The 103,148-nt window shown below is 65.9% G+C and carries 105 protein-coding genes and 1 tRNA gene; 44 read left to right on the plus strand and 62 right to left on the minus strand.

Annotated elements, in window-relative coordinates:
* Positions 1-647: 647 nt before the first annotated feature.
* The 6 genes from RBH22_RS15430 to RBH22_RS15455 form a co-directional block, all read right to left on the minus strand.
* Positions 648-1,523 (minus strand): hypothetical protein, encoded by an 876-nt coding sequence (locus RBH22_RS15430; RefSeq protein ID WP_306678117.1) that lies wholly within the window; start codon positions 1,521-1,523, stop codon positions 648-650.
* Between the two features lie 6 nt (positions 1,524-1,529).
* On the minus strand, positions 1,530-1,673 hold the full coding sequence (locus tag RBH22_RS15435; protein WP_306678118.1) for a hypothetical protein: 144 nt from the start codon (positions 1,671-1,673) through the stop codon (positions 1,530-1,532).
* A 296-nt stretch (positions 1,674-1,969) separates the two neighbouring features.
* Positions 1,970-2,578, minus strand: a complete 609-nt coding sequence (locus RBH22_RS15440; RefSeq protein ID WP_306678119.1) for a uracil-DNA glycosylase family protein — start codon at positions 2,576-2,578, stop codon at positions 1,970-1,972.
* 6 nt (positions 2,579-2,584) lie between these two features.
* Positions 2,585-3,451, minus strand: a complete 867-nt coding sequence (locus RBH22_RS15445) for a ribose-phosphate diphosphokinase (protein WP_256546010.1) — start codon at positions 3,449-3,451, stop codon at positions 2,585-2,587.
* Positions 3,452-3,545: 94 nt separating this feature from the next.
* A complete protein-coding gene (locus RBH22_RS15450; RefSeq protein ID WP_306678120.1) occupies positions 3,546-4,415 on the minus strand; it encodes a hypothetical protein in 870 nt (289 codons plus the stop codon).
* A 55-nt stretch (positions 4,416-4,470) separates the two neighbouring features.
* Positions 4,471-4,788 carry a hypothetical protein gene (locus RBH22_RS15455; protein WP_256546662.1) on the minus strand — a complete coding sequence of 106 codons (318 nt, stop codon included), beginning with the start codon at positions 4,786-4,788 and terminating at the stop codon, positions 4,471-4,473.
* 365 nt (positions 4,789-5,153) lie between these two features.
* On the opposite strand from RBH22_RS15455, the gene RBH22_RS15460 reads away from it, so the two are divergent.
* The 3 genes from RBH22_RS15460 to RBH22_RS15470 all read left to right on the plus strand — a co-directional run bounded on the left by RBH22_RS15460 (position 5,154) and on the right by RBH22_RS15470 (position 8,847).
* Positions 5,154-6,275, plus strand: a complete 1,122-nt coding sequence (locus RBH22_RS15460) for a tRNA (guanine(26)-N(2))-dimethyltransferase (protein WP_306678121.1) — start codon at positions 5,154-5,156, stop codon at positions 6,273-6,275.
* A gap of 117 nt (positions 6,276-6,392) precedes the next feature.
* Positions 6,393-7,772 carry a YihY/virulence factor BrkB family protein gene (locus tag RBH22_RS15465; protein ID WP_306678122.1) on the plus strand — a complete coding sequence of 460 codons (1,380 nt, stop codon included), beginning with the start codon at positions 6,393-6,395 and terminating at the stop codon, positions 7,770-7,772.
* 178 nt (positions 7,773-7,950) lie between these two features.
* The gene (locus RBH22_RS15470) at positions 7,951-8,847 is read left to right on the plus strand and encodes a phosphatase PAP2 family protein (protein WP_306678123.1); all 897 of its coding nucleotides are present in this window, start codon (positions 7,951-7,953) and stop codon (positions 8,845-8,847) included.
* A 118-nt stretch (positions 8,848-8,965) separates the two neighbouring features.
* On the opposite strand, the gene glnA is transcribed toward RBH22_RS15470, so the two are convergent.
* Positions 8,966-10,342 carry a type I glutamate--ammonia ligase gene (glnA, locus tag RBH22_RS15475; RefSeq protein ID WP_121568614.1) on the minus strand — a complete coding sequence of 459 codons (1,377 nt, stop codon included), beginning with the start codon at positions 10,340-10,342 and terminating at the stop codon, positions 8,966-8,968.
* Positions 10,343-10,468: 126 nt separating this feature from the next.
* Between glnA and lrp the strand changes: the two genes are divergently transcribed.
* Positions 10,469-10,927: an HTH-type transcriptional regulator Lrp gene (gene lrp / locus RBH22_RS15480; RefSeq protein WP_256288698.1), complete on the plus strand. Its 459-nt coding sequence runs from the start codon at positions 10,469-10,471 to the stop codon at positions 10,925-10,927.
* An 80-nt stretch (positions 10,928-11,007) separates the two neighbouring features.
* Here lrp and RBH22_RS15485 read toward each other — a convergent pair whose 3' ends face one another.
* From RBH22_RS15485 to RBH22_RS15510, 6 genes are all read right to left on the minus strand, one after another.
* Positions 11,008-11,922, minus strand: a complete 915-nt coding sequence (locus tag RBH22_RS15485) for a DUF6293 family protein (protein WP_256288699.1) — start codon at positions 11,920-11,922, stop codon at positions 11,008-11,010.
* Positions 11,923-11,959: 37 nt separating this feature from the next.
* Positions 11,960-12,361, minus strand: coding sequence for a hypothetical protein (locus RBH22_RS15490; protein ID WP_306678124.1), 402 nt, complete (start codon positions 12,359-12,361; stop codon positions 11,960-11,962).
* A gap of 81 nt (positions 12,362-12,442) precedes the next feature.
* A complete protein-coding gene (locus RBH22_RS15495) occupies positions 12,443-13,051 on the minus strand; it encodes a cysteine hydrolase family protein (RefSeq protein ID WP_306678125.1) in 609 nt (202 codons plus the stop codon).
* 9 nt (positions 13,052-13,060) lie between these two features.
* On the minus strand, positions 13,061-13,873 hold the full coding sequence (locus tag RBH22_RS15500; protein ID WP_306678126.1) for a YqcI/YcgG family protein: 813 nt from the start codon (positions 13,871-13,873) through the stop codon (positions 13,061-13,063).
* Positions 13,874-13,963: 90 nt separating this feature from the next.
* Positions 13,964-15,466, minus strand: a complete 1,503-nt coding sequence (locus RBH22_RS15505; protein ID WP_306678127.1) for a sodium:solute symporter family protein — start codon at positions 15,464-15,466, stop codon at positions 13,964-13,966.
* Positions 15,459-15,692: a DUF3311 domain-containing protein gene (locus tag RBH22_RS15510; protein ID WP_121568607.1), complete on the minus strand. Its 234-nt coding sequence runs from the start codon at positions 15,690-15,692 to the stop codon at positions 15,459-15,461. Before RBH22_RS15510 ends, RBH22_RS15505 begins: the two co-directional genes overlap by 8 nt.
* A 361-nt stretch (positions 15,693-16,053) precedes the next feature.
* Here RBH22_RS15510 and dnaG point away from each other — a divergent pair, with 361 nt between their 5' ends.
* Complete coding sequence (gene dnaG / locus RBH22_RS15515) at positions 16,054-17,679, plus strand: DNA primase DnaG (protein WP_306678128.1); 1,626 nt, start codon at positions 16,054-16,056, stop codon at positions 17,677-17,679.
* A gap of 31 nt (positions 17,680-17,710) precedes the next feature.
* Here dnaG and RBH22_RS15520 read toward each other — a convergent pair whose 3' ends face one another.
* From RBH22_RS15520 to RBH22_RS15530, 3 genes are all read right to left on the minus strand, one after another.
* Entirely contained in the window at positions 17,711-18,157 is a 447-nt protein-coding gene (locus RBH22_RS15520) for an N-acetyltransferase (protein ID WP_306678129.1), read from the minus strand.
* 3 nt (positions 18,158-18,160) lie between these two features.
* On the minus strand, positions 18,161-19,417 hold the full coding sequence (locus RBH22_RS15525; protein ID WP_256288904.1) for a DUF92 domain-containing protein: 1,257 nt from the start codon (positions 19,415-19,417) through the stop codon (positions 18,161-18,163).
* 139 nt (positions 19,418-19,556) lie between these two features.
* On the minus strand, positions 19,557-20,300 hold the full coding sequence (locus tag RBH22_RS15530; RefSeq protein ID WP_256288706.1) for an NAD(P)-binding protein: 744 nt from the start codon (positions 20,298-20,300) through the stop codon (positions 19,557-19,559).
* A gap of 208 nt (positions 20,301-20,508) precedes the next feature.
* Here RBH22_RS15530 and RBH22_RS15535 point away from each other — a divergent pair, with 208 nt between their 5' ends.
* Positions 20,509-21,117, plus strand: a complete 609-nt coding sequence (locus tag RBH22_RS15535; protein ID WP_256288708.1) for an undecaprenyl diphosphate synthase family protein — start codon at positions 20,509-20,511, stop codon at positions 21,115-21,117.
* Between the two features lie 41 nt (positions 21,118-21,158).
* On the opposite strand, the gene uppS is transcribed toward RBH22_RS15535, so the two are convergent.
* On the minus strand, positions 21,159-22,100 hold the full coding sequence (uppS, locus tag RBH22_RS15540) for a polyprenyl diphosphate synthase (protein WP_306678130.1): 942 nt from the start codon (positions 22,098-22,100) through the stop codon (positions 21,159-21,161).
* A gap of 151 nt (positions 22,101-22,251) precedes the next feature.
* Here uppS and serS point away from each other — a divergent pair, with 151 nt between their 5' ends.
* The 3 genes from serS to RBH22_RS15555 all read left to right on the plus strand — a co-directional run bounded on the left by serS (position 22,252) and on the right by RBH22_RS15555 (position 24,846).
* Positions 22,252-23,634, plus strand: a complete 1,383-nt coding sequence (serS, locus tag RBH22_RS15545) for a serine--tRNA ligase (RefSeq protein WP_256288710.1) — start codon at positions 22,252-22,254, stop codon at positions 23,632-23,634.
* Between the two features lie 224 nt (positions 23,635-23,858).
* On the plus strand, positions 23,859-24,158 hold the full coding sequence (locus RBH22_RS15550) for a HalOD1 output domain-containing protein (RefSeq protein WP_306678131.1): 300 nt from the start codon (positions 23,859-23,861) through the stop codon (positions 24,156-24,158).
* A 187-nt stretch (positions 24,159-24,345) separates the two neighbouring features.
* Complete coding sequence (locus RBH22_RS15555; RefSeq protein WP_256288905.1) at positions 24,346-24,846, plus strand: DUF367 family protein; 501 nt, start codon at positions 24,346-24,348, stop codon at positions 24,844-24,846.
* Positions 24,847-24,869: 23 nt separating this feature from the next.
* On the opposite strand, the gene RBH22_RS15560 is transcribed toward RBH22_RS15555, so the two are convergent.
* The gene (locus RBH22_RS15560) at positions 24,870-25,232 is read right to left on the minus strand and encodes a DUF5518 domain-containing protein (RefSeq protein WP_256545995.1); all 363 of its coding nucleotides are present in this window, start codon (positions 25,230-25,232) and stop codon (positions 24,870-24,872) included.
* Between the two features lie 146 nt (positions 25,233-25,378).
* On the opposite strand from RBH22_RS15560, the gene RBH22_RS15565 reads away from it, so the two are divergent.
* Together RBH22_RS15565 and RBH22_RS15570 are read left to right on the plus strand one after the other, a co-directional pair.
* Positions 25,379-26,353, plus strand: a complete 975-nt coding sequence (locus RBH22_RS15565) for an NOG1 family protein (RefSeq protein WP_121568598.1) — start codon at positions 25,379-25,381, stop codon at positions 26,351-26,353.
* Positions 26,354-26,403: 50 nt separating this feature from the next.
* Positions 26,404-27,663, plus strand: coding sequence for a DUF4010 domain-containing protein (locus RBH22_RS15570; protein ID WP_306678132.1), 1,260 nt, complete (start codon positions 26,404-26,406; stop codon positions 27,661-27,663).
* 12 nt (positions 27,664-27,675) lie between these two features.
* Here the strand turns inward: RBH22_RS15570 and RBH22_RS15575 are convergent, their stop codons facing one another.
* Positions 27,676-28,443 carry an SIMPL domain-containing protein gene (locus tag RBH22_RS15575; protein ID WP_306678133.1) on the minus strand — a complete coding sequence of 256 codons (768 nt, stop codon included), beginning with the start codon at positions 28,441-28,443 and terminating at the stop codon, positions 27,676-27,678.
* A gap of 121 nt (positions 28,444-28,564) precedes the next feature.
* Positions 28,565-29,884 (minus strand): TIGR00341 family protein, encoded by a 1,320-nt coding sequence (locus RBH22_RS15580; protein WP_306678134.1) that lies wholly within the window; start codon positions 29,882-29,884, stop codon positions 28,565-28,567.
* 291 nt (positions 29,885-30,175) lie between these two features.
* Here RBH22_RS15580 and RBH22_RS15585 point away from each other — a divergent pair, with 291 nt between their 5' ends.
* The 3 genes from RBH22_RS15585 (at position 30,176) to RBH22_RS15595 (ending at position 33,338) form a co-directional block, all read left to right on the plus strand.
* Complete coding sequence (locus RBH22_RS15585; RefSeq protein WP_256288716.1) at positions 30,176-30,880, plus strand: rhomboid family intramembrane serine protease; 705 nt, start codon at positions 30,176-30,178, stop codon at positions 30,878-30,880.
* A gap of 40 nt (positions 30,881-30,920) precedes the next feature.
* Positions 30,921-32,987, plus strand: a complete 2,067-nt coding sequence (locus RBH22_RS15590; protein ID WP_306678135.1) for an ATP-binding protein — start codon at positions 30,921-30,923, stop codon at positions 32,985-32,987.
* 114 nt (positions 32,988-33,101) lie between these two features.
* The gene (locus RBH22_RS15595; protein ID WP_121568593.1) at positions 33,102-33,338 is read left to right on the plus strand and encodes a hypothetical protein; all 237 of its coding nucleotides are present in this window, start codon (positions 33,102-33,104) and stop codon (positions 33,336-33,338) included.
* 27 nt (positions 33,339-33,365) lie between these two features.
* On the opposite strand, the gene RBH22_RS15600 is transcribed toward RBH22_RS15595, so the two are convergent.
* The gene (locus tag RBH22_RS15600) at positions 33,366-34,703 is read right to left on the minus strand and encodes a ribonuclease R family protein (protein ID WP_306678136.1); all 1,338 of its coding nucleotides are present in this window, start codon (positions 34,701-34,703) and stop codon (positions 33,366-33,368) included.
* A gap of 161 nt (positions 34,704-34,864) precedes the next feature.
* On the opposite strand from RBH22_RS15600, the gene RBH22_RS15605 reads away from it, so the two are divergent.
* The 4 genes from RBH22_RS15605 to RBH22_RS15620 all read left to right on the plus strand — a co-directional run bounded on the left by RBH22_RS15605 (position 34,865) and on the right by RBH22_RS15620 (position 40,044).
* Entirely contained in the window at positions 34,865-35,575 is a 711-nt protein-coding gene (locus RBH22_RS15605) for an AzlC family ABC transporter permease (protein WP_306678177.1), read from the plus strand.
* Complete coding sequence (locus tag RBH22_RS15610) at positions 35,575-35,910, plus strand: AzlD domain-containing protein (RefSeq protein ID WP_256288719.1); 336 nt, start codon at positions 35,575-35,577, stop codon at positions 35,908-35,910. The genes RBH22_RS15605 and RBH22_RS15610 overlap by 1 nt, the downstream gene beginning before the upstream one ends.
* Before the next feature lie 153 nt (positions 35,911-36,063).
* Positions 36,064-38,046, plus strand: a complete 1,983-nt coding sequence (locus RBH22_RS15615; protein ID WP_306678137.1) for a long-chain fatty acid--CoA ligase — start codon at positions 36,064-36,066, stop codon at positions 38,044-38,046.
* 129 nt (positions 38,047-38,175) lie between these two features.
* Positions 38,176-40,044, plus strand: a complete 1,869-nt coding sequence (locus tag RBH22_RS15620) for a cation:proton antiporter (RefSeq protein WP_306678138.1) — start codon at positions 38,176-38,178, stop codon at positions 40,042-40,044.
* A gap of 73 nt (positions 40,045-40,117) precedes the next feature.
* Here the strand turns inward: RBH22_RS15620 and RBH22_RS15625 are convergent, their stop codons facing one another.
* The gene (locus RBH22_RS15625) at positions 40,118-41,251 is read right to left on the minus strand and encodes a thiolase family protein (RefSeq protein ID WP_306678139.1); all 1,134 of its coding nucleotides are present in this window, start codon (positions 41,249-41,251) and stop codon (positions 40,118-40,120) included.
* A 202-nt stretch (positions 41,252-41,453) separates the two neighbouring features.
* Here RBH22_RS15625 and RBH22_RS15630 point away from each other — a divergent pair, with 202 nt between their 5' ends.
* Complete coding sequence (locus RBH22_RS15630) at positions 41,454-42,827, plus strand: ATP-binding protein (RefSeq protein WP_256288724.1); 1,374 nt, start codon at positions 41,454-41,456, stop codon at positions 42,825-42,827.
* Between the two features lie 31 nt (positions 42,828-42,858).
* Here the strand turns inward: RBH22_RS15630 and RBH22_RS15635 are convergent, their stop codons facing one another.
* Positions 42,859-44,112, minus strand: coding sequence for a PQQ-binding-like beta-propeller repeat protein (locus tag RBH22_RS15635; protein WP_306678140.1), 1,254 nt, complete (start codon positions 44,110-44,112; stop codon positions 42,859-42,861).
* 101 nt (positions 44,113-44,213) lie between these two features.
* Between RBH22_RS15635 and RBH22_RS15640 the strand changes: the two genes are divergently transcribed.
* Positions 44,214-45,038, plus strand: coding sequence for an MBL fold metallo-hydrolase (locus tag RBH22_RS15640; RefSeq protein WP_306678141.1), 825 nt, complete (start codon positions 44,214-44,216; stop codon positions 45,036-45,038).
* A gap of 49 nt (positions 45,039-45,087) precedes the next feature.
* On the opposite strand, the gene RBH22_RS15645 is transcribed toward RBH22_RS15640, so the two are convergent.
* The 6 genes from RBH22_RS15645 to RBH22_RS15670 all read right to left on the minus strand — a co-directional run bounded on the left by RBH22_RS15645 (position 45,088) and on the right by RBH22_RS15670 (position 50,091).
* Entirely contained in the window at positions 45,088-45,612 is a 525-nt protein-coding gene (locus RBH22_RS15645) for a DoxX family protein (protein ID WP_306678142.1), read from the minus strand.
* A gap of 98 nt (positions 45,613-45,710) precedes the next feature.
* Positions 45,711-46,691 (minus strand): DUF5787 family protein, encoded by a 981-nt coding sequence (locus RBH22_RS15650; protein WP_306678143.1) that lies wholly within the window; start codon positions 46,689-46,691, stop codon positions 45,711-45,713.
* A 179-nt stretch (positions 46,692-46,870) separates the two neighbouring features.
* On the minus strand, positions 46,871-47,203 hold the full coding sequence (locus RBH22_RS15655; protein WP_121568581.1) for a NifU family protein: 333 nt from the start codon (positions 47,201-47,203) through the stop codon (positions 46,871-46,873).
* 121 nt (positions 47,204-47,324) lie between these two features.
* Positions 47,325-48,293, minus strand: coding sequence for an ROK family protein (locus RBH22_RS15660; RefSeq protein WP_306678144.1), 969 nt, complete (start codon positions 48,291-48,293; stop codon positions 47,325-47,327).
* Between the two features lie 121 nt (positions 48,294-48,414).
* Positions 48,415-48,795 carry a DUF5611 family protein gene (locus tag RBH22_RS15665; protein ID WP_121568579.1) on the minus strand — a complete coding sequence of 127 codons (381 nt, stop codon included), beginning with the start codon at positions 48,793-48,795 and terminating at the stop codon, positions 48,415-48,417.
* A gap of 69 nt (positions 48,796-48,864) precedes the next feature.
* Positions 48,865-50,091 carry a hypothetical protein gene (locus RBH22_RS15670; RefSeq protein WP_256545980.1) on the minus strand — a complete coding sequence of 409 codons (1,227 nt, stop codon included), beginning with the start codon at positions 50,089-50,091 and terminating at the stop codon, positions 48,865-48,867.
* A gap of 147 nt (positions 50,092-50,238) precedes the next feature.
* Here RBH22_RS15670 and RBH22_RS15675 point away from each other — a divergent pair, with 147 nt between their 5' ends.
* A complete protein-coding gene (locus RBH22_RS15675) occupies positions 50,239-50,541 on the plus strand; it encodes a DUF6432 family protein (RefSeq protein WP_256288731.1) in 303 nt (100 codons plus the stop codon).
* Positions 50,542-50,623: 82 nt separating this feature from the next.
* On the plus strand, positions 50,624-51,748 hold the full coding sequence (locus RBH22_RS15680) for an aminomethyltransferase family protein (protein ID WP_306678145.1): 1,125 nt from the start codon (positions 50,624-50,626) through the stop codon (positions 51,746-51,748).
* 18 nt (positions 51,749-51,766) lie between these two features.
* On the opposite strand, the gene RBH22_RS15685 is transcribed toward RBH22_RS15680, so the two are convergent.
* The 5 genes from RBH22_RS15685 to RBH22_RS15705 all read right to left on the minus strand — a co-directional run bounded on the left by RBH22_RS15685 (position 51,767) and on the right by RBH22_RS15705 (position 58,462).
* Positions 51,767-52,849: a geranylgeranyl reductase family protein gene (locus tag RBH22_RS15685; protein ID WP_256545978.1), complete on the minus strand. Its 1,083-nt coding sequence runs from the start codon at positions 52,847-52,849 to the stop codon at positions 51,767-51,769.
* A 93-nt stretch (positions 52,850-52,942) separates the two neighbouring features.
* Positions 52,943-54,007 carry a hypothetical protein gene (locus tag RBH22_RS15690; RefSeq protein ID WP_306678146.1) on the minus strand — a complete coding sequence of 355 codons (1,065 nt, stop codon included), beginning with the start codon at positions 54,005-54,007 and terminating at the stop codon, positions 52,943-52,945.
* A gap of 165 nt (positions 54,008-54,172) precedes the next feature.
* Positions 54,173-57,121 (minus strand): excinuclease ABC subunit UvrA, encoded by a 2,949-nt coding sequence (gene uvrA, locus RBH22_RS15695; protein WP_306678147.1) that lies wholly within the window; start codon positions 57,119-57,121, stop codon positions 54,173-54,175.
* 263 nt (positions 57,122-57,384) lie between these two features.
* On the minus strand, positions 57,385-57,738 hold the full coding sequence (gene sepF, locus RBH22_RS15700) for a cell division protein SepF (RefSeq protein ID WP_121568572.1): 354 nt from the start codon (positions 57,736-57,738) through the stop codon (positions 57,385-57,387).
* A 244-nt stretch (positions 57,739-57,982) separates the two neighbouring features.
* Positions 57,983-58,462 carry an RNA-binding protein gene (locus tag RBH22_RS15705; protein WP_256288736.1) on the minus strand — a complete coding sequence of 160 codons (480 nt, stop codon included), beginning with the start codon at positions 58,460-58,462 and terminating at the stop codon, positions 57,983-57,985.
* A gap of 177 nt (positions 58,463-58,639) precedes the next feature.
* On the opposite strand from RBH22_RS15705, the gene RBH22_RS15710 reads away from it, so the two are divergent.
* Complete coding sequence (locus tag RBH22_RS15710; RefSeq protein ID WP_256545974.1) at positions 58,640-58,984, plus strand: hypothetical protein; 345 nt, start codon at positions 58,640-58,642, stop codon at positions 58,982-58,984.
* Between the two features lie 91 nt (positions 58,985-59,075).
* Here RBH22_RS15710 and RBH22_RS15715 read toward each other — a convergent pair whose 3' ends face one another.
* The 4 genes from RBH22_RS15715 to RBH22_RS15730 form a co-directional block, all read right to left on the minus strand.
* Positions 59,076-59,468: a hypothetical protein gene (locus RBH22_RS15715; protein WP_256545973.1), complete on the minus strand. Its 393-nt coding sequence runs from the start codon at positions 59,466-59,468 to the stop codon at positions 59,076-59,078.
* Position 59,469: 1 nt separating this feature from the next.
* A complete protein-coding gene (locus RBH22_RS15720; RefSeq protein WP_256545972.1) occupies positions 59,470-59,739 on the minus strand; it encodes a hypothetical protein in 270 nt (89 codons plus the stop codon).
* The gene (locus RBH22_RS15725) at positions 59,736-60,029 is read right to left on the minus strand and encodes a ubiquitin-like small modifier protein 1 (protein WP_306678148.1); all 294 of its coding nucleotides are present in this window, start codon (positions 60,027-60,029) and stop codon (positions 59,736-59,738) included. The genes RBH22_RS15720 and RBH22_RS15725 overlap by 4 nt, the downstream gene beginning before the upstream one ends.
* 88 nt (positions 60,030-60,117) lie before the next feature.
* Positions 60,118-60,528, minus strand: coding sequence for a hypothetical protein (locus RBH22_RS15730; protein WP_306678149.1), 411 nt, complete (start codon positions 60,526-60,528; stop codon positions 60,118-60,120).
* A 174-nt stretch (positions 60,529-60,702) separates the two neighbouring features.
* Here RBH22_RS15730 and RBH22_RS15735 point away from each other — a divergent pair, with 174 nt between their 5' ends.
* Positions 60,703-60,966: a hypothetical protein gene (locus RBH22_RS15735; RefSeq protein WP_306678150.1), complete on the plus strand. Its 264-nt coding sequence runs from the start codon at positions 60,703-60,705 to the stop codon at positions 60,964-60,966.
* Between the two features lie 43 nt (positions 60,967-61,009).
* Here RBH22_RS15735 and RBH22_RS15740 read toward each other — a convergent pair whose 3' ends face one another.
* The 4 genes from RBH22_RS15740 to arcS all read right to left on the minus strand — a co-directional run bounded on the left by RBH22_RS15740 (position 61,010) and on the right by arcS (position 64,273).
* Positions 61,010-61,354, minus strand: a complete 345-nt coding sequence (locus tag RBH22_RS15740) for an ArsR family transcriptional regulator (protein WP_306678179.1) — start codon at positions 61,352-61,354, stop codon at positions 61,010-61,012.
* Between the two features lie 192 nt (positions 61,355-61,546).
* Positions 61,547-61,885 (minus strand): ArsR family transcriptional regulator, encoded by a 339-nt coding sequence (locus tag RBH22_RS15745; protein WP_306678151.1) that lies wholly within the window; start codon positions 61,883-61,885, stop codon positions 61,547-61,549.
* Positions 61,886-61,995: 110 nt separating this feature from the next.
* Positions 61,996-62,262 carry a hypothetical protein gene (locus tag RBH22_RS15750; protein WP_306678152.1) on the minus strand — a complete coding sequence of 89 codons (267 nt, stop codon included), beginning with the start codon at positions 62,260-62,262 and terminating at the stop codon, positions 61,996-61,998.
* Between the two features lie 196 nt (positions 62,263-62,458).
* Positions 62,459-64,273 (minus strand): archaeosine synthase subunit alpha, encoded by a 1,815-nt coding sequence (gene arcS / locus RBH22_RS15755; protein WP_306678153.1) that lies wholly within the window; start codon positions 64,271-64,273, stop codon positions 62,459-62,461.
* A 125-nt stretch (positions 64,274-64,398) separates the two neighbouring features.
* Here arcS and RBH22_RS15760 point away from each other — a divergent pair, with 125 nt between their 5' ends.
* Positions 64,399-64,995, plus strand: coding sequence for a pyridoxamine 5'-phosphate oxidase family protein (locus tag RBH22_RS15760; protein ID WP_306678154.1), 597 nt, complete (start codon positions 64,399-64,401; stop codon positions 64,993-64,995).
* Between the two features lie 24 nt (positions 64,996-65,019).
* Here the strand turns inward: RBH22_RS15760 and tgtA are convergent, their stop codons facing one another.
* Positions 65,020-66,510 (minus strand): tRNA guanosine(15) transglycosylase TgtA, encoded by a 1,491-nt coding sequence (gene tgtA, locus RBH22_RS15765; protein ID WP_306678155.1) that lies wholly within the window; start codon positions 66,508-66,510, stop codon positions 65,020-65,022.
* Between the two features lie 228 nt (positions 66,511-66,738).
* Between tgtA and RBH22_RS15770 the strand changes: the two genes are divergently transcribed.
* Positions 66,739-67,536: a M48 family metalloprotease gene (locus RBH22_RS15770; RefSeq protein ID WP_256546658.1), complete on the plus strand. Its 798-nt coding sequence runs from the start codon at positions 66,739-66,741 to the stop codon at positions 67,534-67,536.
* The gene (locus tag RBH22_RS15775) at positions 67,536-67,814 is read left to right on the plus strand and encodes a hypothetical protein (RefSeq protein ID WP_256545963.1); all 279 of its coding nucleotides are present in this window, start codon (positions 67,536-67,538) and stop codon (positions 67,812-67,814) included. The genes RBH22_RS15770 and RBH22_RS15775 overlap by 1 nt, the downstream gene beginning before the upstream one ends.
* 24 nt (positions 67,815-67,838) lie before the next feature.
* Here RBH22_RS15775 and RBH22_RS15780 read toward each other — a convergent pair whose 3' ends face one another.
* From RBH22_RS15780 to RBH22_RS15795, 4 genes are all read right to left on the minus strand, one after another.
* Positions 67,839-68,663, minus strand: a complete 825-nt coding sequence (locus RBH22_RS15780; RefSeq protein WP_256545962.1) for a type II CAAX endopeptidase family protein — start codon at positions 68,661-68,663, stop codon at positions 67,839-67,841.
* A gap of 89 nt (positions 68,664-68,752) precedes the next feature.
* Positions 68,753-69,343 (minus strand): NUDIX hydrolase, encoded by a 591-nt coding sequence (locus tag RBH22_RS15785; RefSeq protein ID WP_256545961.1) that lies wholly within the window; start codon positions 69,341-69,343, stop codon positions 68,753-68,755.
* 74 nt (positions 69,344-69,417) lie between these two features.
* Entirely contained in the window at positions 69,418-70,713 is a 1,296-nt protein-coding gene (locus RBH22_RS15790; protein WP_306678156.1) for an arylsulfotransferase family protein, read from the minus strand.
* Between the two features lie 83 nt (positions 70,714-70,796).
* Positions 70,797-71,192 (minus strand): VOC family protein, encoded by a 396-nt coding sequence (locus tag RBH22_RS15795; protein WP_256545959.1) that lies wholly within the window; start codon positions 71,190-71,192, stop codon positions 70,797-70,799.
* Positions 71,193-71,329: 137 nt separating this feature from the next.
* Between RBH22_RS15795 and RBH22_RS15800 the strand changes: the two genes are divergently transcribed.
* The 3 genes from RBH22_RS15800 to RBH22_RS15810 all read left to right on the plus strand — a co-directional run bounded on the left by RBH22_RS15800 (position 71,330) and on the right by RBH22_RS15810 (position 73,770).
* Positions 71,330-72,472, plus strand: a complete 1,143-nt coding sequence (locus RBH22_RS15800) for a metal-dependent hydrolase (RefSeq protein WP_306678157.1) — start codon at positions 71,330-71,332, stop codon at positions 72,470-72,472.
* Positions 72,473-72,767: 295 nt separating this feature from the next.
* Entirely contained in the window at positions 72,768-73,109 is a 342-nt protein-coding gene (locus RBH22_RS15805) for a hypothetical protein (protein ID WP_256545957.1), read from the plus strand.
* Between the two features lie 154 nt (positions 73,110-73,263).
* Complete coding sequence (locus tag RBH22_RS15810) at positions 73,264-73,770, plus strand: phosphate-starvation-inducible PsiE family protein (RefSeq protein WP_256545956.1); 507 nt, start codon at positions 73,264-73,266, stop codon at positions 73,768-73,770.
* 42 nt (positions 73,771-73,812) lie between these two features.
* On the opposite strand, the gene RBH22_RS15815 is transcribed toward RBH22_RS15810, so the two are convergent.
* The 9 genes from RBH22_RS15815 to RBH22_RS15855 all read right to left on the minus strand — a co-directional run bounded on the left by RBH22_RS15815 (position 73,813) and on the right by RBH22_RS15855 (position 80,211).
* Positions 73,813-74,520, minus strand: a complete 708-nt coding sequence (locus RBH22_RS15815) for a DICT sensory domain-containing protein (RefSeq protein WP_306678158.1) — start codon at positions 74,518-74,520, stop codon at positions 73,813-73,815.
* A gap of 2 nt (positions 74,521-74,522) precedes the next feature.
* Positions 74,523-74,915: an ArsR family transcriptional regulator gene (locus RBH22_RS15820; protein ID WP_306678159.1), complete on the minus strand. Its 393-nt coding sequence runs from the start codon at positions 74,913-74,915 to the stop codon at positions 74,523-74,525.
* A 135-nt stretch (positions 74,916-75,050) separates the two neighbouring features.
* Positions 75,051-75,123: transfer RNA gene (locus RBH22_RS15825), tRNA-Pro, on the minus strand.
* An 89-nt stretch (positions 75,124-75,212) separates the two neighbouring features.
* Positions 75,213-75,617 carry a CHY zinc finger protein gene (locus tag RBH22_RS15830; protein WP_306678160.1) on the minus strand — a complete coding sequence of 135 codons (405 nt, stop codon included), beginning with the start codon at positions 75,615-75,617 and terminating at the stop codon, positions 75,213-75,215.
* Between the two features lie 31 nt (positions 75,618-75,648).
* Positions 75,649-76,245 (minus strand): tRNA (pseudouridine(54)-N(1))-methyltransferase TrmY, encoded by a 597-nt coding sequence (gene trmY / locus RBH22_RS15835; protein WP_306678161.1) that lies wholly within the window; start codon positions 76,243-76,245, stop codon positions 75,649-75,651.
* Positions 76,246-76,310: 65 nt separating this feature from the next.
* Positions 76,311-77,303 (minus strand): GldG family protein, encoded by a 993-nt coding sequence (locus tag RBH22_RS15840; RefSeq protein WP_256288758.1) that lies wholly within the window; start codon positions 77,301-77,303, stop codon positions 76,311-76,313.
* The gene (locus RBH22_RS15845; RefSeq protein WP_256545950.1) at positions 77,290-78,195 is read right to left on the minus strand and encodes a S49 family peptidase; all 906 of its coding nucleotides are present in this window, start codon (positions 78,193-78,195) and stop codon (positions 77,290-77,292) included. Before RBH22_RS15845 ends, RBH22_RS15840 begins: the two co-directional genes overlap by 14 nt.
* Before the next feature lie 298 nt (positions 78,196-78,493).
* Positions 78,494-79,261 carry an ABC transporter permease gene (locus RBH22_RS15850; protein ID WP_121568545.1) on the minus strand — a complete coding sequence of 256 codons (768 nt, stop codon included), beginning with the start codon at positions 79,259-79,261 and terminating at the stop codon, positions 78,494-78,496.
* A complete protein-coding gene (locus tag RBH22_RS15855) occupies positions 79,258-80,211 on the minus strand; it encodes an ABC transporter ATP-binding protein (protein WP_256288761.1) in 954 nt (317 codons plus the stop codon). The genes RBH22_RS15850 and RBH22_RS15855 overlap by 4 nt, the downstream gene beginning before the upstream one ends.
* 113 nt (positions 80,212-80,324) lie before the next feature.
* On the opposite strand from RBH22_RS15855, the gene RBH22_RS15860 reads away from it, so the two are divergent.
* From RBH22_RS15860 to rnhB, 3 genes are all read left to right on the plus strand, one after another.
* On the plus strand, positions 80,325-80,876 hold the full coding sequence (locus RBH22_RS15860; protein WP_256545948.1) for a DUF4112 domain-containing protein: 552 nt from the start codon (positions 80,325-80,327) through the stop codon (positions 80,874-80,876).
* Between the two features lie 108 nt (positions 80,877-80,984).
* Positions 80,985-82,349, plus strand: coding sequence for a tRNA pseudouridine(54/55) synthase Pus10 (locus tag RBH22_RS15865; RefSeq protein ID WP_306678162.1), 1,365 nt, complete (start codon positions 80,985-80,987; stop codon positions 82,347-82,349).
* A 3-nt stretch (positions 82,350-82,352) separates the two neighbouring features.
* Positions 82,353-83,051 (plus strand): ribonuclease HII, encoded by a 699-nt coding sequence (gene rnhB, locus RBH22_RS15870; RefSeq protein WP_306678163.1) that lies wholly within the window; start codon positions 82,353-82,355, stop codon positions 83,049-83,051.
* Positions 83,052-83,078: 27 nt separating this feature from the next.
* On the opposite strand, the gene RBH22_RS15875 is transcribed toward rnhB, so the two are convergent.
* From RBH22_RS15875 to RBH22_RS15895, 5 genes are all read right to left on the minus strand, one after another.
* Positions 83,079-83,315 (minus strand): hypothetical protein, encoded by a 237-nt coding sequence (locus RBH22_RS15875; protein ID WP_306678164.1) that lies wholly within the window; start codon positions 83,313-83,315, stop codon positions 83,079-83,081.
* 249 nt (positions 83,316-83,564) lie between these two features.
* Positions 83,565-85,175 (minus strand): preprotein translocase subunit SecD, encoded by a 1,611-nt coding sequence (locus RBH22_RS15880; RefSeq protein WP_306678165.1) that lies wholly within the window; start codon positions 85,173-85,175, stop codon positions 83,565-83,567.
* Positions 85,175-86,056: a protein translocase subunit SecF gene (gene secF / locus RBH22_RS15885; RefSeq protein WP_306678166.1), complete on the minus strand. Its 882-nt coding sequence runs from the start codon at positions 86,054-86,056 to the stop codon at positions 85,175-85,177. Before secF ends, RBH22_RS15880 begins: the two co-directional genes overlap by 1 nt.
* An 85-nt stretch (positions 86,057-86,141) precedes the next feature.
* Positions 86,142-86,636, minus strand: coding sequence for a DUF5812 family protein (locus RBH22_RS15890; protein ID WP_256288767.1), 495 nt, complete (start codon positions 86,634-86,636; stop codon positions 86,142-86,144).
* A 38-nt stretch (positions 86,637-86,674) separates the two neighbouring features.
* Complete coding sequence (locus RBH22_RS15895; RefSeq protein WP_306678167.1) at positions 86,675-87,208, minus strand: hypothetical protein; 534 nt, start codon at positions 87,206-87,208, stop codon at positions 86,675-86,677.
* A 128-nt stretch (positions 87,209-87,336) separates the two neighbouring features.
* Between RBH22_RS15895 and RBH22_RS15900 the strand changes: the two genes are divergently transcribed.
* The 10 genes from RBH22_RS15900 to RBH22_RS15945 all read left to right on the plus strand — a co-directional run bounded on the left by RBH22_RS15900 (position 87,337) and on the right by RBH22_RS15945 (position 99,605).
* Positions 87,337-88,629, plus strand: coding sequence for a glucose-6-phosphate isomerase (locus tag RBH22_RS15900; RefSeq protein ID WP_306678168.1), 1,293 nt, complete (start codon positions 87,337-87,339; stop codon positions 88,627-88,629).
* 450 nt (positions 88,630-89,079) lie between these two features.
* Positions 89,080-89,307, plus strand: a complete 228-nt coding sequence (locus RBH22_RS15905; RefSeq protein ID WP_121568534.1) for a DNA-directed RNA polymerase subunit H — start codon at positions 89,080-89,082, stop codon at positions 89,305-89,307.
* On the plus strand, positions 89,304-90,872 hold the full coding sequence (locus RBH22_RS15910; RefSeq protein WP_121568533.1) for a DNA-directed RNA polymerase subunit B'': 1,569 nt from the start codon (positions 89,304-89,306) through the stop codon (positions 90,870-90,872). Before RBH22_RS15905 ends, RBH22_RS15910 begins: the two co-directional genes overlap by 4 nt.
* Before the next feature lie 4 nt (positions 90,873-90,876).
* Entirely contained in the window at positions 90,877-92,706 is a 1,830-nt protein-coding gene (gene rpoB / locus RBH22_RS15915; RefSeq protein WP_121568532.1) for a DNA-directed RNA polymerase subunit B, read from the plus strand.
* A 12-nt stretch (positions 92,707-92,718) separates the two neighbouring features.
* Positions 92,719-95,646, plus strand: a complete 2,928-nt coding sequence (locus tag RBH22_RS15920) for a DNA-directed RNA polymerase subunit A' (protein ID WP_256546657.1) — start codon at positions 92,719-92,721, stop codon at positions 95,644-95,646.
* Positions 95,639-96,874 carry a DNA-directed RNA polymerase subunit A'' gene (gene rpoA2 / locus RBH22_RS15925; protein ID WP_121568530.1) on the plus strand — a complete coding sequence of 412 codons (1,236 nt, stop codon included), beginning with the start codon at positions 95,639-95,641 and terminating at the stop codon, positions 96,872-96,874. Before RBH22_RS15920 ends, rpoA2 begins: the two co-directional genes overlap by 8 nt.
* 5 nt (positions 96,875-96,879) lie before the next feature.
* Positions 96,880-97,302 carry a NusA-like transcription termination signal-binding factor gene (locus RBH22_RS15930; RefSeq protein ID WP_256288771.1) on the plus strand — a complete coding sequence of 141 codons (423 nt, stop codon included), beginning with the start codon at positions 96,880-96,882 and terminating at the stop codon, positions 97,300-97,302.
* Between the two features lie 168 nt (positions 97,303-97,470).
* Positions 97,471-98,334 carry a mechanosensitive ion channel domain-containing protein gene (locus tag RBH22_RS15935; RefSeq protein WP_306678182.1) on the plus strand — a complete coding sequence of 288 codons (864 nt, stop codon included), beginning with the start codon at positions 97,471-97,473 and terminating at the stop codon, positions 98,332-98,334.
* Between the two features lie 226 nt (positions 98,335-98,560).
* Entirely contained in the window at positions 98,561-98,989 is a 429-nt protein-coding gene (locus RBH22_RS15940) for a 30S ribosomal protein S12 (protein WP_089768796.1), read from the plus strand.
* A 1-nt stretch (position 98,990) separates the two neighbouring features.
* Positions 98,991-99,605, plus strand: a complete 615-nt coding sequence (locus tag RBH22_RS15945; protein ID WP_256288772.1) for a 30S ribosomal protein S7 — start codon at positions 98,991-98,993, stop codon at positions 99,603-99,605.
* Between the two features lie 93 nt (positions 99,606-99,698).
* On the opposite strand, the gene RBH22_RS15950 is transcribed toward RBH22_RS15945, so the two are convergent.
* Complete coding sequence (locus tag RBH22_RS15950; RefSeq protein ID WP_256545941.1) at positions 99,699-100,472, minus strand: DUF5781 family protein; 774 nt, start codon at positions 100,470-100,472, stop codon at positions 99,699-99,701.
* Positions 100,473-100,802: 330 nt separating this feature from the next.
* Here RBH22_RS15950 and RBH22_RS15955 point away from each other — a divergent pair, with 330 nt between their 5' ends.
* Positions 100,803-102,992 (plus strand): elongation factor EF-2, encoded by a 2,190-nt coding sequence (locus RBH22_RS15955; RefSeq protein ID WP_121568526.1) that lies wholly within the window; start codon positions 100,803-100,805, stop codon positions 102,990-102,992.
* The last annotated feature ends 156 nt before the right edge of the window (positions 102,993-103,148 follow it).

Genomic DNA, 103,148 nt, shown 5'->3' on the forward strand with positions numbered 1-103,148 from the left:
GAATACGACATCCAGTCTCTCAGGTGGCCATTCTGTCACAATCGTGCCGATAATAATAATTAACGTTGCATATAGAACTGCGAGATTGGTTCCGCTATCTGCGTCCATATGTCGAACAAATCAAGCATCTATACGTAATTAAATTGTTGAGAGGAATCCCTACGATTCGATGATGAGGTTGTAAAGGGCGGCCTCGATCAACTCCCCATCGTTTAGATCATTCTCTGCTTGATAGTCTTCAACGACTGAGATGATATCCCCATCCGAACAAGTCCATCTCATCGTTTTATAGTCCGTATAAGGCGATTTCGAAGTGTTTCGTGTCATAATTTTAAATTCCTTTGTCTAATTTTGTAGTAAATTCTTCCTCGTAAGCGCATTCGACACAGTATGTCAAAACTTTGAAAAGAAGTCTGGCAGATCCATATCGTTCAATCCGAATGTCGGTATCTAGGCCCGATGCCCCACACTTGATGCATTTGCTGGGAGTGTCAATCATTGGAGAGTCCAATTCCCATTCGGTTTGTACTCATCAACATTCTCACAGTTGTCACAGTAGACCATAAGAGAAGGCTTAAACTCGCTAGCACCCACGAAGGCCATTTGCCATTCCCCGTGGGTGTTTTCCGAGTCGCAATTCTGGCATTTCATCGGTCGAACACCGACATATCATCAACTTCACCGATCATTACCTCCCCGTCTTGCGATTCGATTCTTACCCCATCGTAGTCTTCAGAGAGAATTTGTAGCTCTTCTTTGACTTCGGGATTTGAAGTCGTGACTTGTCGTGTCCCATCTTCAAATTCGGCGAGATGGGTGTCTTCGACCCCTCTGGGGTTCTGCTCTTCTCTTACGACAGAGGGAGTCTCTTGGGCTAGCTCTTCGTATTCTTCGCTCAGATCCTCCCAAACCTCACTATGCCGGGAATCCCCACTGCGAGCATATCGCTCAAAGGCTTCGCTAGCTGCCTCAGCCATTTCAGACGTGTCAACGTCCTTCCCCTCAAGTCGATCACGGGGGTCGGGACCACTAGATCCGTCCTCAAGGGCTTTGTCGGCCTTCTGTTCAAGATATTCAGCTAATGCAGTTGAGGCATTCCCCTTGCCTTTGCGCTCTCTAGCGCCTTTTCTGAGCGTATCTAGCTCCTGTTCGAGTCCCCTCTCTCCTAATTTGGCTTCGTGTCTTTGTCGCATTTCGTCCTTCATTTCATCCCACGAATCGAAATCCTCAGACTTTAGCTCAGAATTATCAGTTTCCTGAGAAGTAGAGGAAGAATTGGATTCAATGTCGTCTGCTAGCTCCTCGAAAACAGGGGAGTTATTTCGTTGGGCGTGATCCCTGAAAGCCTCTGCTGCTACCTCTTGTTTACTTTTTCCGGAGGATAGCTCTTCGGCTTCTTTTTCTTCTTCCTCCTCTACAGGCCCAACGAGCCAATAGCCAGACTTATTCTTGTATTCTGATAACTCTTCGTCAGTAACGTACTCAGTTTTTCCCGATTGATGTAAAAAAGCGTATTTCGTCATAGTGTATCACTCTCTATTTGATAAAAATCCGTAGTTGTGTAGTAGTTCGTTCAAAAGTTCGTCATAGCTAGAAGAATCCCGAAGATCCTTCTCAACCGCGAGCTTCTTCCGTGTTTTGCGTTCCAAAGGAATTGTGGTTCTTTCCTTCATATACTTAATAATTAGAACCAAAAGCTTAAATATCTTATGATTTTTCATACTTTTCTTGGACAAATGTTTCAATACACTCCGAATCAATTTAGAATCATTCAATCTTCACACAATGTAGATTCTGAGGCCTTTGATCCGATAGGATGGATACCATTCATCTACAGAGAAAACTCAATGAGTGGACTATGTGCTAATCTGAGGCAACTCAAATCGATGTGGGGAGCGAGAGGGAGGAAGGGACTAGATCTAGTCTTAACCAACACTGAGCAGTGGGAGTGAGAGATGTTGGTTAAGCTCTAAGGATGTATGTAACTTAGCCAATTATTTTGGTACGACGGATGGAGAATCGGGAGCAACGTCGCGTTCACCCGCTCCAGTTCGGTGGGCTCCAGCACCCGATTGACAAAGCCGTCCAGTTCCCGCCCGTCGAGTGCGAGCGCGCTCGCAGTGGCGTGTTTGCCCGTCGCGACGATTACGGCGGGATCGACGGTGTCGATCTCCGTCCAGAGGTGGTCGCGGCAGTTTGCGCGCTCGTCCGGCGTCGGTTCCCGGTTCGATCCCGCGCCATCGCAGGGGAAGCACTTCACGGCGTTCGTGACGTAGGCGTCGGGATGACCGGCGTCGGCGAGCAGTTTCCGAACGCGACGCCCCGAATGCCGCGTCGTGTACGCTCGCCCCGTCCAGTTGCCGCCGCGCCACGTCTCCGCGTCTGGTTCGCCCGCGCCGGGGGCTTCGCCGACGACCAGTACTGCTGCGTCGCGGTCGCCGGTGCCCCACGAGATTCGGTCGCGACACGCGACGAGCGCGGGACAGCGCGAACAGTCGGCTTCCAGCACGTGCCGGTCGTCGGGGTAGTACTGGTCGGCGTCGGCCGTTCCGCTGGGCGAAGGCTCCGGGTCGGTCATCCGGCGTTACGCGGCTTCGACGGCGTCGACGGCGGCGGCGACGAGCGGCGCGACCGAGACGACGCTCACGTCGCGCTCGATGGTGTCGGTACCGATCACGCGCTCGATGCCGGCGCGTTCGAGTTTCGTCCGGGCGTTCTGTGCGAGTAGCGGATGGACGCACGCCGCGAAGACGCGGGCTGCCCCGTCGTCGTCCAGATGCGACACGGCTTCGCTCATCGTCGTCCCGGTCGCGACGATGTCGTCGACGATGACGACGTCCCGGCCCTCCGTGTCGGCATCGCTCGGCGCGATTTCGACCTCTGTCCCGGAGTGGCGCGTCTTCTCGAAGTAGTCGGTTTCGCCGCTCCCGTAGGCTTCACACGCCGCTTCGGCGAGTTCGGTTGCACCGGCGTCCGGCGACAGAAAGAGCGGGTCGGTCAGGTCCTCTGGAAGCGGCGCGGCGAGTCGGCCGGCGGCGTCACAGATCGTCACGTGTGCGTCGAAAAAGTCGGAGATCGACTCCTCGTGAGGGTTCACGAGCACCACGCGATCCGCGCCGGTCGAGACGGCGCGAGCCATCGCGCGTGCGGAGACGGGTTCGCCCGCCTCGAAGGCGCGGTCCTGTCGCGCGTAGCCCATATACGGGATCACGGTGACGACCTCGGACGCACCGGCCTCGCGAACGGCGTCCTGTAACTGCAGCAGTTCGACCCACGCGTCGTTCGAGTCCGTCGTCGCGACCACGACCGCGCGCTCGGCGTCGAACTCGGGGACGGCGGCGAGCGTCTCGCCGTCCGGGAAGCGATTGTACTCTACGGCCGCCAGCGGTTCACCCAGTTCCGCCGCGAGCGCGGCCGCGAGCGCCTGTGAGGATGCGCCGGGTACGATCATACTGGTGTTCTCACGATCCGCGCTAAAACCCCTTTCCGTCTTCGCGCCGCGTGCGAGTGGGGCGCACTGCTCTGCGAACAGCCGCGATGGTCCGTCAGACCGCGGCCGCTGCGACGTCTCTCACCCCGAGTCCGCGGTGCCGCCACTCGTCGCCTTCCAGCCGCACGGCGAGCGTCCCGTCTGCCGTGACCGCGTACGAGGACTCCGCGCCGTGGGTCACGGCCACGACGTCGCTGTCGATCGGCAGGGCTTCTTCGTGCCAGGCCTCCTCGTGGGTGTCGGCATCGGGGTCCCGCGCGTACAACGTCCCCTCGCTCACGGCGTGCGCTCGGGGGCCGACGGCGTCGACGGCGTCGACCGGGTCGGAAAGCACGTCCATCCAGCCGTTCCCGAGTTTGAACAGTCCGGAGCCGGTCGCCACGAGCGGTTCGGCGTCGACGTCGCGGGCGTCGTTGAGGCCGGCGTGCGTCGCGCCCGAGTCGTCGACGCGATAGACGCCGTCGGCGGCGGCGACGAGGCCGCCGTCGATCGCGCGCACCGCGCCCGCGGATCCGACTTCCGTCCAGGTCGCGTCCGCGTCGCTGGCGGCGTCATCCGGGGCCGCACACCGACCGATCCGTCCCTCCTCGTCGCCAGCGAGAAGCGCGCCCGCGTCGAATCCGACAGCGGTCGCGGGTCCGAAGCCGGTCGCGGCGAAATCGAGCGCGTCGGACGGGCCGGCGGTGGAGGCCGCGTCGCCGTCCGCTGCGCTCCGATCAGCCACCAGGACGTCCTCGTCGGTCGCGACCGCGACGAGCGGGCCCGCCGTCGCGACATCGCGGGCGTGGCACCGCTCTGCGACGCCGAACTCCCCGATCAGGTCGTCGGAGACGGAGACGGCGACGACGCCGAGCCCCGTCGCGAGATAGACCGTCTCGGTCCCGGAGTTGTCGGTGTACACTCGCTTCTCGTCGATCGTTGGCATACCCGAAATTCGCCGAGACGTGGTAAAAACGGTGCGGAGCGCGTCTCGACGGGGTCTATATGAACTCCCGAACCTCGGAGTACCACATCTCGTGGTAGTCGACTTCGCCGATGCGTTCGGCGATGGCGACCGCGAGCACGTGCCAGCAGCGCTCGTGGGGGTCCTCGGGATCGAGGTTGTACGCGCTGTCCTTACAGGTGCACCCGCCGTCCTCGACGACGTACTCGTCTTCGTGGCCGACGACGACGGTGAAGTCGCGGTAGCGCTTGATGCGACCCTCCGAGACGGCTTCGATGGCGCGCGCGCCGCGGCCGTCGTGGAGTTTGACCAGCGTGTCGACCGCGTTCGGCGTGAGTTCGCCCGCCTCCGCCAGTTCGCGCCGCCAGGCGGTTTCGGCGTCGCTGTCCGTCTCGGTCGGCACGGCGTAGCCGTCGTGGACGTTCTCACCAGGGTCGGCGTTCTCACCAGGGTCGGTGGTGGAGGCGCTGTCGGTGTCGCCGGTGGCGTCGCCCGCTGTGTCGCTGCCCGCGTCGCTGGCGACCACGTCGAACCCGTCGGTGTCGTCCGTCGACCCGCGCTCGTCGGTCGGGCCGCCGTCGCCGTCACTCACGCCCGTCGCTTGCTCGGGGGCGGACAAAACGCCACCGGTGCCCACTTCGGCCGTCGGCCGCTTCTCCCGAGAGGTTCTCCGGACCGTGCATCGCATCGCTTTTCGCCGCGGGGCGTCCGAACCGAGGTATGGACGTTCGTGAGGGCGATGTCGAGCTTTCGGTCCCCGACGCCCGCGACGGCGCGTCGGAGGGTGCGGGCGACGGCGTGTTCTACAACCCGACGCAGGAACTCAACCGCGACGTGACGGTGGCGACGCTGCGGGCGTACCGCGAGCGCGAACCGCGCCTCACCTCGTATCTCGACGCGATGGCGGCCAGCGGAATCCGGGGCGTCCGCGCCGCCGCCGAGGGTCTCGACGTCACGTGCGTCGACGTCGACGCCGACGCGGTCGAACTCGCACGCGAGAACCTCGCGCGCAACGACCTCGACGGCGACGTGGTCGAACGCGACGTCAATGCGCTCCTCCACGAATCCGTGTTCGACGTCGTCGATCTCGATCCGTTCGGCACGCCGATCCCCTTCGTCGACGCCGCGTTCGCGAACACGCGCAACCTGATCTGCGTCACCGCCACGGACACCGCGCCGCTGTGCGGCGCCCACCAGCGCTCTGGCATCCGCAAGTACGCGACGCTCCCGCAGAACACCGACTACCACCCCGAGATGGGGCTTCGCGTCCTCCTCTCGGCGCTCGTCCGCACCGCCGCGCGGTACGACAAGGCCGCGGTGCCGATCCTCTCGCACGTCACGCGCCACTACGCCCGAGTGTACCTCGAACTCGACGCCCGCGCCACGCAGGCCGACGCACTCATCGACCAACTGGGCTACGTCCACCACTGCGAGGACTGCCTCCACCGAACTCACGAGTTCGGCCTGATCGCGCACCCGCCCGAGACCTGTGCCGCCTGCGGTGGCGACCGCCTGCTCACCGCCGGGCCGCTCTACCTCGGGCCGATCTGCGAACCCGACTTCGTCCGTGCGGTCCGCGAGCACGTGACCGAGGAGATGGGCGAGGCGGCGCGCGCTCGGCGGATGTTAGACACCGTCGCGGGTGAACTCGACACGCCTACGCACTACGACCAGCACCGCCTCTGCAAGCAGTGGAGCCGCTCTGCACCGGCGATGGACGACTTCCTCGCGGACCTCCGGAACGCCGGATTCGAGGCGACGCCAGCCCACTACTCGGGCACGTCGTTCAAGACCGATGCGACGGTCGAAGAGATTCGCGACGCGACGGTCGACGCCGAGTAGTCGCCGCTCGAACGCATCGCTCGGGACGCTCCGGTCCGCACACCGGGCTCGATGACCTCCGCGACGCACGCCGATCTACCACCTACACTCTTGTGTCAGTCCGGCGAACAGACTCCTGTGAGCGTTCGGACTCGTGACCCACTCGTCGCAACGCGTGCGATCGTCGATACCGTCCGCGAGCGGGAGGTAACGTTCCTCGCAGCGAGTATCTCCTATTACGTTCTCGTTTCGCTCGTCCCGCTTCTCACGCTCGCTGTCGTCCTCGCGACCGTCATCGGCGGGGCGGAACTCGCAGACCAGATCCGGACGATCGCCCAGCAGTATCTGCTCCCGTCGGGGGCCGACCTCGTGGAGAACGCGCTCGCAGACCGTACCGGACAGGGCACCCTCTCGATCGTGAGTCTCCTCGTCACGGTCTGGGGCGCGCTGAAACTGTTCCGCGGCATCGACGTCGCGTTCTCTCGGGTCTACGGCTACCCGACCAGTTCGATGGTCGACCAGATTCGCGATGGCCTCTTGACCCTCCTCTCGCTCGGCGGGGCGACCATCGGCGTCGCCGTCGCTGCGACCGTCATCGCCATCGTCGACGTGCCGTTCGTCGGGTTCGTGAGCCCGCTCGTCCTCCTGGCGTTTCTCGTCGTGGCGTTCGTCCCGCTGTACGCGCTCATCCCCGACGTCCCGATCACGCTCCGACAGGCACTCCCGGGAGCGCTGTTCGCAGGCGTCGGCTGGGCTATTCTCGGCGTCGTCTTCGGCTTTTACGCGCAACTGTCAAGCGGGGTCGCGGGCGCGCTCGGAGCGGTGTTGTTACTCGTCACTTGGTTTTACTTCTCGGGCATTCTCGTGCTCACCGGCGCGGTGGTCAACGCCGTCCTCGCAGGGGAGGTCGACGCCGCAGACCGAGAGACTGCGGAGTCGGACGGCGACGCCGACGAGCGAGACCGGCAGGTACAACACCCGCGGGGCCGACGTGACGAGCGGACGATGAGTGCGGACGACGCGACGACACCCGACGACGCCGCCGCGGAGGATGCGACGACGCCCGAGGAGGACGTGGAGGGCGCCGCGAGCGCCGGCAGCGGACCACGTGGGGGCGACGACACCGACGTCGAACCCCGCGGCGCGCCCGACATCGAGGACCTCGATCGCCGCATCGAGGAACTGCGCGCCGACCTCGACACGTTCGAGGAGGACGTCCAGTCGCGCACGGTCGAGCGCCCCGACGTCGAATCCGAGATGCGCCGCTACGTTCGCGGGCGACTCCGCCGGGGGAAAGCCCGCGGCTGGGGGCCGTATCTCGTCTTGCTGTACGGGACGGCGGCGACGATCGGTGCGTTCTATCTGCTCGACGACGACCTGCTCGCGGTGGTCGCGATGCTCGTCATCTACCTCTCGACGCTGGGACTCTACGCCCTCTTCGTGATCTTCGGCGTCGGACTGAACGCGCTCGGCGTGCCCGGGCGGCTCGTCGACTGGGTTCGCGATCGGCGCTCCTGAACGGGCCAGTCCGCGATATCCCGCGACGTGCGCCGTCCGCGCTCACTTCACACTCGCCACGTTCGATCCCGCCGCGTTCGATCGCTGCGTCCCGCTTTTCTGCCCTGCTGTTCCCTCGAAAGCGGTGACAGCGACGAATCCGACGATATTTGTCGTTCGCGCAGTGAGAGACGCACCGATGACCCCGACCACGACGCCGCTCGCCACGCGCGGTATCGGCGAAGCCGCGTTCGCCGAGTCGCTCCCGGACGCCATCGTCGCGGTGTTCTGGGCGCTCACGCACCTCGGAAATCCCTATCTCCTGCTCGCGTGCGTCGCCCTCGCGTACCTCCTCGGCGACCGCGTCGGCATCCCGCGCCGCGGGGCCGCGTTCGCTCTCGCGCTTGGCCTCTGTGCGATCGGTCTCACGATCGGACTGAAACACTTCTTCGGCCTCCCGCGCCCGCCGATCTCGTATCGCGACGGACTCGGCTTTCCCAGCGGGCACGCGCTCGGCTCGACGATGTTCTGGGGCGGCGTCGCCGTGCTCGCGACGTGGGGGCGCTGGCGACAGCGACTCACCGTCGCGGGGGTCGTCGTCGGCGCCGTCGCCCTCTCGCGCGTGCTGATCGGCGTCCACTACCTCGCGGACGTCGTCGCCGGCGTCGCCATCGGGGTAGCGTTCCTCGCAGCGGCCTTTGCGCTCGGACCCGGATTCTCGCCGAAGTCACCGAGCGGTGCGCTCGCGACGCCCGAACACCGCCACGTCACCGCGCTGTTCGTCCTCGCGGTCGCACTCGGACTCGCGGGGCTCCTCGTCGCTCCCGGGGAGAGTGAACTGTTCTTGGGCATCGGCACGGCCGCTGGCGGGGTACTGGCGTGGCAGCGCTTCGGCCGCCGCGCGGCCGCGGTGACTGTCGAACTGTCGACCCGGACGTTCGCCCTCGGCGGCGGCGGACTCCTCGTCGCGCTCGGGGTGATGAGCGGCACCGCGAAACTGATCGAGAACGGCCCGCTCATCGCCGTCGCCGGGGCGGTCGGCGCCGTCGGACTGCTCGCGCTGCCGCTCGTCGTCGACGCTCGCGACGTGGCTTGAGTCGACATTCGGCCACGAACGGCGCCCGCTCCGCTACGGCGTCGGAGAACGGCAGACGAAAGAACCGAAGAAGGCAAGAACGAAAACGGAAGAACCCGCAGTCAGGCGTCGGCGTCGCTCAGTACTTTTCGAGGTAGCGGTCGAGTTCCCACTGGGAGACGTCGATGCGGAACTCGTCGTACTCCTGGGTCTTCGCCTCGATGAACTTCTCGGAGACGTGCTCGCCGAGGGCCTCCTTGATGACCTCGTCGTCTTCGAATTCGGCGACGGCCTGACCGAGGTTCGCCGGCAGCGTGTCGATACCGTACTCCTCGCGCTTGGCCTCGTCGAACTCGTAGATGTTCTCCCGGACCGGGTCGGGGGCTTCCAGGCCCTTCTCGATGCCTTCGAGACCGGCGTGGATGATCGCCGCGAAGGCGAGGTAGGGGTTACACGACGGGTCGGGTGAACGCAGTTCGATGCGCGAGGCCGCCGGTACGCGTGCGGCCGGCTTGCGGATGAGCGCCGAGCGGTTGCGGTCGGACCACGCGACGTACACCGGCGCTTCGTAGCCGGGGACGAGGCGCTTGTAGCTGTTCACCGTCGGGTCGGCGACGGCCGTGATCGCCGGGGCGTGTTCGAGGACGCCGGCGAGGAAGGCGTGGGCGGTCTCCGAGAGGTTGAACTCGTCGTCGTCGTCGTGGAAGGCGTTGTTGCCGTCCTCGTCGAACAGCGAGACGTGGGTGTGCATCCCCGAGCCGTTGATCTTCGGGATCGGCTTGGGCATGAACGTCGCGTGGAGGTCGTGCTGGGCCGCGATGGCGCGGACGACCGTCCGGAACGTTCCGACGTTGTCGGCGGTGGTGAGGGCGTCGTCGTACTCGAAGTTGATCTCGTGTTGGCCCTCGGCGACCTCGTGGTGACTGGCTTCGATCTCGAAGCCCATCTGTTCGAGGCCGTAGATGATGTCGCGGCGGACGTCGGAGGCGAGGTCCTTCGGCGCGAGGTCGAAGTAGCCGCCGGCGTCGTTGGTCTTCGTCGTCGCGCGGCCTTCTTCGTCTTCCTCGAAGAGGAAGAACTCCGGCTCGGGGGCGACGTTGACGGTGTAGCCCATCTCCTCGGCGCGTTCGAGCGTGCGCTTCAGGACGCTCCGCGGGTCGCCCTCGAAGGGCTCGCCCGTCGTGGTATTGATGACGTCACAGATGAGACGCGCCGAGCGGCCGTCGCGCCACGGGAGGATCGCGAACGTCTCGGGGTCGGGTTTGAGCCGCATGTCGGACTCCTGAATGCGGACGAATCCCTCGATGCTCGACCCGTCGAAGTAGATCCCGTCGGTGAAGGCCTTCTCGGCCTGCGTCGCGGGTACGGCGACGTTCTTTACGGTGCCGAGGATGTCGGTGAACTGCAGGCGGAGGAAGTCGACGTCTTTCTCCTCGATCTCGTCGATGACGTGCTGTGCTTCGGCGGAGAGGCCACCGTCTGCGACGGCGGCACCGGATTCATTTTGGTCCGTCATGTCCTGGACAATCGAATCCGAACACTCCCAGTATAAAGACGTTATCGCTTAGTGCAAATGCCCGCAGTCGCTATCCTAATTGGATATTCGTAAAATTCTAATGTACCCAGACGCATCGTGAGTGTAATGACGTACGAAAACCTGGATGCAAAACTGATCAACGCATTACTTGGCGACGGACGCGCGAGTCTTCGGAGCCTCGCCGAGGAACTCGACGTCTCGGTCACGACAGTGTCGAACCACCTCCGCGACCTCGAAGATCAGGGCGTGATCGAGGGCTACACCCCCCGTGTCAACTACGACGCACTCGGCTACGACGTCACGGCGATCATCCAACTGAAGGTCGAAGGGAGCGCGCTCCCCGAGATCACGGATCGACTCCGCGGCCACAAACAGATGACCACCGTCTACGAGGTGACGGGCGATTACGACGTCATCGCGGTCGGCAAATTCGAGGACACAGACGGGATGAACGCACAGATCAAAGAACTCCTCACCGACGCGGACATCCGCGAGTCGAACACGAGCGTCGTCCTCAACGCCGTCGTCGAAAACGAGCAGTTCGACCTCGACGTCGACGAGTAATCTCGGATTCCGGAGTCGCGACGATCGGACGTTCAGCTGGTCGATCCTGTTCCGCTTGCCCTCCCCTCTGAGGGCGGCGGTCAGTCGTCCGCAAGTACGTCGTCTTCGGCGTGAGCGCGCACCCAGAGTTGCCCGATGCGCGAGAGCCGCGTCCGGTAGGACTTCCCGTGTTCTTCCTGTTCGATGTAGCCCTTCCCGCCCGGCCCCAGCCGGTCGACGTTGTAGATGACTTTCGAGCGGAAGGAGTCGGTGTACTCCTCGTTCATATCGCGCGCCAGCGTCTCTGCGAGTTCCGACACGGAGTCGAACTCGCCGTACTCGCCGAGTTCGAAGAGAATGACCTCCTCGAACGGTTTGACGTTCCGGAACGAGGCGACCGGGAGTTCGACGATGTGGCTGTCGCCGATGCGCTTCGCGCCGATGGTCGTCCCGCGCTCGTCGAACTCGTCGAGGAGGTCGGTCGCCGACTCGTAGCGCTCGCGGACCCGGTCGTCGTCGACGTCGACTCCTGCGAGGACCTCACCCAACAGGTCTTTCGCGGCGCGGACCTCCTCGGCCAGTTCGGTTTCGAGGTACTTCTCCGGGGCCGTGTAGTAGGTGTGAATCCGCTCGCGGTCCTCTTGGCGCTCGACCATAATCGAGTGGGCGGCGGTGGCGAACGCGAACGAGACGGGGCGGGGCATCGCCGAGACGTTCACCCACACCTCCGAGTCGTCGGCGGCGTCGAGTTCGGCGTTGATGAGATCGTAGGCCTGCTCGAACGCGGCGTCGTAGTCGTAGACGTCGGCGACGACGACGCGCTCCGTATCGGCGCCCAGGAGGTTCTGGAAGTCCTTCTCTAACTTCCCCGAGAGGTTCCGAGAGTACTCGACGTTCGACTCGCTGCCGACTGCGCCCTCGAGAAGAATCACCCGGTCGACGTCCTGCTGGTCCCGGATGAGCGGGGCGATCAGCCGGTCGTAGTCGAAGCCGACCGGCACGATGTGGGTCTGCATACGCCGTCGTAGGAGCGACCGGATCTTAAACCGACCGTCACCTGTTCGGGTCGCAGTCGAGACGTTCGACCCCGTGAACGTAGCTGAGCCCGACGGACGCCAGGGCGAGCGTCCCGACGCCGTCGCCGACCGAGATCGAGCCGAAGACGACGCCGACCTGCGGGCCCGAGACTCCGAGCAGACCGGGGAGCGCCACTGCGAGCGCGCCGATGGCGAGCGCGAGATCGCCGCCCCCGGCGAAGACGTACCAGGGGACCGACCACGACCCGATCCGGACCCGCTCGCGACGCCCCGCGACGACGAACGCGACGCCGGCACAGGCGGTGCAGGCGACGAAGACGCCCATCGGCACGTCGATAGCTGGGCCGCCGACGACGAGCACACCGCCGACGACGAGGACCAACCCGGTGCCGAGGAGGGTCAACAGGGCGCGGGGCATACGTAGCCCATCTCACGCGGCACAAAAATGCGTATCGGCGGTAGAGAGGCTTTAATAACCCGTTACTGCCGTAATGCGTGACTACCGGCGTGTGCGTCTCACGGCCGCGAGCACGTCGTCGGTGCTCGCCACGTCGGCGAACTCACGGTACAGATGCGTCAGCGCCGTGCGGTGGACCTCCGCGGCCGCGTAGTGCGTCCCGTCGGGTGCCTCGCGCTCGAACGTCGCCGTCGCGTCCGAGACGACGATGGGGTCGAACCCGAGGTTCTCGGCCAGCCGCGTCGTCGTCGAGACGCAGTGGTCGGTCGTGAGCCCGACGACGACGACCGTCTCACAGCCGCGTTCGCGGAGCCACTCCTCCAGGTCGGTCCCGACGAACGCGGCGTTCACGCGCTTTGTCATCACGGTTTCACCGCTCTCGGGCGCGGTTTCGGGCTTCCACGCGAAGCCAGGAGCGTCGCCGCGAAGTGGCGATTCGGACTCCGTGGAGTCGTGCCGGACGTGGACCACTGGCAGGTCCGCGGCGCGCCAGGCGTCGAGAAGCGTCGCAGCGTTCGCCTCGGCGTCGGGGTTGTTGCGGTCGCCCCACACCGGGTCGTCGAAGCCGGTCTGGAGGTCGACGAGGAGCAGTGCAGGCCGGTCACCGAGCGCGAGCGCGTCGGCAGTCTCCACTGGTGTGTCGGTCGTCATCGACGGATTTCAGTCGTCCGCCGGTGTCGGCCGCGACCGGGGATCGGCGGCCTTCGGGTGTTCGCGCGTCACTTCGATCGGGCACTCGTCGGGCGACTGCTCGGGATCCTCCCGGAACAGATACTGGGTCCACTCGCGGTCGCCCTCGACGCCCCAGTCGCCGAGGTCCGCGTGGGGGCAGACGCCGTCGTACTCCTCCAGGCGACCCTGGATCTGCTCGCGAGCGCGCTGGCCCGCCTCGGTGTCGTGCGTGATCCCCTCGAAGAGCGTCCGCGGCTGGAAGGTGATCTCCAGTCCGATCGGGCAGTACCGGCTCTTGCGGTCGTCGTAGAAGGGGGCACGACAGGTCGGGAACATCGGCTCGCCGCCGAAGGAGAACTCCCAGCGGGGGTCGTCGGGGTCAGTCGGAATGTCCTCGGGCCACGGTTCCGGATCGTGGACGTGGAGGAACTGGAGGAGATGCCACAGCGTCTCGTGGTAGTCCGCTTCGGTGAACTCCCGCTCGGGTGGTTTGAAGAACGTCACGAACGACGCCTGTCCCGGCGCGTCGCGATAGGTGTCGAGGTATTCGAGCAGGGTATCTCGGAACGACAAGAGCGCGTCGGGATCAGTCATCGACGGGACCGCAGTGTAGAGCGGTTCGCCGTCGCGCACTGACTGCGCGCCGAAGTGACACGGGAACGACGTCCCGTTCCGCTCGCCGAGGAGTGCCTCGGTGAACGTCTCGAAGTGGCGCCGAACCCACTCGGGGGTGTCCCCGGATTCGACGCGGGCCGCCAGCGTCTCTTGATCCATCAGCGACTGGATGCCCGGCTCGTTCATACTTCAGACTTGGATCGATCGACCAAGAGCGCTTCGCTCCGCGTCAGTTCCCGAGAACGGGCCGACACAGCGTGACGCTGTCCGATTGCGTCAGTCCGCGCGCGAGCCCACAGTGAACGTGTCGGCGCGCTCGTCGGCGTCGGCGGTCGTCAGGAGCGACCCGCCGACGGTGAGGACGAGCGAGAGAGCCATCCCGTAGAGCGCGAAGTCCCAGGTGAAGTACGTCGCGCCGAAGAGCGTCACGCCGCCGAGCGTGATCGACGGGATGAACACGTGCGCGACGTAGTAGAGTTGGGACCCGGCGATCCCGGCGAGCATCCCCTGTCGCGTCGTCTTCGGCCAGTAGAGCGCGACCATCACCGGCAGCGCGAGTTGTGCGAAGCCGCCGAAAGCAGTGTCGCCGACGGTGATGAGCGTCCCGGGGCGGAACAGGCTGACGACGAACGTCCCGATCGCGAAGGCGGCGACGCCGAGGCGGGCGACCCACGCCTCGCGCTCTTCGCTCGCGTCCGGATTCACGAACGGGCGGTAGAGATCGCGCGTGAGGTACGACGATCCCGAGAGCAGCATCGAGTCCGAGGAGGACATCATCGCCGCCATCGCGCCGGCGACGACGAGCGCCGCGAACCACCCGGGCGTGTACGCGTTCAACAACACCGGAACGACGTTCGAACCCTCCGGTACCGACACGCCGAGGCCCGCCGCCCAAGTCCCGAGCAGGAACGCCGGCACGAACAGCAGCACGACGAGGATCGGCCACAGCGCGAACGAGCGCTTCAGGACGCGGGCGTCCTTTGCGACGAAGAAGCGCTGGTTGATCTGCGGGAACATCGTCACGCCGAACGCGATAGTCACGGCGGTCGAGATCATCCACTGCGGCGAGTAGAGGCCGCCGCCGAGCGCGAGGAACTCGGGCTTCGTGTCCGCTAGCGACGACGAGACAGTGCCGAGCCCGCCCGCGTTCGTGAGCACCCAGACGACGGCGATCCAGACGACGGAGAGCATAAACAGCCCCTGGATCGTGTCGGTCCACGCGACGCCGCGGAGTCCGGCGAGGACGACGTAGACGATCATAAACAGGGTGATGAGCGCCGCGCCGACCCAGTAGGGGATCGCACCGTTCGTGAGGCCGACGATCGCCTCGCCCGCGCCCATCTGCTGGAGCATCACGTAGGGAAACAGCCAGAACAGCGAGACGCCGGCGACGAGCGCGCGGAGACGCGTCGATCCGAACCGGTCACCGAGCATCTCGCCGAGCGTGACGTACCCCTGGACCTTCCCGATCAGCCACTGTCGGTAGCCGATCACGTACCACAGGATCGCGAACAGGATGCCGTCCATCAGCCCCATCACGAGGATCCACTCGGGGCCCGCCCCGTACGCGAGGTTCGGGCCGCCGAAGAAGGTGAACGCCGACAGCAGCGTCGCGAACGTCGTAAACAGGAGGACGACCGTTCCGATCGAACGGCTCGCGAGGTAGTAGTCCTCGGCGTCACGACCGGTCAGTCGGTACGCGAAGACGCCGACCGCGAGCGCGACGAGGAGGTACGCGCCGACGACACCGAGTTGGACGAGCAGTTCCGACTCAGCCATCGAAACCCACCTCCTCGGGATCGACGTTCATCCCGCGGTCCCACGCACCGCGCGCGAAGAGCGCGAATGCGAGCGACGCCAGTCCCATCCAACCGACGTGCCACCAGAGCCACACCGGCAGTCCGAGCCACGTGCTCGCGTCCCGCCAGAGGAACCACGGGATTGCGAACGTAACGAGGACTGCGAAGACCCCAATCCACAGGTAATCTGTCTTCTGTTGCGTCATCGAATCTCACTCATCACTCAGTATATGTAAATATTGCTCTCCCAGATTCGATCTGGACTTGTGAAGAACTTTTTTCTTCGTTGTCGGGGGACGGTGGATTTCTAACGCCAAGGACGCTCTCTCTCGCTCCACTGTCACTCGATAGCCGGTGCTCGCGGCCGAGAGAGAGGAGCCTACCGATCAAAAAGAGACGCTACGGCCGTCGAAACGGTTCTTCCGGACTCCTGTGAAAGGACAGAAAGGCGGCGTTATTCTCGGGTACGATAGATATTTGCCGAGAGCAGCCCATATATAAGCACGTCATCGGGTTTCCCATGACACGCACATCACCATCACCCCTCCATACCGGGGGAATCCACCAATGGAAGACACGGAAAAATATCTCATCCACGCAGCGATCACCGCAGACGGCGTCGTGGAGCGCTCCGACGTCGTCGGGGCCATCTTCGGGCAGACCGAAGGGCTCCTCGGCGACGACTTGGACCTCCGCGACCTCCAGCAGTCGTCGAAAGTCGGCCGCATCGACGTCGAAATCGACTCGCAGAACGGTCAGTCGTTCGGGACCGTCACCATCGCGAGCAGCCTCGATCGGGTCAAGACGGCCATCCTCGCCGCCTCCCTCGAAACGATCACTCGCGTCGGTCCCTGCCGGGCCACCGTCGAGGTAACCGACATCGAAGACGTCCGGGAAGCAAAGCGCCGAGAAGTCGTCGAGCGCGCGAAGGAACTCCTCTCGGAGTCGTTCGACGAGAGCGTGATGTCCTCGACGGAGATCCTCGACGAGGTCAAAGAGAGCGTCCGAATCGAAGACATCAGCGAGTACGAGGGCCTTCCCGCCGGTCCGCACGTCGCCGACTCGGACGCCGTCATCGTCGTCGAGGGGCGCGCAGACGTGCTCACACTTCTCGGATACGGCATCAAGAACGCCATCGCAGTCGAGGGCACAAACGTCCCGGACGCCGTCGCCGACCTCACTAACCGGCGGAACACCACCGCCTTCTTCGACGGCGACCGCGGCGGGAAACTCATCCTCCGCGAACTCGCGCAGGTGGGCAACGTCGACCACGTCGCGTTCGCGCCCGAGGGCCGCTCCGTCGAGGATCTCAAGCGCCGCGAGGTGTTCGCGGCTCTCCGCGATAAGACCCCGATCGAATCCGTCGAACTAGAGGAGACATTCGAGTCGACGACTTCCGACGAAGCCGAGGCCGAGGCGAGCGTGGGCGGTGAGCGAACGGACCCTCGCGAGGGGTCGCCGACGACTGAGTCGGTGACCCCCGGCCCGGGAGCCCTGGACGCGGTGTCCGAGACGAAATACGACACCGCCGAAAGCTCGGGGGCCGACGTCGATCTATCCGACGCCTCGGCCGGTGACGTCGTCGCCGACGGAACCGCAGCTGACGGCGCGTCGCTCGAAAACGACCGCCCGAGACGGTGTACGCCGAGCGGTCCGATCGGTGAGCCGACAGCGTCCTCGACGAGCGATTCCGTCGCGGACGAGACCGCCGAAGGGGTCGGGACTGCCGAAACGACCGAGACTGCCGAAACGACCGAGACTGCTGACGCAGTGGCCGAGGAAGCCGAAGACATCGACGCGGAGCCGGACGCCGAGACGGAGACCGAACCGGACGCCGAGGCTGCTGACGCAACCGCCGAAGAAGCCGACGACGAGCCCGCTCGTCCCCAGTCGCTCAAAGATCACGTCCGCGAGGTCATCGACGCCCAGAGCGGCACGATCCGACTCCTCGACGACGACCTCGTCACTGTGGCCGAGCAACCGGTCGACGACGCGTTCGACGTCATCGCCGACGCCGACCCCGCACCGTACGCGGCGGTCGTCGACGGGGAGTTCACGCAGCGCCTCCTCGACGTGGCGGCCCAGCGCGGCGTCGATCACGCCGTGGCCGCCTCGACCGGCGAGTTCGTCAAGAAACCGGTCGGCGTGCGACTGCTGACGGCCGATCAGCTGGCCAACTCGGTCAGGAGCTGAACGGTCACGAGTTCACCGAACGCAGGCGAGGTCACGGCTCGGCACCGTCGCGACCGACGTCGTAGGCGTAGACGACGGCGTCGGTCGCTTCACCGTTTTCTGCCCCGTAGAACTCCGGTCGGTGCTCGATCTCTCGAAAGCCGAGCGATTCGTACAGCGACCGCGCCGGATCGTTGTCGGCGGCGACGACGAGGGTCACTCGCGTGCCCGGTGCCGAGCGCCCGATCGCCGCTTCGAGCAGTGCCCGCGCGTGTCCCTCGCGTCGATGCTCGGGATGGACGACCAGTTCCGCGATGTGGGCGTCCTCTCCGTCGATGACGAGCAGGTAGCCGACGGGCCGGTCGTCGCTCTCGTCGACGGCGACGAGACACGTCCCGACGGCGGCGAACGAGGCGAGCAGTTCGGGTGCGGGCGCGTCGAGATACGACTGAAGCGTCGCGAGCGCCTGCGCGTCAGAGGGGCGCGCGGGACGGATCACGGCTCAGAACAGGACGAACGCGGCGAGGGTGCTGACGACCGCGCCGACGAGCGTCGCGACGAAGTTGACCGCCTCGTTGCCGAACTGCGGCCCTTCGACGGTCGCTCCCAGGACGCTGTCGGCGGTCATCCCGAGGAAGCCGCCGACCGTGACGACGGCGGCGCCAAGCAGCGTCACCTCCGGGAGGAGCGCGAGCGCGACGCCGCCGACGATGCCCGCGCCGAGGAGTCCGAACACCTCGCCCTGCCAGGTCACGCCGCCGTCGGTTCCCGGGGAGACGGGTTCGAGCGTCGTGATGAGCCGCGGGTCGTCGTAGAGGCCGCCGATCTCCGAGGAGAGCGTGTCGCTCAGTGCGGCCGCCATCGACCCGGCGAAGGCGAACTGAAAGAGCGTTCCGTCCACCGGCAGCGAGTGGCTGGCGGCGAAGCCGATCACGCAGACGAGCGCGACCGTGGCGTTTCCGAGGACGTTGCCGGTGCCGCGCGCGCCTTCGTTCTCCTCGGCGACGCCGCGGCGCTTCTTCTCCTCGTATTTAAATTTCGTCGAGAGCGCGCCGATGCCGAAGAAACTGATGAGCACGGCGAACCAGCCGAGGCCGCCGAAGACGATGACGAGGAGACCCAGCAGGACGCCCGAGAGCATTCCGGCGACCGAGGCGGCCCCGAGCGCGTAAGAGGCGTACCCGAGGAGGATCGTGACGCCGAGTGCGGCCGCCACGTCCACCGTCCCGACCGAGACCGCGAGCGCGTCGAACAGCCACAGCAGCAGGCCCGTCGAGAGCATCACCAGCGGATCGTCGCGCTCGAAGAGCATCTCACGGAAGAGCGCGGCGACCAGCGATCCGGCGACGGCGAGGAAGGCGAACCGCGGGGCGACGATCGGCGCGGCCGTCAGCGAGGCGACCGCGGCCTGTCCGGCGACGCCGGCGACGCTTCCACCGATCACGAACCCGGCAGCTCCGAGGAACGGCTCGTCGGAGGTTTCGGCGACGAGTCGCTTGCCGAGGTTTCCGTACGCGAGGACTAACACGGCGGCGACGAACAGCGGGACCGGGAGTCCGATTTCGGTCGCGAGAATTGCGAGTCCGGCGGCCGCCAGCGCGAAGCCGGCGAGCCCGTTCAGCCGCCCCTCCCGTCTGTCGCTGGGGCGGGCGAACAACTCGAACAGCGGGCCGTCCGTGATCACGAACGCCGCAAAGAGCGCGACGGCGGCGAACGGGACGAACGCCGCCCGGCCGAGCACCGGCGCGGCAACCGCCATCGTCCCCACCAGGGCGAACCCGCTCGCCCGCCGGAGCGTCGATTGCACACCCCCGGATACCCCCGACGCGCACTTAACCCTCCCGACATCGGGTGTGGTACTGCGTCGACGTCGCGGTCGTAACCCCGGCTTGAACCCGTTAGAGCGTCGTCGTCACCTGTTCGGCGCTCGCGATCTCCGGGATGATCACCTCGTCGGCTCCGGCGCGGCGCGCGAGCGGTTCGTACATCTCGTCGCCGACCCGAACGACCAGTCGCACGGTCGGCGCGATCTGGCTCGCGGCCATCGCGATCTGGATGTTCGCGTTCGAGTCGTCGATCGCGCCGACGACGGTCGAGGCCTGCTTGACGCCGGCATCAGTCAGGGTCTCCTCACGCCGCGCGTCGCCCTGGATCGCGAGGATCTCGTCGTCGAGCGCGCGCTGGAACGGGGCGTTCTCCTGCTCGATCACGACGACGTCCGTTTCGGCGTCCTGCATCGATTGAGCGACCGTCTTCCCGAACGTGCCGTATCCGCAAATGATGATGTGCCCGTGCAACTCGTCGACCGTCCGTTCGATTTGCATCTCTTTCAGCTCCGTCTGAATCTGTCCGCCGAACGCGGCCGAGAAGACCGTCTCGCCGATCCACAATCCGGCGACGACGAGTCCCGACAGCACGACGACCGCATATCCTTTCACCAGCGTCTCCGGCCCCTCGTGCGCCTGAAAGTGGAGTTCGATGCTCGTCGGGTCCAGCAACCAAAAGAGCGCGTCGACGATGCCGATGCCGCCGAGCGAACTGAACCCGGCGACGCCGACCGCGACGACGCCTCCAAAAGCCGCTACCGGACGCAGCAGATACCGCAACAGCGGTCGCTGCAGCACCTCCCCGAGTGGGTTCATCGGGCGTGGATCCCCCGAACTGCTATTCGCGTAAATTCAGATTGATTCACTATCGTTCGCATTCCTATTTGCTTCCGCGATTTATCCGCAAATCACCGTGCATACTTAAACATAATAGGGCTTACTCAAACATCATTAATTGCTATACTTCAATCCGCGTTGCGGGCGAACCCGGAGGCATATATCGCTCCGGGGCGCACGCTCTCGCGTGGGACTGTACGATCGCTATCTCGCCCTCCGCCACCGACTCCACGACGCCGACCCGCCCGCACACGTCGCCGTCGTGATCACCGAGCGCGACCTCTTAGAGCAAGGCGCCTACGAGACGCTCTCGGAGTTTCTCGGGTGGGCCTTCGAGTACGGCGCCGAGCGCGTCACGATTTCGGTGAGCGTCCTCGACGAGGCCGTCGTGCCGACGCTGGAACGCGAACTGCGGACCGTCGACGGCCCCCGCCCGGTCGCCGTCCGCGGGCCGGGCGACACCGAACGCGCCGACGCACCGATCCGGATCAACATCGGCCTGGGAGGAAAGCGCGAGTTCGCCGCCGCCGTGCAGGGCATCGCCGAATCGGTCGACTCGGGCGACCTCGATCCCGAGTCGGTCGACGCCGAACAGATCGAGGACCGACTCGTCTTCGACGACGAACCCGACCTCCTCATCAAGACCGGCGCCGAGCGGCTCTCGGACTTTCTCATCTGGCAGTCCGTCTACTCGGAACTGTACTTCACCGACGTGAACTGGCGTGATTTCCGCCGCCGGGACTACCTCAGGGCCGTCCTCGACTACCAGAATCGGCAGCGACGGTTCGGTCGCTGACTGCGCGCCGGCCGACCGCTGATCGTGCGTCGATTCGGCCGTCAATCGGCGCGCTCGACCGGCTCGGACCCACGCTGGCGCTCCAGTTCGGCAGACACCACGCGCGCGCCTGCGGAGGGGAGTTGGCCTCGGAGCCGCGTGGCGACGGCCTTCGCGTCGGCGAGTTCGGTCTCGGTGACAGCGCGGAGGAGCGCGACCGCGCGTTCCGTTCGCGACTGCCGCCAGGACTGCTCGCGCGACTCGTACGTGCGGAGGCCGCGCAGGAAGTCGACCTTCGAGAACTCCGGCCAGTAGGGCGCACAGAAGTAGACGGCGGCTTCGTTGCCGTTGGCGTGCCACGGCAGGAAGTTCGAGGTCCGCTCGTCGCCGCCGGTCCGGATGATCAGGTCGACGTCCCGCGTGGTGTGCTTCGCGAGCCGCCGCTCGACGGCGTCGACGTCGACGTCCTCGGGGTCGAGGTCGCCGGCGGCGACCTCGTGGGCGACCTCTCTGGCCGCGCCGAGCAGTTCCGAGCGGCCGCCGTACGCGAGCGCGATGTTGAGTCGAAGCTGGTCGTAGTCGGCCGTTCGCGACTCTGCGTAGTCGACGGCGTCGCGGACGCGCTCGGGGAGTTCGTCGACGTCGCCGATCGCGCCGATCCGAACGCCGTTCTCGTGGACGCGGTCGGAGTCGGCGAACTCGTGGAGTTTCGACTCCAGCAGATCGAAGAGCGGCTCCAACTCCCCGTCGGGGCGCTCGAAGTTCTCCGTCGAGAAGGCGTACAGCGTCAGCTCCTCGATTCCGAGGTCGTCGCACCACTCCAGGACGCGCTCGGTGGTCTTCGCCCCCTCGCGGTGCCCGTCGGGAGCGTCGTCGCCGCGTTCGCGGGCGTACCGGCGGTTGCCGTCCTGGATGATCGCGACGTGAGTCGGCGCGACGTCGAGCTGTCGCCGGAGCATTCGCTCGTACGCGTCGGTGAACCGTCGACGGAGCCAATTCGACATATCTGGGTTCACTCCGCCCTCGGGTATGTGTCTTTTCGTTGTCCACCCCCGATAGCGTCCCGTTCAGCCGGCAGATTCACAGGCCGACCTCCCGACCGACGCCGCTCGCGGATGCGACACGGTTTTGCCGGGTCCCGAAGAAGCGACTGGTATGATCGGGAGACAGTTCCTCCGCGAGAACCCCGAGGCGGTTCGCGCGGCTCTGGAACAGAAGGGCGTCGAGGACGTCGATCTCGACTCCGTCCTCGCAATCGACGAGGAGTGGCGGGAGCTCAAACAGCGCGGCGACGACCTGCGACACGAACGCAACCAGATCTCCTCGAAGATCGGCGATCTGAAGGCCGAAGGCAACGAGGAGGAGGCCCAGGAAGCCATCGAGCGCTCCCAGGAGCTGAAAGCGGAACTCGAAGAGATCGAGGAACGCGCCGACGAACTCGAAGCCGAACTCGAAGCGGCGCTCCTAGAGATCCCGCAGATCCCCGACGACGACGTCCCGATCGGCGACGACGAGTCCGAGAACGTCGAACGCCGTCGCGAAGGCTTCGACGACTTGCGGAGCCTCCCCGAGGAGGTCGTCCCTCACTACGACCTCGGCGAGGAACTGGAGATCCTCGACTTCCAGCGCGGCGCGAAAGTGACTGGTGGCGGCTTCTACTTCACGAAGGGCGACGGCGCGCGACTCGAACACGCCCTGGTCCAGTTTATGCTCGACGTCCACCGCGAGCAGGGCTACACCGACGTCTTCCCGCCGATCCCGGTCAACTCCCGGTCGATGATCGGCACCGGCCAGTTCCCGAAGTTCACCGAGGACGCCTACCGCATCGGCGGGGCGAACGAGGACCCGTGGGACGACGACGACCTCTGGCTCTGCCCGACCGCGGAGGTCCCGGTGACGAATATGTACCGCGACGAGATCCTCCTCGACGACGATCTCCCGCTGAAAGTGCAGGCGTACACGCCGAACTTCCGGCGCGAGGCGGGCGAACACGGCACCGAAACCCGCGGTATCGTTCGCGTCCACCAGTTCAACAAGGTGGAGATGGTGAACTTCGTCCGACCCGACGAGAGCGAGGAGCGCTTCGAGGGCCTCGTCGACGAGGCCGAGGAGGTCCTCCGCCGACTCGAACTCCCGTACCGCATCCTGGAGATGTGTACGGGCGACCTCGGCTTCACTCAGCGGAAGAAGTACGACCTCGAAGTGTGGGCACCCGGCGACGATATGGAAGACGGCCCCGCAGAGGGCGGCCGCTGGCTCGAAGTCTCCTCGGTCTCGAACTTCGGCGCGTTCCAGGCGCGCCGGGCCGGCCTGCGCTACCGTCCCGAACGCCACGAATCGGCCGACTACCTCCACACGCTGAACGGTTCGGGGCTCGCAATCCCCCGCGTGATGGTCGCCATCCTCGAATACTATCAGAACGACGACGGCACCGTGACCGTCCCCGAGCCGCTCCGTCCGTATATGGGCGGTACTGAGGTTATCGAGGGTCACGAACCGGTCGGCGAGTCGGCCGTCGGCGCTGGCAAGCGCGAGTGACCGGCCATCTGCGACCGAACTATAGTAGCGTTTGCAAGTCTTCACGCACTGAATCGCACGCAGTCGTGCGATTGGCTGTGTAATCCGTTGCAAACGCTACTATAGCCTCGATTGCCCGTTCTTGGCATCATAACGTCTCGTTAACGTCGACACCCGGCTGAACTGGGCTAAATCCGGACGCACCGTCGCGCCGTTTCTTGGGATCGACAGCGGTAGTCCCTGCTATGACCGATCGATCCGGACACAGACGGGGCGCGACCGACTGGGAGTTGATCGCCCGTCACGACTTCGGGGGCACGCAGGAACTCGATGCGACGATTGTCGGCGCGCTCGGTGAGGACGGCTGCTGGGACGGAGCGCCGCTCTACACCGCCGCCGACACCGAACGCGCCGAGCAGTTCCTCGCGTCCGTCGACGGCGACGACGCGCGCGTCGTCTTCACTGTCGCGGACCACACCGTCCGCGTGTCGGCAGACGGCACCGTCGAGGTGCAGGCGACAGACGGTGGACCACGAGAGGCCTGATACTGTCGGACAGCAGTTCGTGAATCATTTTGGCACCCACGGGGTGCCGAAAATTTTCACATAGTTCTGCCCGACAGTATGACCCCCGCGACGTCGCGGCCGTGACGAACGCCTTTTCTCCGCTGCGCTCGTCGGATCGGACGTGACTGTCGACGCTGCGGACGCTGCACCGGACGACGCTGCCGAGGTGCTTCACGTGCGCTACGAGGGCGACGACGACCCCGACAAGTGCACGGCCCGAAAGCTCGCGCGCTTCGATCTCGTGGAACTCCACCGCTCCGACCGAGCGACGCCGTACGGCGTCGTCTTGAACCCCCACGCCGAGCGTGCGCTCTCGCCTGCAGACGCCGACGCGGGCCCGCTCGTCGCGCTCGACTGCTCGTGGGAATCTGCGGGGGAGGCCCGCTTCTCACTCCCCGGCGAACACCGCGCGCTCCCGTACCTCGTGGCCGCGAACCCGGTCAACTTCGGGCGGCCGATGCAACTGACGACCGTCGAGGCGCTCGCCGCCGGACTCGTGATCTTCGGCCGCCGCGAGCGAGCCGAGCAGTTGCTCTCGAAGTTCACGTGGGGCCACACCTTCCTGGAGCTGAACGAGGAACCGCTCCGGCGGTACGCCGACTGCGAGGACTCCTCGGAGGTCGTCGCCGTCCAGCAGGAGTACCTCGACCGGGGCGAAGGCGAGTAGATCGGGAGTCAGAGATCGTCTAACTACCCGCTGATCAGGCCACCGATCGCCCCGCCGATCGCGCTGTCGATGGCGAACAACACCGTGAGGACGACCCCGACGATGAAGACGCCCGCACCGCCGAGGAATCCGCCCAGCGGACCGCCGGCGAGGCCGAGCAGGCCGCCGATCGTCGCGGCGAGCACAGAGAGCACGATGCCGGAGATCGAGCCAGCGATTAGCCCGTTCCACGCGCCGTTCCCGACGCCGCCAGCCAGATAGCCCGCGACGAACCCGCCGATGAGGCCCGCACCGACCTGGCCGACGAACGGAAGCGAGAGGCCGACCGCGCCGACGACGAGCATCACGAGGAAGCCGATGCCGACGGCACGCCAGTCTGTGTTCATACTCGTGTCCACGCTTCCGAGCGGCAAAACGTCGGCGGGTGTCCGACGGATCGCTCTCAGGGCCGCGTTTCCGACAACGTCGCCGCACGGCCTGTGACAGGGTCGAACGGACGCGCTTTTACGGTTCGGCCGAGTACGGACCGCATATGATTTTCGAGTCCCTTCCGACGACGCCCCGGTCGGAGGAACTTCTCGACAAGGCGTTCTCGCGGGCGGCCCGCGCGGGGCGCGCGAAGTCCGGTCTCGAGGCCCAGCAGTCGATGCTGCAGACGGCCTCGTCGATCCTCTCGGACAACCTCGAGAACGTCGTCACGCAGTGGCCCGACTTCGGCACGGTCGATCCCTTCTACTACGAACTCGCGGACGCGATCGTCGATGTCGACGAACTCCGTCAGAGCCTCTCGGAGGTGACGTGGGCGAGTCGGCAGATCGCCGAACTCCGCCGCGAGTACCAGCCGAAGCTCCGCAAGACCGATCCCGAGACGGCACGCAAACACCGCAAACAGGCGTTCGCGCGGATGGCGGACGTCGTCGAGGAAGTCGCAGACGACCTCGAACGGATCGGTGAGGCCCGCGACGCGCTGAAGACGCTCCCCGACATCCGACCGGACGAACCGGCGATCGTCGTCGCCGGCTATCCCAACGTCGGCAAATCGTCGTTCGTCAACGGCGTCACCCGCGCGAAGAACGAGATCGCCCGCTATCCGTTCACGACCAAAGGCGTCCACGTCGGACACTTCGAGCGCGATCGGGTCCGCTATCAGATCATCGATACGCCGGGCCTGCTCGATAGACCCGAAGACGAGCGCAACGACATCGAGCGGCAGGCCGTGAGCGCGATCGAGCACCTCGCGGACGCGGTCGTTTTCGTCCTCGACGCCAGCGGGGCGTGCGGCTACCCGCTGGACGCGCAGTTGGAACTCCGCGACGCTGTCGCCGAGCGGTTCCGCGAACGCGACGTCCCCGTCCTCACTGTCAACAACAAGTGTGACCGCTCGCGGGACGTCGAGGCGGACCTCCAGATGAGCGTCGAAACCGGCGAAGGAGTCGACGAGGTGCTCGACGCGGCGGTCGAGGCGGTCGGTTGGGAGCCCGACATCCCGCCGTCGCGACAGGAGTAGTCCCGAATTACTTTCCTCACTGGGACTGACAGGTCGAGTACGTGTGACTGATGTTTGATCCGCTTACTGCTCCCTTTGTCGACGTCCTCTGGCGTCTCCTGGTCGCGCTCGGTCTCGGCGCACTCGTCGGCCTCGAACGCGAACAGAGTGAATCCGGCGGCAAGTTCGCGGGGAGTCGAACGTTCCCGTTGTTTGCACTCTATGGGGCGCTCGTCTTCACTTTCTTCCGCAGCACCTTCTCGGTCGCACTCGGTCTCCTCATCGTCCCGCTCACCGTCGCATACGGCGCGAAGGTCTGGTACGAGGGAGACATCGGGCTGACAACCCTCGTTGCGGCGTTGCTCACGACGCTTCTAGGCGCGATGACGATGCACTCCGATCGCGGTGCGACGCTCGCGGTCGTCGTTGGCGGGGTCGTTACGATCCTCCTCTCGGTGAAAGAGCCAATCCACACGTTCGCCGACCAGATCGAGGAACACGAACGGCGAGCGTCAGCGAAGTTCATCCTCGTCGCGTTAGTCGTTCTCCCGGCGCTCCCCGACCGATCGATGGACGTACTCTACGGCCTCAATCCGCGGTTCGTCTGGCTGATGGTCGTCTTCGTCAGCGGCCTCGGGTTCGCCGCGTACCTGCTCGGTCGCTTCTTGGGGCCGGAGCGTGGCATCGCACTCACCGGCGTCATCGGCGGATTCGTCTCCTCGACGGCGACGACGGTCTCGATGGCGGGCAAGACGGCCGAAAACGAGACGCTGTACCGCATCTGTGGCTTTGCGGTCGTCACCGCGTCGGTCGTGATGTTCCCCCGCGCTCTCGTCGAGGTGTCCGTCGTCAACCCCCAATTGCTCCCGAGCGTCGCGCTACCCCTGGGAGTGATGACGGCCGTCGGGGCCGTCTCGGCAGCGTTCCTCTACTGGTGGACGGCCACCACCGAGACCGTCGAGGTCGACGAACTCAAGAATCCGTTTCGACTGCAACCGGCGCTCGTTTTCGGCGCCGTCTTCGCGATCGTGCTTCTCGTTTCTGAGTCCGCCAACGAGTGGCTGGGCGCGTCCGGCGTGTACGCGACGGCGTTTTTCTCCGGGCTCGCCGACGTCGACGCAATGACGATCACCCTGAGCCGACTCGCTGCCAAAGGCACCGTCTCGACCGAGGTCGCGACGACGGGGATCGTCATTGCGGCGATCGCCAACACGTTCGTCAAGGCGGTGCTCGCGCTGTTTCTCGGCACGTACCGATTGGGACGACTCGTCGCGGTCGTTCTCGGTGTCGTCGTTCTCAGCGGCGTGGCGGTTCTCTTTCTGATCGTCTGACCTCGGCGTGACTTACGCGGCGGTGTACGTCACGTCGACTCGCGCCGTGACAGTGACCGAGCCGGCGTCGAACTGTGTCGGCGCGCCACCTGCGTCGGCCGCGGTCTCACGGACTGCGTAGACGGGGCCGTAGTCACCGCCGGTCGACGCGGACTGGACGCCCGTCACGGTGAGATTGGCTGCGGCGGCAATCGCGTCGGCGTCGGTCCGAGCGGCGTTCATCGCCCGTTCGAGTGCCCGCTCGCGGAGCTCGGCGCGTGTCTCCGCACTGAGCGTGAACTGCACGCCGTAGACCTCGCTGGCGCCGTTTCCGATGGCGGTATCGACGACAGTCCCGGCGGCGTCGGGTGTCGTTTCGATCCGGTACGCGTGGATAGCCTCGTAGCCGGCGACGTCGCGCTCACCGGTCTTGCGGTCGACGTCCGCGTAGTAGGGCTGGAGTCGGTAGGACGCGGTCGTCACCGACTCGTCGTCGACCCCGGCGTCACGGAGCGCGTCGCGCATCCGCGTCGCGTTCTCGGCGACTGCGCTACGGGCCGCCTCGGCCGTGTCGGCGCGAGCGGTGACCGCGACTGTCACCACTGCTCGATCGGCGTCTGCCGACACCTCGCCGGTGCCGGTCGTCGAGATCGTTCGTGTCACGTCTCCGGCCGCTGTGCCGTCGGCTGCGCCTCCGGTCGGTGCCGCGTCGGTCGTCGTGGACTGGAGCGGTCCGCTACACCCGGCGAGGAGGACGAGCGCTGCAACGAGGACTGCTGTGAACCCGATTCGACGGTTCATACACGTCCGTTCGTTCGCTCGGCTATTGAACGCGCGCTTGGCGCAAGCAACTCTTTGAGCCTTTGACGCTGAATTTGGCGCATCTTACTCCGGTGACATCCGGGTTCCGTGACGGAATTGGCTACGCCGTCGAGCGGTCGACGCCGACGTAGCGGATCTCGACGCGGATCTCCTCGTGGCCGAACGGTCCGATCGGATCCGGGGCGAGCGCCGAAACGCGGTCGCGTATTGCCGTGGCGACCGGCGGCGGCGACGACGACGGTGGGTGGCCGACGGTCACGACGATCGTCTGCGGCGTCTGGAGCGGAAAGCCCTCGTAGGTCACTTCGAGATCTAACAGCATCGCTTCCGGCGGCAGTTCGGCTTCGATCGCCGCTGTCGCGTCTTTCTCGAAGTCGTTCGTCCGATAGGAGCTGTAAGTGAACGCGCCGAGCATCCCTGTGAGAAGTAGGAGGGCTATCGCCAGCACCGCGATCCGCTGTATCGTCGTCGAGCGAGCCTCCTCCTCGCGGAACCAGAGCTTCGGGCGGTAGCCCAACCGCCAGAGCACGACGAGCGCGACGAGGTTGATCGCGAGGATGTTCACGAGCACGAGCACCGCAGACCCGACGACTGACTGCGGCTCGCCCCACGCGATGCCGATGCCGACGACCGCGGTCGGTGGGACGAGGGCGGCGGCGATCATCACACCGACGAGCGCCGAGGAGACGCCCGAGGCGAGCGAGACCGCACCCGCAGTGCCCGCACCGAGCGCGATCACGAGTGAGAGGACGTCGGGCGCGAGACGCTCTCTGACCTCACCGATCGCGAACACCTCCGCGGCCGTGAGCGGCACCACGTTCGTCACCCGCAACAACACGGCGAAGAGCGCCGCGGCGGCGATCGCGAGGCCGCCGCCGAGTGCCTGGAGCTTGACGCCGCGGATCGCGAGGTCGCGGTCGTCGACGACGGTGCCGACGCTCGCGGCCATCGCTGGGCCGATCAGCGGCGCGATGACCATCGAGCCGACGACGACGGCGGGCGAGTCGAGGAGCAAGCCAGCTGTCGCGACGACGGCGCTGACGGCGGTCATCAGCACGTACGGTCGGACCGTAGGCGCCATCTCGTCCGCTCGCGCGACGAGTTCCTCGCGGGCGATCCGGTCGCCGTTGCCGTTCTCTTCTTCTTCTGCCTCGTAGCGTTCTTCGAGCGCCTCGAACCGATCGGACACGACGGTCTCAGCCTGGATGACGACAGTGTAGGCGTCCCGCTCGATACCGACGCCCCGCAGTTGGTCCAACACTGGTTCGACGGCCGCCGTCGGGAGCGGGAACGTGACGACGGCGGTGTAATCGCGGCCGCTGGTCTCGTCGGAAACGGCGTAATCGACGTCCTCCTCGTCGAGAACGTCGAGTACGGCCTCTCGCTTCCCGGTCGGGACCATCACCTGGACGAGTCGCACGTCCGAGCCTCACGCTGGGACGACAAGAATCCGACGGGTCGACTGGTGAGTGCAGACGACCGTACACTGGGGCGAACAGCCGACACGCCGGTCCTCGACCGGATTCGGTGGGGGTAGGTTGCGCTACCGCCGGCCGACCGCTCCCGCGCCGGTGTGCCGGACGACCGCGACTCGGCGCGGGGCGAACACTACGTCACGGCGTGGCTGGCCGTGCCCTCGTATAAAAACCCACGCGAGCAGCCTGAGCGCTCGCCCAAGCACTCATAGCGGTTCGGGTTCGACGTACAGACGATGCGGCGCGTCTCGGTGACGAATCTGCTCACCCCCTTCGCCAACGGGGTGCGGCCGGTCCTCGCCCAACACCGTTCGCTGTCCGCTCCGATCACGGACTTCCTCACGGTGGCGGTGTGCGCAGTCTATGCGCTCCAGGCCTTCCAGACCGTCCTGTGGGACGCGCCGTCGGTGTTCGTCACCACAAACTACGTGTACCTCCGCGCGCCGTGGCTCGCCTGGCCGCTGTCGCCGTTACTCCACGGTGGATTGGCCCACGTCGTCCCCAACGTCCTCACGCTGTTCGTGTTCGGGCGGATCGCGGAGGCACACCTCTCGAAGATCCGATTCGCCGCGATGGCGATTCTGGCGGCGGCTGGCTCGATTGCGGCGCTGGCCGGCTGGGGAATCGCTTTCGGATCGGACCCGAACGTAGCCGTCTACGGTATCAGCGGCGTCGTCTTCGCTGCCGCCGGGTTCGCCCTAGTGCACGTGCCGCAGCACGGGCGGGTGACCGACCTCGAACTCCTGGCGCTTTTGTTCGGCGTCTGTGCCGCCGGACTCGTCGGCATCGAGGTTTTCACAGCCGTACTCCTCCGATCTCCTGCGAGCATCAACGTCGGCCACGCAGCAGGCCTCCTCGTTGGCCTCGGGACGGCCGGCGTCACCCGGGGTTGTGGAGACGCCCGCCAGCGCCCTTCGTCCGCCGAAACCCGTCAGCGGTGAATCAGTACATTCAATTCTCCGGATCCAATGCTGGGAGGTAGTGAAGATCAAGCGTGCGTTCTTGCTCTCGATACTGATCGTCGCGATCATCCTCTCGGGAGCCGTCTTTGTCGGGTTTCAGCAGTACAAAGACACCCTGTACGCGCACGAGGAGATGGAGGTCCAGCGGTCGGCCGAACACGTCAGCTCGGAGCTCCAAAAGCAGTTCACGGCGCTGGAGCGAACTGTCTCTGTCGCGGCCGCGAATTCGGCTATCGGAGACCACGGGAGCACCGCACAACAGCAGGCCTTAGCGAGGTTCGTGAATCGGTCGGGCTTCTCGGGCGCGTCAGTCATCGCAGCCAACGGGACGATGACGAACATCGTCTCCGACGTCTCTCCGGAGACGCGTCGGGAACTCGTCGGATCGGAGTTCGGCGACCGCGAGTACTTCCAGCGCGCGATGAACGGAACGACGTACGTCAGCGACCCAGTCGAAGCCGAATCCGGCAACCACATCATCACGGTCAGTGCGCCGATCTACCGTGACGGCCGCGTCGTCGGCACGCTGAACGCCGTGTTTCACCTCTCGGAAGACGAGTTCTTCTCCCGGTTCGCGTCGACGCTCGACGGCGAGGAGTGCTTGCGGCTCTACTCGCGGGACGGGACGCGAATCTTTGCCAGCGGCTCGCCGACGAGCACTGACTTCGTTCACAACGTAACCGTCTCGGAGACGGGTTGGACGGTCAGCGTGCGCGAGGACCGCTCGGAAGTGGAATCGACGATCCAGATGGTGACGTTCGTGCAGATCGGGTCGCTCCTGGCGGTTCTCAGCATCCTCTTCGGGTTCGGGTGGTGGATCTACCGGCAGAGTATCCAGCAACTCACGCGCCTGCTGGGCGGCTTTCAGGCCCTCGAAGACGAGCAGTACGGCACCACGGTCGACCTCGACGACACCGACGAGTGGCAGCACGTCGAGCACGGATTCAACCAACTCAGCAACGCGCTCGCCCAGTCGCGCGCCGAGCGGCGGGAGCGCGAGCGCGAACTCAGACGCGAACGCGACCGTTTCGAGGCGCTGTTCGAAGGCGTCCCGGAGCCGATCGTCACCGTCGAGCTCACCGACGGCGGGGCGGTGCTCTGCGACGTCAACGAGGCGTTCGAGACGACGTTCGGCTACGACGCCGAGGCGGCGATCGGCAAAGACATCAACGACCTCATCGTCCCACCCCATCAGGAGGCCGCAACGGAGGCCGAACTGCTCGACGAGAAGGCAGCCGACGGCCAGCGCTTGACGCGCGAAGTGCGGCGTAGGGCCCGCGACGGCGTCCGGGACTTTCTCTTCCGGTCGGCTCCGATCGAACACGACGGCGACGTCACGCACCAGTTCGGCGTGTACATCGACATCACCGACCGCAACGAGTACGAACAGCGCCTGCGCGAGCAACGCGACAACCTCGACACCCTGAATCAGGTGGTCCGCCACGACATCCGAAACGACCTCCAGTTGGTGACCGCCTACGCGGACTTGCTCTTGGAACTCCGCGAAGCGGAACTCGACGACGCGGAGACGAACGAAGAGCGCGAGTACATCCAGAAGATCCGCGAAAGTTCCGCCCACGCGGTCGAACTCACCCAGACCGCGCGGGATATGGCAGAGGTGATGCTCACAGACGAGAGCGAGCGTCGGCCGGTGAGCCTCCGCGCCGCACTCGAAAGCGAACTCAGCAATCTCACATCCGAGACCGACGCCGTCGTCGCCACTCAGGGGCCGATTCCGGAGGAGAAAGTGCTGGCAAATGGCATTCTCGGCTCGGTTTTCAGGAACCTCCTGACGAACGCCGTTCAGCACAACGACAAGGAGGTGCCCGAGGTGACCGTCTCGGCGACCGTCGACGACGACGCCGAGGTGGTGCAGGTCCGCGTCGCGGACAACGGGCGGGGCGTGCCCGAATCCCAGAAGGAAGCCATCTTCGGCAAGGGCGAGAAAGGCCTCGAGAGCAGCGGTACGGGCCTCGGTCTGTATCTCGTCCAGACGCTGGTCGACACCTACGGCGGCGATGTCTGGGTCGAAGACAACGACCCGGAGGGTGCGGTCTTCGTCGTCGAACTGCCGATCGCCGAGTAACGAGGTCGGTCTCGAAGCCGTCTCACCACGGGTCGCCCGCGTCGCGGAGTTTTTTGCCTCCTGGCCCCGCCGCGAGGAGTAGAATTATGAAGGATCACCTCGTTCGTGGGGACGATGGAGGACAGCGAGTACGACGACCTCACTTCGTCGCTGACGCCGCACGAGTCGGCGGGCGGGGTGACGACGTATCGGAACACTGTGAGTATCGCCTGTCCCGCGTGCGGTGACCCGTTCGACGATCTGGTCATCTGCGAGGACGAGTACAACAGCCTCGAACTCAGTATGCTGCTCGATCTCTGCGTAACGACACACGAGGACGAGGTACTTCTCTTTACGCACAAAAAGCAGTAAGCGGCCCGGCCGCGCGGTCGGAGACGCTTACTCGTCCCGCAGATCGATCCGCTCGGGCGGAAGCCCTTCTTCGTTGACCACGTTCCCGTCGTCGTCGACAGTGACCACGCCGCGGTTGTTGACGGCGTGTGGGTCCAGATGCACCTCTTCGAGGAACTGTTTGTAGAGCCGTTCGGCCGTCTCGCCGTCCTTCTGGCGTTCGGACGCGCGGTCGCACAGTTCGACTAAGTCCTCGGGGACGTCGTTCTCGTGGACGATCCAGTGGTTGATGAGGTCCGACAGTCGCCGGATGGGCGAGGTGAAGTGCCCGTAGATGTCGAAGTTGAGCGCGTAGTGACCGCCGAAGGGATCGTTCATATACTTCGCGCGCGGCATCACCTTCAGCACCGCCCGCTGGATCTTGTTGAGCGCTCGCGAATCGGAGTTCTCTAAGGCGTCGTTGACGGCTTTTCGGGGGTCGTCCCAGGAGGCACCGGAGATGTTCACGCCGTCGAGTTCGGTGATCTCGCGGAGCGCCTCGTCCCACTGATCCGGGGTCGGCTGGGGGTGGACGCGGTACATCGCCTCGACGCCGCGGTTCCACATCAGTTCGTGCGTGACGGCCTTGTTGGCCTTCAGCATACACTCCTCGATGATCGTGTGGGCGCGGTCGCGGCTCGGGTTCAAGACGAGCGAGCCGTCCTCCTTTCGCTGTTCGTGGAGCTGATCGGCGAGTTCGTAGACGAGCGCGTTCTCCTCGTGGAGCGGCGCCTCGGGGTCGTCGAGGCGGTTCTCACACTGCGTGTAGGTCAGCCGCTCGTTGGAGTGGATGACGGACTTGTAGATGTCGACCTCCTCGAATGAGAGCGTCTCTTTGTTGATCTCCATCTCGACTGTGTGTGCGAGACGGTCTTCCTCGGGGACCAGAGAACAGACCGTCTCCGCGAGGACCGGCGGGAGCATATGGATCGTGTAGCCGGGGAGATAGACCGTGTTCCCACGCTCGACGGCTTCGTTCCACATCTCGGACTCCGGGTGGACGTAGTGGGTCACGTCGGCGATGTGGACCCACAGCGTGTACGTCTCCTCGTTCTCGCGGATGCTGAGGGCGTCGTCGAAGTCCTGAGCGTCGATGGGGTCCGTCGTCCAGGTCGTCAGATCGCGGAGGTCCTTGCGCTCGTCGAGTTCGTCTTCGATCTCGTCTTGGATGCCTTCGGTGCGCGAGCGCGCCTCCGAGAGCACCGGCGACGGGAACTGATCGCGGATTCCGAACTCCTCGAAGAGTTCCGCTCGCTTTTCTTCCAACTGCCGGGCGACGTCGATAGAGATTTCGACGGGGCCTTGCCCCTCGGCCGTCCCGGCCTGCGACTGCGCGTCGTTCGACATACCGCTTCTTACTGGGGAGAGGTAGTTAGTGGTGTCGCACGTGAGTCCCCAGCGAGTCGAGGACGGCGAGCGCCGGGATCGCCCGGAGCGGCGAAACGGTACCGGTTTAATTGCCCCGCTCGGAGCACTCTGTCGTGTCCCGCGTACCGCTCCCCGCAGAGATGCGCCGCGGCGTCCGCGATGCAGCGCCGATTCTGATCGGGATCGCCCCGTTCGGGCTCGTCGCGGGCGCGGCCGCCATCGACGCCGGACTGACGCCGCTGCAGGCCGTCGGGCTGTCGGTCGTCGTCTTCGCGGGGGCCTCACAACTGGCCGCTATCGACTTGCTGGGGAGCAACGCCGAACTGCTGGTCGTCCTCGTCACGGGCCTCGTGATCAACCTCCGGATGGTAATGTACTCCGCGTCGATCGCGCCGCACTTCCGGCCGCTCCGAACCTGGTGGAAGTCGCTCTGTTCGTACGTGCTCACGGATCAGGCGTACGCGCTCTCGATCGCGCGCTATACGGACCGCGACCTCGACTCCACCGAGCGGCGAAACTACTACCTCGGCGTCGCGGTGTCGCTGTGGGTCGTCTGGCAGTGTTGTACCGTCCTGGGGATCGTCGTCGGGGCGCGCGTCCCCGACTCGTGGGGGCTGGAGTTCGCCGTCCCGCTGGTGTTCTTGAGCCTCCTCGTCCCCGCTGTCACCACGCGACCGAAACTCGTCGCGGCGGTCGTCGGCGGCAGCGTCGCCGTCGCCGGCGACGTCTTCGGCGTGCCGTTCAACCTCGGCCTCATCGCCGGTGGCCTGGCGGGCGTCGTCGCCGGCGTGATCGCGGACGAGCGACTAGCGACGGCGAGCCGTGACACCGACGACGGAGGTGCTCACTGATGCCGACCGATTACGGCCCGCTCTCGGTCTGGGGCGTCGTCGTCGCGCTCGGCCTCGCCACGTTCGGCATCCGCGCGTCGTTCATCTACCTGTTCGGTCGGATCGACGACGTCCCCGAGCGAGTGACCGGTGCGCTTCGCTTCGTTCCGCCGGCGGTGTTCGCCGCACTCGCCGTTCCATCGTTCGTCGCGCCCGGTGGCGCGGTCGCGGTCGTCGGCAACGAGCGACTATTCGCGGGCATCGTCGCGGGTGCGGTCGCGTGGTACGTCGACGACGTCTTCGCGACGATATTCGCCGGGATGGCGGCGCTGTGGCTGCTCCGGTTCGGCCTTTGAGTCGCGGACGGGATCCGTTCCTCGTATAACCGCACCATAGGGAACCGGCCCCGACGCGTAAACGCGCGACCCGCCTGTGGACGTTCAACCACGAACAACGGACTGCGTCCGGAACGGCTGTACCTTTAATTCGCCCGGGTGTGTCGTACCGCTATGAATTGGCGGGAGGCGGAAGCGTCGTTCGACGACGACGTCCTCGACGAGACGACGCTGGCACGGATGTTCGACGAGAGCGCGGCCCGGAACGCGGACGCCGTCGCCCAACGGTACAAAGGCGGCGTCTACGACCGCTCGCTCGTCGCAAGCGGCGTCGTATCCGCTGCGCCAGAGGGCGACTACGCCGGAGTGACGTACGCGGAGATGCGCGAGATCGTCCGCGCACTCGCCGCCGGCTTTCGCTCGCTCGGCGTCGACGCCGGGGACCGCGTCGGTATCTTCTCGGGCACGCGGATGGAGTGGGCACAGACTGACTTCGCACTGCTCTCGGCGGGCGCCGTCGTCACGACCGTCTACACTTCCTCCTCGCAGTCGCAGGTAGAGTATCTCCTCTCCGATCCCGGCGCGAGCGGCGTCGTCGTCGAGAACGCCGAGTTGCTCTCGCGCGTGCTCGCCGTCGAAGACGACCTCGATCTGGGGTTCGTCGTCGTCGTCGACGAGATCCCGGACGGAAGCGGGATGGGCGGCGCCGTCCGCGACCGCGACGACATCTACACGCTCGCAGAGGTCTACGACCGCGGAACCGAGGCCTTCGACGAGACCGCCTACGAGTCGTGGCTGGACGAACGCGACCCCGAAGACCTCGCCTCGCTGATCTATACGTCGGGGACGACCGGCCAGCCGAAAGGCGTCGAACTCACACACCACAATTTCCGGTCGAACGTCAATCAGTGCTACCGGCGGTTCGGCCCGCGACCGGACAAGACAGGCGGCGTGATCTCTGCGGGATCGACGACGCTCTCGTTTCTCCCGCTCGCGCACGTCTTCGAGCGTCTCGCCGGGCACTTCCTGATGTTCGCCGCGGGCGCGACCGTCGCCTACGCCGAGAGCCCCGACACGCTCCGGGGGGACTTCCAACTGGTCCGGCCGACGGTCGGCACGAGTGTCCCGCGGGTCTACGAGAAGCTCTACGACGCGATCCGCTCGCAGGCGGCCGAGTCACCAGTCAAACGCCGGATCTTCGAGTGGGCGGTCGACGTAGGGCAGGCGTACCACGCGGCCGACGATCCGGGGGCGGTGCTGTCGGCCAAACACCGCCTCGCGGACCGCCTCGTCTTCGAGCAGGTTCGCGAGGCGCTCGGCGGGCGCGTCGACTTCTTCATCAGCGGCGGCGGGAGCCTCTCACCGGAGCTGTGTCGGCTGTATCACGCGATGGGCCTGCCGATCCTCGAAGGCTACGGCCTCACCGAGACCGCCCCCGTCGTCGCCGTCAACCCACCTGAAGAGCCGAAAGTGGGAACGATCGGCCCGCCGCTTCCGGACGTCGAGGTCGACCTCGATCAGAGCATCGTCGGCGACCAGTCCGGCGCCGCCGGCGGCGACGTGGGTGAACTGCTCGTCCGGGGGCCGAACGTTTCCGACGGCTACTGGAACCGCCCTGACGACACTGCGGCGGCGTTCTCCGACGACGGGTGGTTCCGCACTGGCGACATCGTCGAACTGCGGCCGGACGGGTACATCACCTTCCGCGAGCGAGCGAAGCAGATCCTCGTGCTCTCGACGGGCAAGAACGTCGCCCCGGGACCGATCGAAGACGCCTTCGCCGCGAGCCCCGTCGTCGAACAGTGTCTCGTCGTCGGCGACGGCCGGAAGTTCGTCTCCGCGCTCGTCGTTCCCAACTTCGAGGGTATCCGAGAGTGGGCCGACAGCGAGGGCGTCGACCTTCCTGGAGGCCGAGCCGAGATCGCACGCGACGACCGCGTCCGCGAGCGGATCCAACGCGAGATCGACGCCGCCAACGAGAACTTCGAGTCCTACGAGCAGATCAAGCGTTTCCGCATCCTCTCCGAGGAGTTCTCCGAGGAGAACGACCTGTTGACGCCGACGATGAAGAAAAAGCGCCGGAACATCCTGGCTCAGTACGGCGATCAGGTCGAGATGCTCTACGACCCCGACGCGGATACGACGATCTCGCAGTAGAACCGGACATTCGTCCACCAATTATACGAGCAAATTTCGTATTCACCACCTATTGTCGGTCGAAAACCGGCCGGAATGTGTGGATTTATACCCTTCGGGGGATCAAAACGGAGGTATGGAGGTGTCCTAGTGGCGACCGCAGGCGGGGCGAATCTCATCCCCATTGTAGCCGCAATCATCGGGATCGGCGTCATTTCACAGATCCTCTCGGATCGCTTTCGCATCCCGAGCGTCGTCTTTCTGATCGCGTCCGGAATCCTCCTCGGCCCGGAGGTGCTCGGCGTCGTCGGACCGGACTCCTTCGGCAACGCGCTGAGTGCGATCGTCGGCCTCTCGGTCGCGATCATCGTCTTCGAGGGGGCGTTTCACCTCCGCATCCAGAAGCTCCGGGAGGCGCCGGCAGCGACACTCAAGCTGATCACGCTCGGGGCCGCCATCGCGCTCGTCGGGACTGCCGTCGCCGTCCACGTCCTGCTCGCCGCCTCGTGGTCCCTCTCGTTCCTGATCGGAGCCCTGCTCGTCGCGACCGGGCCGACGGTCATCACGCCGATTCTGGAAGTCGTCCCCGCACGCGACCGCGTCGAGGCCGCCTTAGAGACCGAGGGGATCGTCAACGACGTGACCGCGGCGATCCTCGCGGTCGTCATCTTCGAGGCGATCATCTCCGGCGTCACGGAACCGATGGCGCTGCTGACGCTCTTCGCCGAGCGCCTGGGCGTCGGCGTCGTCATCGGCGGCATCGTCGCGGCCGTGCTTCTCTATGCGCTCCGGTACGTCGACCTCTCGCCGGGGAACGCACCGCAGAACGCCCGCCTGCTCACTCTCGCCGGCGCGCTCGTCGCCTACGGAGCCGCAGACACAATCGCGACGGAGGCGGGGATCGCCGCCGTCGCCACCGCGGGCATTCTGATGGGCAACACCGACATCCCGTACGAAGAGGAGATTTCGGCGTTCAAAGGCGACGTGACGCTGCTCGTCCTCTCGTTCGTCTTCATCGCGCTGGCGGCGCTGTTGCAATTCGACATCCTGCGGACGATCGGCCCCCCCGGCCTCCTCGTCGCCGCCGTCGTCGCACTCGTGTTGCGCCCGGCGCTCGTGTTCCTCTCGGCGCGCGGCGATCGCTTCAGCACCGGCGAGAAGTGGTTTATGAGCCTCGTCGGTCCTCGGGGGATCATTCCAGCCTCGGTCGCGACGCTTTTCGCGATCGAACTCCGGAACGCCGGCCTCGACGAGGCGGCGAACACGCTCGTCGGCACGGTCTTTCTCGTCATCCTCGTCACCGTCGTTCTCGAAGGCGGATTCGCCCGACAGATAGCCGAATACCTCGACATCATCCCAATGCGCGTACTCATCATCGGAGGCGGGAAGGTGGGCCGAACGCTCGCCGAACGCCTCGAAGGCCGCGGAGAGAACGTAGTGCTCATCGAACAGGACCAAGAGACGGTCGAAACCGCGCGGAACGCCGGCTTCACTGTCCACCACGGCGACGGCACCGACACGGACGTCCTCCGGTCGGCCGGCGCGGAGAACGCGCGGATCGTCGTCGGCGCGACCGGCAACGACGACGTGAACCTGCTCGTCTCACAGCTCGCCAGCTCGAAGTTCGACCCCGAGACGATCCTCGCGCGGGTGAACAACCCCGACAACGCCGAAGCGTTCGAGGAACTCGGCGTCCGCACGATCTCGGCGACGCTGGCGACGGCGCAGGCGATGGACAACTACATCGAGCGGCCGTCGATGATGGACTGGATGGGCGAGATCGGTCGCTCCGGTGACGTCCAGGAGATCGAAGTCACGTCCGAGGAGATCGTCGGCCGCACGATCCGCGAGGTCGGCCCCGAACTCCCGGACGACTCGCTCATCGTCCTCGTCCAGCGCGAGGGCGAGACCCACGTCCCCGACGCGGACTTGACGCTCCAGCAAGGCGACCGGATCACGATCATCGGTGGCCGCGAGGAGGTCCGCGAGGCGATCCAGTACGTCCACCCCGACAAGTAGCGCGCGTCTTTCTCCCGCACTTCGATTCAGCGCCGGTACCGCCACCGACACTCGCATTGTGTCGGTGTCGACGCTACCGCAGGAACTCGATCGCTTCGCCCTGTCCGAACCCGACGCAGAGCGTCGCGAGCCCGCGGTCGACGTCTCGCTTTTGCATCTCGTGAATGAGTGTCACGGGTAGTCGCGCGCCGGATGCGCCGAGCGGGTGACCGATCGCGATCGCGCCGCCGTTGACGTTGTACCGCTCGCTCTCGACGCCGAGTTCTCGCCGGGCGTAGACGCACTGGCTGGCGAACGCCTCGTTGAGTTCGACGAGACCGTAGTCGTCCATGTCGGTGCCGGCGCGTTCGAGCAGCGCGCGCGTCGCCGGCACCGGGCCGATTCCCATCACTGTCGGATCGACGCCGGCGACGGCGTTGGTGCCGACCTCTGCGAGGACATCGAGGCCGTGTTCCTCGGCGAATGACTCGGAGGTGACGAGCACGGCGGCTGCACCGTCTGTCACCTGCGAGGAGTTGCCGGCGGTGACGGTGCCGTCACCGGTGAACGCTGGCGAGAGCTCCGAGAGCACCTCAAGGGAGGTGTCGGGGCGGATTCCCTCGTCTTCGGTGACGGCCCCGTCGTCGGTCTCGACGGGGACGATTTCGTCGTCGAAGCGCCCCGATTCGGTCGCGTCGGCGGCCCGCTGGTGTGAGCGGAGGGCGTACTCGTCTTGCGCCTCGCGGGAGACCTCGTACTCGTCTGCGACCTTCTCGGCGGTCATTCCCATCTGGAGCTGGAAGACGTTGTACTCCTCCGTGAGATCGGGGTGGAGATGCTGATAGGAGTCGCCGTCCATCGGCACGCGGCTCATATTCTCGACGCCGCCCGCGACGATGCACTCGCGGTTGCCCGCGGCGATGGCGTCGGAGGCGGAGACGATCGCCTGCATCGAGGAGGCGCACCAGCGGTTGATCGACGTCGCGGGCACGTTCTCTCCCAACTCCGAGAGGAGCGCGATGACGCGGGCGAGGTTGTTGTCCTGCTCGCCGCGCTGCTGGGCGACGCCCCACATCAGGTCGTCGACGTCGTCGCTTTCCACTCCGGTCTCCGCTAAGATGTGGTCGATCAGCGTGACCGAGAGGTCCTCACTGCGGACGTCCGCGAAGACGCCACCGGCCTTTCCGAACGGCGTGCGGTACGCAGCGGCGATGACTGGCGTTGGCATAGCATACGATGACACCCCCGTCGGGATAAAAGGGTACGAACGCGCAGGACTGCACACAGAGTTGTACGGGCGTGCAGTTCTTCGACGGGCGTACAATCTTCTCTGTACGCAGCGCCGCGATCACGCTGTCGCGCCCGTTGTCGATTCTTCTCCCACCGTCGTTTCGACGCGCTTATGCGCGTGAGTGGGTAACGTCTTCGGGATGAGTAACCGGGCTCTCGAAGTGGTCGAGTTCCTCCTCACGGCACATCTCTACACCGAAGACCGTGACCTCGACGAGAACGATCTCCCGCCGCGGTACCGCCGAGTTTTCTGGACGGATCCGTCCGACGAGGACGGCGATGACGACGACGAAGAATCGAACGTCGTCGGCATCGAGCGGCCGCTCGTCGTCACCAACAGCGTCGCGCGAAAGGCGACCGGGGTCGAACACCCCTGGGAAGCGGTCTCGGATCTGCTCTTCACCCAGCGCGAGGAGTTCTCCGGCCGCATCTCGCTGACGCAACCCGAGATGGCGATCGAGTGGTTCCTCGACCGGGCCGACCGCGAGCGACTGGCGACGAATCCGACGATCGCGGCCGCCGTCGAGGACCACGACGGCGTGGACGTGACCCACGCGGAAGCGCGCGAGCAGACCCGTCCGATCCAGGCCGACCGCGTCTGGATCGACAGCCTCCTCGACGAGTATTTCGACGAGGAGGAAGACGCCGAGATGCTCGATCTCGTGCACGTCCGCGCGCCCGAGGAGATCGAGATGACGCTCGACGACCTCGTGTTGACCACCGACCAGGAGGGCGAGATCCAGAAGCTGATGCAGGCGATCGAACACCGCGAGTACCTCGCCGAAATCGGTCTCCGCGAGATCGGGAAGATCCTCTTCGTCGGGCCGCCGGGAACGGGGAAAACGACCGTTTCACGCGCCCTCGCGCACGAACTCGGCCTGCCGTTCGTCGAGGTCAAACTCTCGATGATCACGAGTCAGTACCTCGGCGAGACGGCGAAGAACGTCGAGAAGACCTTCGAGGTCGCAAAGCGGCTCTCGCCGTGTATCCTCTTTATCGACGAGTTCGACTCCGTCGCGAAGACGCGCCGCTCCGACGAGCACGCGGCGCTGAAGCGCGCGGTCAACACCCTCCTGAAAAGTATCGACGATATCTCGCTGATCCGCGACGAGGTGATCCTCATCGGCGCGACCAACCACCCCGACCAGCTCGACGCGGCGGCGTGGCGGCGCTTCGACGAGATTGTCAACTTCCCGAAACCCGACAGCGGGATGCGGGCGGACATCCTCCGCATCATCACAAAGCGGATGGACATCGCCGAGTTCGACCCCGAGGCGGTGGCCGAGCGAACTGAAGGGCTCACCGGATCTGACCTCCGGATGGTGCTTCGGGAGGCCGTCCTGGAGGCGCTGACCGAGGAACGGACGACGCTCACCCAGGAAGATATCGTCGAAGCCGTCGAGGACTTCGAGGAGCGGGACAACCTGAAGAATATGGATATGATGTCGGACGGCGAACAGCTCGTCGCGGGCGACGGCGACGGGCACTCACACGACCACGCGCACGATCACTGATCGACGGCGTCGGTCGATTCGTTTTCACCAGTCACCTGTCGTCTGTTTCTAGAACGAGCAGCCCGAACGGTCCCGCGACGAACGCGCGGCCGGCCGCGACCACGGGCGAGGCGTACGCGGTCGCGTGGACTGAATCCTCACGCCACCGGAGACGCTCTGGGCCGAGCAACCCACCGGCGTCCCGCCGGAACGCGCGGACGCCGCTCCCAGCGACGAGGACGTCCTCGTCGGTCACGACGGGCGCGGCCGTCCCTTCGCTCGGCACGTGTGCCTGCCAGTTCGTGTCACCTGTCTCTCCGTCGAGTTCGTGGAGGTCGCCCGCGACCACGTAGACATCGCTCCCGTCGACCGCAACTGGGGCGCGGCTCTGGAGGCCGCGTCGCCAGCGCACCTCGCCCGCACGGTCGACCGCGACCGTCTCCTGCCACCCGGTCTGGATCACGCCGGACCCGTCCGCGACGGCGGCGGCGTACGGCGTATCGACCGGCACGCGGAAGCGCTCCTCGCCGCCCTCGCGGTCGAGTTTCACGAGCGCGTTTCGATCCGGGACGTAGACGCCGTCGTCGGTCACGGCGGGCGGGATCTGCGTCGCGGTCGAGTCGCCGAGGTTGTACTCGTCGTAGACGAGTCGATCGAGCGAGCGCCGCCAGCGCTCGGTGCCGTCGGGGGCGAGCCTGACGCACGCGGTTGCGCTCCGGACGTAGACGTCCCCGTCGGCGACGGTGACGCCGTACGTCCGCTCGTCGCCGACGCGGTGGGAGTCGAGGACGTCGCCCTCAGCCGTCGAGAGGACCGTGACCGACGCTCGTTCTGGTCCGGTTTCGCCTCCCCCGGCGTCGTCTGCCCGCCCCACTTCTCGTGTCGGGACGTACAGCCGTCCGCGCTCGGGGTCGAGAGCGGGCGCGCCGGACACCTCGCGGTTGAGGTCTCGCGTCCACTCGTCTCGCCCGTCGATTCCGATCGCGACGACGCGCCGCTCCGCGGCGAAGTACACGATCCCGTCGTGAACGACCGGCGGTGCGTACGGCCAGTCGGCCGGAACTAACGGCGCGTGCTCGTCAGGCGCCGGCGCGGCGCCCGCGACGCGGTTTGCGTTGCCGGGGCCGTTCCCGTACACGAGCCAGTCGCCGTCGTGAAACCCCGTCCGCTCGCCGCCGCCGGTCAGCGCGCTGCAACCGGCCAGAGACGTTACAGAGGCGGTTCCCGCGAGTGCGAGAAACCGTCGGCGGGAGGTCACAGAGTGCGAGCGGGCCGCTTCGCTGTGAGGCGCATCCGTGGGGACCATACTGCCCCGATTCAGTCACCGGCGAAAAGTGCTTTCCGCTCCCGCGACTCCGCCGTGGTGGGCCAACAATATATCACTCACCGGTCCCCTACCTCCGTGCGATGCGGGTCACTCTCCTCGGGACGGGCGATACGACCGGGACGCCGACAGTCGACTGCGAGTGCGACACCTGCGCGGAGGCGCGCCGCCGCGGCGTCGAGCGCACGCGCTTCTCTGTGCACGTCGAAAACGAGCGCACCGGCGCGTCGCTGCTCGTGGACTTCAGCCCCGACTTCCGCCATCAGTTCTTAACCCAGGGTGTCTCGCTGCCGGACGCGGGGATCGTCACCCACATCCACTTCGATCATCTCGACGGCCTCGGCAACGCCTACCGCCTGTTCGACGATCTTCCCGTCTACGCTGCCGACGAGACCGATCCCGCAACGGGCGAGAGCGTCGCAGAGACCGTGAGCAGCAAGTACGACTACCTGGACCGGGTGACCGTCCACTCGCAGACGCCGCTGGAACCGTTCGAGGTCTGCGGGCTGGAGGTGACGCTCGTCCCCGTCGAACACCCGCCGCTTTTGTGCTACGGGCTGGCGATCGAGGACCCCGAGACGGGAGCGAAACTGTCGCTGTCGGGCGATACGAACTACGCCGTCCCCGAGAAATCCCGCGAGGTGCTCGACGATCCCGATCTGTTCCTCGCCGACGCGATCGTCCCGGCGTCGCTGTGCAAGCATCACCCGCTCGGGGGCGACCACCACGACGCCGCCGGCGTCCCGCGGACCTTCGGCTCGAAGCATATGACCCGAGAGGGCGCGCTGGACCTCGCTGCCGACCTGTCGGCGACGGAGGCCCGCCTCGTCCACACGGCGCACTTTTATCCCGTCGAGGAGGCGTTCGAGGAACCGCTCGCGGTCGACGGCGAGACCTACGACCTCTGAATCTCACAGCAAAAGGAGCGTGTGGTGGCTGCCGCGACGTGCCACGTCGCTACCCGAGCAGGTACTTCGCTGCCCGGGTGTTTCCGAGGTCGGCCTTCTCGATGACCGCGTCGAGGCCGAGGACCCGTCCAGCGCCGAGGACGCCCAGCGTGGCGAACAGCAGCAGGCCCATCAGGTCGCCGTTGACCAGGCCGTGGCTCCAGGCGGCGTTCCCGAGGTAGAAGAACACCATCAGGAAGGCCCCGAAGAAGCTCGCCAGTCTGACGAACGCGCCGACGACGAGGCCGAGTCCGATGAGCGTCTCACCCAGCGGGATCATCAGGTTCGTGAACTCCAGCAGCCACGGCGTCTGGCCGACCCAGACGAGAAAGCTCTGGATCGGGCTTCCGCCGGTCGCGTTGAGGAGCCACCCCTGCGCGTCGAATGGCTCGGCGGCGAGGTACTTGGTCACCCCCGCGTGGAGGAACCAGTACCCGGTCACCACGCGCAGCACGGCGACCCAGTAGCCTGCGAGCGTCCCCTGCAGGTCGAAGTCGACGACGTTTCCAACGGTCGTCTGAATGGATGTGGCCATCGTCCGTCACCTCACATCTGCACCTTTTGCCGGCAAGATTGTATAAATAGAAGCCGATTCCCAGTATCTAAAAAACAAATCACCCGAAACCGAGTCAGTTATTTGAACCGGTCGAGCCCGGATTGGCGGCGACGGACGCCGGGCGGGTTCCCCTCCCAGGGCGTGCGCGCGTCTCGGAGTGCGTCGGCGTCAACCTCGGGAGCGACGGCGGGGTCGTGGGCGCCGCAGTCGGCGCCACACGCTCGACTCGGATCGACGACGCGACCGAACTGCGTACAATAGGGGCGGCCGTCGTCGGTCACTTCGGCGTGGGCACACGCCGGGGCGTCGTAGGTGCGCCACCCCTTCCCGTAGACCCGCTCGGCCACGCGCCGCCGGCTACGGGCCTTCGCGTCGCCGTCGACGACCTCGACCTCGGTTTCGAGCGGGCGTTCCTCGACGAGTTCGACGCCGGGCGCGTCCGTCGATAGCGACGTGGGCTCGCGGATCACGTCTCGGCTCTGCGTCTCCGGATCGAAGCGCCAGACGCCCACTTCGGTCGGGATCCGGTTCAGGTGCGCCCGCGTGACGTGGCTCTCGGTCGCCAGGATCACCGAATCGAACAGCCCGAGCGAGACGTCGGTGCGGAGCTGTCGGTCGAGCGCTCCCGGGTCGCCGAGGTCAGGTTTGTTCTCGATGCCGACGAGGCGGTCGAACCAGTCGTCGGGATACCGGGTCGTCTGCCGGACGTACTCGCGGGTCTTTCGCCGCTCCGTCTCGAAGAACCCGACCTCTACGGCAGCGTCGACAGCGGCGTCGTGGAGCCGATCAGACTCGCGGACGGCGCGGTGTCGGGCGATCGCCTCGCCGACGCCGACGTCGCTCTCGACGGCGCGGACCGGGACCGTCTCCGCCGTGATTCGCGCCCGGTCGTCGAACGCCGGTCCGGGAACGACGCCGACGACGTCCATAATTCGCCGGCCCGAACGCTCGACGGCCGCGCCGAGTTGCCGGCCCAGCACCCACTCGGTCGCCGCTTCGAGATGTGCACAGAGTGCGAGTTCGAAAGCGAACTCCTGGGGCGCGTCGGCGTCGTACACGCCCGTACGTTGGACTCGGCGGACAAAAGCACCTCGTCGGGTGCCGAGTCACGTCTCGGTCCGACCGCCGCTGCGACCGATTGTACAGCCGGCAGTCTCATACTGTCGGACAGAACTGTGTGAAGAGTATCGGCATCCCACGGGCGCCAACATAGTTCACGAACTTCTGTCCGACAGTCTCAGAAGTGCCCCGGATCTTCGGTGCCGTACTGCAGTTCGCCGCCGCGGCCGCCCTCAACCGTGCTGCTGCCGTGATCGCCGGCGCTCGGAACCTTCACTCGCACGTCCTGGACTTCCTCGAAGTCCATTATCAGGTCTGCTTTGATGTTGTCGGCGGTGATGTTCGAGATGCCGCAGCCGGCGCACGCGCCGCCCAACTCGACGACGACCTCGCCGGTGTCGGGATCGGCTTTCCGAACCACGCTCTCGCCGCCGTGCATCTGGATGATCGGCATCTGTCCGGCCATCCAGGTCTCGATGCGCCGCCGGAGAGAGTCCTCTGTGTCGCTCATTACCACCCGTTGGCGCTCGATGCTTTGGTAGCTTGCGGTTGCGCTCGCGCTCTTCTGGCGTCGAGAAAAGTGTGTCACGGTCTTCCACGACCGATCGGGAGGCAAAACGGAAAACGGAGCGCTACAGCCGAGCGCGATCGCCCGTTCCGTCGGTCATCGCGCTCGCCACTGCGCCCATCACGACGACCTCGTCGCCGAGCGTCGTCAGTTCGATCTCCGGGACGTTCGACATCACCATCTCGTCCATCCGCTCGCGGATCGGATCCAGCGTCAGTTCCGGGTTGTTGAGCGCGACGGCGCCGCCGACGTAAATGATGAGCGGGGCGTACGCGTGGACGATGTTCGCGACGCCCATCGCGTTCCAGTGGGCCAGTTGGTCGACGACGTACGTGGCGAACTCGTCGTTGCCGGCGTGTTCGAAGACGTCGACCGCCGAGAAGTCGGGATCTTCGACCGGCAGTGTCGTCTCGACGTCGTCTTCCCTGTAGAGAAACTCGGCGTAGCGCGGAATGTTGTTCCCCGAGCAGTACGCCTCCCAGTGGCCGTCGTGGCCGCAGCCACAGGTGAGGTGTCCCTGCGGGTCGAGCGTCATGTGGCCGACCTCGCCCGCGTTCCCGTCCCATCCCGAGAGGACGTTGCCGTCGACGCAGACGCCCGCGCCGATCCCCGAGGAGATGGTGAGATACACCATATCGTCGGGATTTCGCTCGGAGTGGAAGCGCTCGCCGATGACGCCGGCGTTCGTGTCGTTGTGGAGGTACACTCGCTCGGTGTCCAAAAGCACGGAGAGCGGCCCAGTCAGGGGGATTCGATCGATGGTGTCCGGCAGGTTCGCCGGGTTCTCGACGGCACCCTCGGCGAGGTCGAGCGGGCCGATCGCGCCGATGCCCGCCGCCGTCGCCTCCTCGGGATCGATTCCGGCGTCGTCGCACGCCTCTCGAACGACCCGAAGTACGGCTTCGGTGACGATGATCCCAGTCGGCGCGTGCGGCGTGTTGTCGTCGCTGTTTCCGATGACCGTGCCGTCGTCGTCGGCGACGACCGCACGGACGTTGGTCGCCCCGAGGTCGACGCCCACGTAGTAGGCCATTGTGGTGATACGGGTGAGCCCCGCACTTAACTCAGCGGGTTCACCGCCCCGGTGACGACCGTTCACCAGTCGCTCTCGGCGTCAGTGAGGCCCCGAAATCGAGGAGAATACGTCTGTCGTGTCAGTAGTCGGGGGCGTCGTCTTCGACGGCGCGCTTCATCGAGTCGCGGCGCGACTTCGCGTCCCGACCGGTGGCTTCCAGCAGGAAGTCGTTCTTCGCGTCGACGGCGTCGCCGGCGGCTTCCAGATCGTCGGGCGATAGTTCGGCGGGGTCACGCTCTTCGAATTCGACGCCGAGGCGATCCTTCTTCCCGCTGTAGGATACAGCACCGGCGACAATGCGTTTGAAGACCGGATTATCGGGCTCCTCGACGACGTAGAGGTCGCTTCCCTTGTACTCCATCGTGTCCGTGATCGGACCGAAGTACTCCTCGACGGTCGTCTCCATATCCGGGATGCGTTCCTCCAGCGTCTCCCCGCGACGCATCTTGTACTCCTTCATAGACCGTGCTTCGGCAGGTGGTGGTTTACCTGTTTCGTCCCCGCGCCGTGACGGTCGGTCGAAACGACCTTACCGCTCGCGCTCGGCGATGTAGCCCTTCTTGCACTCGGGGCAGATGTCCCCCGCGCGCATCGAGGACGCGCCCGCGGTTCGAGAGTGTCCGCAGTTCGGGCAGTAGAATTCGACCTGTTCGTCCGGGACGTCGGATTCGAGCGTCGTCGACTCCCGCGCGCGAGTGAAGCCGTCCTCGCCGGGATCGGCGCTCGCGGGCTCTGTGCGCTGTTGCTGGCTCGCGACGGCCCCGTGTCCCTCTTCGGCGGCGATCCCGTCGATCGTCTCTGCACCGTCGCTTTCTGCGGCCGCCGCGTGTCCGTTCACCTCTGGCGTCAGTCCATTTCCGCCGAGGTCGACGTCGGCGTCGTTCCCGGTGGTCGCCGCGTAGCCCTCGTCGTCGCCCTCGTGTTCGGGCCAGGCGTCGGCGCCGTCGTCGCGTTCGGGCCACTCGCCGTGGCCGCGTTCGTCGCTGTCCGCTGGCTCGCTCTGCTCTGCGTCGCCGTCGATGATCTCCGCATCGTTCGTCACCTCCTCTTCCTCGACGGGGTCGTCCTCGACCGGTTCGCCCTGCTCGGCGGCCGCAGACTGCTGTGCGGCCCGACTCGGATCCGTCTCCGTCTCCTCGGGCCACTGCGTGTCGTCGCGCTCGGTCTCCGCGTCGTCGAGAATGACCGCGTCGTCGGCGTCGGGGTCGGCCTCGACGTCGTCCCACTCGTCGCTGCCGGTCTCCCAGCCGTCGGAGGTGCCGTCTGTCTCGGCTGCGTTCCCGCCTTCGGCGACGGCGTCAGCCTCGCTCTCGACGCCGCTTCCGTGAGCGTCCGCCTCGGCCTCGTCGATCTGATTCATCGGACTGCCGGCGTCCTGGTCGGCGGACGCGGCGGCCGTCTCTCCGGGCTGGTCCGCGTCGGCCCCGTCGACGGGAGACGTCGCGGCCGCCGTCGACGGCGCCGTCTCGCCCGTCGCTGGCGCGTCCGTCCCGGATGCGTCCGCTGCCGACGCGCCCGTACTGCCGGTCGACGCCTGCTCGCTCTCTGTGGGCTCCGGCTCGTCGAGGCCGACATCCTCGGGCGAGCGGATCGCCGTCACCTCCTTGTTCTGACTGACGACCTGTTCGTCTCCACACCGCTCACAGACCTGCACCTCGCGGATCGTGACGACGACCTCGTCCCCCTGTTCCTCCCGATCGCGTTCGACCTCGGGTTCCCCGTACGCGTGCCCGAGAAGACGGCACTTGAGTCCCATTACCCGCCTTTCCGGCATTGAGCGTCAAAAGTGTACCTCCTGCGTCAGACGGACGGCAGACGGAACGCGGGCGACCGGTGTCCGAGACCACGTCTGGACGGTCGCGACGGCGGTAAGCGTATACCCGACCGGGGCGAATCACCACCTATGAGAGCGCGGCGCGAGTTCCGAGACAGACGTGACACCGAAGTAGCGGTTCTCGACGCCCTCGTCGATCGCGCGGAGGAGGGAATGACCGTCTTCGAGGTGCGCGCCGCTGTCGACGCCGACATCGACGAAATCGAAGCGGCGCTCGCGGCACTGAAAGAAGACGACCTCATCTCCGTCCAGAACGGCGACGACGACCGCGTCGTCATCCTCGTGGACGACCGAGCCGTCCCCGATCCCGAGGAGGAGCGTCCCGACGAACGCGGCTTCGTCGACGCGCTCCGGGATCGACTGGGGCTGTGAACGACGGCCGACCGACGGCGCCCGCCGTCGGTGCCGCCACAGGACGCTGCGGTTTTCACCCCTGAACGCGGACAGACGTACGATGACGGTCGTCACGGAACTGCACGAGGCGCACGGTGCGACGTTCGAAGAGCGCGGCGGCCGCCGGATCGTCCGCGAGTACGGCCGTCCGGAGCGGACCCACCGGGCAGTCCGCAACGGCGCGGGCGTGATCGAGATGGGCTACGGCGTCGTCGTGGTCGAGGGCGACGATCGCATCGCGTTCGTCGACGACACCGTCTCGAACCGCGTCCCGCGCGCGGACGGCGAGGGCGTCTACGCGCTGCTTTTGGACCCCCAGGGCCGGATCGAGACTGATCTGTACGTCTACAACGCCGGTGAGCGACTCCTCTGTTTCACACCGCCAGCGCGCGCGGGACCGCTCGCCGAGGAGTGGTCCGAGAAGGTGTTCATCCAGGATGTCGAGATCACCGAGGCGTCCTCTGAGTTCGCCGTCTTCGGCGTTCACGGCCCACAATCGACCGAGAAGGTCGCGAGCGTGCTCAACGGTGCGGGCGCGCCCGAACCCGAACTGTCGTTCGTCCGCGGGTCGATGGGCGATGAGGGCGTGACCGTGATCGCCGGCGACGGCCTCGCCGGCGAGGAGGGCTACGAGGTCGTCTGCACCGCCGACGCGGCCGAACGGGTCTTCGAGACGCTCCTGATGTTCGGGCTGAACGCCGTCCCGTTCGGCTACGCGACCTGGGAGACGCTCACGGCGGAGGCGGGGACACCGCTTTTCGACACCGAACTACAGGGTCGGATCCCGAACGTCCTCGGCCTCCGCAACGCGCTCGACTTCGAGAAGGGCTGTTACGTCGGCCAGGAGGTCGTCTCGAAGGTCGAGAACCGCGGGCAGCCGAGCCAGCGACTCGTCGGCCTCCGGATCGAGACGGGCGGCGAGGCCGACCCGGACGCGGAGGCGGCGGCGCTCCCGCCGGCCGAGACTCCAGTCTTCGACGGCGACGAGCGCGTGGGGGCCGTGACGCGCGCCGTCACGAGCCCGTCGCTGGAGACGCCCATCGCACTGGCGCTCGTGGATTTCGATCTCGACGCGACGTCGCTGTCGATCCGTGACGACGCCGACGTCGCGGCCGAGCGCATCGCGCTCCCGTTCGTCGAGGGTAGCGCCGCGTCGGCACGGCTCCCGACCTACGCTGCGGACTGATTTTCTCGTCTCCGCCGGCTATCGTCCGAGTAACTTCCCGAGGTGCTCCCGCGAGAAGAACGACGTCGGGCGGTCCATATGGACGCCGATCTCACCGGAGAGCGCACGGAGGCCGAGCCGCTGCACCGGCTCCGGGAGCGAGTACGCGCGGCGGAGCCAGTGGCCGAACGCGATCTCCCGGGAGAGTTCCGAGCGCCACGCGGACTCGTAGTCCCGGAGCGTCGCCGGATCGTCGGGCTCTACGGCGTCGGCGGCGCAGTCTGCCGCGGTCATCCCGTAGAGGATGCCGCCGCCGGTGAACGGTTTGGTCTGTGCGGCGGCGTCCCCGATCAAAAAGACGCGACGGCTGTGTACTCGCTCGGGCGGACCGATCGGAATCGCGCCCGAGCAGAAGTGTTCGGTCTCGACGTCGTAGGCGTCGGTCAGGCGGTCGAAGAGGTCGTTCACCGATTCGCCCGGCGGCGCAGCGAGGCCGTACTCGACGCCCGCGTCGCCGCGCGGGATGCGCCAGGCGAAGAACCGGGGTGCGGTGAGGTGGACGTCGACGAAGTCGCCGTCGTCGGAGTCGGGATCGAACGCGAGCACGCCGTGCAGCAGTTCCCCCGGTTCGGGTAGGCCGACCTGCCGCCGGACGCGCGAAGTCGGGCCGTCGCAGCCGGCGACCATTTTCGCCTCCACAGTCTCGGTGCCGTCGGCGTTCGAGACGGTGAGTTCGACGGCGTCGTGGCGCTCGTCGACGTCGACGACGGTGTGGTGTTCGCGAACGTCCGCGCCCGCGTCGCGAGCGCAGTCTGCGAGCGTCCGGTCGAGTTCGACGCGATCGATGACGTTCGAGATCTCCTCGCGCTTGTAGAACGGATACGACGAGGAGTCGGGACCGCCGACGTGGAAGCGCGCGCCGTAGACGCGATTCTGGAGGAGTTTCTGCTTCGCGTCGTCGGGGACGTACGCCCAGATGTCGGTGCTGACGTGGCCCGAACAGGCCAGCGGCGTCCCGACGGTCCCCTGCTCGAAGGCGACGACGTCGTAGCCTGCTGCCGCCGCGCGCCGGGCGAAGCGCGCGCCGGCCGGGCCGACGCCGACGACCGCGAAATCGTACATCACGCTCCCGTAGCGGACGCGGCGGCAAATACCTTCCCGGTGGACGCGACCGTCCCTGGCGACGCGCGCTTCCGCTCTGCTCGTGACGCCCGCTTACGCCTCGCTCGTGACGACTGCGAGCCCACGCGTCGTCGTCTCCCGGAACGCCTCCGGCCACGCCACGTCGACGCGCGTGAAGGAGTCGCCGCCGTCCTGAGTTCGGTACAGGCCGCGGTCGGTGAGCGCGAACAGTTCACCGTCCGCGACGCCGGGCGCGAGCGTCGCCCGGAGGACGCCGGTCCCGGTCGGCACGCCGACGTCGTCGAGGCGGTCCCATCTCGTCGACCCGCGCTCTGCTTCCGCATCCTCCCGTCGGTACAGATACGAGGCCGCCGACTCCGGGGTGTGTGCCCGGCGCGCCCCCGCGGCCGCCGAGAGGAGGACGCGCCCCGGTTCACCGGGGTCGATAGCGACGCTCCAGCAGTAGCGGTGTTTCAGTCCGTCCTGTGGGAACTGCCACGTCCCGCCGCCGTCGTCGCTCTCGGCGTAGCCGTCGCCCGCGGCGACCCGCACGCGGTCGGGTTCGTCGGGGTGGATCGCCATCGTGTGCGTGTCGCGGCGGGTCGACGGCGCGCGTTCCTCCCAGGTCTCGCCGCCGTCGTGGGTCTGGATCAGCGCGCCGGCCTCGACGGCGACGTAGAGGTGCTCGGGGTCCGCGGGGTCGACTTCGATCCAGCGGACGTGGTGCGTGTCGGGACGCGGCGGGAACGACCACTGCGGCGCCGACGGCAGATCGGTCAGCCCCGACAGTTCCGTCCACGTGTCGCCGCCGTCTCTCGTGCGGTACACGCCGCTGGGCTCGGTGCCGGCGTAGACCACGTCGGGATCGTGCGGCGAGACGGTCACGCTCGTCACCGATTTCGGGAGTACGTCGCTGCCGACTCGTTCCCACGTCTGCCCGGCGTCGACCGAGCGGAACAGCCCGGCGTCGAACGTCCCACAGAAGACGCGCTCTGGGGCGTCGCTCGCGGCGTCTAGGCACTCGACCCGATGGCCGTCGAGCGTGTGCTCGGCGGAGGGACCGCGGAACGGCTCAGTGTCGGCACCGCCTTCGGTACTGGTCTCCGCGTCGCGAACGACGAGGACGCCCTCGCGGGAGGCGGCGTAGCAGGTGACCATACCCGATGTATGCGACCCAGTCACTTGGCCTCGCCGACGAAGGGAACCGCGGCCGGCGCGGGAGAAACGGCTTCGGTGAGCCTCTCATCGGGATTATCGTAACTGTTCAGAGATTCTCGCCGTACCGTCCGGCGAGACATCTATGCAGACTTACGATACTCCCTATCAGTCGTCGTCGGCCGGCTTGGCGGGCTTGCGGCGGTCCGCGCGCGGGCCGTCGACGTCGACGTCGGGCAGGAGATCCCGGAGGTAGCGACCGGTGTGGGACGCCTCCGTGCGCGCGACGTCTTCCGGCGTGCCCGTCGCGACGACCTGGCCGCCGTTCTCGCCGCCCTCGGGACCGAGGTCGACGATGTTGTCGGCGTTCTTCACCAGGTCGAGTTCGTGCTCGACGACGACGACGGTGTTGCCGTTGTCGGTGAGTCGCTGGAGGACCTCGATCAGTTTCCGTTCGTCCTCCTTGTGGAGGCCGGTCGTCGGCTCGTCGAGCAGGTACAGCGTCTCGCCGGTCTGCTTCTTTCCGAGTTCCTCGGCGAGCTTGACGCGCTGGGCTTCCCCGCCCGAGAGCGTCGTCGAGGGCTGCCCGAGCGTCATATAGCCGAGACCGACGTCTTCGAGCAACTGGAGGCGACGCCGGAGCTGTGAGTTGGCCTCGAAGAACTCCAGCGCCTCCGAGACCTCCATATCGAGAACGTCCGCGATCGTCTTTCCTTTATACGTGACGTCGAGCGTCTCGTCGTTGTAGCGCGCGCCGTCACACTCCTCGCAGGGCACGTAGACGTCCGAGAGGAAGTTCATCTCGATCTTCACTGTCCCCTGCCCGCCGCAGGCCTCACACCGCCCGCCCTTGACGTTGAACGAGAAGCGGCCTTTCTCGTAGCCGCGCTGCTTCGAGAGCTTCGTCTCGGCGAACAGTTCTCGAACGTAGTCGAAGACGCCGGTGTACGTCGCGGGATTCGATCTCGGCGTGCGGCCGATCGGCGACTGGTCGATGAGCCGCACCGTCTCGATCTCGTCGAGCCCCTCGATCGCGTCGTGGTCGCCCGGATCGACGGACGTGTTGTCGTTCATTTCGCGCGCCAGGCCCTTATAGAGGATCTCGTGCATCAGCGTCGACTTCCCCGACCCGGAGACGCCAGTAATCGCAGTGAACTGGCCGATCGGGAGCGACACGTCGAGGTCCTTCAGGTTGTGCTGGCGCGCGCCGCGGATCAGCAACTCCGCCTCGGAGTCGCGGCGCTCCTCGGGCACTGGGATCTCTTTCCGACCGGCGAGGTAGTCGCCGGTGACCGAGTCCTCGGCCGCGACGATGTCGTCGAAGTCGCCCTGGACGACGACCTCGCCGCCGCGCTTGCCTGGGCCGGGACCCATATCGATGACGTTGTCGGCGCGACGCATCGTCTCCTCGTCGTGCTCGACGACGAGGAGGGTGTTCCCGAGGTCGCGCAGCCCTTCGAGCGTGTCCAGCAGGCGGTCGTTGTCGCGCTGGTGGAGTCCGATCGAGGGCTCGTCGAGGACGTAGAGGACGCCGACGAGGCCGGAACCGACCTGCGTCGCGAGCCGGATGCGCTGGCTCTCTCCACCAGAGAGGGTCGACGCCTCGCGGTCCAGCGTGAGGTATTCGAGGCCGACTTCCTCCATAAACCCGAGGCGGGCGCGGATCTCTTTGAGGATCTCCTCGGCGATCGTCCGCTCGCGCGCCGTGAGTTCCGCTTCGAGCCCCTCGAAGTGGTCGAGCGCGTCGCCGATGCTCATCCGGTTGACTTCGGTGATCGAGATCCCGGCGACGTAGACGTGCCGGGACTGCTCTTTCAGCCGCGTCCCCTCGCAGGCGGGGCAGGTGGTGACGGCCATATAGTCCTCGATGTGCTCGCGCGTCGACTCGGAGTCGGTCTCGACGTGGCGGCGTTCGAGGTTCGGAATGACGCCCTCGAAGCGCTTCGTCTTCCGGCGCGTGCCGTTTCTCGTCTGTCGCTGGAAGACGACCTCTTCGTCGGTGCCGTAGAGGAACTGCCGCTGAATCTCCGGATCGAGTTCCTCGAAGGGCGTGTCGACGCTCACGCCGAAGTGCTCGGCGACCGAATCCAGCCGCGTCCGGTAGTACGAGCGGTTGTACGACCACGCCTCGAAGACGTGCTTGATCGGTTTCGAGCGGTCGCGGACGACGAGATCCTCGTCGACCTCCTTGGTCTGACCGAGACCCTCACACTCGGGACAGGCCCCGTGCGGGCTGTTGAACGAGAACGAGCGCGTCTCGATCTCGGAGAACTGGAAGTCCGAGTTGGGGTTGCCCAGTTCCTCGGAAAACTCGACGACGAGGCGGTCGTCACCCTCACCGGCGAGCGCCCCCGTCGACCGCGTGTTCGATGCGAATGGGACGTCCTCGGGTGGGTCGGGGACGATCACCTTCAGCACGCCGTCGGCCTCTTCGAGCGCGGTCTCGACGGAGTCGGCGATCCGGGAGCGATCCTCGGGGCGGATCTTCACCCGGTCGACGATCACGTCGATCGTGTGATCGTAGTTCTTGTCTAACTCCGGCTGATCGAGCGTCAGGTCGTAGGACTCGCCGTCGACCTCCACGCGGGCGTACCCCTCGCTGACGAGGTCCTCGAAGAGATCCTCGAACGCGCCCTTCTGGTCGCGGGCGACGGGCGCGGCGATCTTCGCCCGCGTGCCCGCCGGCAGTTCGAGTAGTTGGTTCACCATTTCCTGGGCGGACTGCTCGCCGACCTCCTCGCCCGTCACGGGGTCGTACTGCGTCCCGACACGGGCGTAGAGCAGTCGGAGGTAGTCGTGGAGTTCGGTCACCGTGCCCACCGTCGAGCGGGGGTTGTTGGCGGCGTTCTTCTGATCGATGGAGATCGCGGGCGAGAGCCCCTCGACGGCTTCGACCTGCGGTTTGTCCATCTGCCCGAGGAAGTTGCGAGCGTACGCCGACAGCGACTCGATGTACCGGCGCTGCCCTTCGGCGTAGACCGTCTCGAAGGCGAGCGACGATTTCCCCGACCCCGAGAGCCCGGTGACGACGGTGAACGTCTCGCGCGGAATCCGGACGTCGAGGTCCTTGAGGTTGTGTTCTTCGGCACCTCGAACCTCGATGAAGTCCTTGCTCATCTACGACCCGATATGGAGAGCGGAGAGGAAAGTTCGTCGGTTCCGGCGGTCACGCCGGCGTCGAAATGGCTCTCATAGGGATTATCGTAACTATTCGGAGATTCTCGCCGTACCGTCCGGCGAGAAATCTATGACGACTTACGATAATCCCTATCAGAACAGTGTCCGCCGAAGCGGATGTAACAGCGACCGACGGCCAGTCAAAAGCAGCAGTCAGCGTACAGCAGCGGTGATACGACCCGACGGTTGCCCCGTGGTTGTCGTCAGTTCAGCTTTTCGCGCGCGACGGCGACGCCCGTGGGTGCGATGATGATCTGGTCGTCGCCCTTCTGTGCGATGTCGCCGTCGACCTCGTCTGCGACCTGTCGGAGGTCGTCGATGATGTGCTCCATCGTGCTGTCGGTGGTCGTGTGTCGCGTGATGTCTGCGATGACGAGATCACCGTCGTAGACAGCGTCTTTGATGGCGACGACGTCCTGCTGGCTGCTGATCGTCGCGATCCGGACGTTCATCTCCGCGGCCCCACGCGAAGATTCTACGCCCTCGATGTCGAGGTCGAGGTACTCGTCGGTCGTGTGCTGTCCGCCCCCGCTGATGATCTTGCTCATAATGCCCATACCACCTACAAACGAAAGAACGACGTTAGTTCTTACGTCAGACGAACGTCAGACGAGTGACGATTGCGGGAGGTGACGCGGTGTCGCGCCCCGGATGAGAAATTACACGGGGACGATCGTGAGGACGACAGTCGAGCGGTCATAGGGGTTATCGCACCTGTTCGGAGAGTCTCGCCGTCCCGTCCGGCGAGACATCTATGACGACGTACGATAATCCCTATATGGAGACGTACGATACTCCTTATCAGACGACGAACTCGAAGAGGTCGTCGCCGACGTGGTGGATCGACTCGACGACCTTCCCCGAGTCGCCGGTCATCTCCTCGCCGTCGACGAGCGCGCGACCGATCGCGAGGACCTTTCCGTGGGTCTCCTCGGCGATGGTGACGAGATCGCCCTCCGTCACGTCGTCGTCGGCTTCGACGATGCCGGGGCGCATCACGTCCGCACCGTCGCTGACGAACGAGATGGCGCCCGCATCGACGGTGACGACGCCCTTCGTCGGCCCGTGTCGGTTCGCTCCCTGCACGGTCAGAAATGCCTCGTCCTCGAACTGGACGACGTCGGTTTCGCCGTCGACGAGGACGACGTCGAACGGTTCGTCCGCGAGCTCGACCATCTCGTAGGTGTCGCCGTCGAGAGCAACGCCCGTCTTCGCCTCGATGCCGGCTTCCAGCTCCTCGATCTCGTCCGCGCGGAGGTGGTGGCGGGATTTGATCTGCATATCCGAGGACACGGCGCGCCAGCCGATAAATCACGCGACACGGGCCCCGCCGGGCCGGCGAGACTCTGCGCACTGGTGCAACACCGTAGCGGCGTCGGTGCGGTGTCGTGGCGGCGTCGATGCCCCGTCTCCCGCCCGCGGAAAAACGCTAAGTGCGGGTGGTGCGTGGTGAGTTTTATGTGGCGCTCCCGGACCAACCGGGATGGATCGACGGTCGTCTGTATCGCATGCGGGACCTCACTCCCGCGCTCGGAGGCGCGCGAGTACGACAAGCACGGAAACCGCTGGGAGAGACACGGAAAGACGTTCGAACACCTCTGTAAGGAGTGCTATCGAGACCTCTGTCACCAACCGCGGGACGAACTCGAAGCGTTGTTGCTCGAACTCGAACGGACGGACGCGGAGCGGGACGGCGAGACCGACGGCGAAGCAGGACAGCCCAACGCGACGTTCCTCTCGCGGTACTTCCGGGCCGTCGAAGAGCGGTACGGCCCCGCTGAAGAGCCTGGACACGAGTCCTGATGCTGTCGGACAGATTATGTGAAATCATCGGCACCCCGTGGGTGCCAACATAATTCACGAACTGCTGTCCGACAGTATGAGAACAGCCCTTTCACGCCCGACTGACGACGACCGCATCTCTGATTTCTAGCGCCGTCTCGAACTCCTCGCGCCGGTCGGTCTTCGTTCCGAGACGGCGGAGTTGCTGGCAGTGCGCTCTGCTGACCGCGTCGATCTCTGACTCCGAGAGGCCGATGTCTGCCCCGAGGTCGGTCCAGTAGCCGCTCGGGACGAGGTAGACGTCGCGTTCCTCGTCGGTGACGGGACATTCGTAGGCGCGTCGATAGTCGTCGCGCTTCGATTCGAGGTGGGCCTGCACCTCCCGGAGGAGCGAGCCGAGGCGCTCCGGGGCGATGCTCGCGGTCGCGCCGGTGTACTGGAGCACGTCGCCGTCGAGCGGGACCGGCACACGGTCGGCGTCGTCGGGCCGGTTGTCTGCAGCCATCTCACCCACCGGCCCGCATCGCTTTCTGTGCGAACCGTTCGATGAGCGAATCGAGCACGTCCGGGTCGCCCTCGAAGACCACCGTCACCTCCGTGAGTTCGAGCGTCGGGCCGACGGCGACTTTCTCCGCGGAAAGTGAGACCGTCCACTCCTCGCCCTCGACGTGCTCGTCGTCGACGACCGTCCCGCCGAGCTTTTCGAGGTAGTGACGGGCCAGTCGGACCGAGATACCCCGAAACGACTTCTCGCGGGTCACTCGATCTGTGCTCACGACGACCCCCCGAACGCGCCGCCGGCGACCGGCGGGAAGATGCTCAGCGTGTCGTCCGGTTCGATCGGCGTGTCGGTCCCCGCTTCGTGTTCGACGTCGCGACCGTTCAGGAGGACGTTCACCTGCGGTCGGACCCGTCCGTCTTCGATGATCTGGCCGGCCAACCCCTCGAATTCGGATTCGAGCGCGACGAGGACGTCTCCGACCGTCTCAGCCTCGTATTCGCGGGTGATCGTCTTCGTCCCGACCGCTTCGCGGAAGTTGGCGAAGAACCGCAGTTGAAACGTCATACCCGTGTCTGGGGCGCAGCAGGCAAAAAAGGTGCGCGCCTGTGCGACCGATTGCCGCACCCGGTGACGGACACGACCGTGCCTCGACTTATCGGTCGCCGAATCGGATCCCGTCTTCGACGAGCCGATAGTTGCGCTCGCGGTCGATTTGGGCCGCGAGCCACTCGTGTTCGTAGAGCTGTGCGATCAGTTCCGCATAGAGGTTCCGCCACGCGATCGCGTAGATCGGGGACTGCCCCCACGCGCGGAGTTCGGGGATGAACTCGTCGTAGGTCTCCATTCGGCCTTCGAGGTGCTCGATCGCGTCGACGGCGTAACTCGCGGCTTCCGACTCCGAGTCGGCGGACTCGATGGCCTCGTCGAGACTTCGCTGTAGTCCGCCCACCGCCTCTTTCATATCGGCGGCGGCGTTCGCGCCATCCTCCGGGAGCGATTCGAGGATCTGCTGTGGGACGCCGAGCGAGAGTTCGCGGTCGGTCTCCGACGCGTCGTCTGTCATATCCGCATCGAGGGCTGCCGGGGTGAAAAAGTCGCCGTCGCGGGATCGGTTGTTCGGGGTCGATCTTTCGGGGGCGTTATGCAGGGTCTCTCGACCCCCTATGCGGGTCTTACCGCGGATACTGGATCCTAACGAAGTATGCAGCCCTCATTGTGAGGATACGGCCGCTCGACAATGCTCTCTCGACCTCTCGAATTCGCGACACACGACCGTTTCCGGCGGTTCATCGCGTGGTATACGGCCATCCTCGGTGGCTTCTCTACGCTGCTTGTAGGTACGGTCGTCCTCATCGCGTACGTCTTCGGAGGCAACCTCACCATCTACATCGACAAGTTTGGCGAAGCGGGACTCGAAGTCGCGCTCTTTGCGGTCGTCTGTGGAACCGTCCCGTTCGGTCTCTACGTGCTCGACGACATTCTCCGCGCCGACGACGAGTGAGCGACGCGACGTTTCGCTATCCGCACGACTCGCCGGTCGTCTCTTACTCTGCAGCGTCGTCCGCACCTGTCTCAGCGTCGCCTGGGTCCGCCCCAGCACCGTCGCCGGCCACGCTCGCCTCGACGAGCGCCTCGAAGTCGGTGTCGGGGTCGTGCCGTGCGTCGCGGTGCTCCAGCGCGGCCTCGCCCATCCCGGTGATCTCGTAGAGCCCGCTGTTCTCGGCCGGTCCGACGCGCCGCACGCAACCGTAGTCCGCGAGCGTGCCCAGACGTGTGTTCATATACCCGCGGTCACGATCCAGCGCGACCGCGACGTTGACGGCGTTGTTCCGGCCCTTCTCGGCCAGATACCTCAGAATCTCGAAATCCGTCGGTTCCACCAGTTCCAGTCCCATCTGTGTACGACCCGCCGGCACCGTCCACCGGCATCGATACAGTTCGTATATACTGGCAGTATATAGTGTTTCTCTTCGTAGGTGGTGACCAGGTGGTCGTCAGACGAACGCCGTGCGACGATTCGAGACGCGGGAACGCTACTATAAAAGACAGTGGAGATGCGCTCGGCTCTCGGCCGGCAGGCGCTACGCGCCGTCTGTGTCGTCGGCGCCACCAACATCGCCCGACCCCTCGGTCCGGGCTTTCAGTTCCTCGGCGACGAGTTCGTCGAAGTCGACTCCCTCCGTGCGATACTGGTCACGCTGTTCGACGACGACACGCCCCTTCTCGGTGATCTCGTAGAGCCCGCTGTTCGGTGCCGGCCCGACGCGCTCGACGAGATCGTAGTCCGCGAGCACGGGGAGTCGCGTGTTGATGTACGATCGGTTCTTGTCCAGAATATGCGAGAGGTTCACAGCCGTGTTCCGACGCCCGTCGGAGAGCGCCTCCAGGATGTCGAAGTCGGTGGGGACTGCGAGTTTCATATCCCGGACTTCACGCCCAAGAACAAATAATCAACTATGTGGCAGCGGTACAACGGCGGTATTTGCGGAGAAAAACGCAGTAACCGGATACTACTGCGAGTATCAGCCTCCTATCGCTCGTCGAGGAGGTCGCGCGCGAACCGCAGATCTTCGATGATCCGTTCGTGTCTTGCGATCGCTCGTTCGACGTACTGTTCCGTTGATTCCGTCTTGGCCCCCTTCGATTCGTCGTAGTACGCTTGCAGCAGATGCGATTCGAGCGCCCGCGACGTCGCTTCGTTCGCTGTGAGAAGCGACCGGACGATCGTCCAATCGACAGCCCGCTCGTCCGGGAGCTCCTCGAGAGGGTGACCAACTCCCTCTTGTTGCCTTGACATCACATCATACTGATGCTAATTGCTACTTAAACTTTGTACTTCACTGATAGTTCATCCGCAACTTCGCTATCGTCGCGTTTGCCAGTCGTTACTCGCTCGGTCACGTTTCGTTGCGGGGATCGGTTGTTCGGGGTCGATCCCTCCGATAGAATACGGTCAGTCGTGGTACACAGCACCTACGGCGCTGCTGCGTGCGTCACACTTCTTCGACGTGCCGCACCTGCACCGCCTCGCCCCGCGTCGACTCTACCATCTCGCTGCCGAACATCTGCGCGCGGCCGACGGCGAACGCCTTCGGTCCCTCGACGACGACCTCGTCGCCGACGCGGATGTCCTCGTCGGCGTCGACGACGCCCGGCGCGAGGACGCTGCCGTGCGGGACGAAGCCGTCGATCTCGACGCGCTTCGTCGGAGCGTCGGACTCGTCCCAGACGCGCGCGCCGGCGAGCGTGAACGACAGGACGCCGTACTGCGGCACCATCGTCGCGAGCTGTTGGTCGCCGCCGCCGTCGCCGTCGGTGTCGCCGTCGCGGACCTGCAGTTTGGGATACCGACTCGTCGTCTGCATCTCCACGTCCGCGAAGAGTTCGTCGCCTGCTCCGGGCCCGAACTGATAGTCCGCGAGCGCCTTGATCGTGTTGTGCTGGCGCTTGCGCTTGCTGTACTTCAGTTCGCCGTCCAGCGTCGACATCAGATTCCCGATCGACTCCGTCGTCGTCGGGTGTTCGTCGACGGTGTACTCGAATGGGACGTCCACGTCGGCCGCGACACGCTCGCAGATGTCGCGGTAGCCCTCGTCGGGCACGTGCGCGATCACGCGTGGGTACTCGTTCCGTTCGAGGTAGCGCCGGAGCACGTCCGCGACGAAGGACTTCTCGTCTTCGGACCACCGGCCTGTCACGACCGAATCGTAGTGTTGGGCGGGGTAGGTGAGCTCTAACTCCATCGGGACGACGCCGATCGGCGACGTCATCGAGACCATATGGCCGCGATATTGGACTGCGTCGTGGAACTGCGCGTGGCTCTGTGACTCGCTGTAGGGCTTCGTCGCCGAACACGGAACGAGAACGAGCGGGTTCGAAAAGCGGTTTCGGTACCGGCTCGTCACCCGGTCGGCGAAGCGCTGGATCTCGACGCGGCGGAGCGTATCCTCGGTGGCGGCGGCGAGTTCGCTGTCGCGGACGACCGGCGTCCGCTCCTCGACGTAGCCGTACTGCTGGTCGAACTCGCGGAACGCGGCCGTGAGCCACTGGTCGTGACGCGTCTGTCCTTCGATGTAGTCGCGAAGCCGACCGTCGCGGATCCGCCGGCGGACCGTCGCGAGCTGGGATTCGAGCGCGTACTCGTTGTGGTCGGCGCAGTCCTCGCGGTCGAACACCGCGGGGTTGTCCGGCTCGGATTCGGGGTCGATATCGACGCGCTTGCCCCGGCAGGCCGGACACGAGCACGGCAGTTCGTCGAGGTCTTCGAGGAAGTACTCGCCCTCGGCGGTGAGATAGAAGCCCTGGAGGCCGCGGACCCGCGCCCGCTTCGCATCCAGTAGGTCGACACCGGCGTAGACGAGTGTGGCCGCGTTTCGGGGTGTCGCGACGCCGGAGAGATACAGCGCTGTGTCGGCCGGCAACGCCTCGCGCGCGGCGATGATCTCCTCGCGGAACGCCGAGGCGTGGCCGACGAAACCCTGCGCGTCCGAGAGGATGTACGCGTCGGCGCCGTAGTCGCCGGCCGTCTCCGCGGTCACGACTGCCGCGCTCGGGTAGTCGACGTCGGGGTAGTCGACTGCGAACGTCTCCTGTACGCGCTCGTCGGTGCCGGCCGGGAACGCCCGGTGCGGGAGGACCGTCAGGATCTCCCGGTAGCCTTTGGGCACCTCGCGCTCGCTCGTCCAGAGGCTCCCGGCGTCGTCGACGCTGCCGTCGACGAGCGCGGGCGTCCGAAGCGGGTCCGAGAGGCGGAGTTCGCCCAGGCGAGCGGCCCCGTCTCGCCTGTGAACTTCGAAGTAATCGGTCATACACCCGAATGTGCCGCCAGGGGTGAATTATCTGTCTGTTCGCGAGCGGTGTCGGCGGGTCTTCGGCCGACCGCTCCCCCGACTCGGCCCGCGTGCTTTTGCGCTATGCCTTCATAGAAGCGCGTATGCACGTCACCGGCGCGTGGTCGGCGGCCGAGGCGGGCGAGTTCCTCGAAACGACGCGGGTGCCCGTCCGCCTCGCGTGTCACACGCCCAAGGGCCACCTCTGGATGCTCTCGCTGTGGTACCTCTGGACCGGCAGCGACGCGTCCGACGAAGTAGCGGAAGTCAGTGACGCGCCCGACGAAGCAGCCGACGGTAACGACGCGTCCGACGAGGTGGCGGAGGTCGGCGCCGCGCCAACCGACCTCGCCGGCTGTCGATCTGAGGGACCCGAACTCTGCTGTGCGACGAGCGCGAACGCGGACGTCGTCGAGTATCTCCGTAGCGACGACGCCGTCGCCTTCGAGATTTCGACGAACCACCCGCCGTACCGGGGTGTCCGCGGTCGCGGGACGGCTACGGTCGAACCCGACGAGGAAAAGGCCCTCCTCACGCACCTGCTCGACCGCTATCTCGGCGGGACCGACAACGACCTCGCCGGGCGACTCCTCGCCCCCGAGCGCGAGGAGGTCCGGATCCGAATCACGCCGGAGCGACTCCACTCCTGGGATTTCTCGGAACGGATGCGCGACGTGTCGACGGCGACTCGCGAGGAGTGACGCGGCGTCGCCGACACTGCGGGTTCAGTTTTCGGCCCGTGACTCGCCGGTCAGCGACTCCAGTTCGACGCCTTCCGGCACGCGTGCGAGTGCTGACGCCGGCCAGTCGTCGTGCGCCAGCACGAAGGTCGTCTCCGGGTTCGCGGAGACGAGCCGTGAGACGCCCTCCGCCGCCGCTTCGTACGCGCTCCGGTCCGTCCGCTCGGGGACTTCGGCGGTGAACGGGTACGTCTCCGAGAGCGCGCGCGGGAACGGGCCGAACGGCGGCACCACGCGCCAGGCGGCGTCGTAGGTGTCGCCCGAGGGCTTGCCGCCCTGCGTGAGCAGGACCGTCTCGCCGGCGTCGAGTCGTCCGATACGCTCGTGGTGCCGACGTACCTCGGGCCGCCGCGCCGACTCCGCTGAGAGATAGAAGAACGACCCCTTCGAGATGGGGTCTTCGCGTTCGAGTTGCTCGGCGTGATCCAAGAGCGCGCGGTAGCCGTCGAGCATCGCCGGATGTCCGCGTGCGCGCGATTCGACCAGTTCGAGGAGGTTGCCCGAGCGGATGGCCTGCTTGACGCGCCGGATCTCCGAGAAGGACACGTGGAGGTTGTGCTCCGCCAACAGGCGCTCGCGCTCCTCGTCGCCGTACGCGCGGAGTTCGTCGGGGTCGTGCGCCGAACAGACCGCACACGAGCAGGGGAAGTACTCGAGGTCGTCGAGTTGTTCGGTCCCGCGGACCGTCAGATAGCGGTCGTCGCGGGCGTAGATGGCGTAGGCGGCGGAGTCGAAGAGGTCACAGCCCGCGGCGACCGCCAGCGCGAACATCATCGGATGACCTGCGCCGAACAGGTGGACGGGGGCGTCGCGGCCGAGTCCGCGCTTGGCGGCGGCGACGGCGTCGATCATATCGGCGTAGCGGTAGTTGTTCATCAGCGGGACCACCGCGCCGACGGGGAAGACGTCGAGGTCGGTCGCGTAGGCGTGACGCCCCGCCTCCTCGCGGAGGTTCGGGTACGTGGACCCCTGCACGGGGGCGTTCACGAGCATCTCGCCGGTGTCGACGCCCTCGGCGTCCGCCAGCGCCTCTTCGGTGAGGCGCAGTTCGCGCTCGGCCTGCTCGCGGGAGACGTCCGGTGGCGTCGGGATGTCGACCGGCGTTCCGATGTCAGAGCCGATCTCGCGCTGGAATTCGAGGATCTCGCGGGTCGTCACCTCGATGTCGCCGTACTCTGCGAGCTGGAACGACCCCGAGTCGGTGACGATCGCGCCGTCGAAGCCAAGCAGTTCGTGGAGCCCCACGTCGAGGGCCGTCTCGTGGAGGTCCTCGTTCTTGTGGATGATGTAGGAGTTCGTGATCAGGATCTCCGCACCGAAGTCCGATTCGAGCCGCGCGGGGGAGATAGTTCGAATGTTAGGGTTGACGACCGGCATCAACGCCGGCGTCTCGACTGTCACCCCCGCCCGGGGGACCGATAGCTCGCCGATCCGGCCGGCGGCGTCCCCGTCGCGGAGCTCGAAGTGATCGCGCATAGCGGAACGTCGGCGGCCGGCTGGTAAGTATCGTCGGATTTGCCCTATAGTAGCGTTTGCAACTGATCACACAGATAATCGCACGACTGCGTGCGGTTAGGTGAGTGAAGACATGCAAACGCTACTATAGTCTGGGTATCCCTTGCCCAGGACGCGGGCGACCACCGAGTATTTGTGTCCGTGTAGACAACGCATCCCCGTATGCGTCACCTCGGACTGAAAGCGCGAATGGCGATCGTCGGCTCGATCCTGTTCGCATTCTACGCCGTCGCGGCGGTCGTCGTGATGGGCGTGTTCGGATTTCCCCTCTGGCTCGTCCTGCTCGGCAGCGTCGCCTTCGTCGGCGTCCAGTACAAAGTCGGCAAATGGATGGCGCTGCGGACGGTCGGCGCGGAGGATCTCCCCGAAGACCGCTATCCCGAGATCCACCGCCGCGTCGAGTCGCTCTCGCGCTCGATGGGGATCGAGAAGCCCCGGCTGATGATCGCGCGGATGGGCGTCCCGAACGCCTTCGCCGTCGGCCGGAAAGGCGCGGGGACGGTCGTCGTCTCCCAGGAACTCCTCTCCCAACTCGGTCCCGACGAGGTCGAGGGCGTGCTCGCACACGAACTCGCGCACATCCGCAATCGCGACGTCGTGATGATGGTGCTCGGCCAGGGCGTCGCCTCTATCGTCGCCATCGTCGCCCAGTGGGCCGTCCTCCTCACCGGCGACAACGACATCGCGGACTTCTTCCTCGCCATCGTCGTCGGCCAGATTACCCAGATGCTGGTGATGCTCTTCGTCTTCGCCATCTCGCGGTACCGCGAGTACGTCGCCGACAGCGACGCTGCCGAGGCGATCGGTGGCGGCGAACCGCTCGCGCGCGCCTTGGAGAAGATCGACCGTGGAAACCAGCGGCGCAACGAGTCCGCAGTCGACGAGCAGGTGAACGCGCTCTGCATCTTCGGCGAGGAACGCGGGCTCGCTCGCCTGTTCGCGACCCACCCGCCGATCGAGAAGCGCGTCGAGCGACTCCGTAACTGATGGTCGACGTCCGGACGCTCGCCGCGGCCGTCCTCGGCGTCGCGCTCGGTCTCCTGTTCGTCCTCGCGCCCGAGACGATCGTGCGGGTGCAGACCGCCGGACGGCTCCCGCAGGACCGACACGGACGATACGGCGAAGACGGCCCACGAGACGGCTCTGGCGGCGCTGCGGAATCCGACGCCGACGGCGGCGTTCCGACGCGATGGCGACAGCTCGTTCGCGTCGTCGGCGCCGCGCTGATTCTCGGTGGAGCGTACTTCGGCTGGACGCTCGTGTAGTAGTGTCCGGCCGCGGCCGGCAGCTCACACCAGCGCCAGAACCGGCGCGAGGAGCGTCTGCGGGAGCTGTCCCGGATCTGCGTACTGCAGCGTGAGATAGAGCAACGAGAACAGCGTCGCGTTGTACGCGCCGTGAATCAGCGCCGGCACGACGAGGTTCTTCGTGAGTTCGTACATCGTCCCGAACACGAGCGTCGGCAAGACCAGTACAGAAATGCTGACGAGCCGTGCCTGCGGTGCGCCCGACAGCGAGAAGAAGTGGATCGACGCGAAGATCAGGCTCGCGAGGACGATCGCGGCGGGCGCTGGCAGCGCTTCGCTCAGCCGATTCTGGACGACGCCCCGGTAGAGCAGTTCCTCGCCCGGGCCGATCAGGAGAAACGACGCGGGGACGAGAAGCAGGAGGATCTCGGGATTCTCCATTCCGACTTCGGCGGCGGTGTTCGGCGCCGCTTCGGCCCCGATCGCCGAGATGATCACCGACGCGACGACCAACAGCGCGAGCGATCCGACGTAGCCGCCGACGACGAGCGCAACGTCGCGTAGCGACGGGACGGTGAGGCCGACGTATTCGAGTCCGCGACCGCGATACCGGAGGTAGCCGAGCGCGACGCCGCCGAAGCCCACGCCGGTCGCGAGCGCTAGCGAGAGAACGATGCTCAAGAGCGGCGTCACGGCGACGCCGGCGAGGCCGAGGACGACCGCCGCGGCGATGACGAGGAGCGCACCGGCGGCGATGCCGACGACCGCGAGGAGGATTGCGACGGCGAGCGCGCGGAGCGCGTCGCGGGCGGCGTCGGTCGACGTCGGATCGTCCGCACCGTCGACGGTGTTCAGTTCGGAGGACACACGTCTACTACGTGCTGCGGCGTCAAAATCCTTCGTCTCACGGATGCGGGTCGCCCGCGGCGTCGATCACTGCCAGCGGTCCGTGACGCTCACTGCCAGCGGTCTGCGAGTTCGTAGCGCGTGATCCCGGTGACGGTGCGACCGTCGCGTATCTCCCCATCGAGCACGTCCGACAGGAGGTCGTCGTACTCCGCGAGCGAAACGCGGATGCTCTCGTTGAAATCGAGGTCCTGCTCGGCCGTCGGCTCGCAATCACGGGCGAGATAGAAGTGGTGAACGCTGTTCAACAGCCCGTTCGCGGGCTCGATCGTGAACAACTGCCGGAGCGATCCTGCCTCGTAGCCGGTCTCTTCTGCGAGTTCGCGCCGCGCGACCGCGTCGAGGTCGTCGTCGTCGGGTTCGGCGCTCCCAGCCGGGAGCCCGCGGTTGACCCGCCCGACGGCCTGCCGCCACTCCTCAATCAGGACGACCTCGCCGTCGGGCGTGAACGGGAGGATCACGACCGCCTGCGGTTCCTCGACGTAGTGGAAGTCGGTCTCGGTGCCGTTCGGCAAGACGACGTCGTCGCGGCGGACGTCGAACCCCGGACAGGTGTAGTCGATCTCGGTCCCGGTCGTCTCCCAGGCCAGCTCTTCGGCGTCATCTCCAGGGTCGTCGGAGTCGGCGTCGCGCTCGCTCATACCCAATCCTCCAGTCCGCACCGCCAAGAATTGGCCGGGTCGGCGTGACCGGATCGTCTCCGTACGCTCGCTCGTCAGCCGCGGAGCCGGTCTCGAAGCACGAGTCCGCCACCGCCGAGGACGCAGCCGAGCGAGACGAGCGTGATCGCGACGTGAATCTCGGTGAACCAGAAGGGCGTCTGAAGCCCGGTCTGGAAGATCATCAGGAGGAACGACAGCACCGGGACGTTGCGGCCGTCTCCGATCGTCGTCGGCTCGTCCCCGTCTGCATCGGAGTAGGACGTCGCCCCGACCGTCTCGCCCGCCGGCAGCCGTTCGGCCTCGTAGGGCACCTGCGGCGTCTCGTAACTCCAGACGGTCGCGCCCGTCCGGTTCACTTCGACGACGCGCTGATTCAGCGAGTCCGTGATCAGCGTGTTGCCGTTGGGGAGCCGATCGGCGTCCCGCGGCCAGTTGAAGTTGACGCCCTCCGCGGCGTAGATGGCCCACGCGGCCGTCCACTCGCCGTTCTCGCCGCGCGTGAGTTCGACGATGCGGTCGTTGTGGCTGTCGGCGACGAGGACGCTCCCGTTGCCGAGCCACTGCGGATTGTGCTGCTGGCGGAGGAGCGTCGGATCGCCCTGCGTGGTGTCGCCGTCGCCTTCGTTGATCACTTCGACGACGCCCTCGCCGCGTTCGACGATCACCAGTTGGTGGGCGTTGCGGACGGAGACGAGATACCGGTCCTCGGAGATGACGTCGACGTCGTTGATGTGGAGCCAGTCGGTCTTCGTGGGATCGGCGGGCGCGTCGTACCGCGAACTCGCGTTCCACTGCCAGGTGATCTCGCCGTCTTTCACCGTGAAGATCCGCTCGTACTCCATATCGGTGACGAGGAACTCGCCCGAGTCGAGGCGCTCGACGTCGTGGACCTCGCTGTTCGCCCGGCTCCGGACCGGGAAGGAGTACTCGTACTGGATTTCGGGGTCGGCCCCGCTGTCGGCGTTCGGCTCGATGATCCGGAAGCCGGTGTGGGTGCACGGCGACTCGTAGGGGCCGCAGTCCTCGTAGCCGCTGTCCATAAACCCGGCCATCACGCTGCCGTTCGCCAGCATCGTGACGTCGAAGTAGCTGTCAGTCTCGCCGGCCCGCCAGACGGTCTGGCGGCCGTCGAGCAGGTAGACCGAACCCTTCTCGTGGAGTCCCGGGCCGCCGCCCTGCGAGCCGACGAGCGTCTGCCGCGTCTCGCCGTCGCCGGCGGCACCGACGTTGGGCGCGAGCGCGGCACCGACGACGAGCGAGGAGACGAAGAGGACGACGCCGACGACCGCGAGCGCGACACCGGCGCGCTGTCCCGTGAGAGAGCTATCGGAGGGGGCCTTGGGAGGCATCGACTGCGTGTGGCAAGCACGAGCGGCGAGAAAAACCGTTCGGTGTGAAACCGCTCGGTGTGGAGACTACGCTCCCGCGTCGGCTACTCCCGCTCGGCTTTCAACTCGATCCGATACCCGAACGGGTCCGTGACGTAGACGGCCGGGGCGACGCCGGTCGCGCCCAGGGGATCCAGCCGTCGGTCGATCTCGATGCCGGCGTCGTCGAGCGTCGCTTCGATCCCGTCGATCGTCTCGTCGACGCGGATCGCGACGTGATCGTACGCGGCCTTCGTCGGTTCCTCGAACCCGTCGCTGGGCTGGAGGTGGATCACCGCGCCGGGTGCGAGCCGTACCGAGAAGAACGGCTTTGCCCCCGATTCGTACAGGTCCATCCCGTCGATACCGAAGCCGAGCGCGTCCCGGTAGAACCCGAGCGCGGTCTCGATTCCGTCTTCGGGAATGTGGAGTTTGACGTGGTCGATCGCAGTCGCGTTCACACTCTGTGTTCGGTCCTCGACGACAAAAGTCCGTGTGGCCGTGGGGGCCCCTCGTCCCCACTTATGGTCGATGTACCTGGCCGATATCGATACATCCGAAGACCTATTCCGTCCCGCGGGTAGGGCGAACCTACACGATGTTCGTCGGCCACGAGTTCCTGGCGTTCGCACTCGCTGGCTTGGGTGCCCACCGTCTCGGCGGCGACGAGCGCGCGTCCTTATGGCTCGGAGCCGTCGCCGCACTCGCGGCGCTGCTGCCGGACCTCGACGTCGTCTACGCGGTCGCGACCTACGCGGTCGCCGTCGCAGGCGGCACGCCGCTCGGCTGGGAGGCGTTCTGGGGCGTCGCCAACGGCGTCCACCGCGTCGTCACCCACCCGCTCCCTGTCGGCGTCGTCGGGACGCTGGTCTTCGGCGCGACTGTCGTTGCTGTTCGACGCGGACGCGGGACGAACTCGAATCTCGCACGGCCGACCGATTCGACCGGACCCAACGATGTCGAGCCCCCGTCTCCGATCGCTCGCCGACATAGCTCCATTCCCGCTGTCGCGGGCGTCGCCGTCGCTGTCGTCGCCGCTATCACGCTTCTCGCGACGTTTTACACCACTGACGGGGGGGCTGCGACACTCGTCGCTGCCGCCTTCCTCCTCGTCGTCGGCGTCGTCGGCGCCCTCGCGGGCCGTCGAACCACCGCTGCGTTCGCTGGCGACCGGACGTCGCTATCGCCGACGGCACTGACAGCCACTGCCGGCGTCGGCTTCCTCACGCATCCGTTCGGCGACGTCTCCCTGGCCGCGCCGCCGCCGCTGCTCTCCCCGTTCGGACCGCCGCTTCTCACCGAGCGGATCGTCCTCGCGACCGATCCGACGCTGAATCTCCTCGGCATTCTGTTCGCGGAGGTCGCGACCGTCTGGGCGGGCGTCGCGGTGTTTTCGCGCGTGACCGCCGATCGGCTCGAGGGCGTCCGGCTTCGGGACGCAGTCGACGCCCGTGCCGCACTCGGCGTCGGATACGCCCCGGCTGCGTTCCTCCTCCCGCGTCCGACGATCGCGGACGCACACGTCCTCGGATTCACGATCGTCCCGCTGGCTATCGTCGTCGCGCTCTGGGCCGGCCGGTCGGCCCGCGCTCGACTGCAACGCGCCGACGCCGAGGCGACTGCGACGGCGGACCGATCAGCGCCCGCTCGCGTCGATGCGGCGTACGTCAGCGTCGTCGTCGGCCTGACGACGCTCACGCTGGCGGGTGTCGCGTACGGTGCTGCGTATCTGCTCTTCTGAGTGACGCTCCGAGCCCCGCTCCAGCGCCGACTCGGGCGGCAGTCAGGCCTAATTATGTTAGTGGTACAAACATTTAGCAGTACTCAGCATAACCTTACGAACGTCTGTCACATCTCGTCGCCGTCGACTCACCGCTCGCCACTCGCCCCGCGATTCCGCCGCTACCTCCGCTTTCCCCATTTCTCCTCCGCCGCGACCAGTCAGACGGGCGCCGTCGACGCCCGGATAGGAATCTGCCGAGTGCGCGGGCGCTAGGTATTGCACCGAACGATCACGATAGCCCACGGGAGCAACGATGGGAACTGACGCCGACACCCCGATCGAACTGCTGGAGTCGCTCACGCCGCTGTGGTGGCAGGGAGCGATCGTGTTCTTCCTCCTCGGTGACTCGCTGACGACGTTCGTCGGGTACCAGATGCACACGGTCGTCGAAGCGAGCCCCGTGGCCGCCTGGTTCATCAGTTCCCACGGAATGTTGCTCCTGGTCCCGGTCAAGGTGGCGGTCGTCTGTGGATTCTACGGGCTGTATCGCGCCACTCCGCGGCCACACAACATCGGCGTACCGCTGGGCCTGTGCGCGCTGGGATTCGTCGTCACGGTGTGGAACAGTGCGGTGATCGTCGCGGCCCTGCTGTAACGTGCGGGACACAGCGACTCCTCCTGCAGCGTGCTCTCCCACCGAAATAACAGTTACTTGACCGCTATCATATCCTGAAAATTATAGGGCAGTAAGGGACACTCCCGGACGTGAAGCGAGTTGCGCCTATGATTAACGGGGGCCGCCAGCGACGATGAGCAGCGACGATGACTCCGAGACCACCCGGACCGACACCGAGGGCTCTCGGTTCTCGGCTGAGCGCTACTCCGTCGCACTCAACCGCTTCGTCCACGGCGTCGAGATGGTTGCCGCGACGGTGTTCGCCATCCTCTTTGCCACCGGCGTGGTCGATCTGATGCTCCAGATCGCCGACGCGGTCCGGAACGGCAATATCACGGACCCGCTCGTCGTTATCGGCTTCATCGACACGGGGCTCCTGCTCTTGATCATCGTCGAGGTGTATCAGACGGTCCTGGCGTACGTCGAAGAGAACCAGACGCGTCGGATCGTGCAACTGGTCATCTACACCGGCGTCATCGCGATGGTCCGGAAGGCCATCATCTTCCGGACCGGCGAGTACGCGACGGTGCAGGACGCCTTGATCGCCGCGGGTGCGTACGCCCTCCTCATCTTCGCGCTGGTCAGCCTGCTCTTTGCGGAGCGCGTCTACGGCGACGACACGCCGTTGATGGCAGGCTGAACCTCTGTCTCGGGGGCTTCTCATCACTGCACGCTGCCGTGTTCACGTGCCGCGCGCTCTGAGCGCCGAAAGGATCTCCTGAACCCGTTCTGGATCGTTCGTCCAACAGCCTCGGTATCCGTCTGACTCCTCCCGTGCGAGGAGCGCGCAGGCTTGTGTGTCGTCGCCACCGCCGTCGAACGCGAGCGTCCAGTACTGGTCGAGTTCGGAATCGTCATCGCCGTGATAGGTCACACCGTCGATCGCCGGCGGCGTCCAGTCTTCGACCCCGTGGACGTGAATGTCGAGGGCCGTCTCCCGCGCGAGGTACCGATAGATCGCCGCCTGTGGTTCGAACGCGGACAACTGCTGAAAGCTCACGCGGAGCGTCCCGCGCCCGACGCGGAGGGCGCGATCCTCGATCTCTCGTGAGACGGCCAGGAGTTCGCTGCGCTCCATCGTCGCGAACGTCGTCTCGTCGAGTACCTCGAACAGCGCGCGATACCCCGCCGAGACGTCGCTTCGATCCCCCGGCCGGGCGATCGGCGGCTCGAGCAGTCCCTCCACGCTCTCGACCGGGAGAACGCCGGTAAATTTGCCGTCCTCTCTGATGGCGAGAAAGGGGGCTGGCCCACCGGGCGGGAGCACTCGATGCGTCACGTCGACGCCGTGGCGCGCGAACCAGGATTCGAGGTCCGTCTCGTCGGCGCCCCGGTAGACGACGAACTGCTTTCGTGGGTGTGCTGTCGCTTCGAGGATCGCATCGAGCATCGCTAGGACTGCGACGTCTCGGCCTCGATGCTCCTCGTGATCAGGTCCTCGACGGCGGCATCGACGTCCTCGGCGCGCACGACTCCGGTATCGGCGTCGTATTCTACGAGACCCAGATCTTCGAGCAGCGGGAGGTGACTGTGCACCAGTTCGAGGGCGATTCGATCGTGGTTCTCGACGGTCGCCATCGCGCCTGTCTCCGTCGTCTCCCACCCGGCGAGCACGGTCGCGAGTTCGTCGACGGTACTGTCTGAGTGCTCGATCACGAACGACAACAGGCGGCGCCGCCGCGTGGAGGCGAGCGCGCGGTAGAACTGATCGTCCGTGAGCCACGGAGTCTCGTCTGCGTCCGCTGAGTCTTCGCTTTTCGATTGCCCCTCCTGGTCGTCGGCCATAAGATTACTTTATTGTGTATTGGTACCAATAAACATTCTCACTAGCCACTTGGTAGGTGTCCTCTGCAGCGCTCGACAGCGTGCTATCGAATCGTGATCGCTACGCGTCGCTCGCCGGGAAAGATGCGGGAGAAGTGGGCCGGCGCAGATTCGAACTGCGGTTACGGCCACCCGAAGGCCGAAGGATACCAAGCTACCCCACCGGCCCGCACACGAATAGTTGCCGTTCGTTCTTTTAACGCTTCCGAACCGAACGCGAATTCCCCTGTGACACCCCACCTGCACCCACCCGGGCGGTCACTGTTCGAAGTACTGGTCGCGGTGACGACGACACCCGGGATTGAACGCCGCTCCGCAGCGTGGGCACGCATCGTCGCCGTCGAGGTACGTCCGCGCCGACAGCGTCACCCCGCAGACGCCACACAGGACGGCCGGTTCGTCGAAGCGCTCCCGAGGCCACGGCTCGGGGTCGTGATCGGCAGTTTCGGCGTGACACGTGTAACACGGTGAGAACCTCTCACAGCACCCGAACCGGAGGGCGACGACGTCGACGGCGCTGTCCCAGTGAGCACACCGCGTCTCGGCGTCGACAGCGACGCCACGGAGCGGCACGCGAAAACGCTCGTCGACTGCGGGTGCTGTGGTCGTCCGTCGACCCTGCTTCTCGTCGCCTTGGCCGCGTTCCGGCCGATTTCCGTTCATCCGTTCTCCCCCGTACTCTCCGTCCATCCCGTCAGTACGTGGTGTAGCCGTCGGTGTCGAGATAGTTGTGCGCGACGGTGATCGCGTGGTCGGCGTGGAGCACCTCGGGACCGAGGCGGACGCACTCGTCGGCCGCATCGGCCAGTAGCGACGCCTCGCGCTCGGTGAAATCGTGGTGATCCGAGAGTATGAACAGCGGATTGGTCGGCGGTTCGACGTCGGCGACGGGGTCGCCGTCCTCGTGGAGCTCGACGACCGTTGCGTCGCCGGCGACGTCTTCGAGCGTCGCCTCGAAGCCCATCTGCCGGATCGAGACGCCCGGCGTGCTCTCGGCGGGCATATGCCCGATCGCGTCCTCGCGGTGCTCCAGCGCCGTGCGAATCAGCGCCGCGGTGCTCCGCTCGTCGGGATTGAGGCGGTGCAGGTCGCTCCCCTCGAACCGCACGGTGAACTCGTCGCCGAGCACCAGGTGCACTCGCACGTCGTCGCGGATCGAGTGTGAGAGGAAGAACGCGCTGTTGACGCAGCGACAGAGGACGTCGAGCCGTCCCGCGCCGCCGGCGAGGTCGTCGAGCGAGAACCCGGGCGTCGTCGGCGCGTCGTGTCCGACGATCAGAAACTGTCGCATAGGCGTTCTCCCCGCTCGAACACCAAGAGTCGTCCGTTCTGAAAAACCGGGTCCGCGGGCCCGCCTCAGAGTGTCGGCATCGGCAGCGTCGGTCCTGTGCCGTTCTCCGACCCCGTCGACGGCGGTGTCGGCGCGTTGCCCGTCTTCTGTCCGCTCACGAGGAAGTCGGCCAGGTTGCCGATGAACGCTTCGTTGTCGGCGGTGTACGCGTCGGTCGGTGCGAGAAAGTCGGTGTCCCCGACCATTGCCACGTCACCGGACTGCACCGCGACGGCGTACGTGTCGGCGCGGCGGGTCGTCGAGAGCTTCGTCTGCTCGATCGCCGTCAGCGCGCGCTCTCCGCTGTCAGTCGAGACGGCGACCGACCCGCGGAACACGACGCGATCGACGTCCTGCGAGAGCGATCCGCTTCCGGCGGTCGCGTAGATGCTCTTGAAGTTGTGCTGGTACTCGTGCATATTGAACAGGTACCCCGAGTGTCCGGCGACGCCGAACGTCGAACTCAGGCCGGGACCGCCGCTCGATGGTTGCTGGGGCCCGACTCCGAGTCCGAGGATGCTGAGTATGGACCCGGACGAAGACGCGGGGTCCGAGAGCAACAGGACGCGGCCGCCCGCGTCGTTGAACGCGCGGACGCCGGCGAGCTGTTCGGGTGTGTACGCCTGCGTCGGGTTCGCGACCAGCAGTGCGTCCGCGCTCCGGAGCGATTCGTTCCACGCGGAGCCGCGGGCCTGCTCTTGAGTCACGAACCGGACTTCGTGGCCGTTCTCGACGAGCGTGTTCACGAGCGTCGAGAGCTTTTCGTCGGAGAACTCGTTTCCGTGTGCCTTGTCGACGAGAACCGTCTTTCCGGTGGCGTCGCTGTCCATCGTGATCTCACCGGTCTCGTCGGCGGCGGCCACGCGGGCCGCGTCGAGGTCGGCCTGCTGTTGCGCGAGGTTCGACACTTCCGGGGTGTCGCCGCCCGAGAAGATCGGAAGCACCGCTGCGCCACCGACAATGAGCGCGACGACGACGACGAACGCGACTGCGGGTCCGGTGAGGTCACGCGCTTCCATTGGCGTTCACCTCCGGATTGTAGGGGGCGATTTCGTCCACCATCAACGGCCGCGTAACGGGGACGAGTCCGTTCGTCTGCGCACTCCGTTTGTAGATCATCGTTCCGTTGTCCGTTTGTGAGGTCAGCAGGACCAGCCCCAGCGACTGCGGAGGCTCCTGTCTCGTCACGTCGTAGTTCTCTAGTCCGGCCATCTCGGCCGCGTGGTCGATCGCCGTCGGCAACGCGCCGATCTGGTCGGCGTAGCCGTTCTCTACGGCTCTCGGTCCGAGGTAGGTCTTCGCGTAGGCGACCTCCTCGCGGGAGAGCGTGATGTTGTCGCCGCGGTGTTGCATCACGCGCCCGACGAACTGTCGTTTGAGCGATTCGACGGTCTGTCGACGCTCGTCGGCCGTCGGTTGTGCCTTGTCGGGGCCGGTCCGGATGACCGACTCGGGGAGGGGGACGCTGCCGCCGGAACTGACCACACCGACACTACCGACCTCTGTCGAGGAGAGGACGAAGATCTCGTCGGCCGGGAGCATCCCGTAGTACGCGCCGGATGCGCCGACGCCCTGCACCGAGGCGACCACGGGCATCTGTTCTGCTGTTCGTAACACTTCGAGGTACAGTCGCTCGCTGGGAGCGACATAGCCGCCACCGCTATCGACCTTGAGAACGACCGCTTCGATGGAATCGTTCGTCCGTGCATTTCGGAGGTCTTCAGAAATGCCGTCCACCGTCGAGGCGGAGATGGTGCCGGAGACCGTAATCACCGACACCGTTCCCTCAGACTGCGTGGACGTCGTATAATCGTAGGCAACGGGGGCGAGTACCGAACTCACCAGGACGGCCGCGACGACGGCGACGACGAATAACGCCTTCGCCGACGCCGCGGATGAATCTCTATTCATACTGCGTGGGAACCATATCCGAGGCTCCGTAAAGCGATTCTTGAAACGAAAAGTCAGATTTCACCCACGTGAAACGGGCGACTACCGGTAATCGGCTGTCGTCGCTAGCATACCCATACTGTGGGCTGCCCTCGACGACAAAGGGGCTCTGATCCGTGGCGAACAGCGAGACCCGAGCCGAGGCCACAACGACCGTCGCATTTGCACGTCTTCACGCACGTGATCGCGACTGCGTTCGGTCGGGTGCGCAATCAGTTGCAAATGCTGCGATATCTCACACCAGTCACAGCTGGCAGTATCAGTCGGTCAGGCCGTAGCCGCGCCGGAAGAGCGCGATGTCGGCCACGATGACGCCGAGGGTGAGCGTGCCGAGCACGGCGAGCGACGCGTTCGGGTCGACTTCGCTGACGCCGAGGAAGCCGAACCGCACGCCGTTGACCATATAGATCATCGGATTCAGAAGCGACACCTGCTGGACCGTCGCCGGCAACTCGTTCAGCGAGTAGAAGACACCGCCGAAGAAGACGAGCGGCCGCAGAATGAACTGATTCAGCATCGTCAGGTCGTCGAAGTCGTCGGCCCAGAGGCCGCCGGCGACGCCGAACCCGGCGAAAAGCAGTGTAATGACGACCGCGAACGCGACGAGATACAGCGGACGTGCCACCCCGACGGAGGTGAAGAACGCACCGATGAGGGCGATGAGCACGCCGACGATCGCACCCCGGATCGCCGCGGCCAGCACGTACGCGCTGACCATCGTCCGATACGAGAGCGGCGAGGTCAACACCTCCTCGATGTAGCGGTTCCAGCGGCCGTGGAAGATCGTGAACGAGGCGTTCTCGAAGGCGTTCGAGATCGCACCGAGGACGACCAGGCCGGGGAGAATAAAGAGAATGTACGGGACACCGGCGATCTGATCGATGCGTTCGCCGAGGATGACGCCGAACACCGAGAAGTACAGCACGTTGGTGATGAACGGGGGGACGAAGGTGTTCCGCGGGCGGCGGACGAACCGGAGGACTTCGCGGCGCAGCAGCGAGACGAACCCCGTCGTGTCGATGCTCATTGCGACACCTCCGCGGTCGCGCGGCCCTCGCCTTGTCTGGTCATCTCGACGAAGACCTCTTCGAGCGACGTCCGCTGGATCTCCAAGTCGACGATCTCGTGGCCCTGCTCGTCGAGACACCGGACGACCTCCGGTGCGACGAGCCCGCCTTGGTGTGCGGTGACGACGAGTCGCGTGCCGTCGAGGTCGACGCTCTCGACCCGCTCGTCGACCGCCGTGAAGTCGGGGACGGCAGTCGGTGCGTGCCGCAGTTCCACGGCGATGTCGTCGGTCCCGCGGTCCATCAGTTCCTCGGGGCTGGCGACGTCGACGACGCGTCCGGAGTCGAGGATGGCGACCTCGTCACAGAGCCGTTCGGCCTCCTCGATGTAGTGCGTCGTGAGCAGGATCGTCGTCCCCTGCTGGTTCAGGTCGACGATCGTCTCCCAGAGCTCGTGGCGGAGTTGGACGTCGACGCCGGCGGTCGGCTCGTCGAGGATGAGCAGATCGGGATCGGTGATGAGCGCTCGCGCGAGCATAAACCGACGCTTCATCCCGCCCGAGAGCCAATCGAAGCGCGTGTCGCGTTTGTCGTAGATGCCGACGCGCTTCAGGACTTCGTCGGCGCGGTCGCCGGCTTCCCCGGGTGGCACGCCGTGATAGCCGGCTTTGTGTTCGAGCACTTCCCGGATCGGGAAGAAGCGATCGACGTTGAACTCCTGAGGCGCGAGCCCGATGTGATCGCGCGCCTCGCGGTAGTCGTCTTCGACGCCGTGGCCGAACACGCGCGCCTCGCCGCCCGTCTTGCGGACGAGGCCGACGAGGATGTTGATGAACGTCGTCTTGCCCGCGCCGTTCGGTCCGAGCAGCCCGAAGAACGACCCCTCTGGGACGGTGAGGTCGACGCCGTCGAGCGCCTGTACGTCGCCGTAGGATTTTCGCAGGTCGCGTATCTCGATCGCGGCTTCCATTCACTTTCCCTCTCTTCCGAGCGGTCCTAAGGACAGCGGATTCGGCCTACCTTTCCCGTTCTGTAACCCTCGGCGCCGAAACAACGATGCCCGTCGCCGGTCATCGTCTCGTTGTGGAATCGTCGAACCGCTCATCCGCCGCTGACGCCGAGATCGTCAGTCCCGCGGCCGGCATCGAGAGCGATGTCGACCCTGCAACCGCCGACCGACTCGCGCGGCTGCGCCGACTCAGCCGTCTGCTCGACAGCGCGATCGAAATCCCCGGCACGAACCTCAAGGTCGGTCTCGACCCCCTCTTGGGGCTTCTTCCGGTCGTCGGCGACGCACCGGCGACGGCCGCTTCGGCGTACGTGGTTGCGGAGGCGGCGGCGCTCGGTGCTCCCCGAGCGACGCTCGCGCGGATGTGTCTGTACCTCCTCGTCGACGCCGTTTTCGGCTCGGTCCCGCTCGTCGGCGACGCCTTCGACGTGCTCTGGCGGGCGAACGACCGGAACGTCCGCCTGCTCGAAGCGCGACTGGTCGATCCCCGCGGCGAGACGCGCGACCGACGAGTCGTGGTCGCGCTCGGGACCGCCGTCTTCGTCGCTGTGCTCGCGGTGGGGGCGGGCGCGGCTGTCACCGTCTGGTGGCTGTTACGCGTCGCGGGCGTTGCAGGCGTCGTCTGAGGAGTCCGAATGCTGTCTGACGAGCCCGAAACTGTCGGGCCGTCATCGGGACCACCGTCCCAGCGCCGAAAGGACAAGACAGAAGCGATAGCCGCCTTTTCTACGTCTATGAGCATTCTCGCCGACGCCCGCGCCCTCGATGCGCAGGAACCGGTCTGTGACGCCTGCCTGGGCCGGGTCTTCGCCGATCGGAGCCACGGGCTGACGAACGACGAACGGGGGTCGAGCCTCCGTATCGCCGCCGCGCTCGACGACGACGAACCCTACGAATCGGTCGACACCGCCGACTGCTGGGTGTGTGAAGGCCTGTGTGGCGAGTTCGACGAGTGGGCCGAGCGCTGTGCGGCCGCCGTCGAGGACGTCGAGTTCGACACCTATCAGGTCGGCACGCGGACGCCGCCGCTCGTTGAGGAGAACGAACTGCTCTTCCGCGAGGGCGCTGGTCTCGAGGAGGACTCGGGCGAACTGTTCAAATCGGAGTTCAACCGCGAAGTGGGCAAGCGCGTGGGCCGACTCACCGGCACGGCGGTCGACTTCGGGCGGCCGGACGTGCAGTTTACGCTGGATCTGGAAGCCGACCGCGTCGAGGTCGACGTCCACTCGGCGTTCGTCTACGGCCGCTACCGAAAACTCGAACGCGACATCCCCCAGACCGAGTGGCCGTGTAACGCCTGCGACGGTTCCGGCTACGTCGGCAAACAGCCCTGCGAGAAGTGCGACGGCACGGGCTACCTCTATCAGGACAGCGTCGAGGGCCTCACGGCGCCAGTCGTCCGCGACGTGATGGACGGCACCGACGCGAAGTTCCACGGCGCTGGCCGCGAGGACGTCGACGCGCGGATGCTCGGCACCGGCCGGCCGTTCGTCATCGAGGTGATGGAACCCCGTCGTCGCCACGTCGACACCGACCGACTGGAGGGCGACATCAACGCCTTCGCAGAGGGTCGCGTCGAGGTCGAGGGCCTCCGACTGGCCGACTACGAGATGGTCGAGCGGGTCAAGGGCCTGGACGCGTCCAAGCGCTACCGCGCCGAGGTGGAATTCGGCGATGCGGTCGACGCCGACGACCTGGCGGCCGCACTCGAGGAACTCGAAGGTGCGACGATCGAGCAGTACACGCCCCACCGCGTGGACCACCGCCGGGCGAGCCTGACCCGGACGCGCGAGGTCTACGAGACGAGTGGCGAACTCGACGACGACACCCACGCGACGGTCGAGATCCACGGCGCGGGCGGCCTCTACATCAAGGAACTCGTCTCCGGCGACGAGGGCCGGACGAATCCCAGCCTCGCGGGTCTGCTCGGCGTCGACGCCGAGGTGACCGCGCTCGACGTCGTCGGCGTCTACGGCGAGGACGAGGCGTTCGAGGACGAGGCGTACTTCCGCGAGGAGACCGCGGGCGACGAGGAGGTCGACACCGGCGAACCGGAGGCCGAGGCGTCCGGCGACGGTGACGACGCCGCGGACGGCTGAGCGATGCCGCCCGCAGGTCAGACTCCCGGCGGCGACGCGGCCGCGATCGGCAGCGACGAGGCCGGCAAAGGCCCCGTTCTCGGACCGATGGTCGCCGCGGCCGTGCGCGCGCCGCCCGACGGGATCCCCGACGAGGTCGACGACTCGAAACGACTCTCGCCGGCGACGAGAGAGGAGATCGCCGAGACGCTTCGCGCCCGCAAGGACGTCGCTGTCGGCGTCGCCATCGTCTCGACCGACCGCATCGACGACCCCGAGACTGATATGAACTCGCTGACGGTCGACGCACACGCCGAAGCGATCGCTGCCGTCGCTCGCGACGGCGACGCCGTCACCACCGACGCCGGCGACGTCAGCGAGTCGCGGTTCGCGCGTCGGGTCCGTGAGGGCGTCGCGGCCGAACCGGCTGGACCGACTGTCGACGTACAGGCAGAACACGGTGCCGACGCCGAGTACCCGATCGTCGCGGCCGCTTCCGTCGTCGCGAAAGTCCGTCGCGACGCGGCGATCGAGGCCCTCGACGCAGCGTACGCCGACTACGGGCCGATCGGAAGCGGCTATCCGAGCGACCAGACGACGCGGGCCTTCTTGCGTGACTTCGTCGCGGAAACGGGCGAACTGCCCGACTGCGCACGGGCGTCGTGGTCGACGTCCGCCGACGTGCTTGCCGCTGCGGAGCAGTCGGGGCTCTCGGAGTTCTGACCGGCGGCGGGCGTATTTGATCCAGAGCTACCGCATCGCTTCGAGTGAGACGTACGACCCCGATTCGGCGGAGACCCAGGTCGTCGGCAGTTCGTCGGCGTCGGCGTCCTCAGGATAGATCGTACACTCGTCAGGCGCGTCGTCGTAGGCCTCGATGCGGGCGACGTACGCTCGGATCCGCCAGGCCGTCTCGGCGCCGTCAGCGGGGTCGTCGTGCTCAGCGTCCGCGGCGTCGACGTCAGGGAGGTGTGAGTCGGTTGCCATCGTGGAGGTGTCGTCGTGGTCGTTGATCCGATGTACGCGGCGTCGGTCGTCGCCTGCTGCAGTCTTCGGTTGTCCCGGTTTCGTATTTAAACAGTCGCCTATTCTTGTAGGGTGAGACTCGACTGCCTCACGAACGAGGGTGCGACAGGGTGAAGCGGTTTCGAAACGCGGACGGCGCGTGTGACTGACGACGCGTGAAACAGTGGATCGAAACTGCGAGAAGGCGGCTTCGTCGCCGGCCGATAGCGTTCAGCGATCGATCGTCGTCAGCGACCGCAGGATGTCGCCGTACGCCGGGCGGGTGATGAGAACCCCGACGAGGACGCCGAGGATGGTGAAGATGGCGAAGCCCTGGAGGTCGCCGAGCGAGAGGATCGCCAGCGGCGACATCGCGATGATCGTCGTCGCCGCCGCCGCGCCGATCACCCAGAACGCCTTGCGGAAGCGCGACTGGAAGACGCGGCGGGAGTTGATCTCGCCTTCGGCCATCACCTCGTCGGCGATGATGATGAGGTCGTCGACCCCGGTCCCGATGACGGCGATGAACCCGGCGATGACCGAGAGATCGAGCGGGTAGCCGATCCCTGCGGCGAACCCGAGCAGGATCACGACCTCCGAGAGCGCGGTCACGACCATCGGCGCGGCGACGCGCACGTCGCTGTAGCGGACGAAGACCACGCCGCTGACGGCGAGCACCGCGATGATTCCGGTAATGAGCGAGTTGATGCGGAAGTCAGCCCCCTGGCTCGGTGAGATGTACGAGACCGTCCCACCGCTGTCCTGGGAGAAGTCCAGCTGTGCCGGGAGCGCACCGGCGCGGAGGTTGATCGCGACGTCCTGCGCCTCCGAGACGTTCGTCGTCTGCAGTTGGAAGACGGGGTCCTGTTCCCACGCGCCACTACGGAGGCTGTCTGCGAGCCCCGGACTCATCCCGAAGGCGTTCGTCACCTCACCGTTGACGACGAGGAGGAGACACGGTTCGGTGTTATTCCGGTCCTGCTGGTAGACACACCGCGTCCCGCCCTGCTGGGCGAGGCCGGTGTCGACCATCGACTGCTGGAACTCTGGGGCGACCGATTCGGAGACCGTCACGGGGACGTACGCGCCGCCGGTCCGACCCTCCTGTGCGGTACCGATGCTCTGGAAGTCCTCTTGCTGCAGCACGACGTCGCGGGCGTAGCTCCCGTTTCCGGTGGGGTAGTACGCTTCGATCACGACTGTCCCGCGCTCGCTGACGAGTTCGCGGACCGACGAGGCGTCCTGGTTCGGAACCTCGACGAGCACGTAGTTCTCGCCCTGGGCGGTCGTGACTTGCTGGACGGTCCCGCCCGAGAGCCCCGCCTCGTTGATCTTGTTCTGGAGGATGCGGACGACTTCCTGCCGGGTCGCGTCGGTGACACCGCCGCGAACCTCCGTCTCTTCGGTCGCGTAGCCGGTCGCATCGAGTGCAGCTGTCAGTTCGTCGGTAGTGACGTTCTCGGCAGTCACCTCGACGGTCGTCGTCGTCTCCGACTGCGCCTGCGCACTCGACTGCTGTCCGGCCGGCACGCCCGTGCGGGCGATGACGTCGGCGGGGCCGGCGTTTTCGAGTTCGTCAGCCACGGCCTGTTCGACCGCCCGGGTGCTGTCTGTGCCGAACGAGACGTCCTCGGCGGTGACGCCGACGAGCGGCGCCCGCACACGCGTCCCGCCGGAGAGCTCGAGGCCGTACTGAAGGTTCGTCACGCTACTCGTGGCCGCGACGTCGGATCCGGCGGTCCCGTCGTCCGCTGCGAGCGTCGGCGAGAGGAGCGCGAATCCGGCGATCAGGATGAACACGACGAGGAGGGCGACGCGCCAGTTCTCGCGTACGTCGACCATCAGCGGGCCACCCCCTCGAATTTGTACCAGCGAAGGAGACTCAGGTTCAGCAGGTACGTGTTCATCAGGTCCGCGGCGAGTCCGAAGACGAGTACCGTCCCGATGGCTGCTAGCAGCTGAATGCCGAACAGCGTCGCCGTGATCGTCATCACGAGCATCGCTGTGATCGACGTCAGCGTCATCGTCACACCGGTCCGCATCGCCCGGTAGGTCGACTCGTAGAAGTCACCCGAACGGCGGAGGATGTGGTTGTTCAGCAGGATGTCGGAGTCGACGGAGTACCCGATGAGCATCAGGAGCGCCGCGACGGTCCCGAGCGAGAGTTCGATCCCGAGGACGTTCATCAGCGCCAGTGGAATGACGATGTCCGAGAACGCGGAGATGACGACTGCGATAGAGGGCACGAACACGCGGAACATCGCGAAGACGAGCACGCTCATTCCGAGGAAAGCGACGCCGAGTCCGCCGAGCGCGAGGACCTGCGTATTAGAGCCGAAGCTCGCAGACACCGACGAGACGGACCGGACGTCCAGCCCCGCATCTTGCGCCTGGCGTTCTAACTCGGCTGCGCCTACCGAGCCCGCCTCCGATTGGAAGGTGATGACGTAGACGTTCTGCGCCGGGACCGAACGGATGGTCTCGGGCTCGGCCGAGAACGCCTGTCTGATCTGTTCTTCGGCCGCCGACTGCGGCCCGTCGATAGCGACTTGGACTTCGGTACCCCCTGTGAACGCGATACCCTGGTTCACCGGAGAACCAGTCATCACGTACCAGCCCGCGATGATGAGGAGTGCGACCACCAGGACAGCGAGCGGGATCGCCGCCAACTGGCGGTTCGTGTACCGGGTGTAGTCGACCTCCGGTACCGTAAACTCGACCATAGATGCCGGTGGAGAGCCCCGCCGAATAAGCCTTCTTATGATCGCCTACGCGGGGCGACGCACGCACAGGCCCGCAACACCGTCGCTACGGCATATACCGCACCGAGAGCACGCCGGGCGACGACCGAACTTCCACCCGATTGACGTCGAGGCGCGCCGCCCGCGAGAGCAACTGCTCTTCGTCTTCGAGGACGTCGTCGGCGGCTGTTCCGGTGTCATCCTCGGGAACAGTTATCACGTGGATCTCGCCCTTGCCGGCCCGCGGCTCCCGCGTGAGGTCGCCGACGTCCTGCGACGCAGCGAGCTCTTTCGAGTGTGTGGTCGGCGGTTCGTCGCTCCGTTCGACCGATAGCGACCGCCTCGACGTCGTTTCGATGAGCTGATAGGAGACGTTCATCGGCGGATCGGGGGCGACGACGCCCTCGACGACGTCGTCGCACTCGACGCCCGGATTCGACGAGAGCGTGTGTACCTGCCCGGTTTCGACGTTCTTGAGCACGGCCGAAGCGTCTTCGGCCGCAGTCACGAGGAACGTCCCCTCGATTCGGTCTGTCTCCCCAGCCTGATCGGCGTCTGTCATTGCCACTGGGTAGACGCCCGGCGCACTTGCGGGTTTCGTCACCCGAAGAGCCGGTGCGCGGCGGCGACGAGCCCTGCACCCGCGAGCGGCACGACCCACGAGAGCGCGGCCGGAATCGCGTACAGGCCCACGATCACCGGCGCGAAAAGACCGCTCGGCGCTGGCCGCGTCACCGTCTCGCCGTCGATGACGAACGTCTCCGGCATCGACGCGACGAGGCCGAGATACAGCGAGAGCAGGAAGCAGAAGCCGGCCACCGCAAGCGCAGCCTCGTGGCGACCGGACGAATCGACGTTCTTGCGCCGTCGTCGGGCGACGAGCAGGACCGGCGCGACAGCCGGGAGGATGACCAGCAGGCCGATGACGGCGTAGAACGACCGCGAGAGCGTGAGCGATCCACCCTGAACAGCGGCGGTTTCACCGATCAGCACGACGAGAGCGATGCCCACGAGCAACGCGATGAGGCCGACGGCGAGTGCGCTCGCGACGACGTAGAGTTTGAACAGACGCGACTCGCTCGAACGGAACGCGTAGGGGAACGCCCCGAAGACGCCGTCGTAACCGGATGCCATCGGCTCTCGATTGGACTCGGAGCGGTTTGAACGAACCGGTCCCGCCGAGCCGCCTCGCCGACTGCACCGAGTGACCGCCGCTTCGAGGGATCGACCGCTTTTTCGTCGGGGGCGGTCGTTGGAGACGTATGCACGTCGACCTCGGCAGTACTCTCGACGCGACGCCCGGCGTCTCCCGGGCGTCGCTGGAGCGACTCGACGAACAGGTGGCGACGGCTCACGAGCGGATCGAAGCCGGTCGCGACGACCACGAGCACGGCTACGAAGCGTTGAATCTTCCATCGACGGTCGATCTCGACGCCATCAGAACAGCGGTCGACCCCTTCGACGACACCGAGGCGGTGCTCACGGTCGGGATCGGCGGGAGTGCACTCGGCGCAGCGACGTTCGCGGACGCCCTCGCCGGTCCCGAGGATCCCGACGCGTACTTCTTGGACAACGTCGACCCCGAGCACGTCTCGCGGCTGCTCGACTCGCTTTCCCTCGATCGGACGGTCGTGAACGTCGTTTCGCGCTCGGGGACGACGGCCGAGACGCTCGCGAACTTCCTCGTCGTCCGCGAGGCGATGACCGACGCCGGTGTCGACTGGACCGAGCGCACGTTCGTTACGACGGGCGAGTCGGGGAACCTCCGCTCGCTCGCGGACCAACACGATCTCCCGTCGCTCGCGGTTCCGGACGGTGTCCCCGGCCGCTTCTCGGCGCTCTCGACGGTCGGGCTCGCCGTCGCGGCGATCCAGGGCCACGATCTCGACGCGATCCGCGCTGGTGCGGCCGACGCCGCGGACGGGCTCTCGGGATCGCTTTTCGACACGCCCGCGTACGCCTACGGCGCGACGACGTACGCGCTCGCACAGCGCGGCGCGGTGACGAACGCGATGATGCCGTACGCCGAGCGCTTAGAGACGTTCGCCGAGTGGTTCGCACAGCTCTGGGCCGAGAGTCTCGGCAAGGACGGGCTGGGTCAGACTCCGGCCCGCGCACTCGGCGCGACCGACCAGCACTCACAGCTCCAACTGTACCGCGCCGGCCCGCGAGACAAACTCGTGACGCTCGTTCGCCCGCGCGAGCGGCCCGACCGCGACATCCCGAAGACGGATCTCGACGGGCTCTCGTACCTCGGCGGATCCTCGCTCGGCGACCTCCTCGACGCCGAGTTCGAAGCGACCGAGGCGAGCCTCGCGGCGTCGGGCGTCCCGGCAGTCCGTGTCGAGATCGACGCCGTCGACGAGCGATCGCTCGGTGCGCTGCTCTACGAGATGGAAGCGGCGTGCGTGCTCTACGGTGAACTCGCGGCGGTCTCGACGTTCACCCAGCCCGCCGTCGAGTGGGGAAAACGCGCCGCTCGCGGCCTCCTCGGTGGCGGCGACTTCGAAGAGGCTGACGCCGTCGACGAACGGACGAGTCTCGTCGTCGAATAGCGGCGCGCTCGCGGCCACAGATATACTGTCGGACAGAAGTTTGTGAATCATATTGGCACCCACGGGGTGCCGATGGTTTTCACATCGTTCTATCCGACAGTATACCACTCCTGCACTGGTACGTGAGGGCGAACAGTCGGCACTGCTGCGGTCCCGCGTCGACGTGCCGAACGACCGCTGCCCGACGCGGGGCTGACGCTACGTCATACGGGCGCTGGCCGCGGCATCCGGTATAAACTCGCGGCCGGATCCGACGGGCGGTACCGATCGCCGGAACACATTTATTTGACACCCTCGTGTGTCAATGCAACACGGGTGCTGAGGGTACTCGTGGCGGTGAGCCGTGCTTCTCTGATCCGGAGTTGGCAAGGGTTAAATGGTTCCCAGACGAACCGGGCTGTAGTATCCCGTGAGAACTTCTTCCCCAACCACCACCCATCACACCCAGACATGGTAGACGTAAGCCAACACGAACTCGTCCCAGAGCACACGCTCATCGATGAGGAGGAGATCGAGTCGATGTTGACGCAGTACGACGTCGAACGCGCCGATCTTCCGAAGATCAAACGGAAGGACCCGGCGCTCCCGGATGACGCCGAGATCGGCGACGTCGTCAAGATCGTCCGCGACTCTCGAACTACAGACAAAGCGGTCTCCTACCGACTGGTGATCGAATGAATCGACAGGACCGACGCGTCGTCTCGCGTGAGTACTTCTCGGAGGAACGGCTCGCAGAACACCACTTCCGCTCGTTCAACAACTTCCTCGAGCGGGGGATGCAGGACGTCGTCACGGAGAAGGAACGAATCGAAACCGACATCGGCGACAAGGAGGGCGAAGAGCCCGTCTTCGTCGAACTCGGTGACGTCCGCGTCGAGACCCCGCGTGTCCGCGAGGCCGACGGCTCCGAGGAACTGCTCTTCCCGCAGGAAGCCCGCCTCCGGAACATCACCTACGCCGCGCCGGTGTTTATGGAGATGTCCATCGTCCGCGGCGGCGAAGAAGAAGAGGAAGTCGTCGTCGACACCACCGAGACCAAGGTGGGCCGGATGCCCATTATGGTCGGCTCGACGAAGTGTAACATCGCCGGCCTCTCTGAGGAAGAACTGATCGAGATCGGCGAGGACCCCGTCGATCCCGGCGGCTACTTCATCGTCAACGGCTCCGAGCGCGTTCTGATGACCTCCGAGGACCTCGCGCCGAACAAGATCCTCGCGGAGTACGACAGCAAGTACGGCGACGAGATCCAGGTCGCAAAGACGTTCTCCCAGCGCCGTGGCTACCGCGCGCTCGTCCTCTGTGAGCGCAACCGCGAAGGGCTGCTCGAAGTCTCCTTCCCGTCTGTCTCCGGCAGCGTGAACTTCGTGACGCTCGTCCGCGCGCTCGGGCTCGAATCCGACGAGGAGATCGTCCACCGCGTCTCCGACGACCCCGAGATCGTGAAGTTTATGCTCGAAAACCTGGAGGAAGCGGAAGTCCAGACCGAGCAGGAAGCGATCGAGAAACTCGGCAAGCGCGTCGCCGGCGGCCAGGGCAAGAACTACCAGCTGAAGCGGGCCAACTACGTCATCGACCGCTACCTCCTGCCGCACCTGCACGAGGACGGCGTCGACGACGAAGACGTCCGCATCAACAAGGCGTACTACCTCTGTCGGATGGCCGAGGCGTGCTTCGAGCTCGCGCTCAACCGCCGCGAATCCGACGACAAGGACCACTACGCCAACAAGCGCCTGAAAGTCTCCGGCGACCTGATGAAGGACCTCTTCCGGACGGCGCTGAACAAGCTCGCACGCGACGTGAAGTACCAGCTCGAACGGGCCAATATGCGGAACCGCGAACTCACGGTCAACACCGTGGTTCGCTCGGACGTGCTCACAGAGCGGCTCGAACACCCGATCGCGACGGGGAACTGGGTCGGCGGCCGCTCGGGCGTCTCCCAGCTCGTCGACCGGACGGACTATATGGGCGTCCTGTCGCACCTGCGTCGCCTCCGGAGCCCGCTCTCGCGGAGTCAGCCGCACTTCGAGGCGCGTGACCTGCACGCGACCCAGTGGGGTCGCATCTGTCCCTCCGAGACCCCCGAGGGACCGAACTGCGGTCTGGTGAAGAACTTCGCGCAGGCGATGGAGCTCTCACAGAACATCGAGGACGAACAGTCGCTCAAGCGCGAACTGGCGTCGATGGGCGTCGAAGGAATCCCCGGCATCGAGGGTCCGGGCGCCGGCACACCCGCGGACGATTAAAACGATGGCTCAGTCACAACGAGAGGCGAAAGTCTACGTCAACGGTAGTCTGGTCGGGACGCATCCCGATCCCGAACAGCTCGCAGAACAGATTCGAGAGGCGCGCCGCCGCGGCGACGTCAGCGAGATGGTGAACGTCTCGGTCAAAGACCGGACGCGCGAAGTCATCGTCAACGCCGACGCCGGTCGCGCACGCCGACCGCTGATCGTCGTCGAAGACGGCGAACCGCTCCTCGGTGACGAGGAGATCGAAGCGGTCGAGTCCGGCGCACTGGAGTTCGAAGACCTCGTCGAGCGCGGCTACGTCGAGTTCATCGACGCCGAGGAGGAAGAAGACATCTACGTCGCAGTCGACGAAGACGAGATCAACGAGGACCACACCCACCTCGAGATCGACCCGCAGCTCATCTTCGGGATCGGTGCGGGGATGATCCCCTACCCCGAGCACAACGCCTCGCCGCGTATTACGATGGGTGCCGGGATGATGAAGCAGTCGCTGGGGCTGCCCGCGGCGAACTACCGCATCCGCCCCGACACGCGACAGCACCTGCTGCACTACCCACAGCTCTCGATGGTCAAAACGCAGACCACAGAGCAGATCGGGTTCGACGAGCGGCCGGCGGCGCAGAACTTCGTCGTCGCCGTGATGAGCTACGAGGGGTTCAACATCGAGGACGCACTCGTGATGAACCAGGGCTCGGTCGACCGCGCGATGGCCCGCTCGCACTTCTTCCGGACCTACGAGGGCGAGGAACGCCGCTACCCCGGCGGTCAGGAAGACCGATTCGAGGTGCCGAGCCAGGACGTACGCGGCGCACGCGGTGAAGACGCCTACACGCACCTCGACGAGGACGGCCTCGTCAACCCCGAGACGCGGGTCGACGAGAACTCCGTGCTCCTCGGGAAAACGTCGCCGCCGCGGTTCCTCGAAGAGCCCGACGATATGGGCGGGCTCTCGCCGCAGAAGCGACGCGAGACCTCGGTGACGATGCGCTCGGGCGAATCCGGCGTCGTCGACACCGTCACGCTGATGGAAGGCGAAGACGGCTCCAAACTGGCGAAGGTCTCCGTCCGCGACCAGCGGATCCCGGAACTCGGCGACAAGTTCGCGTCCCGGCACGGTCAGAAGGGCGTCGTGGGCCACCTCGCGCCCCAGGAAGACATGCCGTTCACGGAACAGGGCGTCGTGCCCGACCTCGTGTTGAATCCGCACGCGCTACCGTCGCGGATGACGGTCGGCCACGTGCTGGAGATGCTCGGCGGCAAGGTCGGCGCGCTCGAAGGCCGCCGCGTCGACGGGACCGCCTTCCAGGGCGAGTCCGAGGACGAACTCCGCGGAGCCTTAGAGGACCACGGCTTCAAGTCCTCCGGCAAGGAGGTAATGTACTCCGGCGTCACCGGCGAGAAGATCGAGGCCGAGATCTTCGTCGGGACGATTTTCTACCACAAACTCTACCACATGGTGAGCAACAAGCTGCACGCCCGTTCGCGCGGGCCGGTGCAGGTGCTCACCCGCCAGCCCACTGAGGGGCGCGCCCGCGAGGGTGGTCTCCGGCTGGGCGAGATGGAGCGTGACACCGTCATCGGCCACGGGGCCGCGATGGTGCTCCAAGAGCGCCTGCTCGACTCCTCGGACAAAGAGACGGTGTACATCTCCGCCGACACCGGGATGGTCGCCGTCGAGGACCGCGGCCAGCGCCGCATCTACGACCCCGTCACCGGCGACGAGGACGACATCCACGAGATCGAGATCAGTTACGCGTTCAAGCTCCTCCTCGACGAGATGATCGCACTGGGAATCCGACCGCGACTCGACCTCGAAGACGCAGTCTAACCAACAATGTCAATGCAGACACCCAAAGAGATCGGTGCCATCCAGTTCGGGCTGATGGACCCGGAGACGTACCGAGATATGTCCGCGACGAAGATCATCACCGCGGACACGTACGACGACGACGGTTACCCAATCGATATGGGGCTGATGGACCCCCGTCTCGGGGTCATCGACCCGGGGCTCGAGTGCCGCACCTGCGGTTCGCACTCGGGATCGTGTAACGGCCACTTCGGCCACATCGAACTGGCCGCGCCCGTCATCCACGTCGGCTTCACGAAGCTCATCCGCCGCCTGCTCCGCTCGACCTGCCGCGAGTGCGGTCGCCTCTCGCTGACGGCCGACGAGCAAGAGGAGTTCACCGACGCGCTGCAGCGCAACGAGGAACTCGGCGAGGACTGGACGGACGTCCTCAAATCGGGCGTCCGACAGGCGCGGAAGGCCAGCCGCTGTCCGCACTGCGGCGCGCCCCAGCACGACATCAAACACGAGAAGCCGACCACCTACTACGAGGTGCAGGACGTACTCGCCGGCGACTACTCTGAGCGCATCGCCTCGGCGATGCAGCCCGACCCCGACGAGGACGACAGCGGGATGTCACCCGCCGAACTGGCTGAGAAGTCCGGCCTCGACGTCAGCCGCGTCAACGACATCCTCTCGGGCGAGTTCCGCCCCGTCGGTGACGACCGCAAGAAGATCGAGAAGGCGCTCGACGTCGACCTCACCGAGGAGGACATGAACAAGCTGATGCCCTCGGACATCCGCGACTGGTTCGAGGACATCCCCGACGAGGACATCGAGACGCTCGGGATCGACCCCAGTCGGTCGCGGCCCGAGTGGATGATCCTCACCGTGCTTCCGGTCCCGCCGGTCACCGCTCGCCCGTCGATCACGCTGGATAACGGGCAGCGCTCCGAGGACGACCTGACGCACAAGCTCGTCGACATCATCCGCATCAATCAGCGGTTCATGGAGAACCGCGAGGCGGGTGCGCCACAGCTGATTATCGAGGACCTCTGGGAACTGCTGCAGTACCACGTCACGACCTTCATCGACAACGAGATCAGCGGGACGCCGCCGGCGCGACACCGCTCCGGACGCCCGCTGAAGACGCTGAGTCAGCGCCTGAAGGGAAAGGAAGGTCGCTTCCGTGGCTCCCTGTCCGGGAAGCGCGTCAACTTCTCTGCGCGGACCGTGATCTCGCCGGACCCGACGCTCTCGCTGAACGAGGTCGGCGTCCCCGAGCGCGTCGCTCGCGAGATGACGCAGACGATGAACGTCTCCGAGCGGAACCTCGATCGGGCCAAGCAGTACGTCCGCAACGGCCCCGAGGGCCACCCGGGGGCCAACTACGTCAAACGGCCCGACGGCCGCCGCCTGAAGGTCACAGAGAAGAACTGCGAGGAGCTCGCAGAGAAGATCGACGCCGGCTGGGAGGTCAACCGACACCTCATCGACGGCGACATCGTGATCTTCAACCGCCAGCCGTCGCTGCACCGGATGTCGATTATGGCACACGAGGTCGTCGTGATGCCGTACAAGACGTTCCGGCTCAACACCGTCGTCTGCCCGCCGTACAACGCCGACTTCGACGGCGACGAGATGAATATGCACGCGCTCCAGACCGAGGAGTCGCGTGCGGAGGCGCGCGTCCTGATGCGCGTGCAGGAACAGCTTCTCAGCCCGCGCTTCGGTGAGAACATCATCGGCGCGATCCAGGACCACATCTCCGGGACCTACCTCCTGACGAACGGCAATCCGGAGTTCACCGAGACGCAGGCGCTCGACCTGCTCCGGGCGACGAGCATCGACACGCTCCCCGAGCCCGCCGGCGAGGACGAGACCGGCCAGCCCTACTGGACCGGCCGCCAGCTCTTCAGCGAACTCCTGCCCGACGATCTGAATCTCGAGTTCACGTCGTCTGCGGGCGACGAGGTCGTGATCGAGGACGGCCAGCTCCTCTCCGGGACGATCGACGAGGACGCCGTCGGCGCGTTCGGCGGCGAGGTCGTCGACACGCTGGCGAAGCTCCACTCGAAGACGCGCGCTCGCGTGTTCGTCAACGAGGTCGCGTCGCTGGCGATGCGCGCGATTATGCACTTCGGCTTCTCGATCGGGATCGACGACGAGTCCATCCCCGGCGAGGCCAACGCGCAGGTCGACGAGGCCATCCAGAACGCCTACGACCGCGTCCAGGAACTCATCGAGATCTACGAGGCCGGCGAGCTCGAATCGCTGCCGGGTCGGACGGTCGATGAGACCCTCGAGATGAAGATTATGCAGCAGCTCGGGAAGGCCCGTGACTCCGCCGGTGAGATCGCAGAAGACCACTTCCGCGACGACAACCCGGCGGTCGTGATGGCCCGATCTGGGGCGCGTGGCTCGATGCTGAACCTCACGCAGATGGCCGGCTGTGTCGGACAGCAGGCCGTTCGGGGCGAGCGCATCAACCGCGGGTACGAGGGCCGGACCCTCAGCCACTACCAGAAGGACGACCTCTCGGCGGAGGCACACGGCTTCGTCGAGAACAGCTACCGTGGCGGGCTGACGCCGCGGGAGTTCTTCTTCCACGCGATGGGTGGCCGCGAGGGCCTGGTCGACACCGCAGTCCGGACGTCGAAGTCCGGGTACCTGCAGCGCCGCCTGATCAACGCCCTCTCCGAACTGGAAGCGCAGTACGACGGTACCGTCCGCGACACCTCCGGCACGGTCGTCCAGTTCGAGTTCGGCGAGGACGGCACCTCGCCCGTGAAGGTCTCCTCCTCCGAGGAGAACCCGATCGACGTCGAGAACGTCGCCGACCGCATCCTCGACGCGGAGTTCAGCTCCGATGAGGAGAAAGAACGCTTCCTCGGCCGCGAGGAGCGGCCGACCAACATCTCCGAGTACGCCGGCCCGGGACTCGACAAGGCCCAGGGTATGGGGGTAGAATCCGATGACTGAGGAGTACGAACACGTCACCGACGACATCGAGGCCATCGTGCAGGACTACAACCTGCCCGAGAGTCTCCAGCACCGCATTTACGAAACGATCGAGGACCGCGAGGGCGTCACGCTCGAACAGGCCGACGACATCGCACAGGCCATCTCCTCGCGCTACGAGGACTCCCGCGTCGACGCGCACGACCCCGTCGGGACCGTCTCCGCGCAGTCCATCGGTGAGCCCGGAACGCAGATGACGATGAACACGTTCCACTACGCGGGCGTCGCCGAGATCGACGTCACACAGGGTCTGCCCCGCCTCATCGAGTTGGTGGACGCGCGGAAGACCCCCGACACGCCGATGATGACGGTCCACCTCGAAGACGAGTACGCCGAGAACCGCGAGCGCGCCCACGAGGTCGTCTGGCAGATGGAGGCGACGAAGATCCTCGCGCTCGGCGACATCTCGACGAACGTCGCCGATATGATCGTCCAGGTCGACCTCAACGAGGACACGCTGGCCGAGCGGTGGCCGACCGTCGACAGCGTCGACACCGTCGCCCAGGAGATCGCCGAGACGATCGAGGACGCCCTCGGCGTCAACACGCGCCGCTCGGAGACGCTCATCGAGTTCGGCCCCGACGAGCCGAGCTACCGACGGCTCCTCCAGCTCGTCGAGGAGCTCCGCGACATCGTCTTCAAAGGGCTCGAAGACATCTCCCGCGTCGTCATCCGCAAGGAAGACAACGAACGCACGGAGGGCGAGGAGTTCGTCCTCTACACCGAGGGATCGGCCTTCGGCGACGTCCTCTCGATCGAGGGCGTCGACGCCTCGCGGACGACGAGTAACAACATCCACGAGGTCTACCGCAATCTCGGCGTCGAGGCCGCCCGCGAAGCCATCATCAACGAGACGATGGAGACGCTGCGCGAGCAGGGTCTCGACGACGTGAACGTCCGGCACCTGATGCTCGTCGCAGACATCATGACGAACCGCGGCGAGATCGAGTCGATCGGTCGGCACGGCATCTCCGGGTCGAAGGACTCCGTCCTCGCCCGCGCCGCATTCGAGGTCACGGTCAATCACCTGCTCGACGCGGCGGTCCACGGCGAGGAGGACGACCTCGACGGCGTCATCGAGAACGTCATCGTCGGCAAGCCCGTCGCGATCGGCACGGGCGACGTCGACCTCCGGATGGGCTCGATCGAGGCCGACGGCGGCACCGAAGCCGAACTCTCGGACGACTGACCCCGATGCGAGTCACGCTGTCGGACGACGCGCGCCAATTCATCGCCCGCTTCGAGGACGAGACGGGCGCTGCGGCCCGCGACTGCCTGCTGTTCGAGGACCGGGTTGTCATCCTCGTCGCCGCCGGCGATATGGGGGCCGCGATCGGTCCCGGCGGCGCGCACGTCCAGGCGGTCGAGGAGGCGATCGGTCGTGACGTCGAACTCGTCGAAAACGCCGACACGCCGGCCGCGTTCGTCGAGAACGCGCTCGCGCCCGCGGCGGTCCGACACGTGACGCTGTCCGAGCAGGGCGGCGAGCGGGTCGCATACGTCGAAGTCCCCGAGGGCGACCGCGGCGTCGCCATCGGAAGCGAGGGCAAACACATCCAGACCGCACGCAAACTCGCGCGCCGGCACTACGACATCGACGACATTCAGCTGACGTGACGCTGTCGCGGGCCGCGACAGACGTGCAAACCGTCCTATAACTTTTTGTGTCGCTGTCGCGCTCTCGGAGACGTGCACGACGGACTGCTCCAGTTCGGCGCGCTCGCCCCGGGGCAACTCGTCCCGCCCGGTACGTTCGACGCTATCGCGGGCGAATCGTACAGCGACATCGTCCGTATCGGCGTGGGGTTCACGCTCGGGACGCTCGTGACCTACGCGTTCGGACGGCTCTTCGTCCTCCCCGCCATCGCCCGCGTCGTCGCCGCGCGGAACCGAAACAACCCGACGATCGAGACGGCCGCACAGACGTATCTGCATGCCCTGATCGTCCTCGTCGCGATCGTCGCGGGCGTCGTGGGTGCGGGCTTCGGAGGGATACTGACCGACATCTCGATCATCGCCGCCGCGCTGACGCTCGTCGTCGGCGCGTCCAGCCAGAAACTCGTCGGATCCCTCGTCAGCGGGATCTTTCTGGTCGCGGATCCGGACTTCAACGTCGGCGACTGGATCGGCTGGCCGGGCGGCGAGGGCGTCGTCGAGGCGGTCGACTTCCGGGTGACGCGAATTCGGACCCCGAACGACGAGACGATCATCGTCCCGAACACGGAGTTGACCGCGAACGCGCTCACGCGGCCGTACGGGCGCGAGCAGTACCGCGTCTCCGAGCCAGTCGAGGTGGCCTACGGCGACGACGTCGAACTGGCGCTCCGAGAACTCGTGGAAGTCGCTCGGGCGGACGACCGCGTGCTCGAAGACCCCGATCCGACGTCGAAACTCGTCTCCTTCGAGGGGAGTTCGGTGCGGATCCGGGCGGACTTCTGGGTCGGCGATCCGATGGATGTCGATCTCGTGACGCTCAAATCCGACTTCCGCCGGCGCGTGAAAGCACGGTTCGACGAGGTCGGCCTGACGCTCGGGCCGCCGTCGGGACAGGAACTCAGCGGTTCGGTGTCGGTCGACGTCGAGGATGGGCTGGCACCGGGTGTCGGACGCGACGGCGGCAGCGACGGCCGGTACGGCGACGGGAGTTGACGCGCGGCCTCGATCCGCACTGCACGCGGGTTCGCCTCCGGTGCTCTCACACCGAAACGACACGTTCTCCGCGCCGTTCAGCCCCTCTCCCCTCGCGAGCGACTGTATCCCGAATCGAAACGACGGCCTCAGAATCCTTCTTAGGGGTCGCTAACCCGACCTGCGCCCGTTTCGTCGGATCGGAAAAGGGAGGCTTAAGTAGCTCCGACGGGAAATCCGGGTCACTATGGCGAACGGCAAGTACGCCGCGCGGAAACTCAAGCAGGACCGGCAGAAGCGACGCTGGTCCGACTCCGAGTACGCGCGACGCGAGCGCGGTCTTGGCGCGAAGTCCGATCCCCTCGAGGGAGCCCCGCAGGGTCGCGGGATCGTCCTCGAAAAGGTCGGGATCGAAGCGAAGCAGCCCAACTCGGCGATCCGAAAGTGCGTCCGAGTGCAGCTGATCAAGAACGGCAAGCAGGTCACCGCCTTCTGTCCCGGTGACGGTGCGATCTCGTTCATCGACGAGCACGACGAAGTCACGATCGCCGGGATCGGCGGCGCGAAGGGTCGCGCGATGGGTGACCTTTCCGGCGTGAACTACAAGGTCGAGAAGGTCAACGGCGTCTCGATGATCGAACTGGTCCGCGGTAACGCAGAGAAACCGGTGCGCTAAGATGTCTGAGAGCGAAGCCCCCGAACCCGACGCCCCCGCAGACAGCGAGGAAGCCGAGACGAACGCACAGCTGTTCGGCGTCTGGGACGTCACCGAGATCGAGTACGCGGACCCCTCGACGGAGCGCTACATCAACGTGACGCCGATCGCCCACACGATGGGCCGTCACGCCTCGAAACAGTTCAAGAAGTCCGAGATCAGCATCGTCGAGCGCCTCGTCAACCGCCTGATGCAGACCGAGGAGAACACGGGCCACAAGCAGAAGACGATGAAAATCGTCAAGAACGCCTTCGAGATCGTCAACGACCGGACCGAGGAGAACCCGATCCAGGTCCTCGTCCGCGCGGTCGAGAACGCCGCACCCCGTGAGGAGACCGTCCGCCTCAAGTACGGTGGCATCTCCGTTCCGCAGGCCGTCGACGTCGCGCCCCAGCGCCGCGTCGACCAGGCGCTGAAGTTCATCGCCGAAGGGACCCAGCGCGGCTCCTACAAGACGCCGCAGGGCGCCGACGAAGCGCTCGCACAGGTGCTCATCGGCGCGGCCGACTACGACGTTCAGTCCTACGCCATCAGCCAGAAAGAAGAGTCCGAGCGCGTCGCCGAAGCGGCCCGGTAGACCGTTCGCAGTCGCGACTCCTCGAACACGTCGTTTTCTCTCTGCTCTCTCTGTCCTCTCCGGTCTGTCTCCTCGTACTTCTGTCCGACAGTATCAGTCGGCAGCGACGTCGCCGCGAGCGTCACCCGGTTCACCGACCACGTACGCGCGGGTGGCGTCGACCAGCGTCTTCCGATAGTCGCTGTCGGAGGGGTCCTCGCCGAGTGAGCGGAAGCGCCGCTTGAACGCGTCGAGATCGACGGTCGGGGCGTCGTCGGCGGCAGCGTGCGCTAAGTCGTAGAGCCGGTGTTCGGGGTCGATCACGTCGTGGCGCTCGACGAGGCCGAGCGCGAACGCCGCGTTGACAGCCGTGATCTCGGGGTCCGAGCCGGCGGTGACGCGGCGGGAGTCGGGCCACGGTGCGGGGTCCGAGCGGGTCGCGACCGCGCGCGCGAGTTCGGATTCGAGGAAGGAGATCAGTTTCTCCGGCGGCATCACCGAGAGTGTGATGTCGTCGGCGTAGATGTCCTTCATATGATTCGCGATCTGATAGCAGTGTGCGACCTTCCGCCGCTCGACTGACTCGCCCGACAGCGCGAGAAAGAGCGCTTCTTCCGTTTTGAGGTGATGAGAGGCGTGGCCCTCCTCGTTGCGGGCCATATGCGCGAGTTCGTGGACGACCAACTCGCGGGCCATCGCGCTCGTCGCCGCCTGTCGGGAGATGTTCAGGACGTGGTGGTCGTCGTAGTGCGCCGCCCAGGTTCGCTCGTCGGGGTCCGTCCGAACGTCGACGTACACCGGCAGTTCGAGGTCGTACTCGGTCTCGAAGAGTTCGCCAGCGCCGAGAAACGGGTCGGCTGGGACGTCCCCGCGTACTCGCAGGTCCATGCGTATCTCTCTCACGGGGTGGCCGAACAAGACTCTTACTCTGCTGTGGATCCGCTGTCGGGTGTCTGCGGACGTAGTGGACGGCTCGGCCGCGACCCACAGGTCTGGGTTGTCGCGGCCGGCGCCGACCTCGCCTAATGATTACTCTCACTGTGTACCGCCGAGCGCCACTCCCGGTGGCGATGGTCGGCGGTAAGAGACGAGAGTAATCATTAGCCACCCTACTGTGTCAAAACGAGGCATACCCTGGGTAGCGACCGCCGTATCCGGCGATTTCGCCACCGGCAAAACACTACCCTTTTGACCCTCCTACCGGTACAGGCTCGTATAATGGGCCGACGAAAAAAGATCGTACAAGAGTGTGAGCAATTGATGGACAAACCGGAGCAGATCCGGAACATCGCCATCGCCGCTCACGTCGACCACGGGAAGACCACGCTGACGGACAACCTCCTCGCCGGGGCGGGAATGATCGCCGACGAGGGCGAGGCGACCCGTCTGATGATGGACACAGAGGAAGACGAACAGGAACGTGGGATCACCATCGACGCGGCAAACGTTTCGATGACCCACGAGTACGGTGAGGACAACCACCTGATCAACCTCATCGACACGCCCGGCCACGTCGACTTCGGTGGCGACGTGACGCGTGCGATGCGCGCCGTCGACGGTGCGCTCGTCGTCGTCGACGCCGTCGAGGGCGCGATGCCGCAGACCGAGACGGTCGTCCGGCAGGCGCTGCGAGAGGGCGTCAAGCCCGCGCTGTTCATCAACAAGGTCGACCGCCTCATCTCCGAACTGCAGGAAGGACCCCAGGAGATGCAGGAGCGGCTGATGGACGTCATCGGCGACGTCAACGAACTCATCCGCGGGATGACCGAGGATATGGACGACGTCGACGACTGGACGGTCTCCGTCGAAGACGGCACCGTCGCGTTCGGATCGGCGCTCTACAAGTGGGGCGTCTCCGCGCCGTCGATGGCCGAGACCGGCATCGGCTTCCCCGAGATCATCGAGATGGAGCGCAACGACCAGCGTCGTGAACTCCACGAGCAGACGCCGCTCTCGGACGTCGTCCTCGACATGGTCGCCGAGCACTTCCCGGACCCGCTCGACGCCCAGCCCCGTCGTATCCCGCGCGTCTGGCGTGGCGACGACGAATCCGAGATCTCCCGGCAGATGCAGGAAGTCGACGACGACGGCGAGGTCGTCTTTATGGTGACCGACATCTCGATGGACCCGCACGCTGGCGAAATCGCCACCGGGCGGCTGTTCAGCGGGACGATCAAGCAGGGCCAGGAGCTCTACGTCTCCGGGACCGCGGGCAAGAACCGCGTCCAGTCGGTCGGTATCTTCATGGGTGGCGAGCGCGAGGAGCTCGACCGCGGCGTTCCCGCCGGGAACATCGCGGCCGTGACTGGCCTCCGTGACGCTATCGCCGGTTCTACCGTCTCGTCCATCGAGATGACGCCGTTCGAGTCGATCGAGCACATCTCCGAGCCGGTCATCACGAAGAGCGTCGAGGCGAAGAACATGGACGACCTGCCGAAGCTCATCGAGACGCTCCAGCAGGTCGCGAAGGAAGACCCGACCATCCGCGTCGAGATTAACGAGGACACCGGCGAGCACCTCATCAGCGGGCAGGGCGAGCTTCACCTCGAAGTCATCACCCAGCGTATCCAGAAGAACCAGGGCATCCCGGTCCAGACCGGTGAGCCGATCGTCGTCTACCGCGAGGCTCCCCAGCAGGAGTCCCGCGAGGTCGAGGGCGTCTCCCCGAACCGCCACAACAAGTTCTACATCACCGTCGAACCCCTTTCGGACGACGTCGTCGAGACGATCAAGCTCGGCGAGGCCTCGATGGATATGCCGGAACTGGAGCGCCGCGAAGCGCTGCAGGAAGCCGGAATGGACAAAGACACCTCCCAGAACGTCGAGCACATCCACGGGACGAACATCCTCATCGACGACACGAAGGGTATCCAGCACCTCAACGAGACGATGGAACTCGTCATCGAGGGCCTCGAAGAGGCCCTCAACGACGGCCCGCTGGCTAACGAGCCTGTCGAGGGTGCGCTCCTGCGACTGCACGACGCGAAGCTCCACGAGGACACCATCCACCGCGGTCCGGCACAGGTCATCCCCGCCGTCCGCGACGCCGTCCACCGCTCGCTGATCGACGCCGACATCAAGCTGCTCGAACCCATCCAGAACGTCCGCATCGACGTTCCCTCCGAACACATGGGTTCGGCGTCCGGCGAGATCCAGGGCCGTCGTGGCCGCGTCGACGATATGTACCAGGAAGGTGACCTGATGGTCATCGAGGGCATCGCGCCCGTCGAAGAGATGATCGGCTTCTCCTCGGACATCCGCTCTGCGACCGAAGGTCGCGCGTCGTGGAACACCGAGAACGCCGGCTTCCGCGTGCTCTCGGACAACCTCCAGCGCGAGAAGATTATGGAGATCCGCGAGCGCAAGGGGATGAAGCTCGAACTCCCCAGCTCCGTCGACCAGTTCTAAGCGACGACGAGCCGATTTCGGCTCACTCTCTCGTCGGCCCGCCGGTTCGCTTTCGCGTTCGGTCGCCGGCCGTTTGATCGCGTTCTGCTCCCCGATTCTCCCGCCCGATAGCCGGGCCAGTACTTTCAAACAGCCGTTGGTCTTCCTTCGAACGAT

The organism is Halobellus sp. H-GB7, assembly GCF_030848585.1.
Lineage (GTDB): Archaea > Halobacteriota > Halobacteria > Halobacteriales > Haloferacaceae > Haloquadratum > Haloquadratum inordinatus.

Bases quoted from the DNA above. Each gene is read 5' to 3' on its own strand.
- RBH22_RS15430 (WP_306678117.1), bottom strand. From the start codon at position 1,523: ATGACGAAATACGCTTTTTTACATCAATCGGGAAAAACTGAGTACGTT.
- RBH22_RS15435 (WP_306678118.1), bottom strand. From the start codon at position 1,673: ATGAAGGAAAGAACCACAATTCCTTTGGAACGCAAAACACGGAAGAAG.
- RBH22_RS15440 (WP_306678119.1), bottom strand. From the start codon at position 2,578: ATGACCGACCCGGAGCCTTCGCCCAGCGGAACGGCCGACGCCGACCAG.
- RBH22_RS15445 (WP_256546010.1), bottom strand. From the start codon at position 3,451: ATGATCGTACCCGGCGCATCCTCACAGGCGCTCGCGGCCGCGCTCGCG.
- RBH22_RS15450 (WP_306678120.1), bottom strand. From the start codon at position 4,415: ATGCCAACGATCGACGAGAAGCGAGTGTACACCGACAACTCCGGGACC.
- RBH22_RS15460 (WP_306678121.1), top strand. From the start codon at position 5,154: ATGGACGTTCGTGAGGGCGATGTCGAGCTTTCGGTCCCCGACGCCCGC.
- RBH22_RS15470 (WP_306678123.1), top strand. From the start codon at position 7,951: ATGACCCCGACCACGACGCCGCTCGCCACGCGCGGTATCGGCGAAGCC.
- glnA (WP_121568614.1), bottom strand. From the start codon at position 10,342: ATGACGGACCAAAATGAATCCGGTGCCGCCGTCGCAGACGGTGGCCTC.
- lrp (WP_256288698.1), top strand. From the start codon at position 10,469: ATGACGTACGAAAACCTGGATGCAAAACTGATCAACGCATTACTTGGC.
- RBH22_RS15485 (WP_256288699.1), bottom strand. From the start codon at position 11,922: ATGCAGACCCACATCGTGCCGGTCGGCTTCGACTACGACCGGCTGATC.
- RBH22_RS15490 (WP_306678124.1), bottom strand. From the start codon at position 12,361: ATGCCCCGCGCCCTGTTGACCCTCCTCGGCACCGGGTTGGTCCTCGTC.
- RBH22_RS15495 (WP_306678125.1), bottom strand. From the start codon at position 13,051: ATGACGACCGACACACCAGTGGAGACTGCCGACGCGCTCGCGCTCGGT.
- RBH22_RS15500 (WP_306678126.1), bottom strand. From the start codon at position 13,873: ATGAACGAGCCGGGCATCCAGTCGCTGATGGATCAAGAGACGCTGGCG.
- RBH22_RS15505 (WP_306678127.1), bottom strand. From the start codon at position 15,466: ATGGCTGAGTCGGAACTGCTCGTCCAACTCGGTGTCGTCGGCGCGTAC.
- RBH22_RS15510 (WP_121568607.1), bottom strand. From the start codon at position 15,692: ATGACGCAACAGAAGACAGATTACCTGTGGATTGGGGTCTTCGCAGTC.
- dnaG (WP_306678128.1), top strand. From the start codon at position 16,054: ATGGAAGACACGGAAAAATATCTCATCCACGCAGCGATCACCGCAGAC.
- RBH22_RS15525 (WP_256288904.1), bottom strand. From the start codon at position 19,417: ATGGCGGTTGCCGCGCCGGTGCTCGGCCGGGCGGCGTTCGTCCCGTTC.
- RBH22_RS15530 (WP_256288706.1), bottom strand. From the start codon at position 20,300: ATGAACCCACTCGGGGAGGTGCTGCAGCGACCGCTGTTGCGGTATCTG.
- uppS (WP_306678130.1), bottom strand. From the start codon at position 22,100: ATGTCGAATTGGCTCCGTCGACGGTTCACCGACGCGTACGAGCGAATG.
- serS (WP_256288710.1), top strand. From the start codon at position 22,252: ATGATCGGGAGACAGTTCCTCCGCGAGAACCCCGAGGCGGTTCGCGCG.
- RBH22_RS15550 (WP_306678131.1), top strand. From the start codon at position 23,859: ATGACCGATCGATCCGGACACAGACGGGGCGCGACCGACTGGGAGTTG.
- RBH22_RS15560 (WP_256545995.1), bottom strand. From the start codon at position 25,232: ATGAACACAGACTGGCGTGCCGTCGGCATCGGCTTCCTCGTGATGCTC.
- RBH22_RS15565 (WP_121568598.1), top strand. From the start codon at position 25,379: ATGATTTTCGAGTCCCTTCCGACGACGCCCCGGTCGGAGGAACTTCTC.
- RBH22_RS15570 (WP_306678132.1), top strand. From the start codon at position 26,404: ATGTTTGATCCGCTTACTGCTCCCTTTGTCGACGTCCTCTGGCGTCTC.
- RBH22_RS15575 (WP_306678133.1), bottom strand. From the start codon at position 28,443: ATGAACCGTCGAATCGGGTTCACAGCAGTCCTCGTTGCAGCGCTCGTC.
- RBH22_RS15585 (WP_256288716.1), top strand. From the start codon at position 30,176: ATGCGGCGCGTCTCGGTGACGAATCTGCTCACCCCCTTCGCCAACGGG.
- RBH22_RS15595 (WP_121568593.1), top strand. From the start codon at position 33,102: ATGGAGGACAGCGAGTACGACGACCTCACTTCGTCGCTGACGCCGCAC.
- RBH22_RS15600 (WP_306678136.1), bottom strand. From the start codon at position 34,703: ATGTCGAACGACGCGCAGTCGCAGGCCGGGACGGCCGAGGGGCAAGGC.
- RBH22_RS15605 (WP_306678177.1), top strand. From the start codon at position 34,865: ATGCGCCGCGGCGTCCGCGATGCAGCGCCGATTCTGATCGGGATCGCC.
- RBH22_RS15610 (WP_256288719.1), top strand. From the start codon at position 35,575: ATGCCGACCGATTACGGCCCGCTCTCGGTCTGGGGCGTCGTCGTCGCG.
- RBH22_RS15615 (WP_306678137.1), top strand. From the start codon at position 36,064: ATGAATTGGCGGGAGGCGGAAGCGTCGTTCGACGACGACGTCCTCGAC.
- RBH22_RS15625 (WP_306678139.1), bottom strand. From the start codon at position 41,251: ATGCCAACGCCAGTCATCGCCGCTGCGTACCGCACGCCGTTCGGAAAG.
- RBH22_RS15630 (WP_256288724.1), top strand. From the start codon at position 41,454: ATGAGTAACCGGGCTCTCGAAGTGGTCGAGTTCCTCCTCACGGCACAT.
- RBH22_RS15635 (WP_306678140.1), bottom strand. From the start codon at position 44,112: ATGGTCCCCACGGATGCGCCTCACAGCGAAGCGGCCCGCTCGCACTCT.
- RBH22_RS15640 (WP_306678141.1), top strand. From the start codon at position 44,214: ATGCGGGTCACTCTCCTCGGGACGGGCGATACGACCGGGACGCCGACA.
- RBH22_RS15645 (WP_306678142.1), bottom strand. From the start codon at position 45,612: ATGGCCACATCCATTCAGACGACCGTTGGAAACGTCGTCGACTTCGAC.
- RBH22_RS15655 (WP_121568581.1), bottom strand. From the start codon at position 47,203: ATGAGCGACACAGAGGACTCTCTCCGGCGGCGCATCGAGACCTGGATG.
- RBH22_RS15660 (WP_306678144.1), bottom strand. From the start codon at position 48,293: ATGGCCTACTACGTGGGCGTCGACCTCGGGGCGACCAACGTCCGTGCG.
- RBH22_RS15665 (WP_121568579.1), bottom strand. From the start codon at position 48,795: ATGAAGGAGTACAAGATGCGTCGCGGGGAGACGCTGGAGGAACGCATC.
- RBH22_RS15670 (WP_256545980.1), bottom strand. From the start codon at position 50,091: ATGGGACTCAAGTGCCGTCTTCTCGGGCACGCGTACGGGGAACCCGAG.
- RBH22_RS15675 (WP_256288731.1), top strand. From the start codon at position 50,239: ATGAGAGCGCGGCGCGAGTTCCGAGACAGACGTGACACCGAAGTAGCG.
- RBH22_RS15680 (WP_306678145.1), top strand. From the start codon at position 50,624: ATGACGGTCGTCACGGAACTGCACGAGGCGCACGGTGCGACGTTCGAA.
- RBH22_RS15685 (WP_256545978.1), bottom strand. From the start codon at position 52,849: ATGTACGATTTCGCGGTCGTCGGCGTCGGCCCGGCCGGCGCGCGCTTC.
- RBH22_RS15690 (WP_306678146.1), bottom strand. From the start codon at position 54,007: ATGGTCACCTGCTACGCCGCCTCCCGCGAGGGCGTCCTCGTCGTTCGC.
- uvrA (WP_306678147.1), bottom strand. From the start codon at position 57,121: ATGAGCAAGGACTTCATCGAGGTTCGAGGTGCCGAAGAACACAACCTC.
- sepF (WP_121568572.1), bottom strand. From the start codon at position 57,738: ATGGGCATTATGAGCAAGATCATCAGCGGGGGCGGACAGCACACGACC.
- RBH22_RS15705 (WP_256288736.1), bottom strand. From the start codon at position 58,462: ATGCAGATCAAATCCCGCCACCACCTCCGCGCGGACGAGATCGAGGAG.
- RBH22_RS15710 (WP_256545974.1), top strand. From the start codon at position 58,640: ATGTGGCGCTCCCGGACCAACCGGGATGGATCGACGGTCGTCTGTATC.
- RBH22_RS15715 (WP_256545973.1), bottom strand. From the start codon at position 59,468: ATGGCTGCAGACAACCGGCCCGACGACGCCGACCGTGTGCCGGTCCCG.
- RBH22_RS15725 (WP_306678148.1), bottom strand. From the start codon at position 60,029: ATGACGTTTCAACTGCGGTTCTTCGCCAACTTCCGCGAAGCGGTCGGG.
- RBH22_RS15730 (WP_306678149.1), bottom strand. From the start codon at position 60,528: ATGACAGACGACGCGTCGGAGACCGACCGCGAACTCTCGCTCGGCGTC.
- RBH22_RS15735 (WP_306678150.1), top strand. From the start codon at position 60,703: ATGCTCTCTCGACCTCTCGAATTCGCGACACACGACCGTTTCCGGCGG.
- RBH22_RS15745 (WP_306678151.1), bottom strand. From the start codon at position 61,885: ATGAAACTCGCAGTCCCCACCGACTTCGACATCCTGGAGGCGCTCTCC.
- RBH22_RS15750 (WP_306678152.1), bottom strand. From the start codon at position 62,262: ATGTCAAGGCAACAAGAGGGAGTTGGTCACCCTCTCGAGGAGCTCCCG.
- arcS (WP_306678153.1), bottom strand. From the start codon at position 64,273: ATGACCGATTACTTCGAAGTTCACAGGCGAGACGGGGCCGCTCGCCTG.
- RBH22_RS15760 (WP_306678154.1), top strand. From the start codon at position 64,399: ATGCACGTCACCGGCGCGTGGTCGGCGGCCGAGGCGGGCGAGTTCCTC.
- tgtA (WP_306678155.1), bottom strand. From the start codon at position 66,510: ATGCGCGATCACTTCGAGCTCCGCGACGGGGACGCCGCCGGCCGGATC.
- RBH22_RS15770 (WP_256546658.1), top strand. From the start codon at position 66,739: ATGGCGATCGTCGGCTCGATCCTGTTCGCATTCTACGCCGTCGCGGCG.
- RBH22_RS15775 (WP_256545963.1), top strand. From the start codon at position 67,536: ATGGTCGACGTCCGGACGCTCGCCGCGGCCGTCCTCGGCGTCGCGCTC.
- RBH22_RS15785 (WP_256545961.1), bottom strand. From the start codon at position 69,343: ATGAGCGAGCGCGACGCCGACTCCGACGACCCTGGAGATGACGCCGAA.
- RBH22_RS15790 (WP_306678156.1), bottom strand. From the start codon at position 70,713: ATGCCTCCCAAGGCCCCCTCCGATAGCTCTCTCACGGGACAGCGCGCC.
- RBH22_RS15800 (WP_306678157.1), top strand. From the start codon at position 71,330: ATGTTCGTCGGCCACGAGTTCCTGGCGTTCGCACTCGCTGGCTTGGGT.
- RBH22_RS15805 (WP_256545957.1), top strand. From the start codon at position 72,768: ATGGGAACTGACGCCGACACCCCGATCGAACTGCTGGAGTCGCTCACG.
- RBH22_RS15810 (WP_256545956.1), top strand. From the start codon at position 73,264: ATGAGCAGCGACGATGACTCCGAGACCACCCGGACCGACACCGAGGGC.
- RBH22_RS15815 (WP_306678158.1), bottom strand. From the start codon at position 74,520: ATGCTCGATGCGATCCTCGAAGCGACAGCACACCCACGAAAGCAGTTC.
- RBH22_RS15820 (WP_306678159.1), bottom strand. From the start codon at position 74,915: ATGGCCGACGACCAGGAGGGGCAATCGAAAAGCGAAGACTCAGCGGAC.
- RBH22_RS15830 (WP_306678160.1), bottom strand. From the start codon at position 75,617: ATGAACGGAAATCGGCCGGAACGCGGCCAAGGCGACGAGAAGCAGGGT.
- trmY (WP_306678161.1), bottom strand. From the start codon at position 76,245: ATGCGACAGTTTCTGATCGTCGGACACGACGCGCCGACGACGCCCGGG.
- RBH22_RS15840 (WP_256288758.1), bottom strand. From the start codon at position 77,303: ATGGAAGCGCGTGACCTCACCGGACCCGCAGTCGCGTTCGTCGTCGTC.
- RBH22_RS15845 (WP_256545950.1), bottom strand. From the start codon at position 78,195: ATGAATAGAGATTCATCCGCGGCGTCGGCGAAGGCGTTATTCGTCGTC.
- RBH22_RS15850 (WP_121568545.1), bottom strand. From the start codon at position 79,261: ATGAGCATCGACACGACGGGGTTCGTCTCGCTGCTGCGCCGCGAAGTC.
- RBH22_RS15855 (WP_256288761.1), bottom strand. From the start codon at position 80,211: ATGGAAGCCGCGATCGAGATACGCGACCTGCGAAAATCCTACGGCGAC.
- RBH22_RS15865 (WP_306678162.1), top strand. From the start codon at position 80,985: ATGAGCATTCTCGCCGACGCCCGCGCCCTCGATGCGCAGGAACCGGTC.
- rnhB (WP_306678163.1), top strand. From the start codon at position 82,353: ATGCCGCCCGCAGGTCAGACTCCCGGCGGCGACGCGGCCGCGATCGGC.
- RBH22_RS15875 (WP_306678164.1), bottom strand. From the start codon at position 83,315: ATGGCAACCGACTCACACCTCCCTGACGTCGACGCCGCGGACGCTGAG.
- RBH22_RS15880 (WP_306678165.1), bottom strand. From the start codon at position 85,175: ATGGTCGACGTACGCGAGAACTGGCGCGTCGCCCTCCTCGTCGTGTTC.
- secF (WP_306678166.1), bottom strand. From the start codon at position 86,056: ATGGTCGAGTTTACGGTACCGGAGGTCGACTACACCCGGTACACGAAC.
- RBH22_RS15890 (WP_256288767.1), bottom strand. From the start codon at position 86,636: ATGACAGACGCCGATCAGGCTGGGGAGACAGACCGAATCGAGGGGACG.
- RBH22_RS15895 (WP_306678167.1), bottom strand. From the start codon at position 87,208: ATGGCATCCGGTTACGACGGCGTCTTCGGGGCGTTCCCCTACGCGTTC.
- RBH22_RS15900 (WP_306678168.1), top strand. From the start codon at position 87,337: ATGCACGTCGACCTCGGCAGTACTCTCGACGCGACGCCCGGCGTCTCC.
- RBH22_RS15905 (WP_121568534.1), top strand. From the start codon at position 89,080: ATGGTAGACGTAAGCCAACACGAACTCGTCCCAGAGCACACGCTCATC.
- RBH22_RS15910 (WP_121568533.1), top strand. From the start codon at position 89,304: ATGAATCGACAGGACCGACGCGTCGTCTCGCGTGAGTACTTCTCGGAG.
- rpoB (WP_121568532.1), top strand. From the start codon at position 90,877: ATGGCTCAGTCACAACGAGAGGCGAAAGTCTACGTCAACGGTAGTCTG.
- RBH22_RS15920 (WP_256546657.1), top strand. From the start codon at position 92,719: ATGCAGACACCCAAAGAGATCGGTGCCATCCAGTTCGGGCTGATGGAC.
- rpoA2 (WP_121568530.1), top strand. From the start codon at position 95,639: ATGACTGAGGAGTACGAACACGTCACCGACGACATCGAGGCCATCGTG.
- RBH22_RS15930 (WP_256288771.1), top strand. From the start codon at position 96,880: ATGCGAGTCACGCTGTCGGACGACGCGCGCCAATTCATCGCCCGCTTC.
- RBH22_RS15940 (WP_089768796.1), top strand. From the start codon at position 98,561: ATGGCGAACGGCAAGTACGCCGCGCGGAAACTCAAGCAGGACCGGCAG.
- RBH22_RS15945 (WP_256288772.1), top strand. From the start codon at position 98,991: ATGTCTGAGAGCGAAGCCCCCGAACCCGACGCCCCCGCAGACAGCGAG.
- RBH22_RS15950 (WP_256545941.1), bottom strand. From the start codon at position 100,472: ATGGACCTGCGAGTACGCGGGGACGTCCCAGCCGACCCGTTTCTCGGC.
- RBH22_RS15955 (WP_121568526.1), top strand. From the start codon at position 100,803: ATGGGCCGACGAAAAAAGATCGTACAAGAGTGTGAGCAATTGATGGAC.